The sequence below is a fragment of the Corynebacterium glyciniphilum AJ 3170 genome (genome assembly GCF_000626675.1).
Lineage (GTDB): Bacteria > Actinomycetota > Actinomycetes > Mycobacteriales > Mycobacteriaceae > Corynebacterium > Corynebacterium glyciniphilum.
Window position 1 is genome coordinate 1,937,142 of record NZ_CP006842.1, and the last position, 115,343, is coordinate 2,052,484.

Annotated in this window: 100 protein-coding genes, 2 tRNA genes, 3 rRNA genes and 1 pseudogene (1 of these 106 only partly in view); 31 read left to right on the forward strand and 75 right to left on the reverse strand. The window is 64.3% G+C overall.

What is annotated here, in order from left to right:
* Positions 1-26 precede the first annotated feature (26 nt).
* Both CGLY_RS09115 and CGLY_RS16760 read left to right on the forward strand, forming a co-directional pair.
* The gene (locus tag CGLY_RS09115) at positions 27-968 is read left to right on the forward strand and encodes a hypothetical protein (RefSeq protein ID WP_052539967.1); all 942 of its coding nucleotides are present in this window, start codon (positions 27-29) and stop codon (positions 966-968) included.
* Positions 946-1,803 (forward strand): hypothetical protein, encoded by an 858-nt coding sequence (locus CGLY_RS16760; protein ID WP_052539968.1) that lies wholly within the window; start codon positions 946-948, stop codon positions 1,801-1,803. Before CGLY_RS09115 ends, CGLY_RS16760 begins: the two co-directional genes overlap by 23 nt.
* Here the strand turns inward: CGLY_RS16760 and CGLY_RS09125 are convergent.
* The 4 genes from CGLY_RS09125 to secA2 form a co-directional block, all read right to left on the reverse strand.
* Positions 1,800-2,369, reverse strand: coding sequence for a MerR family transcriptional regulator (locus CGLY_RS09125; RefSeq protein ID WP_052540835.1), 570 nt, complete (start codon positions 2,367-2,369; stop codon positions 1,800-1,802). The two genes, CGLY_RS16760 and CGLY_RS09125, sit on opposite strands and share 4 nt — an antisense overlap.
* 333 nt (positions 2,370-2,702) lie before the next feature.
* A complete protein-coding gene (gene ftsR / locus CGLY_RS09130; protein ID WP_038548794.1) occupies positions 2,703-3,443 on the reverse strand; it encodes a transcriptional regulator FtsR in 741 nt (246 codons plus the stop codon).
* Positions 3,444-3,514: 71 nt separating this feature from the next.
* Complete coding sequence (gene odhI, locus CGLY_RS09135) at positions 3,515-3,949, reverse strand: oxoglutarate dehydrogenase inhibitor Odhl (protein ID WP_038548799.1); 435 nt, start codon at positions 3,947-3,949, stop codon at positions 3,515-3,517.
* A 156-nt stretch (positions 3,950-4,105) separates the two neighbouring features.
* Positions 4,106-6,532, reverse strand: coding sequence for an accessory Sec system translocase SecA2 (gene secA2, locus CGLY_RS09140; protein WP_038548804.1), 2,427 nt, complete (start codon positions 6,530-6,532; stop codon positions 4,106-4,108).
* A 126-nt stretch (positions 6,533-6,658) separates the two neighbouring features.
* Between secA2 and CGLY_RS09145 the strand changes: the two genes are divergently transcribed.
* From CGLY_RS09145 to CGLY_RS09175, 7 genes are all read left to right on the forward strand, one after another.
* Positions 6,659-7,498 carry an alpha/beta hydrolase family protein gene (locus tag CGLY_RS09145; RefSeq protein ID WP_227590231.1) on the forward strand — a complete coding sequence of 280 codons (840 nt, stop codon included), beginning with the start codon at positions 6,659-6,661 and terminating at the stop codon, positions 7,496-7,498.
* A 27-nt stretch (positions 7,499-7,525) separates the two neighbouring features.
* Complete coding sequence (gene rraA / locus CGLY_RS09150; RefSeq protein WP_038548813.1) at positions 7,526-8,029, forward strand: ribonuclease E activity regulator RraA; 504 nt, start codon at positions 7,526-7,528, stop codon at positions 8,027-8,029.
* Between the two features lie 102 nt (positions 8,030-8,131).
* Positions 8,132-8,205, forward strand: a tRNA-Pro gene (locus CGLY_RS09155).
* Between the two features lie 216 nt (positions 8,206-8,421).
* On the forward strand, positions 8,422-8,607 hold the full coding sequence (locus CGLY_RS09160; protein ID WP_038548818.1) for a PspC domain-containing protein: 186 nt from the start codon (positions 8,422-8,424) through the stop codon (positions 8,605-8,607).
* A 179-nt stretch (positions 8,608-8,786) separates the two neighbouring features.
* Complete coding sequence (locus CGLY_RS09165; protein WP_052540840.1) at positions 8,787-9,434, forward strand: superoxide dismutase family protein; 648 nt, start codon at positions 8,787-8,789, stop codon at positions 9,432-9,434.
* 113 nt (positions 9,435-9,547) lie between these two features.
* On the forward strand, positions 9,548-10,513 hold the full coding sequence (locus tag CGLY_RS09170) for an ABC transporter substrate-binding protein (protein ID WP_038548827.1): 966 nt from the start codon (positions 9,548-9,550) through the stop codon (positions 10,511-10,513).
* On the forward strand, positions 10,513-11,430 hold the full coding sequence (locus tag CGLY_RS09175; protein ID WP_038548831.1) for a siderophore-interacting protein: 918 nt from the start codon (positions 10,513-10,515) through the stop codon (positions 11,428-11,430). The genes CGLY_RS09170 and CGLY_RS09175 overlap by 1 nt, the downstream gene beginning before the upstream one ends.
* On the opposite strand, the gene CGLY_RS09180 is transcribed toward CGLY_RS09175, so the two are convergent.
* The 39 genes from CGLY_RS09180 to infC form a co-directional block, all read right to left on the reverse strand.
* A complete protein-coding gene (locus CGLY_RS09180) occupies positions 11,372-12,142 on the reverse strand; it encodes an AraC family transcriptional regulator (RefSeq protein ID WP_158407382.1) in 771 nt (256 codons plus the stop codon). The two genes, CGLY_RS09175 and CGLY_RS09180, sit on opposite strands and share 59 nt — an antisense overlap.
* Positions 12,118-13,911 carry an ABC transporter ATP-binding protein gene (locus tag CGLY_RS09185; protein ID WP_038548841.1) on the reverse strand — a complete coding sequence of 598 codons (1,794 nt, stop codon included), beginning with the start codon at positions 13,909-13,911 and terminating at the stop codon, positions 12,118-12,120. Before CGLY_RS09185 ends, CGLY_RS09180 begins: the two co-directional genes overlap by 25 nt.
* Positions 13,908-15,614, reverse strand: coding sequence for an ABC transporter transmembrane domain-containing protein (locus tag CGLY_RS09190; RefSeq protein ID WP_038548846.1), 1,707 nt, complete (start codon positions 15,612-15,614; stop codon positions 13,908-13,910). Before CGLY_RS09190 ends, CGLY_RS09185 begins: the two co-directional genes overlap by 4 nt.
* A gap of 60 nt (positions 15,615-15,674) precedes the next feature.
* The gene (locus CGLY_RS09195; RefSeq protein ID WP_081803856.1) at positions 15,675-16,331 is read right to left on the reverse strand and encodes a DUF4395 domain-containing protein; all 657 of its coding nucleotides are present in this window, start codon (positions 16,329-16,331) and stop codon (positions 15,675-15,677) included.
* Between the two features lie 87 nt (positions 16,332-16,418).
* Positions 16,419-18,749, reverse strand: a complete 2,331-nt coding sequence (gene der, locus CGLY_RS09200) for a bifunctional cytidylate kinase/GTPase Der (protein WP_407080788.1) — start codon at positions 18,747-18,749, stop codon at positions 16,419-16,421.
* A gap of 20 nt (positions 18,750-18,769) precedes the next feature.
* Entirely contained in the window at positions 18,770-19,684 is a 915-nt protein-coding gene (locus CGLY_RS09205) for a pseudouridine synthase (RefSeq protein ID WP_038552280.1), read from the reverse strand.
* A gap of 74 nt (positions 19,685-19,758) precedes the next feature.
* The gene (scpB, locus tag CGLY_RS09210; RefSeq protein WP_038548856.1) at positions 19,759-20,325 is read right to left on the reverse strand and encodes an SMC-Scp complex subunit ScpB; all 567 of its coding nucleotides are present in this window, start codon (positions 20,323-20,325) and stop codon (positions 19,759-19,761) included.
* Positions 20,326-20,341: 16 nt separating this feature from the next.
* Complete coding sequence (locus CGLY_RS09215; RefSeq protein ID WP_081803857.1) at positions 20,342-21,175, reverse strand: segregation and condensation protein A; 834 nt, start codon at positions 21,173-21,175, stop codon at positions 20,342-20,344.
* 2 nt (positions 21,176-21,177) lie between these two features.
* Entirely contained in the window at positions 21,178-22,044 is an 867-nt protein-coding gene (locus tag CGLY_RS09220; protein ID WP_038548862.1) for a ParA family protein, read from the reverse strand.
* Positions 22,045-22,146: 102 nt separating this feature from the next.
* The gene (locus CGLY_RS09225) at positions 22,147-23,103 is read right to left on the reverse strand and encodes a site-specific tyrosine recombinase XerD (protein WP_052539969.1); all 957 of its coding nucleotides are present in this window, start codon (positions 23,101-23,103) and stop codon (positions 22,147-22,149) included.
* Complete coding sequence (locus CGLY_RS09230) at positions 23,093-23,752, reverse strand: NUDIX domain-containing protein (RefSeq protein WP_038548867.1); 660 nt, start codon at positions 23,750-23,752, stop codon at positions 23,093-23,095. The genes CGLY_RS09225 and CGLY_RS09230 overlap by 11 nt, the downstream gene beginning before the upstream one ends.
* Before the next feature lie 16 nt (positions 23,753-23,768).
* A complete protein-coding gene (locus CGLY_RS09235) occupies positions 23,769-25,430 on the reverse strand; it encodes a CTP synthase (RefSeq protein ID WP_038548872.1) in 1,662 nt (553 codons plus the stop codon).
* 62 nt (positions 25,431-25,492) lie between these two features.
* Positions 25,493-26,407 (reverse strand): copper transporter, encoded by a 915-nt coding sequence (locus CGLY_RS09240; RefSeq protein WP_038548876.1) that lies wholly within the window; start codon positions 26,405-26,407, stop codon positions 25,493-25,495.
* Positions 26,407-27,585: a putative cytokinetic ring protein SteA gene (gene steA / locus CGLY_RS09245; RefSeq protein WP_038548878.1), complete on the reverse strand. Its 1,179-nt coding sequence runs from the start codon at positions 27,583-27,585 to the stop codon at positions 26,407-26,409. Before steA ends, CGLY_RS09240 begins: the two co-directional genes overlap by 1 nt.
* Before the next feature lie 80 nt (positions 27,586-27,665).
* Positions 27,666-29,384 carry a DNA repair protein RecN gene (recN, locus tag CGLY_RS09250; protein WP_038548881.1) on the reverse strand — a complete coding sequence of 573 codons (1,719 nt, stop codon included), beginning with the start codon at positions 29,382-29,384 and terminating at the stop codon, positions 27,666-27,668.
* A 5-nt stretch (positions 29,385-29,389) separates the two neighbouring features.
* Complete coding sequence (locus CGLY_RS09255) at positions 29,390-30,313, reverse strand: NAD kinase (RefSeq protein WP_038548884.1); 924 nt, start codon at positions 30,311-30,313, stop codon at positions 29,390-29,392.
* Positions 30,310-31,149 carry a TlyA family RNA methyltransferase gene (locus tag CGLY_RS09260; RefSeq protein ID WP_038548890.1) on the reverse strand — a complete coding sequence of 280 codons (840 nt, stop codon included), beginning with the start codon at positions 31,147-31,149 and terminating at the stop codon, positions 30,310-30,312. The genes CGLY_RS09255 and CGLY_RS09260 overlap by 4 nt, the downstream gene beginning before the upstream one ends.
* A 2-nt stretch (positions 31,150-31,151) precedes the next feature.
* Positions 31,152-31,355 (reverse strand): hypothetical protein, encoded by a 204-nt coding sequence (locus CGLY_RS09265; protein WP_144313661.1) that lies wholly within the window; start codon positions 31,353-31,355, stop codon positions 31,152-31,154.
* The gene (locus CGLY_RS09270; RefSeq protein WP_407080810.1) at positions 31,352-32,329 is read right to left on the reverse strand and encodes an HAD-IIA family hydrolase; all 978 of its coding nucleotides are present in this window, start codon (positions 32,327-32,329) and stop codon (positions 31,352-31,354) included. Before CGLY_RS09270 ends, CGLY_RS09265 begins: the two co-directional genes overlap by 4 nt.
* A gap of 12 nt (positions 32,330-32,341) precedes the next feature.
* On the reverse strand, positions 32,342-33,388 hold the full coding sequence (locus tag CGLY_RS09275) for a tetratricopeptide repeat protein (protein WP_038548898.1): 1,047 nt from the start codon (positions 33,386-33,388) through the stop codon (positions 32,342-32,344).
* Between the two features lie 177 nt (positions 33,389-33,565).
* Positions 33,566-33,682: ribosomal RNA gene (gene rrf / locus CGLY_RS09280) — 5S ribosomal RNA — on the reverse strand.
* Between the two features lie 171 nt (positions 33,683-33,853).
* Positions 33,854-36,932, reverse strand: a 23S ribosomal RNA gene (locus tag CGLY_RS09285).
* Between the two features lie 342 nt (positions 36,933-37,274).
* Positions 37,275-38,802 (reverse strand): 16S ribosomal RNA (locus CGLY_RS09290).
* Together the 16S, 23S and 5S rRNA genes form the textbook arrangement of a ribosomal RNA operon.
* A 626-nt stretch (positions 38,803-39,428) precedes the next feature.
* Complete coding sequence (gene tyrS, locus CGLY_RS09295; RefSeq protein ID WP_038548901.1) at positions 39,429-40,703, reverse strand: tyrosine--tRNA ligase; 1,275 nt, start codon at positions 40,701-40,703, stop codon at positions 39,429-39,431.
* Between the two features lie 32 nt (positions 40,704-40,735).
* Complete coding sequence (locus tag CGLY_RS17145) at positions 40,736-40,909, reverse strand: Trm112 family protein (RefSeq protein WP_081803858.1); 174 nt, start codon at positions 40,907-40,909, stop codon at positions 40,736-40,738.
* Positions 40,910-41,014: 105 nt separating this feature from the next.
* The gene (gene argH, locus CGLY_RS09305; RefSeq protein WP_038552288.1) at positions 41,015-42,445 is read right to left on the reverse strand and encodes an argininosuccinate lyase; all 1,431 of its coding nucleotides are present in this window, start codon (positions 42,443-42,445) and stop codon (positions 41,015-41,017) included.
* A 36-nt stretch (positions 42,446-42,481) separates the two neighbouring features.
* Entirely contained in the window at positions 42,482-43,681 is a 1,200-nt protein-coding gene (locus CGLY_RS09310) for an argininosuccinate synthase (protein WP_038548908.1), read from the reverse strand.
* 69 nt (positions 43,682-43,750) lie between these two features.
* On the reverse strand, positions 43,751-44,308 hold the full coding sequence (gene argR, locus CGLY_RS09315) for an arginine repressor (RefSeq protein ID WP_081803859.1): 558 nt from the start codon (positions 44,306-44,308) through the stop codon (positions 43,751-43,753).
* Positions 44,293-45,192: an ornithine carbamoyltransferase gene (gene argF, locus CGLY_RS09320; protein ID WP_038548911.1), complete on the reverse strand. Its 900-nt coding sequence runs from the start codon at positions 45,190-45,192 to the stop codon at positions 44,293-44,295. The genes argR and argF overlap by 16 nt, the downstream gene beginning before the upstream one ends.
* Complete coding sequence (locus CGLY_RS09325) at positions 45,189-46,358, reverse strand: acetylornithine transaminase (RefSeq protein ID WP_038548914.1); 1,170 nt, start codon at positions 46,356-46,358, stop codon at positions 45,189-45,191. The genes argF and CGLY_RS09325 overlap by 4 nt, the downstream gene beginning before the upstream one ends.
* Positions 46,351-47,286 (reverse strand): acetylglutamate kinase, encoded by a 936-nt coding sequence (argB, locus tag CGLY_RS09330; RefSeq protein WP_038548918.1) that lies wholly within the window; start codon positions 47,284-47,286, stop codon positions 46,351-46,353. The genes CGLY_RS09325 and argB overlap by 8 nt, the downstream gene beginning before the upstream one ends.
* A 10-nt stretch (positions 47,287-47,296) precedes the next feature.
* A complete protein-coding gene (argJ, locus tag CGLY_RS09335; RefSeq protein ID WP_038552293.1) occupies positions 47,297-48,469 on the reverse strand; it encodes a bifunctional glutamate N-acetyltransferase/amino-acid acetyltransferase ArgJ in 1,173 nt (390 codons plus the stop codon).
* A gap of 117 nt (positions 48,470-48,586) precedes the next feature.
* Entirely contained in the window at positions 48,587-49,600 is a 1,014-nt protein-coding gene (argC, locus tag CGLY_RS09340) for an N-acetyl-gamma-glutamyl-phosphate reductase (RefSeq protein WP_038548923.1), read from the reverse strand.
* Between the two features lie 103 nt (positions 49,601-49,703).
* A complete protein-coding gene (gene pheT / locus CGLY_RS09345) occupies positions 49,704-52,268 on the reverse strand; it encodes a phenylalanine--tRNA ligase subunit beta (RefSeq protein ID WP_038548929.1) in 2,565 nt (854 codons plus the stop codon).
* A gap of 95 nt (positions 52,269-52,363) precedes the next feature.
* Positions 52,364-53,386, reverse strand: coding sequence for a phenylalanine--tRNA ligase subunit alpha (gene pheS / locus CGLY_RS09350; protein WP_038552296.1), 1,023 nt, complete (start codon positions 53,384-53,386; stop codon positions 52,364-52,366).
* 131 nt (positions 53,387-53,517) lie between these two features.
* Entirely contained in the window at positions 53,518-54,405 is an 888-nt protein-coding gene (locus CGLY_RS09355) for a TrmH family RNA methyltransferase (RefSeq protein ID WP_407080789.1), read from the reverse strand.
* A 129-nt stretch (positions 54,406-54,534) separates the two neighbouring features.
* Positions 54,535-54,918 (reverse strand): 50S ribosomal protein L20, encoded by a 384-nt coding sequence (rplT, locus tag CGLY_RS09360; protein WP_038548934.1) that lies wholly within the window; start codon positions 54,916-54,918, stop codon positions 54,535-54,537.
* 102 nt (positions 54,919-55,020) lie between these two features.
* Complete coding sequence (gene rpmI / locus CGLY_RS09365) at positions 55,021-55,215, reverse strand: 50S ribosomal protein L35 (RefSeq protein ID WP_038548938.1); 195 nt, start codon at positions 55,213-55,215, stop codon at positions 55,021-55,023.
* A 49-nt stretch (positions 55,216-55,264) separates the two neighbouring features.
* Positions 55,265-55,786: a translation initiation factor IF-3 gene (gene infC, locus CGLY_RS09370; protein WP_075815431.1), complete on the reverse strand. Its 522-nt coding sequence runs from the start codon at positions 55,784-55,786 to the stop codon at positions 55,265-55,267.
* Positions 55,787-56,072: 286 nt separating this feature from the next.
* On the opposite strand from infC, the gene CGLY_RS09380 reads away from it, so the two are divergent.
* On the forward strand, positions 56,073-57,956 hold the full coding sequence (locus CGLY_RS09380; protein ID WP_144313662.1) for a DUF2339 domain-containing protein: 1,884 nt from the start codon (positions 56,073-56,075) through the stop codon (positions 57,954-57,956).
* Here the strand turns inward: CGLY_RS09380 and uvrA are convergent.
* Positions 57,948-60,794: an excinuclease ABC subunit UvrA gene (gene uvrA / locus CGLY_RS09385; protein WP_038552307.1), complete on the reverse strand. Its 2,847-nt coding sequence runs from the start codon at positions 60,792-60,794 to the stop codon at positions 57,948-57,950. The two genes, CGLY_RS09380 and uvrA, sit on opposite strands and share 9 nt — an antisense overlap.
* Positions 60,795-60,917: 123 nt before the next feature.
* Between uvrA and CGLY_RS09390 the strand changes: the two genes are divergently transcribed.
* The 3 genes from CGLY_RS09390 to CGLY_RS09400 all read left to right on the forward strand — a co-directional run bounded on the left by CGLY_RS09390 (position 60,918) and on the right by CGLY_RS09400 (position 64,408).
* Positions 60,918-61,550: an MBL fold metallo-hydrolase gene (locus tag CGLY_RS09390; RefSeq protein ID WP_227590233.1), complete on the forward strand. Its 633-nt coding sequence runs from the start codon at positions 60,918-60,920 to the stop codon at positions 61,548-61,550.
* Between the two features lie 85 nt (positions 61,551-61,635).
* The gene (locus CGLY_RS09395) at positions 61,636-63,924 is read left to right on the forward strand and encodes a HelD family protein (protein WP_038548950.1); all 2,289 of its coding nucleotides are present in this window, start codon (positions 61,636-61,638) and stop codon (positions 63,922-63,924) included.
* A 16-nt stretch (positions 63,925-63,940) separates the two neighbouring features.
* Positions 63,941-64,408: a nucleoside deaminase gene (locus CGLY_RS09400; RefSeq protein WP_407080811.1), complete on the forward strand. Its 468-nt coding sequence runs from the start codon at positions 63,941-63,943 to the stop codon at positions 64,406-64,408.
* A 1-nt stretch (position 64,409) separates the two neighbouring features.
* Here the strand turns inward: CGLY_RS09400 and CGLY_RS09405 are convergent, their stop codons facing one another.
* The 4 genes from CGLY_RS09405 to CGLY_RS09420 all read right to left on the reverse strand — a co-directional run bounded on the left by CGLY_RS09405 (position 64,410) and on the right by CGLY_RS09420 (position 68,098).
* Positions 64,410-64,856, reverse strand: a complete 447-nt coding sequence (locus CGLY_RS09405) for a universal stress protein (protein WP_038552315.1) — start codon at positions 64,854-64,856, stop codon at positions 64,410-64,412.
* Between the two features lie 50 nt (positions 64,857-64,906).
* Positions 64,907-67,036, reverse strand: a complete 2,130-nt coding sequence (uvrB, locus tag CGLY_RS09410) for an excinuclease ABC subunit UvrB (protein WP_038548958.1) — start codon at positions 67,034-67,036, stop codon at positions 64,907-64,909.
* A gap of 5 nt (positions 67,037-67,041) precedes the next feature.
* Positions 67,042-67,626 (reverse strand): dephospho-CoA kinase, encoded by a 585-nt coding sequence (gene coaE / locus CGLY_RS09415; RefSeq protein WP_038552320.1) that lies wholly within the window; start codon positions 67,624-67,626, stop codon positions 67,042-67,044.
* 67 nt (positions 67,627-67,693) lie between these two features.
* Positions 67,694-68,098: a hypothetical protein gene (locus CGLY_RS09420; protein WP_038548963.1), complete on the reverse strand. Its 405-nt coding sequence runs from the start codon at positions 68,096-68,098 to the stop codon at positions 67,694-67,696.
* A 66-nt stretch (positions 68,099-68,164) separates the two neighbouring features.
* Between CGLY_RS09420 and CGLY_RS09425 the strand changes: the two genes are divergently transcribed.
* Complete coding sequence (locus tag CGLY_RS09425; RefSeq protein WP_052539971.1) at positions 68,165-69,436, forward strand: DUF4185 domain-containing protein; 1,272 nt, start codon at positions 68,165-68,167, stop codon at positions 69,434-69,436.
* Between the two features lie 86 nt (positions 69,437-69,522).
* Here the strand turns inward: CGLY_RS09425 and CGLY_RS09430 are convergent, their stop codons facing one another.
* Positions 69,523-70,836, reverse strand: a complete 1,314-nt coding sequence (locus CGLY_RS09430; RefSeq protein ID WP_038548968.1) for an acetyl-CoA C-acetyltransferase — start codon at positions 70,834-70,836, stop codon at positions 69,523-69,525.
* Between the two features lie 244 nt (positions 70,837-71,080).
* On the opposite strand from CGLY_RS09430, the gene CGLY_RS09435 reads away from it, so the two are divergent.
* From CGLY_RS09435 to CGLY_RS09450, 4 genes are all read left to right on the forward strand, one after another.
* Entirely contained in the window at positions 71,081-72,418 is a 1,338-nt protein-coding gene (locus tag CGLY_RS09435; protein ID WP_038548973.1) for a 3-oxoacyl-ACP reductase, read from the forward strand.
* A gap of 14 nt (positions 72,419-72,432) precedes the next feature.
* On the forward strand, positions 72,433-73,359 hold the full coding sequence (locus CGLY_RS09440) for a MaoC family dehydratase (protein WP_038548989.1): 927 nt from the start codon (positions 72,433-72,435) through the stop codon (positions 73,357-73,359).
* Between the two features lie 156 nt (positions 73,360-73,515).
* The gene (locus CGLY_RS09445; RefSeq protein WP_038548992.1) at positions 73,516-74,082 is read left to right on the forward strand and encodes a YdhK family protein; all 567 of its coding nucleotides are present in this window, start codon (positions 73,516-73,518) and stop codon (positions 74,080-74,082) included.
* A 24-nt stretch (positions 74,083-74,106) separates the two neighbouring features.
* Positions 74,107-76,182, forward strand: coding sequence for a heavy metal translocating P-type ATPase (locus CGLY_RS09450; RefSeq protein WP_038548996.1), 2,076 nt, complete (start codon positions 74,107-74,109; stop codon positions 76,180-76,182).
* An 89-nt stretch (positions 76,183-76,271) separates the two neighbouring features.
* Here CGLY_RS09450 and CGLY_RS09455 read toward each other — a convergent pair whose 3' ends face one another.
* From CGLY_RS09455 to CGLY_RS09465, 3 genes are all read right to left on the reverse strand, one after another.
* The gene (locus tag CGLY_RS09455) at positions 76,272-78,281 is read right to left on the reverse strand and encodes a glucose PTS transporter subunit IIA (protein ID WP_038552328.1); all 2,010 of its coding nucleotides are present in this window, start codon (positions 78,279-78,281) and stop codon (positions 76,272-76,274) included.
* Between the two features lie 173 nt (positions 78,282-78,454).
* Positions 78,455-79,921, reverse strand: a complete 1,467-nt coding sequence (rpsA, locus tag CGLY_RS09460; RefSeq protein WP_038548998.1) for a 30S ribosomal protein S1 — start codon at positions 79,919-79,921, stop codon at positions 78,455-78,457.
* A 118-nt stretch (positions 79,922-80,039) separates the two neighbouring features.
* The gene (locus tag CGLY_RS09465) at positions 80,040-81,134 is read right to left on the reverse strand and encodes an isocitrate/isopropylmalate family dehydrogenase (protein WP_052539972.1); all 1,095 of its coding nucleotides are present in this window, start codon (positions 81,132-81,134) and stop codon (positions 80,040-80,042) included.
* Positions 81,135-81,213: 79 nt separating this feature from the next.
* Here CGLY_RS09465 and CGLY_RS09470 point away from each other — a divergent pair, with 79 nt between their 5' ends.
* Both CGLY_RS09470 and CGLY_RS09475 read left to right on the forward strand, forming a co-directional pair.
* A complete protein-coding gene (locus CGLY_RS09470) occupies positions 81,214-82,224 on the forward strand; it encodes a DUF368 domain-containing protein (protein ID WP_038548999.1) in 1,011 nt (336 codons plus the stop codon).
* 31 nt (positions 82,225-82,255) lie between these two features.
* Entirely contained in the window at positions 82,256-82,963 is a 708-nt protein-coding gene (locus CGLY_RS09475) for an MgtC/SapB family protein (RefSeq protein WP_038549002.1), read from the forward strand.
* Between the two features lie 6 nt (positions 82,964-82,969).
* On the opposite strand, the gene polA is transcribed toward CGLY_RS09475, so the two are convergent.
* Positions 82,970-85,678, reverse strand: a complete 2,709-nt coding sequence (polA, locus tag CGLY_RS09480; RefSeq protein ID WP_038552336.1) for a DNA polymerase I — start codon at positions 85,676-85,678, stop codon at positions 82,970-82,972.
* A gap of 101 nt (positions 85,679-85,779) precedes the next feature.
* On the opposite strand from polA, the gene CGLY_RS09485 reads away from it, so the two are divergent.
* Complete coding sequence (locus CGLY_RS09485) at positions 85,780-86,430, forward strand: TetR/AcrR family transcriptional regulator (RefSeq protein ID WP_081803861.1); 651 nt, start codon at positions 85,780-85,782, stop codon at positions 86,428-86,430.
* Positions 86,431-86,499: 69 nt separating this feature from the next.
* Positions 86,500-86,584 (forward strand) — tRNA-Leu (locus CGLY_RS09490).
* Between the two features lie 64 nt (positions 86,585-86,648).
* On the opposite strand, the gene CGLY_RS09495 is transcribed toward CGLY_RS09490, so the two are convergent.
* Positions 86,649-87,236, reverse strand: a complete 588-nt coding sequence (locus CGLY_RS09495; RefSeq protein ID WP_038549004.1) for a metallophosphoesterase — start codon at positions 87,234-87,236, stop codon at positions 86,649-86,651.
* A 93-nt stretch (positions 87,237-87,329) separates the two neighbouring features.
* Here CGLY_RS09495 and CGLY_RS17555 point away from each other — a divergent pair, with 93 nt between their 5' ends.
* Positions 87,330-87,476: a hypothetical protein gene (locus CGLY_RS17555; protein ID WP_158407383.1), complete on the forward strand. Its 147-nt coding sequence runs from the start codon at positions 87,330-87,332 to the stop codon at positions 87,474-87,476.
* Positions 87,477-87,521: 45 nt separating this feature from the next.
* Here the strand turns inward: CGLY_RS17555 and CGLY_RS09500 are convergent, their stop codons facing one another.
* Positions 87,522-88,781 carry a glutaminase gene (locus CGLY_RS09500; RefSeq protein ID WP_038549006.1) on the reverse strand — a complete coding sequence of 420 codons (1,260 nt, stop codon included), beginning with the start codon at positions 88,779-88,781 and terminating at the stop codon, positions 87,522-87,524.
* Between the two features lie 44 nt (positions 88,782-88,825).
* Here CGLY_RS09500 and CGLY_RS09505 point away from each other — a divergent pair, with 44 nt between their 5' ends.
* The 3 genes and pseudogenes from CGLY_RS09505 (at position 88,826) to ehuA (ending at position 91,622) form a co-directional block, all read left to right on the forward strand.
* Positions 88,826-89,788, forward strand: coding sequence for an ABC transporter substrate-binding protein (locus CGLY_RS09505; protein ID WP_081803862.1), 963 nt, complete (start codon positions 88,826-88,828; stop codon positions 89,786-89,788).
* A pseudogene (locus tag CGLY_RS09510) lies at positions 89,785-90,714 on the forward strand (amino acid ABC transporter permease); the annotation flags it as partial. The gene CGLY_RS09505 and the pseudogene CGLY_RS09510, both read left to right, overlap by 4 nt.
* A gap of 128 nt (positions 90,715-90,842) precedes the next feature.
* Positions 90,843-91,622 carry an ectoine/hydroxyectoine ABC transporter ATP-binding protein EhuA gene (gene ehuA / locus CGLY_RS09515; RefSeq protein WP_038549008.1) on the forward strand — a complete coding sequence of 260 codons (780 nt, stop codon included), beginning with the start codon at positions 90,843-90,845 and terminating at the stop codon, positions 91,620-91,622.
* A gap of 20 nt (positions 91,623-91,642) precedes the next feature.
* Here ehuA and CGLY_RS09520 read toward each other — a convergent pair whose 3' ends face one another.
* Positions 91,643-92,029 (reverse strand): hypothetical protein, encoded by a 387-nt coding sequence (locus CGLY_RS09520; protein ID WP_038549010.1) that lies wholly within the window; start codon positions 92,027-92,029, stop codon positions 91,643-91,645.
* A gap of 64 nt (positions 92,030-92,093) precedes the next feature.
* On the opposite strand from CGLY_RS09520, the gene CGLY_RS09525 reads away from it, so the two are divergent.
* Together CGLY_RS09525 and CGLY_RS09530 are read left to right on the forward strand one after the other, a co-directional pair.
* The gene (locus CGLY_RS09525; RefSeq protein ID WP_038552355.1) at positions 92,094-93,458 is read left to right on the forward strand and encodes a DUF4921 family protein; all 1,365 of its coding nucleotides are present in this window, start codon (positions 92,094-92,096) and stop codon (positions 93,456-93,458) included.
* A gap of 15 nt (positions 93,459-93,473) precedes the next feature.
* Positions 93,474-94,706, forward strand: coding sequence for an amidohydrolase (locus CGLY_RS09530; protein WP_038549012.1), 1,233 nt, complete (start codon positions 93,474-93,476; stop codon positions 94,704-94,706).
* Between the two features lie 22 nt (positions 94,707-94,728).
* On the opposite strand, the gene CGLY_RS09535 is transcribed toward CGLY_RS09530, so the two are convergent.
* The 17 genes from CGLY_RS09535 to hisD form a co-directional block, all read right to left on the reverse strand.
* Complete coding sequence (locus tag CGLY_RS09535) at positions 94,729-95,625, reverse strand: patatin-like phospholipase family protein (RefSeq protein ID WP_038549013.1); 897 nt, start codon at positions 95,623-95,625, stop codon at positions 94,729-94,731.
* Positions 95,626-95,683: 58 nt separating this feature from the next.
* Complete coding sequence (pyk, locus tag CGLY_RS09540) at positions 95,684-97,099, reverse strand: pyruvate kinase (RefSeq protein WP_052539976.1); 1,416 nt, start codon at positions 97,097-97,099, stop codon at positions 95,684-95,686.
* Between the two features lie 33 nt (positions 97,100-97,132).
* Positions 97,133-98,044, reverse strand: a complete 912-nt coding sequence (gene lgt, locus CGLY_RS09545) for a prolipoprotein diacylglyceryl transferase (RefSeq protein WP_052539978.1) — start codon at positions 98,042-98,044, stop codon at positions 97,133-97,135.
* The gene (trpA, locus tag CGLY_RS09550) at positions 98,041-98,814 is read right to left on the reverse strand and encodes a tryptophan synthase subunit alpha (protein ID WP_038549015.1); all 774 of its coding nucleotides are present in this window, start codon (positions 98,812-98,814) and stop codon (positions 98,041-98,043) included. Before trpA ends, lgt begins: the two co-directional genes overlap by 4 nt.
* A complete protein-coding gene (gene trpB / locus CGLY_RS09555; RefSeq protein ID WP_038549017.1) occupies positions 98,811-100,151 on the reverse strand; it encodes a tryptophan synthase subunit beta in 1,341 nt (446 codons plus the stop codon). Before trpB ends, trpA begins: the two co-directional genes overlap by 4 nt.
* 30 nt (positions 100,152-100,181) lie before the next feature.
* Positions 100,182-100,994, reverse strand: coding sequence for an indole-3-glycerol phosphate synthase TrpC (gene trpC, locus CGLY_RS09560; protein ID WP_038549019.1), 813 nt, complete (start codon positions 100,992-100,994; stop codon positions 100,182-100,184).
* A gap of 86 nt (positions 100,995-101,080) precedes the next feature.
* Entirely contained in the window at positions 101,081-101,743 is a 663-nt protein-coding gene (locus tag CGLY_RS09565) for a TIGR02234 family membrane protein (protein WP_038549021.1), read from the reverse strand.
* Complete coding sequence (locus tag CGLY_RS09570) at positions 101,740-103,308, reverse strand: anthranilate synthase component I (RefSeq protein WP_038549023.1); 1,569 nt, start codon at positions 103,306-103,308, stop codon at positions 101,740-101,742. The genes CGLY_RS09565 and CGLY_RS09570 overlap by 4 nt, the downstream gene beginning before the upstream one ends.
* Positions 103,301-103,696, reverse strand: a complete 396-nt coding sequence (gene hisI, locus CGLY_RS09575; protein WP_052539980.1) for a phosphoribosyl-AMP cyclohydrolase — start codon at positions 103,694-103,696, stop codon at positions 103,301-103,303. The genes CGLY_RS09570 and hisI overlap by 8 nt, the downstream gene beginning before the upstream one ends.
* Positions 103,693-104,469, reverse strand: a complete 777-nt coding sequence (gene hisF, locus CGLY_RS09580; protein WP_038549025.1) for an imidazole glycerol phosphate synthase subunit HisF — start codon at positions 104,467-104,469, stop codon at positions 103,693-103,695. The genes hisI and hisF overlap by 4 nt, the downstream gene beginning before the upstream one ends.
* A 7-nt stretch (positions 104,470-104,476) precedes the next feature.
* Positions 104,477-105,475, reverse strand: a complete 999-nt coding sequence (locus CGLY_RS09585) for an inositol monophosphatase family protein (RefSeq protein ID WP_038549027.1) — start codon at positions 105,473-105,475, stop codon at positions 104,477-104,479.
* Positions 105,468-106,226, reverse strand: a complete 759-nt coding sequence (gene priA, locus CGLY_RS09590; RefSeq protein WP_038549029.1) for a bifunctional 1-(5-phosphoribosyl)-5-((5-phosphoribosylamino)methylideneamino)imidazole-4-carboxamide isomerase/phosphoribosylanthranilate isomerase PriA — start codon at positions 106,224-106,226, stop codon at positions 105,468-105,470. The genes CGLY_RS09585 and priA overlap by 8 nt, the downstream gene beginning before the upstream one ends.
* A gap of 37 nt (positions 106,227-106,263) precedes the next feature.
* A complete protein-coding gene (gene hisH, locus CGLY_RS09595; RefSeq protein ID WP_038549031.1) occupies positions 106,264-106,917 on the reverse strand; it encodes an imidazole glycerol phosphate synthase subunit HisH in 654 nt (217 codons plus the stop codon).
* A gap of 77 nt (positions 106,918-106,994) precedes the next feature.
* Positions 106,995-108,254, reverse strand: a complete 1,260-nt coding sequence (locus CGLY_RS09600; RefSeq protein WP_227590234.1) for an MFS transporter — start codon at positions 108,252-108,254, stop codon at positions 106,995-106,997.
* Positions 108,251-108,847, reverse strand: coding sequence for an imidazoleglycerol-phosphate dehydratase HisB (hisB, locus tag CGLY_RS09605; protein ID WP_038549033.1), 597 nt, complete (start codon positions 108,845-108,847; stop codon positions 108,251-108,253). The genes CGLY_RS09600 and hisB overlap by 4 nt, the downstream gene beginning before the upstream one ends.
* Complete coding sequence (locus tag CGLY_RS09610; protein WP_038549035.1) at positions 108,844-109,959, reverse strand: histidinol-phosphate transaminase; 1,116 nt, start codon at positions 109,957-109,959, stop codon at positions 108,844-108,846. Before CGLY_RS09610 ends, hisB begins: the two co-directional genes overlap by 4 nt.
* A complete protein-coding gene (gene hisD / locus CGLY_RS09615) occupies positions 109,956-111,278 on the reverse strand; it encodes a histidinol dehydrogenase (protein ID WP_038549037.1) in 1,323 nt (440 codons plus the stop codon). The genes CGLY_RS09610 and hisD overlap by 4 nt, the downstream gene beginning before the upstream one ends.
* Before the next feature lie 89 nt (positions 111,279-111,367).
* On the opposite strand from hisD, the gene CGLY_RS09620 reads away from it, so the two are divergent.
* Positions 111,368-113,062, forward strand: a complete 1,695-nt coding sequence (locus CGLY_RS09620; RefSeq protein ID WP_038549039.1) for a hypothetical protein — start codon at positions 111,368-111,370, stop codon at positions 113,060-113,062.
* A gap of 13 nt (positions 113,063-113,075) precedes the next feature.
* Here CGLY_RS09620 and CGLY_RS09625 read toward each other — a convergent pair whose 3' ends face one another.
* Both CGLY_RS09625 and CGLY_RS09630 read right to left on the reverse strand, forming a co-directional pair.
* Positions 113,076-113,597 (reverse strand): hypothetical protein, encoded by a 522-nt coding sequence (locus tag CGLY_RS09625; RefSeq protein ID WP_038549041.1) that lies wholly within the window; start codon positions 113,595-113,597, stop codon positions 113,076-113,078.
* Complete coding sequence (locus CGLY_RS09630; RefSeq protein WP_038549042.1) at positions 113,594-114,283, reverse strand: Rv0361 family membrane protein; 690 nt, start codon at positions 114,281-114,283, stop codon at positions 113,594-113,596. The genes CGLY_RS09625 and CGLY_RS09630 overlap by 4 nt, the downstream gene beginning before the upstream one ends.
* A 113-nt stretch (positions 114,284-114,396) precedes the next feature.
* On the opposite strand from CGLY_RS09630, the gene CGLY_RS09635 reads away from it, so the two are divergent.
* A complete protein-coding gene (locus CGLY_RS09635) occupies positions 114,397-114,927 on the forward strand; it encodes a TetR/AcrR family transcriptional regulator (protein ID WP_038552380.1) in 531 nt (176 codons plus the stop codon).
* Positions 114,928-114,938: 11 nt separating this feature from the next.
* Positions 114,939-115,343 carry the 5' end (the start) of a BRCT domain-containing protein gene (locus CGLY_RS09640; protein ID WP_038549044.1) on the forward strand. It continues 459 nt past the right edge of the window, so the window shows 405 of its 864 coding nt (coding positions 1-405); the start codon lies at positions 114,939-114,941; its stop codon lies beyond the right edge, outside the window.

Consider the following 115,343-nt stretch of genomic DNA (forward strand, 5'->3'; position numbering starts at 1 on the left):
GAGCCGCCTGTCGTACGATTGACGCCATGCAGGGAACGACCAAGGTACTGGAGCCGGACGCGTGGCGTGCTGAGCAGGCGAACCACCGCGCGTCCGTCCGCGAGCTCACTGCCGGTCACCGGGAGCGCCGCTCACGCGGCGAACGCCATCCCGTCTGGGACTTCATGTTCTCCTATTACCCGGTCACGCCGGGGAAGCTGGGTCACTGGAACCCCGGCTTCGGCGTCTCTCTCGTCGCTGACACCGGCGACCGGCCCGGGACCGCAGGCAGTCTCCGGGAGGTTGCCGGCCCCCGGGGTACACCGGTATGGGAACTGGACTCCGAATTCCTCATGGCTCGGCGGGACCACAGTCTCCGCTACATCCGCCGCCTACTGGCAAACACACTGGAGCACACCCCCAGGTTCAGTTGTTTCGGAATGCACGAATGGGCGATGGTCTACCGTGATCAACCGCGACATCCCGAGCCACTCCGACTCGGTCCTGCCGGTACCGATGCGGTGGTCGAATCCAGTACGCTGCGGTGCACCCACATCGACGCCTTCCGCTTCTTCACCGAGGAGGCGGTCCCCCGGAACACTCTGCAGCCGACCCGGGAGACCCAGGCCGAGATGGAGCAGCCGGGCTGCTTGCACGCGACCATGGACCTGTACAAGTGGGCGACGAAACTCGGTCCTCTCGTCCCCGGTGAACTCTGGCTCGACACTTTCCGGTTGGCCTGCGATGTCCGCCGGACCGACATGGAGGCCAGTCCGTATGACCTGAGTGCCTGGGGTTTCGCCCCCGTTGCAGTGGAAACACCGGAGGGGCGGGCGGAGTATGTTCGACGACAGCGGGACTTCGCGGCGCGAGGGCAGGTCCTGCGTCGGTCACTGGTCAACCTGATCGACGACCTCTTCCGCTCAGTAGCATCGGTCGACCCGGCCGACGAAATGGAGAATGCCAATGGCACGTCACAGCGCGGTTGAATCCCGGGTCAGGGTAGCGGGGTGGGTCTGGGCCGCGCTCGTCGCGCTCCTCCTGGTCATTGTCCTGGTGGTCGGCTGGTTCCTGCTCGCAGGGAAACAGGATGACGAGGAATCGGCCAGGACCTGCATCGACGGTGATCAACAATTCACCGTCTGGGCTGACCCTGCGGCCGAGGACGTCGCACAGACACTGACCGACGCATACAATGCTGAGGAACCTGTAGTCCGCGACCGGTGCGTCACCGCTGTCGTTGAGGTCACGTCCACCGCTGAGGCCACGGAGGCGTACCGCCGTGCGAAGCCGGGGGTCGCACCGGTCTGGATTCCTGCGGGTACCGGGTTCATTCCCGGGTTGTCCGGCGCCCCGGATTCGGTCGACATCGTGGGCAGCGATGACCTCGTGCACTACATCCCCGAGGGAGGCGACCCGGACCCCTCGACGGCAGTCCTGCCGACCGGGGCGGAGTCCATGGTATCTGCGCTCTCTGCCGAAGCAGCCGGGCGGGAGGTCGACGACGCGACCGCCGGGGCGGGGCCGTCCTTTCAGACCGCCCGCGACCAGAATCTCCCGGTGCTGACCTCTGCAGCTTTACTGGGCAGCTCCGACACGGACACAGACGATGTGCGGGCGGTGGGCGAGGTCACGTTCCCGCTCGTCGCCTTCGGATCCTCCCCGGCCGTCGACGAAAGCTCCGCCCGCGCGGCGGCGGACTTCGCGGCGCGGGCGGACAGCACAGAGACGGTTTCTCCGGAACCGGCTTCGCCATGGCTGACCCGCGTAGCCGGCGCCCTGGCCGGGACCCCACTCGGCAGCGCGGACGGCGAGAACTCCTAGGAGGACTTCCTGCGACGACGGGCAGCGAGCTCGTCGGAAGGGTTGAACGCCGTGTCGTGCTGCACGACCGGTTCCGCAGGCTCGGAGGGGAATGCCGTGATCGTGCCGCTGAGTTCCTTCATCAACCCTGGGACGGCGATGCCGAACACGCCCTGGCCGCCAGCGAGAAGGTCGATAACTTCTTCGGCGGACCGGCATTCGTAGACGGTCTTGCCGTCGGAGACCAATGTGATTCCGGCGAGATCATCGACACCCAGGTTACCCAGCTTGTCCACGGCACGACGGATGTTCTGCAGGGAAATGCCGGTGTCAAGCAGCCCCTTGACGATCTTCAGGACGAGGATGTCCCGGAAAGAGTAGAGCCGCTGAGACCCGGAGCCATGAGCGGTGCGGATCGACGGCTGCACCAGTTTGGTACGCGCCCAATAGTCGAGCTGCCGGTAGGTGATACCCGCAACCTGGCAGGCGATCGTCACCCGGTAACCGACCTCCTGGTCAGGCCCGTCGACGTCGAACAAGGTGTCCTGCTGCGGCGACCGGGCAGCGTCGGCAGCATCAGGGGCCATGCCCGTGTCTTTACCGGGGATGCCCCGGGAGTCGCTCCGCTCCATGCTGATTCTCCTCTGTTCGGCGTGTCTGCTTGCACACCTGTGATTCACTGCTCTCAAGCCTAGACGGGATGACCGTAGAGTCAACCTGTAACCGCGAACGATCACGGGGAACACGGCCTTGTCCCTGACCCTCAACTTGAGGTTGAGGGTAATGCTAACACGCTGGATGAGACGACAGGGATGTAACAACACGCGTGTCGTTCAGAAAAGAATCAGAAAAGACAGGACCCCGACCGGTGACGGGTGGTCGGGGTTACAGAGGGCTCACACAGGTCCGGAGACAATGCCTCAACGCGGCAGCTTTCCCTTGATCAATGCAGCGTGCAGTGACACAACCAGTGCACTGACCTCCCGGCTGAGCTCAGCGGAACGCTCACGGGCATTCTCGTCCCGACCGTGGGCCACAGGACCGGCAACCTGGTTCACCAGGTCCGCCTGTCGCTGCGCCTGCGTCGCCAGCGTCTTGAGATGACGGTTGTCGATCCCGTGCTCCCCCATCTTCGCCGCGATGCGGACAATGTCGACGTCGTCGACAGAGAAGAACCCGGCGGCGTCCGGAGTGATCAAGGAGATCTTCACCAGTGAGGCGATGAATGAATCCTCGACTCCGGCGCGGGACGCCACATCTGCACGGGTCAGTCGACGGACGGTGGCCTGTCGGAACTGCTCGGGGGTGACGGTGCCCGCAACTGACCGTCGTGCATCGACCGGGGTCACCTTGCCCGAGTCCATGGCCTCAAGCTGTTCCTTGATCACCTTCAGCGGCAGGAAACTGTCGCGCTGATTGGCAAGGATGTAGCGCAGTCGCGAGATGTCCTCAGGCGAGAAGCGCCGGTACCCCGACTTGCTACGCTGCGGAGTGACGAGCCCCTCTGCCTCAAGGAAGCGAATCTTCGATACCGATACATCGGGGAAGTCAGCCTGAAGCTGCTTGAGAACGTCCCCGATGGATGACGTGGGCAGGACCCGCCCGGTCGCGGGTCGTGACTCAGGCTGGGGCTGCCCTGCTGCGGCGGCATTCGCTGACACGGTACTCCTCACATCGGATGCGGGTCCGGTGACATGGTCTTGACAGAGGCGATACTACAGGAGGGCGAACCTCAGGCGTCCTTCGTGCCATTGAGGAAGACGAGACGGAACTTACCGATTTGAATCTCGTCCCCGTTGCTGAGCACAGCGGAGTTCTTCGGCTCCCGGTTCACGTAGGTGCCATTGAGGCTTCCTACGTCCACTACCTCGTACTCGTCGCCGTTGCGACGGAACTCTGCGTGGCGACGCGAGACGGTCACGTCGTCAAGGAAGATGTCACTGTCGGGATGGCGGCCGGCCGCAGTCGTGTCCTGGTCGAGCAGGAACCGTGAGCCGGCGTTCGGACCACGCTTGACCACGAGGAGCGCAGAACCCGACGGGAGACCCTCCACACCAGCAGGTGCGGACTCGGACTGCGCACCGGTCTCCATCTCCTTGAGGAGGTCAGCACGGAAGACCGAGGTCGTCTCGACCGATGCTTCCGGGATCCCGGTGTTGTCGCTCATGTTTCAGTTCCTCCTGGAATCTGTTGCAGTGTGACCATGGGCCCCGACCGCAAGTCGCGGCAGGAGCCGATGAGGAAAGCGGACATGACGTCCGCAAGCCGTTTCCACCATACTACCCGGAGGCCCTGAGGGTCGGTGGAAAGCCTCGCCGAAACGTCAGCGGAACATCGCGGCGATCGACCCGACGACGCTGCCGCCGGAGCTCGACAACGGGTTGTCGTTGACCATGTAGGTCCAGGTGGCACTGGGCTTGTGTAGGCCCTGACCAGCCAGATCCACCCCGTCAGAGGTGATGTCGACCTCGCTGAAGGTCTCGCGTGCCTTGGCCACCGCACGCTCGGCGAGCTCACCGAACGCAGCGATGGACATCCGGTGGAACTCGTCGATCGGACTCTCCCGTGCGATGGCCCGCAGGTGAATCGACTCACGGATGTCGTCGAGATACGCCAGATGCTCGCTCCACTCGTAGTCCAGGTGGTACAACATGATCTCGCGGGCCGCCTGCTCGAGAACCTCCTGGGAGATGCCTTCGGCCTGCAGCCGCCCCGCCTTCTCCACGTCGTGGTAGCTAAGGTCCTGCCAGGCGGTGTCCGTGTCGAGCACCTTGCTCCGGCGGGCGTCCACGATCTCGCGCTGGTCGTTGATGAGCTTGTTGTACTTCCAGGTGGTGGCGTGGATATCCAGCATCTGCCCCTCAGCGACCCGCTGACAGTGGTCGATGAACTGGAGGACCTTGCGCTGCTCCAGGCGCCCGTCCTCTCCAGGCTCCGCCCGGAGCTGCTCACCGGCACCGCCGGTGTTGACCACATCGTCCTCCAACGAGACGAAGAACACAGAAGAACCCGGATCGCCCTGACGCCCGGCGCGACCCCGCAACTGGTTGTCCAGCCGTTGCGACCGGAAGCGTCCGATTCCGACGACGTGCAGGCCACCGAGCTCGACGACGCGGTCGTGATCCTCCTCGTCACGTCCGCCCAGTCGGATATCCGTTCCGCGGCCGGCCATCTGGGTCGACACGGTGACATGCCCTGCGCGTCCCGCTTCGGCGACGATACCGGCCTCCGCCTCGTGGTTCTTCGCGTTAAGGACGCTGCACTCAACGCCGCGAACGGCCAGCGCCTCGGCAACCCGCTCCGACTCGGCGATGTCCTGCGTCCCGACCAGCACCGGCTGGCCGCTGTCGTGTACCTCCACGATGTGGTCGACGGCGGCGTCGTCCCGCTGTTCCTCAGTGGTGTAGACACGGTCGGCCTCGTCGAACCGTCGGGCCGGAACATTCGGATCAATCACGCTGACCGACAGGTCGTAGAACTGCCTCAGCTGGTCACTGGCGGCAACCGCAGTTCCGGTCATGCCGCACTTGCGGGGATACAGCCCCAGAAGTGCCTGTACGGTGATCTGGTCGAGGATCCGTCCTCCGTCTGTCACCTGGAGGCCTTCCTTGGCCTCCACCGCAGCCTGCAGGCCGTCGGGCCACCGTTGCAATTCCGCAACCCTGCCCCGCGATCCGTCGATAAGTGCGACCTTTCCGTCACGCACGATGTAATGCACGTCGCGAGTCAGCAGGTGCTGCGCGTGCAGCGCCACGTTCACCTGGGACAAGAGTGTGCCCGGGTTCTCGGAATCTAGTGCGTCCGACTCTCCCTCCGCGAGGCCTACCGGAACTGCCGGAGCCGCTGCCTCCGCTGCGTCCACTGCGTCCGACGTATCGGCAGAGCCGGCGGACCCTGAAGAATCCAGGGAACCGTAGAGCGAATCGATCTCCAGCCCCTTCTCCACGAACCGTGCGCCCGAATCCGTGAGGAAGACATTGCGTCGATCCCCGGAGACCGTGAAATGACGGTTCTCCTCCATTCTGCGCACCAGGTCAGTGATCCTGCCCGTCGGCGCAGGGCCCGGCTCCGAACCTGCCAACACCAGGGGCACCAGGGCTTCATCAACCATCACCGAATCCGCCTCATCGATGATCGCCACATCCGCGGCCGTGCGCACGGCATCGACACGGCGGGTGATCAACTGGTCGCGCAGGACGTCGAAGCCCATTTCGTTGACAGCACCGAAAACCACGTCACGGGCGTAGATCTCACGCCGCTCATCTGCCCCGTACTCCTCGGCGATGGCTCCGTGGGTCAGTCCGAAGAAATCGAGCAGTGGGCCCATCCACTGGTCATCGCGACCGGCCAGGAAAGAGTTGACGGTGATCAGGTGCACCCTGCGACCCTGAAGCCCGTAGCCGACCGCCGTCATCGCACCGGTCAACGTCTTACCCTCGCCGGTGGCCATCTCGACCACGTCGCCGACCAACATGCGCAACGTCCCCTGCAACTGCACATCGAACGGACGCATACCGATGGTTCGCTCGGCCGCCTCCCTCACCGTCGCCAACAGCAACGGCGCATCGTCGATCGCCGGGGCTTCACCGGCGGTCACGCAGGAACGGGCAATGTCGACCACCTCCTCGTCCGAGGCGTGAGCGAGCCGGTCGACGGCTTTGGCCGCCTCAGACACGATGGTCTTCGACTTCTTCTGGTTCGCCGTCGCTGACGAACCCATGGCCTTCCAGAACCAGCCGAATCCGGCCATCCTCGCCTCCGCAAACTTCGTGAATAGGGGTCGTGATCCACACGCTTCCGTAGCAAGGATAGTCGCCACCGGGCCCGTCGGACACCGGCACGTCTCACCTCGGGGCCGCCGACTACCCTGGCGTGGGTGACTTCCCGAAGTGTGACCTCCGTCGACGTCGAATTCCACGGTGGTGAGGTGAATGGCCGGACTGGGCCGGTGATCACCGGAACAGTCGACCTTCCCGGCGATGCCCGGGAACTCTCACCTGATGAGTTCCGTGCGTCTGGTGTACCCGTCGCCATCTTCGTTCATTGCTTTACATGTAACCGGAAGGTCCCCGCAGCGTTCCGCGTCTCAAAGGCTCTTGCCCGGGCCGGCATTGCGTGTCTACGCTTCGACTTCCCCGGCCTCGGCGAATCACAGGGCGATTTCGCAGAGACCACCTTCTCCAGCAACGTCGCCGATCTGCGGGCAGCAGCAGCCTGGCTGGAGGAGCGGCTCGCAGCACCCTCCCTGCTCGTCGGGCACTCTCTCGGTGGTGCTGTCGCACTCCGTGCCGCGCGACATATTCCGACTCTGGAAGCGGTCGCGACCATCGGAGCACCGTTCCGCCCGGCATCCGCCGCCCGCTCACTGCAGGACTCCTGCGCCGACATCCGTCCCGGTGAGGTCCGCACCGTGCACCTTGCCGAACGCGACATACCGATCTCGCACTCGTTCCTCAGTAATCTCGCCGATGTTTCAGAGACTAACGAGATCGCCGACGACATCGCAGCAGTCAGAGCGCCGCTGCTGGTGCTGCACTCCCCGACCGACCAGACGGTGCCGGTCTCCGAGGCCACCCGGATCGTCGAGGCTGCCGGTTGGCCCAAGAACATGATGAGTCTCGACGACACTGACCACCTGCTCACATGGCGGGGTTCCGCCCAACGCGCCGGGCAGATGATCGCGACGTGGGCAGAACCGCACATCCGTCACTCGTGACAGCGCACCACGCTAGGCTGACTGACCATGAGCAACGACATCACCTTCATCCCTACCGCCGATCTTGTCGACATCATCGGCCAGGAAGTACGGAGCTGTGACACACAGTTCCGCGATCTCGGCGGACACACCTATTTCTGCGGGCCGATCACCACCGTGCGCTGCTTCCAGGACAACGGCCTGGTCAAGAAAATCCTCCAGGAGGACAACCCCGGCGGAGTCCTCGTCGTCGACGGGGACGCGTCTGTCCACACCGCCCTGATGGGCGACATGATCGCAGAGTTCGGTGTCGACCACGGTTGGGCAGGGGTGATCATCAACGGGGCAATCCGGGATTCCGCCGCTGTTGGCGGCATGGAGTTCGGCTGCAAGGCACTCGGCACCAACCCCCGCAAGTCCGCCAAGGACGGCGTCGGTGAGCGGGACACGACCGTGAGCTTCGGCGGTGTCAACTTTGTTCCCGGCCACATCGCCTACGCCGACGCAGACGGGATTGTCGTGACCGAGGCACCTGTGTCCCCCTCCTCGTAGCCCCGGAGCCGACATTCTCCGTTCGCAAACCACCGCCGAGCAGGCGATTGGCGAACATGAATATCGGTGTTGTAATCTATGCGAGGTCCAGCGATGGACCGACGGACTGTGGCGCAGTTTGGCAGCGCACTACACTGGGGGTGTAGGGGTCGCAGGTTCAAATCCTGTCAGTCCGACGTTCAACCCATCCCTCCGGGGGTGGGTTTTTCGTGCGTCACGACCCGATAGAGGCGAGATTCGTATTACTCAGATGTCGGGGCTGAGGACGACTCCCCGTAATACCTGTCTGCAGACAGAACGCCTCATGGATATTGCCTCTGGTGTGTGGAATGCCGGCAGCGGTTTTCTGGACATTCATCAACGTCGCGGGGTCCGCCGCGTAGCCTGGGGGCATGTCCAGACTTGAACGCTCCCCCAACCACCGAGTCATTGCAGGCGTCTGCGGCGGTATCGCCGACTGGCTCAGCTGGTCACCGAATACCGTCCGGCTCCTGTTCATCCTGTCCTTCGTCTTCCCCGGTCCGCAGGCGATCTTCTACTTCGTTGCCTGGATAGTGATGCCCAGTCCCTCGCGGTAGGCGCGATCGGACTCCGGCGGCCAGCCGTCTAATGCAGCAGGATTCGGTACCCTCGGGGAGAACACCACAATCGTTCCCTATATGTTCGAGAGGACGCCGTGTTCACCATCAGTTCCGATTCACCTGCAGCAGACACCACCACACCACCCACACGAGCAGGAAAACACCGCCGGAGTGTCATCGCCCTCGGCGCGGCAAGTCTCCTCGTCCTCTCCGCCTGCACCACCAACAGCGACGACGATTCATCGACTGACACTGCCGCCGCAACCGGTACGGACGCATCGGAGTCAGCTGGCTCCGAAGGCACCGATGCCATCGCTACTGCCGCGGTCGCGAACGCTGACGGCGACGAGGTGGGGACCGTGGAGATCTCCGCACCGGGCGGAGACGACGCCGGTACCACCGAATTGTCCGTCTCGTTCTCCGGGCTGGAACCAGGGATGTACGGCATGCACGTGCACGCCGTCGGAGTCTGTGAACCTGACAGCACCGCCCCGGACGATGATTCTGACGATCCCGAAACCGGCGACTTCCTCTCCGCCGGCGGACACCTGGGTGCAGACGGCCACGACCACCCCGATCATGGGGGCGATCTGCCTGCACTCCTCGTCAATGAGAACGGGGAAGGACGCATGACCGTCACCACCGATCGGATCGAGGATTCTGATCTCCTCGACGACGACGGTTCAGCTCTCATCGTCCATGAAGACCCCGACAACTACGGCAACATACCCGAGCGGTACGCACCTGACGGCCCGGACGAGGACACACTCTCCACTGGTGACGCGGGCGGTCGCCAGGCCTGTGGCGTCTTCGAGGCCGCCTGACCCCTGGCCCTGTCCCTGCACGCGACGTCGGCGGCGAATATGTCAGCTCCGTGTCTGACCATGACACCTGAGCGCGCTGACGACAAAGGTGAGGCATTGCTAACGTCCTCACCATGTTGCCCAAGAGAATTACCAGCCTCATCTTCGCTGTCGGCCTCGCCTGTCCCCTGCTCGTGGCATGTGGCTCCGACACCCCCGACACCACCGGCGAAAACGGGGAGCTCAGGACCGTCAACACCCTCCGCGGCGAAATCGACGTACCGGTCGACCCACAGAACGTCGTTGCCGTCGACTGGCAGCTCCCTCCCGTACTCGTCGACCTCGGGATCACCCCGGTCGGAATCTATGGGGGCTACTACGAGGAGGATGCCGCAGCGGCCCGTGCCGTCCCCCACCGTTACGTCGAAGAACTGGCGGATGCCACACGGATCGGAAACTGGGACGCCGTCGACGTCGAGAAGATCAGCACCCTGGAACCCGACCTCATCGTCACCACCGGAGTCGGCCTGGACGATGCACAGATCGACAAGCTCGCGGACATCGCCCCGCTGGCGCACTTCAGCAGTGACGACGACATGGAGTCCCAGCGGCAGCTTGCCGATATCGTGAACCGTTCCGAGGAATTCTCCGATCTGCGAGACGACTTCGACGGCAAGGCCGCGGAGATCGCCGAACGGCACCGCCGTGTCCTCGCCGACAGCCGGTGGGTATCCGTCAGCGGCAGCCAGGAGAACACCTGGTTCGCCGAAGGCGGCCAGACCGCGACCGGCAGTCTGCTCAACGCCGTAGGCGCCGGCTTCAGCGACGTCGTCGACCCGGAAGGCTGGTGGGGAGACCCGCTTTCGATGGAGAACCTCGAGAACCTCGGCGACGCTACGGTGATCCTCTACCCGGCTGATTCGATCGGCGATGCCGCGGAGAACACCCGCCCACTTCTCGATAATTCCCGGTTCCGGTCACTGCCGGCAGTGACCAAGGGCAACCTCTTCGGCTTCACACAGGGTGGCGCGTCCAACATCGGGTGGGCAATCGACGCACTCGATGAGATCGACGACATTCTGTCCAGGGTGAACACCTGATGACCGGACGCCACCGACGCTCCCGGGTCAAGGACAAACAGTGGATCACCCCGCACATCGTGCGGATCACCATCGACTGCGGAACCGACTACCGGCACACCGGCACCGACAGTCACGTCGCCCTCTACTTCTACCCTCCCGAAGCGCGAGTGCCGTCGGAATTCGCCGCCGCCAACCTCAGTGCTCTGCACACCTTCGCCTCGCCGCAGGTACGCCGTTACACGGTGCAGCGGTACGACTCGTCTCACGGCACCGTGGATCTCGACTTCGTCGTCCACGAGCCCGCCGGCCTCGCCTCAGCCTGGGCCCGCGACGCGGTCATCGGCGCCGAGTTGCTGTGGTGGGGCCCCACTGAAGCCTGGCACCTCCCCGAACAGGCCCAGACGCTGATCCTGATAGCTGATGAAACTGGTCTCCCCGCGGTCGCATCCATCCTTCGCGAGCTGGCTGAGGGGATAAAAGCCTATGTCATCGCGCTGGTCGACGACCGTTCCGACGAGTCGTACCTGACTCCCTCCTTGTCTGTGACCGGCGCCGGGACTCGTGTCACCTGGATCCGCCGCGGTCCCGCGTCAGGAGAACCCCCGGCCGAGTTTCTCCGCACCCTCGACGGCCTTGCCGATCTGCTCTCCGGTGAACCTGCAGACACGATTGCACTGTGGTCCGGAACCGAATTCGCCGAAGCCGGAGCGGTTCGTCGCGCACTACTGGGCTCAGGAGGGCAGCTGGACAAGGCAAACACCAACGTCACTTCCTACTGGATCCACGGCCAGGCCCAGGATGCTCGTCCGGATGCCCGCAACAGGCGTCGCAACCTGGACAACCGTGCACGATATCCAGACGAGGCTACGGTTCACATCAACCCTCAAAGTAGTTCGCCGGTGTCGTGCCAAAGTGCCGACGAAACGCACTGGTGAACCCGTTGGTACTCGAGTACCCCATCCTCGCCGCCACGGATGACACTGGAACACGATCGGCAAGCAACGCCAGGGACCGGCACAACCGCACCTGGGTTCGCCAGGCGGAGAACGTCAGTCCCGTGTCGGAGAGGAATGCCCGTTGAATCGTGCGTTCGCTGGCGTGCAGCTGTCGCGCCCAGTCGTCCAGCGCATGCGTCGCGCCGGGTGCCTCCAGCACGGCCGATGCGACGGCGCGTGCCCGTGGGTCATTCGGCATCGGGAGATCCACTCCTGCAGCATCAGCCGGGGTCAGCACACTGAGCAGTGTGGCGCGGGCATGCCTGGCGGCAGCGTCTTCGAGGTCTTCCCGGGCAAGGTGTCGCAGCAGTTCCCGAGCCAGCGGGCTCATGCTCAACACGGTCAGCCCCTCCCACCCGGTCTCACACTCCTCCTCCCAGAGATAGGCGCAGAAGAGTTCGGTGCCGTCACTGGTCCGGATGTCATGCACCTCTTCAGCGGGGATCCACAGCGCCTGTGACGGAGCCAGTATCCACCGTCTCTCCGCTACGATGACTGCAATCTGACCCCGGTCCGCCCACACCAGCTGCGCCTTGAGGTGGCTATGCGGTTCGAAGACCAGCTCGCCCTCGACAGCAAAGTTCTCCACCCATATGCACTCTCCGTCGCGAAGTCCATACTCCGACATCAGTGGGCCTCTCTTCCGGTCCATGCCTCCCATAGTCCGGCGTACATGCCACGAGAGGAGAGGAGTTCTTCGTGCGGCCCGTCCTCAACGACGCGACCGTTTTCCATCACCATGATCCGGTCCGCCAGTCGGGCCTGGGACAACCGATGAGCGATGACCAGCGCGCCGCGCCCCTTGATGACGACGGCACAGGCATCCTCGAGCTCCCGCGAGTTGCTGGACCCCGCTTCGGCGGTGGCTTCGTCGAGAATCACGTAAGACGGGTTGAGAAGGTGTAGCCGCACTAGTGCGAGGTGTTGTTGCTGGTGCGCGCTGAGCTGGTGTCCGTCGTCACCGACGTAGGTGTCGACACCATCTGGCAAGTCGTGGATCCACTGCGCCCCCATCTCACAGATTGCCTCATCGACGCTGGTACGTGACGTCTTCCCAGGTGTGCCCAGCGTGATGTTCTGAAGGAGAGTTCCGGCGAAGACGTGGGTGTGTTGGGACGTCATACAAACCGTCGGCCGTAGTTCTGCAGGTACCAGTGTGCTGAGGTCGTCGCCGTCCAGGACAGCCCGACCGTGTTGGACGGGCAGGACGCCGGCGAGCAGCCGGGCCGCCGTGGTTTTCCCGGCACCGGTACTGCCCACGAGCGCCACCGATTCCCCTGGCGCGACCGTGAGATCGACGTCGGTCAGTACCTGTCGGGTTCCGTCGAATGAATGCCGGGCCCCCTGAAGACTGAGTCCGGAGGCAACTACGGAGCCGGCCACCCGCACTCCCGGACGGTTCATCCGGGCTGTGGCGCGTAGTGGAGTCTGCGTCACCCCTGCCAGGCGCCGGAGCGCGATGCCGGCCTCCTGGACGGTGTCGAAGGTCTGGAAGACTGTGGCTACCGGGTCGAAGAGACGGTGGTAGAGCAGAGCTGCAGCCGTGACTGCGCCGACGGTCGTCCACCCCGCGTCGACGATGACGAATCCGACCGCAAGGATGGTGGCCGTGGCGACGAACTCAGCACGGTTGTTGCGGGCGAAAAAACGGGTGAGCATGCGCCACACCCTGTTCTCCACCTGCCGCGACTTATCCGACGCCGCTTCCAGCCGTCGGTTCTCCTCACTGCTCCACCCCTGCACGACGAGAGTTTCACGACCATTGGCCGCATCGAGGAATTCGGAGGTACGTCGTCCGAGAATCTCCCGTTCCTCCCGGTAGAGCGGGCCGCTACGGGGCAGATACCACCGCAACGCCATGACGTACATGGGGATGCCCACCAGTCCTGCGAACCCGAGTGCCCAGTGCAGACCGAACAACCCCGGAAGCGATATCAGCAGAAGGGTCCCGGCCGACAACACGGTGGGCAGGATGTCGGAGACGGCCGTGGAGATCAGTCGGGAGTCATCGCTGACCCGGGACACAAGTTCACCCGGTCCCACCTCCTCAAGCACACCTGCGTCCAGTGAGAGAGCATGTTGGACGACCTCCTCACGAAGTTCACTGACCGTAGGTTCGGCAATCTGTGCGAACAGAATGCGACCGAGCCAGACCAATGCCGCGTTGAGGACGATAGACAGCGTCATCACCCCCAGAGGGAAGCCGACGGCGGTGATGTCGGCAGCCGGTGCCGACAGTCGGTCGACCATCCGTCCGACCATCAGTGGAGGAAGGGCTGCACAACCGCTGGCGCCGAGCGCGACAAGTAACGCGATGACGATCATCCACCGGCGGGTACGCAGACGTTCCCACAAAAAACACCAGGCGGTCCGGCCGTCGGCGGTGGGCAGGGTCACGGGGGTGGCGTTCTTTCCGGTCATCGGGACACGACCTTTCCGTAGCCAGCGTCGCCGCTGAGTCCATGGTGCGTCCCCACCGTCACGGTCGTTTCATCGCGGACGAAGATGACGTCGTCGGCGGCAGCGAGGAGGTTTGGGGAATTGGAGATGATCACCATGGTGCCCTGGTCACCGACAATCCGCAGAGCCCGGAGCCCGGCAGCGATGCGAGCTTCGGTCACCGAATCAACAGCTGTCGTCGGATCCGTGAGTATCCGGGTGAGCGGGCCGCCTGCCAGCGCGCGTGCCAGTGCGATGCGCTGACACTGGCCACCAGAAAGGTTGCGGCCACCGCCGTCGACCTTATGATCTAGCCCCTCATCGAAGAAATCGACCAACTCGTCGACGCCGCTCGCCCGGAGAACGGTCTGCGGAACAACCCCGTCGTCGCTGCCCGTGATGTTCCGTCGCACCGTACCTTCGAACAGGTGGGCCTCGTGCGGGGCGGCGCGCAGCACTGTGGGGAGCAGGTCGGGATCCATTGACTCAGTCTCTACGCCGTCGACCAGGAGCCGGCCGGCACCTACAGCATCCTGGATTCGTCGGCGGATATCCGGGTCGGCGCAGGCGATCACAGTCAGCCGCCCAGCTGTGCAGTCAAGGGGATCACAATCCTCCGGAAGGATGGTGAGCGCCGCGTCGGCACGGGCAAGGTCGGTACCGGAGTATCTGATGCCGATAGGGCCGTGACCGTCCACGAACTCCGCAAGCCGCGCTGCTGAGGCGGCAGAGACAGTGTAGGTCTCGACGACTCCCACTATGGTCCCCAGCGGCGTGGCCAGGAACGAGGTGACCCCCAGTACACCGACCATCGCGCCCACCGTCATCGAACCGTCTACCACTCGGTAGGCGCTCAGAATCGCTGCACTGACCAGGACCAGACCTGTGATCAGGATGTGTGCACCAGCGATACGTCCCGATGCCCCTGCCGAAGCAATGCCTGCGGTCGTAACGGCACTGCTGCGTTCGGTGTACCAACCTGCCGCGGCCCGCTCTCCGCCGATCCCCCGGAGGACCTCGACTCCACGCAGGATGTCGGCGGCCGACGCACCTGCGGCGGCGATCCCCTGCTGTTGCCCGTGCGTGGTCGACGAAAGTTTCGGCCGCAACCATCGCAACGCGAAAAGCGACAGCGGGGACAACAGAATGACAGCGGATCCCACCCAGAGGTCCACCCACAGGAGATACCCGACCGAGACCGCCACTCCCAGAAGTGCAGAGCCACCCATGGCGATCTGCATGATGACATTACTGGCGTTATCGCTGTCTGCCGCCGAGAGTGCGGCGATCTCCCCTGGCAGACGCCGGCTGGTGCCGGGACGGTCGGGCTGCAGCGCCGTGGCGGTAATTCTGCCACGTAGCAGGTGCTTCTGACGGTTCATGGCGTAGGCACCGACCCGGGAACCCCACATGAATCCGAAGCTCAGCAGGGAGAAACAGGCCGCGAGGACGAGCAGCCACAGGATCAGCGCAGACAGGTCCGACGGCCCGATCGCCTCGTCCACTGCGGCGCCGATCACCGCCGGTACCAATGCCTCCCCCACTGACCAGCAGGTCAGCAACGCGGCAGCACCCAGGATCGGCCCTTTCTCCTCCCTAATCACCGAACGCAGAACCGTTGTGCCGGCCCGTTTATCAGTCTCCAGGGGCTGGTCGTGTCGCCTCTGTTGGGTGTCATTATCCACAGCGACATCCTACGTCACAGAATGTCGCGGTAGAACCTCCTTGACGGAGGTGACCACACCTCACGTGGGTGTCGACGGGGATCCAGACGTGGAGTGTGCGGGCCGGACCGCGCAGTCGGAGCGTATGTCGCCGGGAATCACTCTCCACTGCTGCAGACGGCCGAAGAGCAGGCACCCCAGACAGACACCCATGAATCCCTCCAGCGACGCCGCTACGATGAGCAGAATCAGGACGATGTCCGACGCCCCTGTGAGGTCCGCCGCCCGCAGTCCCAATGCTGCCCCCGAAAACACCAGGCCGATCATCTGGGCGAACCGCTTCGGTGCTCCTCCGACAAGAACCGGCTCCCCGAACACCCACTGTGCCAGCCACCTGACCGACAACTGTCCGAACGGGTCGAAACGGGGGCCGGCAAGAACCCGTAAAATGAAGCCGCCGAACAGCAACGTTGCCGTCACCATCGCCGGTACGGCCAACCCCATCCATGAGAGCACCACCGTGACCGCAGCCAGGGCGACCACCAGCATCGCCGTGGTCCGCGCAGCCCGGTCATTCACCACAGGCGGAAACCACCACAAGGCGCTGGGCCCGGTCGGCGGAACCGTCGACGGTCCCGGTCTGGCCTTCCCCGCGATAAACGCAGGATGCTCCCTTCCCAGTTCCGCGATCCGTTCGCTGAACCGGCCTGGTGGTGTACCTGCTGCATTGTCGCTCATAACTCCGCGAAGTTACTCCCGCAGTCTGCTGAACACCACGGTTCCGTTCACCCTGCAACAGGCCTGGAGAGAAGCACCCAGACCCGCTTACTTCTTGCGGCCCCGCTTCTCCCTCACCCGTACGGCGATACGGACCGGCGAGCCTTCGAAGCCGAAGGACTCACGCAGACGACGTTCCAGGAAGCGTCGGTAGCCGTGCTCCAGGAAACCGGTGGTGAACAGCACGATCACCGGCGGCTCCGATGAAGCTTGGGTTGCGAACAGTACGCGGGGCAGTCGTCCACCACGCATCGGCGGTGGGGTTTGCGCGATCACCGCCCGCAGCCAGGTGTTCAACTGACCGGTCGGGATGCGCAGATCCCAGCTCTCCAGTGCCTCGATCATCGCCGGCTCCAGCTTCTGCAGTGCCCGGCCAGTCTTGGCGGAGATGTTCACCCGGCGTGCCCACGGCACGTGGGCCAACTGCTGGTCGATCTCACGCTCGAGCTCGTCACGCCGTTCTTCATCGACCATGTCCCACTTGTTGTAGGCAACGACCAGCGCCCGGCCCGAATCCAGGATCATGCGCAGTACCCGCTGATCCTGCTCCGCGATCGGTTCGGATGCGTCGACGAGGAAGATCGCCACCTCTGAGGAGTCGATTGCCGCCCGGGTCCGCAGGGAAGCGTAGAACTCATGGCCGCGTGCAGTCTTGGTCTTCTTCCGGATACCCGCCGTGTCGACGAAGCGCCAGCTGCGCTCATTGAGTTCGACCACGGAATCCACGGGGTCGACGGTCGTTCCGGCGACGTTGTCCACCACGGACCGCTCTTCACCGGTGATCTTGTTCAGCAGGGAGGACTTGCCGACGTTGGGACGCCCGACCAGCGCCACGCGGCGTGGGCCGGAGATCACCGATGTCTGCCGAGGAGTCTCCGGGAAATTCGCCAGAACTTCGTCAAGGACATCAGCTGCGCCACGACCGTGCTGGGCGGACACCGGGAACGGGTTCCCCAAACCGAGCGACCAGAATTCCGCCATGTCACCGTACTGGGAATCGGAGTCGAATTTGTTCGACACCAGCACCACAGGAATCTCGGAACGCTGCAGTCTGCGGGCGATGAGCTCGTCTGTGGACGTAATGCCGACCTTGGTGTCGACGACGAAGACGATGACGTCCGCAGTGGCCATCGCAGTCTCCGCCTGCCGGGCGATGGCCCCGTGGATTCCCTTGGCATCCGGATCCCACCCACCGGTGTCCTGGACCCAGTAGCGACGACCGTTCCAGTCACCAAGGTAGGAGATACGGTCACGGGTAACGCCGGGGAAATCCTCGACAACGGCCTCGCGACGGCCGATGAAGCGGTTGACCAGCGTCGACTTTCCGACATTCGGACGTCCCACGACGGCGACGGTGCACAGGGCCTCCTGTTCTGCACGGTCATCGCCGAGAACTCCGAAGGCCTCCTCCACCGCATCCCAGTCGGTGTCATCCGCATCCGCGCTCAACAGGTCGAAGTCGGCGAACTCGGAGTCGTCGACGACGTCGCCGAAGTCGCTCTCGTCGTACTCCTCGAAGAAGTCTTCCTCCGACTCCGGACCGTCGTCGATCGCGGAGTCGTCAGTGGCCTCGGCACCGTCGAGCGTCTCGCCTTCATTCGTCCGGAAAACCAGGGTCTCTCCGCCCGCGGTACCGTTGTCGGCATCCTCCAGCTGCGCCGGACGGGCTGCGGATTCCGCCGCCAAGCGGGTCAGCTCGGCAAGGACCTGCTCGACGTCCAGGTCGCCGGTGTCGAGTACCGTCGCGTCCTCCGCAGGACGCAGCGGTGACACGGCACGGGACGAATCGGCGGCGTCGCGGCGCTCGACGTCCGCCAATACCGCGTCGAAGTCGGCATCCCGTCCCGCAGCCACATCCTGAACGTAGCGGCGACGGGCGCGGACCTCGGCGCTGGCGGTCATGAACACCTTGCACGGCACCTCGGGGAATACGACGGTACCGATGTCACGCCCTTCGACGACGCACCGTCCCGCGCGCAGGGCCAGTGACCGCTGCAGTGCCACCAGGTTTTCCCGGACCTCCGGAATCGCGGACACCGCGGAGACATGGGCGGTAACCTCCGGACCCCGAATCTCTGCGGACACGTCCTCTCCGTCGAGCAGGACCTCCGTCGACGCCGGATCCTCGTTGACGAGCAACGGAAGGTCAGCGGTGGCCGCCACCACTGCCTCGGTGTTGTCCGGGTCAATTCCGGCACGCAGGACATGCAGGGTCGCGACCCGGTACATTGCGCCGGTGTCGAGGTACGTCGCGTCCGCGGCACGGGCGAGAAGGCGGCTGACCGTGGACTTTCCGGTGCCGGAGGGCCCGTCCACAGCGACGATGAAGCCGCCGCCGGCAATGTTGTCGACCCCGCTGAGGTCGGTCACGTCAGTCACGTCGTTCCTTTCGTTGGTCATCAGAGCTGCACCGCGTTGTAGAGACTGGTCAGCTCGGAACGATTCAAGGCACGCAAGGTACCGGGCTTCTGCTCGCCGAGCTGCACCGTGTGAACCTTGGTCCGAACAAGAGCCTGGACGGGGAAGCCGGCTTCCTTGAGCATGCGGCGCACAATGTGCTTGCGGCCTTCGTGGATCTCCAGCTTGATCAGGGACTTCCCCTGCCAGACATCGATGATCTGCACATAGTCCGCACGGGCGATACCGTCGTCCAGGTCGATGCCATTCTTGAGCTGGTGGATCAACCGTCGGTCCGCCTCACCGAGCACTGTGGCCAGGTAAGTCTTCGACACCTCGTAGCGCGGGTGCATCAGACGGTTGGCGAGTTCACCGTCATTGGTGACCAGGAGCAGTCCTTCGGTGGCGGCGTCGAGCCGACCGACATGGAAGAGTCGCTGTCCTGCGGCGACACGTTCGCCGACGAGGTCGCCGATACACGGTCGACCCATGTCATCGCTCATCGTGGACTGGAATCCACGCGGCTTGTTCAGCGCGTAGGTCACGAGATTCTCATCGACGATGACCCGGGTACCGTCGACACGGATCACGTCCTGGTCAGGGTCGACGCGGATCCCCTGCTGAGTCACGGTCTGACCGTTGACGTCGACACGCCCGGCCTCGATGAGCTTCTCGCTCATCCGCCGGGACGCCACACCTGCGGCGGCGAGTACTTTCTGCAGTCGCACGGACTTGTCGCCCTGGCCACTGTCTTTCTTACCGCCCTTGGACGGTTGTCCGGAGGCGCCGGACTCCGGAGGTTTACGGTCGGGCACATGTTGGCGACGTGCAGGTCGTGCATTGGACACGTACAGGTCGGCAGGGGTCTTACCTGGATCCTGTTCCGGTGTGCCGTCTCGGCGAGCGGGGGTGTTCACGAAGGTCCTCATCAATCAGTCGAGGGTGTTCAGTTATGTCAGTTGACCAGTGTAACCGCTCTGCCGGACAACAGTTAGTCGGTCTGGTCCGCGGCGTCGATACTGTCGACGTCGGGCAACAGTGGCGCCAGATTCGGCAACGCCTCCAGAGAGTCGATGCCGAGTTGTTCGAGAAAAAGATCGGTGGTGGCGTACAGGTGAGCCCCGCCGACGTCACCGGTCACCCCGACCTCGGCAATCAGTCCGCGTAAGGTGAGCGTGCGCATAACGCCGTCACAGTTCACTCCACGCACACCTGCCACCTGGGACCTGGTGACCGGTTGCCGGTAGGCCACGACGGCCAGGGTCTCCAGGGCGGCGCGCGACAACCGCTGCTGTGTACCGTCGAGAATCTTCGCTTCGACGGTGGCCGAGTTCTCACGCCGGGTATACAGCCGCCACAGCCCACCCCGTTCGCGCAGTTCGAAACCCATACCACGGTCTGAGAACTCGGTGGCGATCTCTACGAGCACCTCGGCGACCTGCGTCTCCGACGTCTCCAGCACCCGAGCGAAATCCGCGGGTGAGGTTGCTTCGTCGGCCACCAGGAGAAGAGACTCCAGGCGGCTCCGTAGGATACTGACCGGTTCCACCGCGTCCATCCTCCCTGTGTTGTTTTCAGTCCCAGTTACTTGCGGCGACCACAGCCGGGTCAACGTCGAGGCCGGTCCATGCCACGGTCATATCTTCCAGAGGGACAGGTTGTTCTATTCCCACGGCGCGGGCCTTGTAGAGCTCCAATAATGCCAGGAAACGCCCCACGACTTTCATCGACACGTCGCAGTCGGAGATCAGTGTGCTGAAACTGACCCAGGTCTCGGCGCCAGCGACGCGTAACGTCGACAGAATGTGCCCCGCCTGCTCCGGAACAGACACCTGTTGGGCATGCAGATGTGTCGTCGACACCTCAGAGGGTGTGGGGCGAAAGACAGCGGCCGCGCGTTCAGCAAACTGGTCGGCGGTCATTCCAAGTTCCACCGGCGGCATCAGTGCGGTGAACTGCTCCTCCGGGGACAGCTGGACCGGATAGCTGCGGTCCGCGTCCCGCTGCCATTCGGCGAAGAGCCCCGCCACGGACTTGTAGGCCCGGTACTGCAGCAGGCGGGCGAACAGGAGGTCGCGGGACTCCAGCAAGGCAAGGTCCTCCTCGTTCTCCACTTCTCCCCGAGGAACGAGACGTGCCGCTTTGAGGTCCAGCAGCGTCGCCGCGACGACGAGGAACTCGGTCACCTCGTCAAGGTCGTCGACACTGCCGGTGAGGGTGCGGGTGTAGGAAATGAACTCATCCGTCACGGTCGCCAGCGCGACCTCGGTGACATCCATCTTGTGCGAATGGATCAGCTGCAGCAGGAGATCGAAGGGGCCGTCGAAATTGGCCAGGGCGACCCGGAACCCGGTGAGTTCAGGTTGCTCGACCGACGCCGGAGCGACCTCGTCCACGGCAGTGGTCACGGTCAGGTCCTCTCGACGACCTCGGCCGCGAGGTCAAGATACTGCTTGGCCCCGTCAGAACTTGGCGCCCACGAGGTGATCGGCTCACCTGCCACCGAGGTCTCCGGGAACCGGACGGTGCGGGTGATCACGGTGTCGAAGACCTTGTCACCGAATACCTCGACCACCCGTTCCATCACTTCGCGGGAATGGTTGGTGCGCCGGTCGAACATCGTCACCAGGATACCGGTGACCTCCAGTCGGAAATTCAGACGGTCGCGCACCTTCTCGACGGTGTCGGTGAGCAACGCCAGCCCCCGCAGGGAGAAGTACTCGCACTCCATGGGGATGATCACACTGTCGGCACAGCTCAACGCGTTGACGGTGAGCAGACCGAGGGACGGCTGACAGTCGACGATGACATAGTCGTAGTCGTTCATCACCGGGTGGATCGCACGGGCCAACGCCTGCTCCCGGCCGACTTCGTTGACGAGCTGGATCTCTGCAGCCGAGAGGTCGATGTTGGCGGGGACGACGTCGAGCCCTTCGACAGGACTGTGGTGGAGCGCCTCATGGATCGTCGACGAGTTGTCGACGAGCAGGTTGTAGATCGTCACATCGAGTTGCTCGTGGTCTATACCGAGCCCGGCGGACAGTGCACCCTGGGGATCCAGGTCCACAAGGAGGACCCGACGGCCGTAGGAGGCCAGGGCGGCTCCCATGTTGATGGTCGAGGTCGTCTTACCGACGCCACCCTTCTGGTTGCACATCGCGATCACCGTCGCCGGACCGTGCCGGTCGAGCGCGGCGGGACGGGGGATCTCACGCAGCGGGCGGCCGGTGAGGCCCAGCTGGGGCTTGTCGAACAGGCCTTCCGATGAACGAGCCATCTCCGTCAAGCTCCCTTCCTTGATTGATTGGCGTGCTTCCCCGGTTCTCCCGGAGACAGTGCGTGACGCCACTGCGATGAACAAATCACATGGTTCAGATTATCACGCACGGGGGTGTGACTCCGCCCAGGTTTCCCGAAGGAGGTCGGGCGTGACTTTCGTGTAGATCTGCGTGGTAGACACGCTGGAGTGGCCGAGCAGTTCCTGGACGACACGGACGTCGGCGCCACCGGTGAGGAGGTGGGTGGCAAAACTGTGCCGCAGGCTGTGGGGTGAGATTTCTCCGATCCCGGCACGTTCGGCGGCGGATGACACGATCTTGTAGCCGGCCTGCCGGGACAACCGGCCTCCCCGCGACGTGAGCAGTAAGGCTGCAGCGTCCGTTCCGTGGCGACTGCGCTGAGCCAGTGCCGGTCGTGACCTCGTGAGGTAGGCGTCGAGCGCATCCAACGCCGGGGCGCCGACAGGCAAGATACGTTCCTTGCCTCCTTTACCCCGCACCCGGAGCAGACCACTGTTTCGGTCAATGTCATCCCGGTCAAGGTCAGTGGCTTCACTGATCCGGGCACCCGTGGAATACAGCAGTTCCACCAGCGCGCGGTCACGCAGCTCCAGCGCTCCAGCTCCTTCACCGGACGGACAGGCCTCGATGAGACGCAGGACCTCGTCGGTGGTCAATGCTTTCGGCAGGTCTCGCCGCCCCGGCGACAAGGGGACCTCGGCAACGACATCGGGCAGATCGTACTCCGTGGCGCTGAATTTGTGGAGACCGCGGACCGCGCTGAGAACCCGGGCGACCGAGGACTGGGCCAGGGGGCGTCCGCCGGTCACCGGGCATCCGCGACGCAGGTCGATGATGAAGCGTTCGACGTCCGCGGTCTCCACGGTGGTCATGTCCCGTCCCTCCCCGGACAGCCATGTCAGGTAACGCTCGATGTCCCTGGCATAGTTGCTCAGCGTATTGGCGCTGCGACCCCGCTCGGCACGAAGGTGGCGCATCCACGCTCGGGCACGGCGCCGATCGGCCTCCGGAATCTCCGCGGGCCCGTCACCGGACATGCTTCATGTCCGTCCCCGATAGACGGCCCGCCGCGCGCCGCGCCGCAAGACCGGACCGGTAGGAGAACGGTTCGGAGATATCCCGGCGTGTTCCGGCATTGAGGTGGAGCAGACCTGCCACCGCCGTCGCATTCTCGATACGGCCGTCCCTGACCCACGCCACCGCCTCGTCGACCGGGAGCCAGCGGTTGGTCATATCCGCTTCTTCACCGACCGCCTTCTCCCCCGTCCCCGGGTCTTCCGAGGTGGCGGGCCGGACGTTCTCAGCAAGGAAAATGCGGCACATCTCCTCGCTGACCCCCGGTGACGAACACACATCGCCGAGCAAATGCCACTGATCGGCTGCCAGGCCTGTCTCTTCAGCCAGTTCGCGCCGCGCCGCGTCGAGGGGCGTCTCGCCCGTCACATCGAGCAGGCCGGCGGGCAGTTCCCAGAGGTAGCGGTCCACAGGGCGCCGGTACTGTCGGACGAGCATCACCTCGGGACTTCCGCCCTGTGCCGACGCACGGACGGCCACGATCGCCACCGCGCTGAAGTGCTCGACGACTTCGCGCACTGCCTCGCCCGTCGCCGTGGTTATCCGGTCGCGGCGGACCGCCAGGACCGGCGCATCCACCAGGAGTTCACTGGACAGTGTGCGGTACTCCACGGCGGCCTGCTCTCCCCTACTTGCCCTGGCGTTGTACTGCCGCACGGATCAGTCCGCTGAACAACGGATGCGGGCGCGTCGGACGCGACTTGTACTCCGGGTGAGCCTGGGTGGCCACCAGGTAGGGATGCACCGACACCGGGTACTCGACGAACTCGACGAGGGTTCCGTCCGGTGACGTCCCCGAAAAAACAAGGTCGGAGTTGGCCGCGATGTCGTCCCGGTAGGCGTTGTTGACCTCGTAACGGTGACGGTGCCGTTCCGACACCTCGGTCTCGCCGTATGCATCAGCGACCACACTGCCCTCGGACAGGACAGCCGGGTACGCGCCCAAACGCATGGTGCCGCCGAGATCGGCTTCTCCGGACACCGCCGCCTTCTGCTCCGCCATCGTCGAGATGACCGGCGACGGGGTGTTCTCGTCGAATTCGGTGGACGATGCATCGGAAATCCCGGCGTGCCGTGCTGCTTCGATCACCGTGCACTGCAGGCCCAGGCAAATGCCGAGCATGGGGATGAGGTTCTCGCGGCAGTGGGTCACCGCGCCGATCTTGCCCTCGATACCGCGGATACCGAAACCGCCAGGAACAACGACGGCGTCGACACCGCTGAGTGCTGTGGCCGCACCCTCCGGGGTGGCACAGTCATCAGCGGCGACCCACCGCACCTTCGCTTTGACCTGTTCACCGAATGCACCCGCCCGAATAGCCTCGGCGACAGACAGGTAGGCGTCGGGCAGATCAATGTACTTGCCCACCAGTCCCACGGTGACTTCCCCCGTCGGGGCATGAACACGGTCGAGCAGCCCGCCCCAGACTGTCCAGTCCACGTCACGGAACGGAAGATTGAGCTTACGAATCAGGAACGAATCCAGGTGCTCTCGGTAGAGCACGCGCGGGATGTCGTAGATCGAGGCGGCATCAGCGCAGGAGACCACGCCTTCTTCGTCGACGTCGGTCATCATCGCGATCTTCGACTTCAGCCCCTCAGGCACCTCACGGTCGCACCGCAGCACGATGGCGTCCGGGATTATACCGATACTGCGCAGTTCAGCCACCGAATGCTGGGTGGGTTTGGTCTTCAGTTCACCCGACGGAGCCAGGTACGGCACCAGTGAGACGTGGATGAAGAAGATGTTCTCACGCCCCACCTCATGACGAACCTGGCGTGCCGCCTCGAGGAAAGGCTGCGACTCGATGTCTCCGACAGTGCCACCGATCTCAGAGATGACCACATCAGGCTTGACCCCGTTGGCGTCCGGCAGTGCCTGTGCCAGGATGCGGGACTTGATCTCATCGGTGATGTGCGGGATGACCTGGACAGTCTTCCCCAGGAACTCACCTCGTCGTTCCTTGGCGATGACGGTGGAGTACACCTTGCCGGTGGTGACGTTGGCGTTCTGGGTGAGGTTGCGGTCCAGGAAGCGCTCGTAGTGACCGAGATCAAGGTCGGTCTCGGCACCGTCGTCGGTGACGAAAACCTCGCCGTGCTCGAACGGGTTCATGGTGCCAGGATCAACGTTGAGGTACGGATCCAGCTTCTGCATGGTGACCGTCAGCCCCCGTGCAACGAGCAGCTGGCCCAGGCTGGCGGCAGTCAGCCCCTTGCCGAGCGACGAGACGACGCCGCCGGTGACGAAAATAAACTTGGTGTGCTGCTCGCTACGGCCCTGAGACACATCGACTCCCGTGGTTGGAACTGTTAAAACCTACGGGGCTTCAGTCTAACAGACGTCGGTAGCTACTCCACTGTCGGCGCGGCGGCATTCGACGCAGAACCGTAGGCGCCCGCGTCGCCGTCGAGCTGTTCCGCAACCGCGCGGACGACGGTGATACGTCCGGCGACGGTGGTCACGTTGTCCACGGTGCTGACATTCTCAGTGGCGTCCGCGTCACCTCTGACGAGGCCCACGGCACCGTCGCGCTCCGCAGAGCCATGCTCACCGGCGAGCACGACGCCACCCGTCGTGGCATCCAGGGCAGAGACCAGATCAGCAACAAATCGGGTGGAGTAGTTCCCGTCGCCGTCGCCGTCGGATGCTCCTCCGGTCACGACCACAACTGCGTCCGCCGGAGACAGGTCATCCTGACCGTCGGCGAAGAAGCCGGCATTGCCCAGTGCTCCGAGCACCACCGCCCGGTCGGAGGCGCTGGCGGCACCACGACCACCACTCAGCGACTGACCGAGCAGTTCACCGACATGGTAACCAGGGTCGAGCCGGTCTTCAGACAAGGAGGCTCCGGTCGGCAAGCTTCCAGCCGCAAGTGACTTGAGCTCATCACCGGAATCCGGCGAGGTGAACGACGGATCGAACCGTAAGGTCCCGGCGTCTTCACCACCTGCATCGCCGATCAGCGCGCGCACCGCGTTCACCGCCTCGTCATCCGCGTCAGAGGTGGCCATGACCAGCACGGAACGGTCCGCCAGATCATCGCCCACGGCATCGGTCGCCAACTCGGAGAGTACGGCATCTGATGCCTCCCCCTCGGCGGTCTCCAGGTCGGCGCGGTCGGTTTCCGCCGTGAGACGGGACTGAGCCTCCGAATCCACGGCAGTGGGTCCACCTTCCACATTCGGCGCCAGAACATAGAAGCCCAGTGCGGTACCGACAGCGATGCCGAGGGAGACAACCCCGGTCGTCTTACCCGCCCCCATCAGAACAGGTCCTGGAATCGGAGAGCAATGTTGTTCCAGGTGTCGACCAGGTTGTCCGCAAAGCTGCCCGAACCGCTGAATCCGGCGATCAGGACGATCACCACGACGGCCAACAGCACGCCGACCAGGGCCCACCACCATCCGCCCCCGCTACGGGAGACCCGGTAGAGTTCCGCGACGGCCGTGGAATCGACCAGGCGCCCACCGACCCGTAGGCGGGAGAGCATTGCAGAGGGCGTGTCCGGTGACTGTGCCGTGTCGAAGATACGGTCCAGGTCCAGGATCGGCCCGAGGTTCACCACCATCGACGCACCCTTGTAGTCGGCCAGCAGGAGTGCCAGATCAGTGGAGTCGGACGTGGCAGCCGGGAACGTCATCGCGCCGACACCCAGGTCCTGGATGCGTTCCAGACCAGCCGCGTGACCGTCCGGCTCTGCAGGCAGGACGATGGTGGCACCGGAGTTCAGCGCGTCATTGCTGATCACCTCGGGGTCACCGACGATCACGCGGGGACGGTAGCCGTGTTTCAATACCGTGTCCGCGGCACCGTCCACGGCAATGATGACCGGCTCATACTCCCGGATGAAGTAGCGCAACGACTTGATCTTGTCGTCGATGGCAGGATCCGGACTGACCACCAGGACCTTGCGGTCGTCCATGTCCACGCCGACCTCGGGAATCCCGAGTCCGTCGATGAACAACGGAGCTTCCGTACGAACAAACTCGGCGGTGTTCCCGGTAAACGCCTCCATATGGTCGGCCAAGGTTTCACGTGCCTCGTCGAACCTGGTGACAGCGGTGTCCTCGTCGAGGACCACGCCCTTGCCGATGGAGCGGTCACCGTAGAATATCTTGCCCTCGTGCAGGCGCCCCTTCCGCCCGTTCTTCAACCGCTCCGTCAGCGTCGGATCCGCGTTGTCGATCAGGACGATGCCAGCGTCCAGCATCATCTGCGGCCCGAAGTTCGGGACGTTACCGGTGGAGAATGTCGCCGTGTTGACCACGGCAGCCACCTTGGCGTCGATGAACTTCTGGGCGAGCGCACGGCCGATGTCCGGCTGGTCGATGACGACGATATCGCCCTCGGACAAGCGACCGGTGCCGTTCGTCCCGGTGCAGTCCCGGGTGTGGCCGTGGATGCCGGGGGTGTCAGTACGGGAGAAGATCATGGAGACCATTGTGGCGGTTGGTCCCGCCGGGACGAGGTAGGCGCGCCGATGCAGCCCCGGGCAAATGCGCCGCACGCCGGGGCTGAATACTACCCGGCGTCGAGCTCGGCCTTCGCCCGGCGGGCGGTTTCCAGAAGCTCCTCTGCGTGGGCACGCCCGGTGTCCGATTCAAGCCCTGCGAGCATCCGGGAGAGTTCCTCCACCCGTTCGGTACTGTCCAGCGTGCGGACGCTGGAGCGCACCGACTCCTCCGACGCTGCCTTCGCCACGTGCACGTGGGCATCGGCGAACGCCGCCACCTGCGGCAGGTGAGTCACGACGATCACCTGGTTGTCCACGGCAAGCCGCGCCAGCCTCCGTCCGATCTCGACGGCAGCACGTCCGCCTACTCCGGAGTCGACCTCATCGAAGACCATCGTTCTCCCACGCCCTGCCAGGACCACCTCGAGGGCGAGCATCACCCTGGAAAGCTCACCACCGGAAGCGGTGGCCGCGAGCGAGTTCGGGGTTCCACCCTGGACAAGCAGAAACTCGACCTCGTCGATACCGTCGGCGAGGCAGTCAGCAGATTCGGCGGCTGCGGCCCCGCGACCTCCTGCGCTGCGCACATCCACCCTGAGCGAGGACGACATCTGCAACCCCTCGATCTCGGTGCTCACCGCCGTAGCGAACCGGCCAGCTGCCGCGGTCCGTGAGGATGACAGTTCCCGCGCGGCGTCGACCATGGCCGCCGCAGCCTCCTCGACCCGTCCCCGCAGTTCCTCCAGCGCGTCGCCCGAGACATCGATCGAACTCAGCCTCTCACGGGCCTGGTCCCGCCAGGCCAGCACACCGTCGATGTCGGAGGCGTACTTTCGCAGTTCACGGAGGTCCTGCTGGCGCGCCAGCAGCCCCTCGAGGCTCTCCGGTGACGGAACATCCGACAGCGCTGCACCGATCTCCCCGGAGATATCCGCCAGGTCCGTCACGACGGCATTGATACGGGCCGCCAGATCACCAAACCGAGGCTCAGCCCCCGCCCGTTCCGACAGAGCGGACGCCGCTGCGGACAGCGACTCGACGGCGGCAGCCTCCTCGACCGCAGCATCGGGATCCCCTCCATCGATCGCAGCCAGAGCGGCCAGCGCAGCATCCCGGACCTCGTCGGCGTCCTGCAGCCGGCTGATGGTCACTTTCAGATCCTCGTCCTCACCCGGCTGGGGGTCGAGGGTGTCGATCTCCTCGAGGGACCGACGCAGCGTCTCCGCCTCAAGAGCCAGGTCGCGCCGTTTTTCGGTCCGTTCATTGAGGTCACGTGCCAGGGCCGCCCATGCACGGCGCAGACGCCGGTAGTTCCGACGGTCTCCGTCGAGTCCGGCGAACCTGTCGAGGTTGCGGAGCTGGCGGGTCGGGTCGAGCAGCTGGAGTTGGTCGGACTGGCCGTGGATCGTCAGCAGTCGCGAGGAGAAGTCGCCCAACACGCCGGCTGCCACGGTGCGCCCGGCCAGATGAGCCCGGGACCGCCCGGAGGAACTCACCGACCGTGAGACGACCACCTCACCGTCGTCCAGATACCCGCCGACATCGTCGACGAGCCTGGCTGCCGCGGAATCCCCGTCAGTGTGGAAAATGCCGTCGACCGTTGCCCGTTCAGTTCCTGAACGGACCCTCTGGCTGTCGGCACGGGCGCCCGACAGCAGTTTCAGACCGGTCACCACCATGGTCTTGCCGGCACCCGTCTCACCGGTCACCACCGTGAATCCGTCGGTGAACTCGGCGACGGCCTCCTCGATGACTCCGAGGTTCTGGATCTGCAGTTCCCTCAGCATTCCCGTCACCTTCGCGGTCCGCGCCACCCGGTCACCGGGAGGCGGAACTTCTGGACGAGTCGGTCCGTGAAAGGTTCGGTGTCCAGGCGTACCCACCGCACGTCCTGCGGGCCACGGCGGATCTCGACCCGGGCGCCGGGGGGCATGTGGATCTGCCGGAAACCGTCCATCACCGCTGTCGCCGGGGACGTCTGCGGGTTCGTCTCGACAGCGACCGTCGAATCAGGGCTGACGACCAGTGGGCGGGCGAACAACGTGTGCGCATTGGAGGGCACGACCAGAATGGACGCCAGCTCCGGCCAGAGGATCGGCCCCCCTGCAGAGAAGGCGTACGCTGTCGATCCTGTGGGCGTCGAGACCAGTACCCCGTCGCAACCGAATGAACTCACCGGCCGTTGGTCGACCTCGAGGATCGTATCCAGGACGCCCTGACGGTTCAGGTTCTCCACGGAACACTCGTTCAGTGCCCAGCCGGTGCCCAGGACACGTCCGTCATTGTCGCGGGCGGTAATGGAGAGCGTCATCCGGTTCTCGATCCGGTAGTCCCCCGCAATGACCCGGTCGAGTGCTTCCTCCAGCGACTCCTGCTCCCATTCAGCGAGGAAGCCGATGTGGCCCATGTTCACGCCCAACACCGGGACGTCCTGGGCGTGGGCGATATCCGCAGCACGCAGGAATGTCCCGTCCCCGCCCAGGACGAGGACGAGGTCCACGCCCTTGGCTGCTTCAGTGGTGTGCCCGTAACGGGGGAACCGGCCGAGGATCTCGTGGCGGGCCACCGGAGCGGGGTCACCGGTGGACATCACGCGCACGGTGAGACCACCGTCGGACAGTCTCTGTGCTGCGGCCGCAGCCATGTTGAGCTTGTCCGACGCGCCGGTGTGTGCGACGAGGAGCACCTCGCGGACCCGGGGGGCTTCTTCAGTCACTGGGGACCCTCCTTCACTGCCTTGTCGACCATGGCGGTCAGGTTTTCCTCACCGGGGGCACTAACACCACCGTCATTGACCAACCACAGAAAGTATTCCACGTTTCCGCTGGGCCCGGGCAAAGGCGATGCAACGACCGCCCGGGTGGACAGCCCGTGCCGCTGTGCTGCACGCGCGACATCGAGGGTGACCTCCGCACGCAAAGCGGGATCGCGGACAACTCCCCCGTGCCCAAGCCGGTGCTTGCCGACCTCAAACTGCGGCTTGACCATCGGTAGCAGATCACCCCCCTCGGCAGTACACGCGGCGAGGGCGGGAAGCACTAGGTCTATGGAGATGAATGAGAGGTCGCCCACCATGGCATCTGCGGGGCCGCCGAGTTGCTCAACAGTCAGCGTGCGCACATTGGTGCGGTCCAACACGGTCACGCGGTCGTCGTTCTGCAAGCGCCAGATCAGCTGCCCATAGCCGACATCCACGGCCAAGACCTCTGCTGCACCCCGGTCGAGACAAACATCCGTGAATCCACCAGTCGAAGCACCTGCGTCGAGGACGCGGCGCCCCGAGAGGCTCAGACCCGAGGGCTCAAATGCGGCGAGCGCCCCCAAAAGTTTGTGCGCTCCGCGTGACGCCCAACGGTCGTCATCGCTGACCGCTACGCGGATCGAGACCTCCCCGTCGACACCTGTCGCCGGCTTCGTCGCCACCATCCCGTTCACACTGACCCGTCCCGCGACAATCATCTCACGGGCGTGTTCACGTGACCGGGCATCCTTGCGCCGGACAAGCTCGGCGTCGAGTCGTTGGAGACGGCGGTTCCTGTTCTGCTTCGGCATGATCAACGGCCCTCCATCGCGTCATTGATCAGGCGGTGCGCCCTCTCAAGAAGCTCTGCTTCATCGTTGCCTTCAGTATCCGAGGACAACAGCGCATCCACCTGGGCGATGAGAGAGTCCGCGTCGAAGACGGCCTCTCCATTCGCTCCGGCACCTTCAGTGGCACCATGAGCCGCCGTCTTCGCGGCGAGGTCACCGGGGTTCACCGCCACCCCCTCAGAGCCGCAGCTGCCGCGTCGTCACCAGCGGCAGCGACAACCTCGGGGTCACGGCCATCGTCGATCTCCTGCCAGACGACCGGTGCCGCCGCAGCGACTGCTTCCGCAGACATCACCTCCGCTGTACCGGTATCGCCCGAGGACACGACCACTCGGCCCCGTTCGGGACGGGCAGACCACCCGTCCAGGTGGTCCCGGAGGTTCGCGGCGATGAACGTGGGACGGAACTCCGTGTGCAACAGCTCCGAATGGGTCGCCACGCCCGTCAGCACGCAGAGAGTATCAATACCGGCGGCGTTGCCGCCGGCGATGTCGGTATCCAGACGGTCGCCGACGGCCAACGGACGCCGGGCGCGCGATGCCGTCACCGCACGACGGAACATCTCGGGCAGCGGCTTTCCTGCGCTACGCGGCGTTACACCCGTGGCGCTGACGACAGCGGCTACCAGGGAACCGTTGCCGACGAGGAACCCCCGCTCCGACGGGAGCGTGGTGTCGAGGTTCGACGCCACATATTCAGCACCCGCGCGGATACTCAACGCCGCTTCCGACAACTGCGGCCAACCGTTCTCCGGGCTGTGACCGTGCAGCACGACGTGGGGCTGCCCGTCAGCGCTGTCGACGACATCGAAACCTGCCTCTGTGGCGAGGTCACGGAAAGACCTGGCTCCGACGACGTAGGCGCGCCGTCCTGACGCCTGGACTGACTTCTCCGTGAGAATCTCGTTGGCCAGAGTGCACGCCGCCTGCGCGGAGGTCAGAACCTGTGTGTCCCCAACCGTGAAGGACAGGCGACGCAGGTGGTCCGCGACCTGCCTGGGCGAACGTGAGGCGTTGTTCGTGATGTAGACGACCTCGCGTCCCATCAACGCCTCGTGGGCGCCGTCCACCGCAACATCTCCCTTGAAGACGGTACCGTCAAGATCAGCGAGGAGAACATCATAGTCATCCAGAACGCGCAGGCCCGTCATCTGTCAGGCGTCCTTGAGCTCGCGCAGCCGTGCCTCGGAATCCAGCACGTTCTCCGTGTCCATCTCGATGGCCCGTTCGAACCACTGCCGGGCACCGGGGACGTCACCGACGGCCAGCAGAGCATCCGCATAGGCATAGGTCACGCGCAGAGCGGTGACGGCGGGCAAATCGGTCGACTCCGACTCCGGTTGCAGCGCTGTGAGGGCCGCCTCATTGTCGCCGAGATCATGCTGCGCACCAGCGACGACGATGGCGAGTTCTGCCCGTCCTTCGGGGTCCAGTTCTTCAGCTTCAGGAGAGCGTCCGAGCTCCACGGCCTTACCGGGGTGCCCGAGACCCCGCTCACAGTCGGCCATCACGGCGAGGAGACCGGGCCCGCCTGCCATACGGCGGGCAGCGCGGAGCTCCGTCAGCGCTTCCTTCCACTGACCCGCGTGGTACGCGGCGATCCCCAGCGTTTCACGGGTGATGGGCACACGTCCGCCACGGTCTTTCGCTGCCCGTGCATGTGCGAGGGCCTTCTCCGGATCCTTGTCCATCAGGGCGGCAGCCATGACGAGATGACCGGCGACCTTGTCTGCGTTGTCTTTAGACAGGCTCCGGAGCTCCTGGCGGATGCCGGGGTCGAGTTCCTTGGGGCTGACGTCAGAGGGGATCTCCGGTTCCTGCAGCCGCTGGCTGATCCGTTCCTCGCGGTAGCCCGAGCGGTGGGGACCGTTGTGACGGTCGCGACGGCGATCGTCACCCTGGCCCTGTCCGCCGCGGTTGGGTCGTGCCCCTCTGTCCCGATCCCGATTGCCCTGTCCCGCACGGTTGTCACGGCGGTCGTCGCGGTTGTTGCGACGACCATCCCTGTTATCGTCACCGCCGCGCCCCCGGTAGCCGCCGCGCTCGCCGCCGCGGCTACTGTCGCGATTGCCGTAGCTGCGTTGCCCCCCTCGACCTCCCTGACCGCCATGGCCACCGGGGCCGCGTCGTCCGGCGTTGGAGGACTGGCTTCCGCCACGATGGTGGCCGCGGGAACCGCTGCCGCCGGAGGACTCGCTCATCTGACTACCTCTTCCTGGTGTTGTTATTCCCGACCGATTCTAGGTCAGGTGTGCACAGAGACCAACCGGGAGGAATGCCCGGGCAGTTGCTGCGACTGTAAAAACGCATAAAAAAAGTGTGTGGTCGGAGCAGCCACCATCGACTGCTCCAACCACACACCATCACCTAAATTTTGATGCCGGCGGCGTCCTACTCTCCCACACCCTCCCGGGTGCAGTACCATCGGCGCAGGCAGGCTTAGCTTCCGGGTTCGGAAAGGGACCGGGCGTGACCCCACCGCTAAAACCACCGACAAACACACACGAAACAAACACACACCCAACCCCGCCAACAACCCCTCCCCAGGGACAAAACCCCACAAAAGAGAAGCCAACAGACTGGTGCACTGTGCCGTTCCAGACACTGCACAATGAACGCGAAAATACCTTCACACTACTACACAACAGAACCACTCGTTACAACGTTAATGTCATCCTCGGTCAATTAGTACCGGTCACCTCCAACACTCACATGCTGTCCAGATCCGGCCTATCAACCCCGTCGTCTACAGGGAACCTCAAACGAAACCTCATCTCGAAACAGGCTTCCCGCTTAGATGCTTTCAGCGGTTATCCCTCCCATACGTAGCCAACCAGCCATGCCACGGGCGTGACAACTGGCCCACCAGAGGTATGTCCAACCCGGTCCTCTCGTACTAGGGTCAGCCTTTCTCAAGTTTCAACGCGCACGGCGGATAGAGACCGAACTGTCTCACGACGTTCTAAACCCAGCTCGCGTGCCGCTTTAATGGGCGAACAGCCCAACCCTTGGGACCAACTCCAGCCCCAGGATGCGACGAGCCGACATCGAGGTGCCAAACCATCCCGTCGATATGGACTCTTGGGGAAGATCAGCCTGTTATCCCCGGGGTACCTTTTATCCGTTGAGCGACACCGCTTCCACAAGCCGGTGCCGGATCACTAGTCCCTACTTTCGTACCTGCTCGACCTGTCAGTCTCACAGTCAAGCTCCCTTGTGCACTTACACTCAACACCTGATTACCAACCAGGCTGAGGGAACCTTTGGGCGCCTCCGTTACTCTTTGGGAGGCAACCGCCCCAGTTAAACTACCCACCAGGCACTGTCCCTAACCCAGATCATGGGCCGAGGTTCAGATATCCAGCACGATCAGAGTGGTATTTCAACAACGACTCCACAACCACTAGCGTGGCCGCTTCACAGTCTCCCACCTATCCTACACAAACCGAACCGAACACCAATACCAAGCTATAGTGAAGGTCCCGGGGTCTTTTCGTCCTGCCGCGCGTAACGAGCATCTTTACTCGTACTGCAATTTCGCCGGGCCTGTGGTTGAGACAGCAGGGAAGTCGTTACGCCATTCGTGCAGGTCGGAACTTACCCGACAAGGAATTTCGCTACCTTAGGATGGTTATAGTTACCACCGCCGTTTACTGGGGCTTAAATTCTCCGCTTCGGTGTTACCACCTAACAGGTCCTCTTAACCTTCCAGCACCGGGCAGGCGTCAGTCCGTATACATCGACTTACCGTCTTCGCACGGACCTGTGTTTTTAGTAAACAGTCGCTTCCCTCTATCCTCTGCGACCCACACCAGCTCCAGCCGAAAAAGCCTTCACCAGCACGGGCCCCCCTTCTCCCGAAGTTACGGGGGCATTTTGCCGAGTTCCTTAACCACAGTTCACCCGATCGCCTTAGTATTCTCTACCTGACCACCTGTGTCGGTTTGGGGTACGGGCCGAATGTGCACATCGCTAGAGGCTTTTCTCGACAGCATAGGATCACCGACATCCCCGCAAACGGGTACGCATCACGCCTCACCCATCATGAACCCCGGATTTACCTAGGGCTCGGGCCACACGCTTACACCACAATCCAATAAGTGGCTCGGCTACCTTCCTGCGTCACCCCATCACTTGGCTACTACCAATTCAGGTCCCGCGCATCCACACACACCAAGCCCACAAAGTAGACCCAGCACACGCTTCAGGGCGGTTAGTATCACTGATTCACCATGGTCGCACACACACGGGTACGGGAATATCAACCCGTTATCCATCGACTACGCCTGTCGGCCTCGCCTTAGGCCCCGACTCACCCTGGGAAGATTAACTTGACCCAGGAACCCTTGGTCATCCGGCGGATGAGGTTCTCACTCATCATTCGCTACTCATGCCTGCATTCTCACTCGCATAGCGTCCAGCACTGGGTCACCCCGCACCTTCACTCGCTACACGACGCTCCCCTACCAACCCACACCCAAAGGTGCAAGTTCCGCGGCTTCGGCGGTGTACTTGAGCCCCACTACATTGTCGGCGCAGAACCACTCGACCAGTGAGCTATTACGCACTCTTTCAAGGATGGCTGCTTCTAAGCCAACCTCCTGGCTGTCTTCGCGATCCCACATCCTTTTCCACTTAGTACACCCTTAGGGGCCTTAGCCGGCGATCTGGGCTGTTTCCCTCTCGACTACGAAGCTTATCCCCCGCAGTCTCACTGCCGCGCTCTCACTTACCGGCATTCGGAGTTTGGCTGATGTCGCTAAGATGGTAGTCCCGCTAAACCAACCAGTAGCTCTACCTCCGGCAAGAAACACACGACGCTGCACCTAAATGCATTTCGGGGAGAACCAGCTATCACGGAGTTTGATTGGCCTTTCACCCCTACCCACAACTCATCCCCTCAGTTTTCAACCTAAGTGGGTTCGCGCCTCCACGACGTCTTACCGTCGCTTCACACTGGCCATGGGTAGATCACCCCGCTTCGGGTCCAGGACACGCCACTAACAACACACTAGTTAGTATTCGCTTTCGCTACGGCTACCCCACACGGGTTAACCTCGCGACGTGCCGCTGACTCGCAGGCTCATTCTTCAAAAGGCACGCCATCACCCCACAAGGAGGCTCTGACGGATTGTAGGCACACGGTTTCAGGTACTATTTCACTCCCCTCCCGGGGTACTTTTCACCATTCCCTCACGGTACTATCCGCTATCGGTCACAACAAGTATTCAGGCTTACCGGGTGGTCCCGGCAGATTCACAGCAGATTCCACGAGCCCGCTGCTACTCGGGGACACTTGCAACCCACATGCATGATGCTTTCACGTACCGGACTCTCACCGTCTACGGCAGGCCATTCCAAACCACTTCCGCTAACACCACACACACAGGCGGCAGGCTGACAGACCCACCACACAAGACCCCACAACACCCCACATGCAACCCCTGCCAGGTATCACACACATAAGGTTTAGCCAAACATCCGATTTCGCTCGCCGCTACTCACGGAATCACTATTGTTTTCTTCTCCTACGGGTACTGAGATGTTTCACTTCCCCGCGTTCCCTCCACACCAGCTATACATTCACCAGTGGGTGACCGCGCATAACCACGGCCGGGTTTCCCCATTCGGACATCCTCGGATCAACGCTCAGTTGGCAACTCCCCGAGGCATTTCGCAGCCTCTCACGTCCTTCATCGGCTCATTGTGCCAAGGCATCCACCGTGCGCCCTTCACAGACAACACTAAAACAAACAAAGATGACTCTACAAAAATTGCATAAAATAAAGAAGATACTCGCGTCCACTATACAGTTCTCAAACAACACGACACCCACAACCACACGCACACCACTGCACGCACAATCAAGAAGATGCCCAACAAAAAGGAGCATGCTGCCCCAGACACCCAACACCGCAACACACCAAGCAACACTTTTTCGCCGACACCACATAAAGCCATGCGACAAACAAACGATGATCCAGACAACGATCTCCACCCGGATTCAACAAAACAGACTACGCAAACCCCCCACCCACACTCAACGCGGGCAAGGCAAGTAAGGCCTGTAACCAAAAAGCTCCTTAGAAAGGAGGTGATCCAGCCGCACCTTCCGGTACGGCTACCTTGTTACGACTTCGTCCCAATCGCCGATCCCACCTTCGACAGCTCCCTAACGAGTTTGGGCCACTGGCTTCGGGTGTTACCAACTTTCATGACGTGACGGGCGGTGTGTACAAGGCCCGGGAACGTATTCACCGCAGCGTTGCTGATCTGCGATTACTAGCGACTCCGACTTCATGGAGTCGAGTTGCAGACTCCAATCCGAACTGAGACCGGCTTTAAGGGATTAGCTCCACCTCACGGTATCGCAACCCACTGTACCGACCATTGTAGCATGTGTGAAGCCCTGGACATAAGGGGCATGATGATTTGACGTCATCCCCACCTTCCTCCGAGTTAACCCCGGCAGTCTCTCGCGAGTCCCCACCATAACGTGCTGGCAACACAAGACAAGGGTTGCGCTCGTTGCGGGACTTAACCCAACATCTCACGACACGAGCTGACGACAACCATGCACCACCTGTATACAGACCACAAGGGAAAACACATCTCTGTGCCGATCCTGCATATGTCAAGCCCAGGTAAGGTTCTTCGCGTTGCATCGAATTAATCCACATGCTCCGCCGCTTGTGCGGGCCCCCGTCAATTCCTTTGAGTTTTAGCCTTGCGGCCGTACTCCCCAGGCGGGGCGCTTAATGCGTTAGCTACGGCACGGAAGTCGTGGAAGACCCCCACACCTAGCGCCCACCGTTTACGGCATGGACTACCAGGGTATCTAATCCTGTTCGCTACCCATGCTTTCGCTCCTCAGCGTCAGTAACTGCCCAGAGACCTGCCTTCGCCATCGGTGTTCCTCCTGATATCTGCGCATTTCACCGCTACACCAGGAATTCCAGTCTCCCCTACAGTACTCAAGTTATGCCCGTATCGCCTGCACGCCCGGAGTTAAGCCCCGGAATTTCACAGACGACGTGACAAACCACCTACGAGCTCTTTACGCCCAGTAATTCCGGACAACGCTCGCACCCTACGTATTACCGCGGCTGCTGGCACGTAGTTAGCCGGTGCTTCTTCTACCACTACCGTCACTGACCCAACAAGGCCAGCTTCGTCATGGCTGAAAGGAGTTTACAACCCGAAGGCCTTCATCCCCCACGCGGCGTCGCTGCATCAGGCTTGCGCCCATTGTGCAATATTCCCCACTGCTGCCTCCCGTAGGAGTCTGGGCCGTGTCTCAGTCCCAATGTGGCCGTCCACCCTCTCAGGCCGGCTACCCGTCGACGCCTTGGTAGGCCATTACCCCACCAACAAGCTGATAGGCCGCGGGCTCATCCTGCACCGAAAAACTTTCCACCACCGACACTAAACGATGGTCCTATCCGGTATTAGACCCAGTTTCCCAGGCTTATCCCGAAGTGCAGGGCAGATCACCCACGTGTTACTCACCCGTTCGCCACTCGAGTACCCTGCAAGCAGGGCCTTTCCGTTCGACTTGCATGTGTTAAGCACGCCGCCAGCGTTCGTCCTGAGCCAGGATCAAACTCTCCATAAAAGCATATCAGCCCTACAAAAAGCCTGAACATACTGGCAAACAAAAAAATACTGAACTACTGACAAAAAATGTCAATCACATCAACCCACACCACCGGGGAGGTGGCACGAGCCGACAAACATCAACACCAATCAGCAGCACAATAAGAAAAGAACAATATTTAACAAGCAATCACGCTTGCCGGTATCATCCCAAACCACCGCGCCACACAACCAGTGCGACAAAAAAATACTTGGTTTGTTACGCTATTGAGTTCTCAAACAACACACGCACACAACAATCCCCACCAAAAACAGTAGGAAGCCGCTGCGGCTGATTCACAAGGTACACCACCACATTACCGGAAAGCAACCCAAAGGTTAACAACCGATCACGGCCATCCTTGCCGTCGCTACCACCCGGACAACATCCCGGCGTCTCGCTGACTCGCATCAATCTACACACACCCCCACCACACCCACAAACCCACAGGTCACGGCCATACAATCACTGCGCCCGCAGTGACATGACCTCACAGGGTCCGTCATGATGTTCGTCGGATGGTCACAAAGGACACAACGGCTGCGCCGCCACCTGGTTCCAGGTGGCGGCGCAGCCGTCCTTCATCTGACAGTCAGCTCATCCAGTCACTGGGGATCGGTGAGCTTGATGCCTGCGAACCGCTTCTTGCCTTTCCGCAGGACCAGCCAGTCACCGGCAAGGAGGTCGTCTTTCCCTGGCACCCATTCCATGTCAGTGACACGGACGTTGTTGACGTACGCGCCGCCCTCACCGATCGTGCGACGCACTGCGCCCTTCGACTTCTCCAGACCGGTGGCGATGAACAGGTCGACGACACTCGTGCCGGAGGAAACCTCGGCGCAATCTGTCTCCGACAGTGCACCGGACAACGTCGTCTCGTCCAGTTCCGCCAGCTCGGCTTTACCGAAAAATGCCTCTGCCGCCTTCTCTACCTTCTCAACCGCCTCGGCGCCGTGCACGAGTTCCGTCATCTCCCGTGCAAGGGTGCGCTGTGCTTCTCGCTTGAACGGGCGCTCGTCGACTTCGACAGCCAGCCTGTCGAGTTCGTCCTGACCCAGGAACGTGAACCACCGCAGGTAGCGGATGACGTCGGCATCGGCAGCATTGAGGAAGTACTGGTACCAGCTGTACGGGCTTGTCATCTCCGGATCGAGCCAGAGCTTGCCGCCACCGGTCGACTTACCGAACTTCCGTCCCTCGGAGTCCGTCACCAGGGGCACAGTCAATCCATGGACAGTCTCACCGTCGACCCGTCGGTTCAGATCCACTCCCGAGACGATATTGCCCCACTGATCCGATCCACCGATCTGCAGCCTGCAGTCGTGCGTCCGGCGGAGCTCGACGAAGTCGTTGGCCTGAAGAAGCATGTACGAGAACTCCGTGTAGGACATTCCGTCAGTCTCCAGGCGACGCTTCACGGTGTCGCGGGCAAGCATTGTGTTCAACCCGAAGTTCTTTCCGATGTCCCGCAGGAAGTCGATGGCCGTCATCTTCGCGGTCCAGTCGATGTTGTTCGCTGGAATCGCAGCGTTCTTCCCCTCGAAGGATACGAAACGTGCGAGTTGCTTCTTGATGCGCCCGACGTTCGCCTCCACTTCCTCGACGGTGAGCATCGTGCGTTCTCCCACGTCACGGGGATCACCGATCATGCCGGTGGCGCCACCTGCCATGACGATGGGGGTGTGCCCCGCGCGCTGAAGCCGTGCCAGCATGAGGAGGGGGACGAGGTGACCCGCGTGAAGCGACGGGCCCGTCGGGTCGAATCCGACGTACGCCGTCGTCGGGGTGGACAGTTCCTCGCGCAGTGCGTCCAGATCAGTGGACTGCGCGATGAGACCACGCCATTGCAGGTCGTCGAGGATATTGGTCTGCTCGGTCATTCTTGATGGTCCTTCTGTACTTCTCGAGTGGGTCAGTTCGCGGTCAGCGGCCAGCTAACGGCTTCTTCAGCCAGCAGGACGGGAACGCCGTCCTGCACCGGATAAGCGATGTCCAGCCGCGGATTGACCAGATATTCCCCGTGGACCTCCAGGGGTTGCTTGTCCTGGGGGCAGACGAGGATCTCGAGAAGTCGGGGATCGATCATGCGGGTTAGTCTATCCCCATGTCGACCTCGTCGTCGGCAGAGGGTCCGTAACACCGACCTTGCGGGTGCGCTGCACCAAGGCCGGTGACAGGGCTCGGCCCGGCCTCAGCGCACGGGTGCGGCAGTCCAGGCTCTCGCGTCAGCGACGGCGTCGGAAACACGATTGAGCTGTTCTGCCACGCGCACACCGGCGGTGCCGCCTCGTGTCGACCGTGAGGCGACAGCACCGTCGACCGTGAGTACCTCGCGCACGTCGGCGGTCAACACCGGATGCACCTCGGCGAGTTCGTCCTCCGTCAGCGAGACCAGGTCCACTCCCCTGCTCTCGGCGATCCTCACACACTGCCCCGACGCCTCATGCGCGTCGCGGAACGGGACGCCCTGGCGGACCATCCACTCCGCCAGGTCGGTGGCCAGCGTGAACCCGGCTGGAGCCAGTTCACGTAACCGTTCTGGGTGGAAGGTCAACGTACCGACCAGCCCCGCCATCGCCGGCAACAGTAGCCGCAGCTGTGCGACAGAATCGACGATGGGCTCCTTGTCTTCCTGCAGATCCCGGTTGTAAGCCAACGGCAGTGCCTTGAGCGTCGCCAACAGGCCGGTGTGATTACCGATGAGTCGACCGGTCTTGCCACGCATGAGCTCGGCGACATCCGGATTCTTCTTCTGCGGCATAATCGACGATCCCGTCGACCACTCGTCGGCGAGAGTCACATAGCCGAACTCCGGCGTCGACCATGCGATGATCTCCTCGGCGAGCCGCGAGAGATCCACAGCGACCTGCGCGAGAACGAAAGACGTCTCTGAGGCGAAGTCCCGCGAGCTCGTCGCGTCGATCGAGTTGTCTGCGGCAGCGTCGAAACCGAGTTCTGCAGCAATTGCCTCGGGGTCCAACGACAGCGAGGAACCCGCCAACGCCCCTGAACCGTACGGGGACACCGCCAGGCGCTTGTCGAGGTCGCGGAACCGGGCCACATCCCTCAACAACGGCTGCGCGTGTGCGAGCAGCTGATGACCCAACAGAACGGGTTGAGCAGCCTGGAAGTGGGTCTTCCCCGGCATGATGACATCCGGATGCGCCTCCGACTGCGCCACGAGGGCATCGACGACGTCGAGCACTCCCTCGGTCGTCTCGCGGACAGCGTCACGGACCCACATCCGGAACAGCGTGGCGACCTGGTCATTCCGGGAACGTCCGGCCCGCAGTCGTCCGCCGACCTCCGGGCCGACGCGATCGATCAACCCGCGTTCCATCGCACCGTGGACATCCTCGTCACCGGCATCCGGGCCGAACGCTCCAGACGCGACATCCTCCCCCAGCCGGGTCAGTCCGTCGAGCATCGCCGACAGGTCGTCGTCGGAGAGGAGTCCTGCGCGGTGCAGGACCTTGGCATGTGCTTTCGACGCCAGGACGTCATACGGGGCGAGTACCCAGTCAAAATGGGTCGACTTGCTGAGCGCAGCCATGGCCTCGGTCGGACCGCCGGCGAAACGCCCGCCCCACAGCGCACCTTCATTGGTGCCGTGTTGCTCGATCGGGTTCTGTGCAGGGTTGTCGGTCGTCATACGGGACTACTTTCCGCCGCGGTCGCGCTTGTTGGCGATCTTCGAGGACAGTCCGTGGAGTTCCACGAAGCCCTTGGACATCGTCTGATCGAAGGTGTCGCCGGTGTCGTAGGTCGCAAGGTTGAAGTCGTAGAGCGACTCCTCGGAGCGGCGGCCGTTGACCACGATGTTCCCGTTGTGCAGCACCAGGCGGATGTCACCGGTGACGTGTTCCTGGGTGGACTCGATGAACGCGTCCAGGGACCGCTTCAGCGGGGAGAACCACAGTCCGTCGTACACCTGGTTAGACCATTCGGCGTCGATTCCGCGCTTGTAGCGGGCGAGTTCACGCTCGATGGTCACGTCCTCGAGGGCTTCATGGGCGCGGATCAGGGTCAGCGCACCGGGAGCCTCGTACACCTCACGCGACTTGATGCCGATCAGACGGTCCTCGACCATGTCGAGACGGCCCACGCCCTGGGCTCCGGCGCGGCGGTTCAGTTCCTCGATCGCCTCAAGCACGGTCACCTCGCGTCCGTCGATGGCGACAGGCTTCCCCGACTTGAAGGAGATGATCACCTCGTCAGGGGCCTGGCCCAGCGAGGGCTCTTCGGTGTAGGCGTAGAGGTCCTTCGTCGGCGGGTTCCACAGGTCTTCGAGGAACCCGGTTTCAACCGCGCGGCCCCACACGTTCTGGTCGATCGAGAACGGGGACGATGCCGACTGCTCGATCGGAACGTTATTCTCCTCGGCGAAGGCGATCGCTTTGTCGCGGGTCCATGCGAAGTCACGAGCCGGAGCGATGATCTTCAGAGACGGGTCCGTATCCATGAAACCGACCTCAAAACGAACCTGGTCATTGCCCTTGCCGGTGCAGCCGTGGGCCACATGAGTGCCTCCGTGCTGCTGGGCAGCTTCGACCAGGTGCTTGACGATGAGCGGACGCGAGATCGCGGAGACCATCGGGTACTGCTTCATGTACATCGCATTGGCTTTGATGGTCGGCAGGCAGTACTCCTCGGCGAACTCGTCACGTGCGTCGACGATGATCGACTCGACGGCACCGGCTCCGATGGCGCGCTGGCGGACGGACTCCATGTCCTCGCCGCCCTGCCCGAGGTCGATGGACACCGCGACGACGTCGCCGCCGGTCATCTGCTTGAGGTACGGGATGGCGACGGTGGTGTCGAGGCCTCCGGAGTAGGCGAGTACGACGCGATCAGTCATGGTGTTCGTCAGTCCTTTCGGATAGAGGGGAAATAAGCGGGTGTAACAGTGGAATTGTGTCCCAGCTTCTCAGCTGAGTGTATCTGGTGGAACAGGATCACCGTGCACGGACGGCAGTGACGGCACCGACGGTGCCGGCGACACTGAAATCTCGTGCAGGTGCTCGGCCAGCGCTCGCCCGTCGACGGGATCGCGGGCGAGGACGAACACTGTGTCGTCACCCGCGATGGTCGCGACAACCTCGGGGAGGTCGGACCTGTCGATGACGCTGGCCATGTACTGCGCGGCTCCTGGCGGGGTCCGCAGGACGGCCGTGTTACCCGAGTGGTCCGTCCCCACGAGCAGCTCGACGAGGATGCGGCGCAACCGGGCCGGCCCGTCCGCCGAGAGATCGGTGTCCGTGGCTCCCAGGCTGTAGAACGACTGCCCGTCGGCCCGCACCTTCCTTGCCCCGAGATCAACAAGATCGCGGGACAGGGTGGCCTGGGTGATGTCCACGCCTTCGGCGGCGAGCAGGTCCTGGAGCTGACGTTGGCTGGCGACCCTGCGCGTGTCGACCAAGCGGGAAATCAACCCCTGCCTGGCCGATCGTGTCAGGGGTGACGGATGATTTATCGCAGCAGCCATTCCATCAGGGCCTTCTGTGCGTGGAGACGGTTCTCCGCTTCATCGAAGACGATCGACTGGGGTCCGTCGATAACGCCTGCGGTGACTTCGTAGCCGCGGTAGGCGGGAAGGCAGTGCATGAACACCGCATCCTTGTCCGCAGTGTCCATGAGTTCCTCATTGACCTGGAAGGGCACCAGCGCCGTAGTGTCCCGCCCGGCGTCCATGCCCATTGAGACCCAGGTGTCGGTGATGACGACGTCGGCACCGGTCACGTCCGCGACGTCGGTGACCGTCAAGGTCGCGCCTGTCTCGTCCGCGCGGAGCCGGGCACGGTCGATGAACCGTTGTTCGGGCTGGAACCCTGCCGGCGCAGCGATGGTCATGTCCACTCCCGCGGTCGCAAATCCGAGCATGTAGGAATTGGCCATGTTGTTGGCTCCGTCGCCGAGGTACACGGCTTTGAGGCCCTTCAGCTCACCCTTGTGCTGTCGGATCGTGAGCAGGTCGGCGAGGATCTGGCACGGGTGGAAGTCGTCGCACAGTGCGTTGATGATCGGCACGGTGGCGGTTTCCGCCATGTCATGGAGATTCTGATGCGCCCCGGTCCGCCAGACGACTGCGTCGACGAAGCGAGACAACACGGCGCCGGTGTCCTGGTAGGACTCCTTCTTCCCCATCTGGGACTTGCCGGAGTCCACGACGATCGGGTGCCCACCGAGTTGGTTGATCCCGACGTCGAAGGAGAACCGGGTACGGGTGGAGGTCTTGTCGAACAGGACCGCGACGGACTTGTTCATCAGGCTGTTTCGGTAAGGATCCTTGACCATCTCCATGCCGAGGTCGAGAATCTCGGCCTGTTCGGCGACGGACACGGCATCGTCGGCGAGGAAGTGACGGGTCATGACAGCAGCTCCTTGAGCATCGCGAGGGATTCACGGATGTCTGTCTCCGTGATGGTCAGCGGAGGGACGAGACGCAGGACGTCCGGCGAGGGTTGATTGACGAGCAGACCTGCGGTACATGCCCTGTCGGCGAGACCAGGGCGTGGTTCTTCCAGCACGACGCCGAGCATCAGACCCCGTCCACGGATGTGTGAGACAGCCGCCACCGGCTCCAGTTCATCACGGATCACTTTCTCCATGGCGGAGACGTGACCGAGCAGGTTCTCCGCACGGATGGTGTCGATGACGGCACAGCCTGCAGCACAGGCGACGGGATTGCCACCGAACGTCGATCCGTGCTGCCCCTTCGACAGGAGTTGTGCAGCAGGAGTGACAGCGACACAGGCGCCGATCGGCAGGCCACCGCCGAGACCCTTGGCCAGGGTGACCACGTCCGGAACGACGTCCTCTACCTCGTAGCCGAACCACCGCCCGGTGCGCCCCATACCGGCCTGGACCTCATCGACGACCATGAGGATCCCGTACTCGTCACACAGGGCACGGACGTCAGTGAGGAATCCCTCAGGTGCGGGGACGACCCCCGTCTCGCCCTGGATCGACTCGAGGAAGATCGCAGCGGTGTCACCGGCGCAACCGTTCTTCTCGACGAGTGCACGCAGGGCGTCGATATCCCCGTAGGGGTAGAACTCCACCCCGTCCGGGAGAGGTTCGAACGGTGCCCGCTTGTCCGGTTGACCGGTCAGTGCGAGCGAACCCATGGTACGGCCGTGGAAGCCGTGCTCCGCGGCCAGGACGCGGCCCCGTCCCGTCAGGCGGGTGATCTTGAATGCCGCCTCATTAGCCTCGGCACCCGAATTGGCGAAGAATACCTGCGCGTCAGGTCCGGTCAGGTCCTGGAGCTTGCCGGCCAGTTCGATGACCCGCGGGTGCGCGTGGATGTTCGAAGTGTGTCCGAGCGTGGCCACCTGCTGTGACACAGCGTCAACGAGGGCCGGATGGCCATGGCCGAGCGCGTTGACGGCGATCCCTGCCAGCAGGTCGATGTACTCACGACCCTCCGAGTCGGTGACGCGTGCGCCGGAACCGGAGACCAGTTCCACGACAGGTGTGCCGTAGGTCGGCATGACGGTAGATTCCCACCGCCTCTGCCAGTCAGTGTCATGCATGAGGAGACTCCCAGTCGTCACGGGCGATCATCGTCCCGATGCCGCCCTCGGTCATGAGCTCGAGGATCACGGAGTGTCGTTCGCGGCCGTCGATGACGTGGGCCGCCGAGACTCCGGTCCGGACCGCGCTCAGGCACGCCTCCATCTTCGGAATCATTCCGGCGTCCAGGTCGGGAAGGATCTTGTCCAGTTCGTCCGGTGCGATCCTGGAGACCAGCGAGCTCTTGTCCGGCCAGTCGGTGTAGAGGCCCTCGACGTTGGTCAACACCACCAGACGTTCCGCACCGACCGCCGCGGCCAGGGCGCCTGCAGCGGTGTCGGCGTTGATGTTGTAGACGTTGCCGTCTTCGTCGGGCGCGAACGGTGCCACGACCGGAATCCGCCCGGCATCGATGAGGTCCATGAGGACGCTGGCATTGACGTGCGCAATGTCACCGACGCGGCCGAGATCGACCTCCACGCCGTCCACCGTCGCCGTGCGCTTGACCGCGGTGAACAGTCCGGCGTCCTCACCCGAGGTGCCGACGGCAAAGGGCCCGTGCTGGTTGATGAGGTTCACCAGTTCCCGTCCGACCTTTCCGAACAGAACCATGCGCACGTATTCCATGGTCTCCGGAGTCGTGACCCGGAATCCACCGACGAACTCACCCGGCAGGTTGACCTTGTTGAGCATCTCGGTGATCTGAGGTCCACCGCCGTGGACAACGATCGGATGCGCTCCCACAGTCCGCAGGAAAGCCATGTCGGCTGCGAAGGCCGCTTTGAGTTCCTCATCGATCATGGCGTTGCCGCCGTACTTCACGACAACGATCTTGTCGCGGTAATGCAGCAGCCACGGCAATGCCTCGGCGAGGACGTTCGCCCGGGTGGCCGGGTCCAGGTCGGTAGCGCCGCGGTAGACGACCTTCTCGGGGTCGGGCTCTGTCATGACTACTCCTCTATGAGCTGTAGGCGGAATTGATGTGCACGTAGTCGTGCGAGAGGTCAGTGGTCCAGACCGTAGCCGTGCCTTCTCCCCCGGTTCCGAGATCCACCAGCACATCGATGTCGGGGCCAGTGAGATCGACGTCGCGGGCCCCGGGCGCGCCGGTGGCGTTAATGCAGACAGGCTGACCGTTGAAGCTGACCGAAATCCGGTCAGGCTCCATGGCTACTGGCGCCATACCCACCGCTGCGAGCGTCCGCCCCCAGTTGGGGTCAGAACCGAACATCGCACACTTGAACAAACTGTCACGACCGAGGACACGGGCCGCGACCTTCGCCTCCTCATCGGAGTCCGTACCGGTCACGGTGATGGATACCCGCTTGGTCACACCTTCCGCATCCGCCTGGAGCTGCTTGGCGAGATCCAGGCAGACAGCGTGCACCGCGGTGCGGAACTCCTCCTCCGACGGGGTCACGCCCGAGGCACCGTTGGCCATGAGGATGACGGTGTCATTGGTGGAGGTGGAACCGTCGATGTCGACACAGTCGAAGGTGACCTCCGTGGATGCCGTGAGAGCTGGTGCGGGATCTTCGACGTGAGCGTCGGTCGTCAGAACGATCAGCATCGTGGCGAGGGACGGAGCCATCATGCCCACGCCCTTGCCCATACCGCCGAGAGACCAACCGTCGCCATGGTAGACGGCCTGCTTACTGACCAGATCAGTAGTCATGATGGCTTCGGCAGCCGCGGTGCCGGACTCCGGGGATACCGCGTCGGCACGACGAATCTCTGTCGTAAGAGTGTCAACTCCGCTGAGGATCTTGTCCATCGGCAGGGTGTCCCCGATCAGGCCGGTCGAGCACACCGCCACCTCGGAGGGGGCGACCCCGAGTTTGTCGGCGACGGCACGTACCGTCGACGCTGCATCCCGGTCACCCTGCTCGCCGTTGCAGGCGTTGGCGTTCCCTGCATTCAGAATCACCGCGTGGAACGTCCCGTCGTTGTTGGCGCGGGTGAGTTTCACCGGGGAGGCTACGACCCGATTGCGGGTGAAGACGGCGGCAGCGGTGTATTCGGGGCCGTCGTTGACGACGAGGGCCATGTCCGGATTACCCGACGGCTTGATACCCGCGGTGGTCGCCGCTGCCCGGAATCCGGCCGCTGCAGTCACACCGAGGGCCCGGATGGTGTTCTCGACCGCATTGTCGTCCTCGGTGTCCCTCCCGTCCGTGAGGTGGTCCGGGAAAGTAGCGGAATCGTTCGGGTCGAATTCTTCACTCATGGTGGTGTTGTCCTTGTTCTGTCAGAGTCCGGCCATCGGGAGACCTGCGGTCTCGTTCCAGCCCTGGATCAGGTTCAGGCACTGCACGGCTGCGCCGGCGGTCCCTTTGGTCAGGTTGTCGATCGCGCTGGTGGCCACCACGACCCCGTCGGCCACAGTGACCTGGATGTGCGCCATGTTCGTTCCCACCACACTCTTGACTTCGGGCTGCTCGCCCTCGGGAAGGAGGTGCAGGAACGGCTCGCCAGCGCAGAAGTCCTCGTATGCGGACCGGAGCTCGGCAGCGCTTCCCTGGGCCTGTGCGGTAACGGTGGTGAGTATGCCTCGCCCCAGCGGTGCGAGGACGGGAGTGAAGGTCACGCGTACCTCGCCGCCAGAAGGAAGAACCCTCCGGATGTTCTGGGCGATCTCCGGAGTGTGCCGGTGGGTCCCGACCTTGTAGGCGCGGAGGTTGCCCATCGTCTCGCCACCGAGGAGCTCGACAGCGGGCTTTTTTCCAGCGCCTGTGACCCCGGTGACCGAGACCACGGAGACCTCTGGGCTTATCAGCCCGGCGGCCATCCCAGGCAGCAGTGCAAGTGTGGCACCAGTCGGGAAGCACCCGGGGACGGCGACGCCGGACGCTGCGGCGATCGTCGGCCGGTTTCCCGGTAACTCGGGAATGCCGTAGGGCCAGCTACCGGGATAGCTCCCCCCGTAATAGGCGTCCCAGTCGGCCTCGGAGGACAGACGCCGGTCGGCACCGCAGTCCAGCACGACGGTCCCACCGAGATCCAGCGACGATGACACCCCGTGCGGCAGCGCGAGAATGGCGACATCATGGTTCGCCAGGACATCCTCGGTGGTCGCCTCGACAATCCGGTCCGCCAGTTGCGGGAGGCCGGGGACGAGGCTACCGAATCGCTGGCCGGCGTTGGAGGCACCGGTCAAGGCGCCGATCTCGAAGTCCTGACCGTAACCGGGGTGGTTCAGGAGGAGACGGAGCGCTTCCCCTCCCGCGTATCCGCTGGCGCCTGCGACTGCAATGGAAATCATTGTGCAAGTATGCACCGAGAAAGGACTCGGCGCAAGTTATGCATCTTCTCGATTTTTATGCATCGCCGGTCACTGTCCCCGACCGGTAGCCATGTCCCGTCCGTTACCCCCTCAGCGTGGCGCCAACCTTATCTGCCGCGGAGGCCACCGCCGCCTCGCGGGCGACGGAGGCCTCGTCCTCGGTGAGCGTACGGTCAGTCGCACGGAACCTCAGGGTGAAGGTCAGCGACCGCTTCGCCTCCCCCAGAGCATCCGAGTGGTAGACGTCGAAGAGACGTATATGCTCGAGCAGGTCACCGGCACCGTCTTCCAGCGCCGCCTGAACCTCGGCGACCGGGGTCGTCTCATCGACGACGACCGCCACGTCCTGGTTGACAGCGGGGAATGGCGAGATCACGGGCCGGGGGAATGACTCTGCCAGCGGCAACGCATCAAGATTCATCTCGAGGGCCACGGTCCGCTTCGGGAGGTCCGCACGCTCGCAGACCTGGGGGTGCAGTTCACCGGCGTGGCCGACGACGGCACCGTCAACGAGGATCTCCGCGCAACGCCCAGGATGCCAGGGGAGGTACTCGGTGTTACGCAGGGTGATGTCGACACCGACAGCGCGGGCGATGGTCTGTGCCGCGTCCAGCACGTCACTCGCTTCGAAAGGTACTGCATCGCCCCAGGTGCCTTGCAGGACCCGGTTACCCGCCGCGATGACGGACACGCTCAGGGGCTGCTCCGGCAGCGAGGACAGAAGCGCAGAGACCTCGTCCTCGGACGGCCTGGCGGTGACCGACGGCATCGGCGACGTCCCCGACTCTCCGGTAGGGCGGGTAACCTGCTCTACTCCATAAAGTGCGACGTCATGCTGCCCCCTGGCGATGTTGCGGCGCAGTGAATCGATCATCGACGGCAGCAGGCTGGTACCGATCGTCGCGACGTCACTCTCCAGAGGATTGAGAACCCGCACGGCCCGCCGTCGAGGATCATCGGGATCGAGTCCCCACACGTCGAAGACGTCGTTCGGCACGAAGGGGCTGGGGAGCACCTCCACGTAACCGCTCCAGGCCAGTGCATGCCCGACTGAACGTCGCATACGCTGGCGCGGTGAGAGACCACGCCCTGCCGGAGCCGTCGGAACGGTGGACGGAATCTTGTCGAGCCCCTCCAGACGCAGCACCTCCTCGACGAGGTCGGCCGGCATGGTGAGATCCGGCCGCCAGGTCGGCGGTGTCACTTCGATCGCTTTGGCTCCGTTGGCGTCACGCTCTCCGGTTTCCCGTACTGAACACCCCACCTCAGTCAACCGGGAGACAGTCGTACCGGTCGGATAGATCATTCCCGCTGTCTTACCGGGACGGGAGGTATGCATGTCGATGACCGGCATGTCCGGCACCGATCCCACGAGGCTCACACCCTTCTCCACCTCGCCGCCGGCGATGCGGGTGAGCAGTGCGACCGCAAAGTCCAGAGCTGCCTCGATCACCGCGGGATCGGTGCCCCGCTCGAAACGACGGGACGACTCGGAGGACAGACGGTGGCGTCGGGATGTCCGCGCGACGGTGATCTGGTCGAAATGGGCTGCTTCGAAGTAGACGCTGGTCGTCGCGGCGGAGATCTCGGATGTGGATCCGCCCATGACCCCGGCCATCGACTGGATCCCGGTCGCATCGGAGATGACCACATCCTCCCCCGACAGGGTCCGCTCGACACCGTCGAGGGTGGTGATCTTCTGGCCTTCGGGGGCGCGGTGGATGTGCAGGTCTCCGGTGATCCGGTCGGCGTCGAAGGCATGCATCGGCTGCCCGAGCAGGAACATGATGTAGTTCGTGATGTCCGTCGCCGCGTTCACTGGACGCTGACCGCACAACAGAAGTTCCCGCTGGAGCCAGTACGGGGACTCGGCATCTGCGGTGATTCCGGTGACCTTACGGATACCGAAACGCGCACACTTCGTGTCCTCGTCAACCGTGATCTCCGGCAGGTCGCCACGGTCGGTCCCGTGGGGGAGCCCGGCGAGCAGGTCCGTCGGCAGGGCCGCTGCTGCGGGATCGTCGGCCGGGTCACGGAATGTCAGAGAGAAGGAACTGGCCAACTCACGTGCCAGACCGCGGGCCGACAGCGCATATCCCCGGTCCGGCGTGATGTTCACGTCGAAGACGGTGTCGTCGAGGCCGAGGAAATCGCGTGCATCCGCGCCGAGGACGATACGTGGGTCTTCTGCCTCGCTACCACGGATGGCGATGATGCCGGCGGTCTGAACCTTCGCCAGCCCCAACTCCGCGGCAGAACACATCATGCCTTCGGATGTCCGGCCGTACGTCTCCCGGGCACTGATCTCGAAACCACCAGGCAGGACGGCTCCGGGGAGGGAGACGATGACGATATCACCCTCGCGGAAGTTCCGGGCACCGCAGATGATGTGCTGGAGTTCGCCGGACCCGTTGGCTTTCGCCACGTTCACGTCGCAGTAACGGATGGGTTTTTTGAACCCTTCGAGTTCCTCGATGTGCTCGACGCGTCCGAATACCAGCGGACCGGTGGTCGCCTCGATCTGCTCGTACCCTTCGGTTTCAAATCCGACACGCACGAAACCGGCGTCCAGCTCTTCGGCAGGAACAGTGAATGGTGCGGTGGAGGTCTTGAGAAGGCGGGTGAGCCAGGACTGTGAGATCAGCATTGACGGGTGCTCGGTTCCTCTAGATTGTTACGGGGTTGTTCCGGGTGGTGCCGCAGTGGGACGCGGGCCGGGTCTGACAGGGCGCAGCCACGGTCTCAGCCGCGGATACCGAAAGGTTCGGTGAAGCGGACGTCGCCCTCCACCATGTCGCGCATGTCGGGGAGTCCGTTGCGGAACTGCAGTGTCCGCTCGATCCCCATACCGAAAGCGAAGCCGGAGTACTCCTCCGGGTCAACGCCCACGGCCGTCAGCACATTCGGGTTGACCATGCCGCAACCGCCCCATTCGATCCAGCCGGCGCCGCCCTTCTTATTGGGGAACCAGACATCCACTTCTGCCGAGGGCTCGGTGAAGGGGAAGAAATTCGGCCGGATCCGTGTCACCGCATCCTCTCCGAAGAGCGTGCGCGCCAGGTGATCCAGCGTGCCTTTGAGGTGTGCCATCGTCAGGCCCTTGTCGACGGCCAGCCCCTCGACCTGGTGGAAGACCGGGGTGTGGGTCGCGTCCAACTCATCGGTACGGAATACCCGACCCGGGCACGCGATGTAGACCGGCACATCACGTTCGAGCAGCGTCCGTACCTGTACGGGCGAGGTGTGCGTCCGCAGGACCTGCCGTGAGCCTTCGGGGCCGACATGGAATGTGTCCTGGAGGGTCCGCGCAGGGTGGTCCGGCAGGAAGTTGAGTGCGTCAAAGTTGAAGTACTCTGCCTCAACTTCCGGCCCTTCGGCGATCTCCCATCCCATGCCGACGAAGATGTCCGCGATCTGCTCGGACAGGATCGTGATCGGATGCTGAGCGCCCCGCTGGCCGCGTGCCGTCGGCTGGGTGACGTCGATACGCTCCGCTGCCAGGACTTCCGCGTTACGCTTCTCCTCGAGAGCGGATTTCGCCGAGGCATACGCTTTCTCGATCCGCCCGCGAGCCTGGTTGACGAGGCGACCAGCGTCCTTGCGCTGGTCCTTCGGCAGTGAACCGAGGTTCCGGCGCGCGGAGGGCACAGGTGCATCATCACCGAGGTGGGCGCGCCGCAGTTCGGCCAGGGAATCCAGGTCGTCGGCAGCGGAAAACGCCTGTACGGCGGCGTCAGCCGCAGCCTCCAGCCCGGCCTCACTCATGTCGATGTCGTCAGCCACCTAGCGCACCTCGCACTCATTGTTGTCCCGGTCGATCCCCTTTTGGAGTCGATTCAAGATGATACCAATGTCACCCGCACCACGGGATGCCGGGCACGACGTGCATCACACAGTCATGCTCCTCTGGCCACTCGTGCTGTCTCGTACAGGCAGATCGCTGCCGCAGTCACGAGGTTCAGACTCTCTGCTTTCCCCCCCATGGGAATCGACACTCTGACATCCGCCAGGTCCTGCCAGTCACCGAGACCATGAGCTTCGTTACCGAACAGCCACGCGATCTTCTGGCCGAGCAGCGGGACATCACCGTCCTGCGCCGCGGCTGCCGCGTCAAGGGAGATATCCCCGTCACCAGCGGTCGCCAGTACGGTGTAGCCGCGTTCGTGGAGTAGGTCAACGACATCGGCGACGCCGGTGTGACGTGCGACCGGGAGATGAAACAGGGATCCGGCCGAGGACCGCACCGCCTTACCGCCCTGAGGGTCCACTGTCGACCCGGCGAAGACGACAGAGGCCGCGCCGCTGGCGTCGGCGACACGGACCAGTGCGCCCGCGTTCCCGGGCTCTGACGTCTCCACCGGTACCGCGACGAGGTCGCCCTGAACCGCCTCGGAGAGGTCAACGAGCTGACTTAGACACAACGCGAAGATACCGGTGGGAGACACCGACTCGGACAGGGCGGACGATGCGCGGTCGGTGATCAGGTGGACACGGACTCCGCGGACGTCGTCACCGGTCAGCTGATCGAATCGGGCCCCGATGCTCTCCAGGCCCTGTTCAGTGAGGTAGACCTCGACCACGTCGCCGTAGCGCAGCGCCGCCGAGACAGCGTTGGCTCCTTCGGCGAGGAAGCGCCCCGCCTTCTTTCGTGCCGCGGCACGGTGCAGCTTCGCTGCGTTGACGATGCGCGGTGTCCGTTCGGTAAAGGGTTCGTCACCCATCCAGGTCCGCCAGTCGGATGCCAGCGGCCGTGCGGAGGATGATACGGACGGGAATTCAGTCATGGTCGACGATTCTACCGTGGAGGAGGAACTCCCCTGCCGAGGAGCCTGTTCCAACGGGCGGATACGCAAAAACCGCGCCGACCGCCCGTGGATTGCACGGAGCAGTGACGCGGTAGAACGTCGGTGCCCTTAGTTGGACAGCGGTGCGTTGACGTCCGCCGGGAGGGCGGCCTTGGCAGCTTCAACCAGAGCGGTGAATGCCTGCGGGTCCGAGACGGCGATCTCGGCCAGGTTCTTCCGGTCGACCTCGATGTCGGCGAGACGCAGACCCTGGATCAGGCGGTTGTAGGTGATGTCGTTCGCGCGGGCTGCGGCGTTGATGCGCTGGATCCACAGCTTGCGGAACTCACCCTTGCGAGCACGACGGTCGCGGAACGCGTAGGTCTTGGAGTGGAGGACCTGCTCCTTGGCCTTGCGGTACAGGCGGGACCGCTGGCCACGGTAGCCGGAGGCTTCGTTGAGAATCTCGCGGCGCTTCTTCTTCGCGTTCACTGAGCGCTTGACACGTGCCATGGTGGGACGTCCTTATCTTCTAGCTTCTTGATCTTCGGGAACTACCGGTCTCCCCGGCTGCTCCTGGAATTACGGGTTACGAGTCGAGACGAGAGAAGGCGCTCAGGCCTTGCCCAGCAGACGCTTGATGCGCTTGACGTCCGCCGGCGCAACGTCCTCGGTGCCCTTGAGGCGACGGGTGCGCTTGGAGGGCTTGCCCTCCAGGAGGTGGCGACGGTTGGCCTGCTCACGGCGCAGCTTGCCGGAACCGGTGACCTTGATGCGCTTGGCGGTGCCCTTGTGGGTCTTCTGCTTCATCGTGGATCCTTCACTTCTTCGTGGATAGGTGCCGACCGGGGTCGGGGAACTATTTCTTGCCCTTGCGGACAGGTCCCAGCACCATCGTCATATTGCGACCGTCCTGCTTTGCACGGGTCTCAACAACGCCGAACTCGCGCACGTCCTCAGCCAGCCGCTCGAGCAGCCTGAAGCCCAGCTCAGGACGGGACTGCTCGCGTCCGCGGAACATGATGGTGACCTTGACCTTGGACCCCTTCTCCAGGAACCGGACCACATTGGACTTCTTGGTCTCGTAGTCGTTGTCACTGATCTTGGGGCGGAACTTCTGCTCCTTGACCACGGTCTGCTGCTGGTTCTTCCGAGCCTCGCGAGCCTTCTGGTCCTGTTCGTACTTGAACTTGCCGAAATCCATGATCTTGCACACGGGCGGCTTGGCGTTCGGTGCAACCTCGACCAGGTCGAGGTCTGCGTCATAGGCCAGCTTGCGTGCATCGTCGATACGGACGATACCGACCTGTTCGCCACCCGGACCGACGAGTCGGACCTCGGGAACTCGAATCCGGTCGTTTATGCGAGCTTGTGCGCTGATGAGAACTCCTCAGTAGCAGTGGTAGAAACGTGTACCGCGTACTGCGAGTGTTATCCCCCCGGACGGTACATCGGTACCGCACCTCGGACGGTCGCCGTATTCCCACAAGGTGGTAATGAGCGACCGTTCCAGTGACCCGAGCCCTGCCGGAGAGGCGGTCTCAGGTGGGAGTAACTCCACTTGCAGCCTGACATCGTTGACAGGCGGTAGTAACCAAGACACTAGCACCACACTGCCGGACACACAAACTCCGGCTCCCATGGTGCACGCCTGGTAGTTTTACCTCATGAACAGGATGTACACGTCCGAGTGGCCCCAGGGGCAACCTCATGACATCGACATGCTGCGCCGTCAACTCGAGGCGTCCCTCCTACGCTCCGAAGCAGCGCACCGCGAGACGGCAGAGCTCACCACGGAACTGCTGGCCCGACTGGATACAGCGCCTACAGCACCCGCCGCACCCGACGAAGAACATGACGTCACACGACCCACATCATGGCCTACGGTTCGATCCTCTACCCCGGAGGAACCGGGGCCGTTCCCCGTGCCACCGACGTCCCGTCCAGGGTCACAGAGATCCGCGGACAGGGCGGGGACTACACCGCCGGGACCGGTCTCCCGTTTTCTGGAGGACAAGGACAAGGTCACCATCGGGGTGTCTGTGCTGGGCGGTGTCATCACTGTCATAGGACTGGTCTTTCTCGCGGTTCAGGCGTTCAGCCGCGGGTGGCTCGGCCCGGCGAGCGCGGTATCCGGCGCTGCCGTGCTCTGCCTTCTGCTCATCCTCGGCAGCTTCGTAATACACCGCCGCAGTCCCCACGGCCCCACTGCACCGGCCTTGATCAGTGTCGGTATCCTCGGCATGTTCACTGACCTCTGGGTGCTGGTATTCGGCCTCGAATGGGTCAGCCCGGCACTCGGCGTCATTCTGGTCGCGGGGATCGCTTCTGCCGGACTGCTGACAGCCTGGGCCTGGTCACATCAGCCCCTCGCGGTGATCCTGCTTCTGGCCGGAACAGGATTCCTCACGCCGGCGGTGGTACACCTGTTGCAGGTCGCAGCGTCGACTCGCTTCGACGCCCTGTCGCTCCTTGCACTTGCCCTCCTCGGAGCGGCGACCACCTGGCACCGGGAGTGGAAAGCAGTCGCACTGTCATCCGCCGTCGTCTTCGTGCTCGGGTCAGTCGTCCTATACAGCGACGGACAACAGGGCACTCTTGCGGTCAGTGCGCTCGTCGGTGTCATCGTGATGTCCTGCCTGGCGTGGTCCACGTCAGGACAGACAGCAGGACTATCCGCCCTGTCCCGGTGGATTCCGGTGTCCACCGTCCCTGTTCTCCTCCTGCTCTCCGACGAGTCGGGCCGTCTGTCCGTCACCGTCACCACGGTCGCATGTCTGTTCATCGCCGGCACTCCACTCATATACGCTTCCGTCCGATCCGTCATGTCGAAGATATCGCTTCGTCCGGACGGCGACGAGGACGGCGACTCCCCCGCTGCCGCGCTCCGTGCGGCACTGTGCTGCGGCATCGCCGGCATTGTCGCCGTGCTGATGATCCGCCAGGATGATCCGTACGCCACAGCATCACTGTGGTGGATGATCGCACTCATCGGAGTAGCCACGGCCCTGCTGCTCTTGTCCGACCGGCTACCGGTCCCTCTGGTGTGGATCGTCTTTGTCATCACCCTCGCCTACGCCATCCCCAGGGCACTACCGGCCTGGGTGGACACAGATGTCTCCCCTGTGCTGATGTGGCCGACTCTCGTGCTGATGGCTGCCCCCGGTGCACTGGCACTGATGTACTCGAGGCGATTGGGTGCCTCGAGAGAGATCTCACTGGTCCTTGCTGCGGTGGTGCTCGTGGTCGCCACCTCGGCCATTCCGTTGATCTTTCTGACGGCAAGCGGCAGCGACATCGCATTCATGGCGGGCCACCTGGTGATGTCGGTGACCTGGATGGGACTCGGAGTCACGATGCTCGCCCGAGACAACGGAGCCACAGGTCTCGCCCTGGCACTGTTGGCTTCGGCGAAACTCGTGTTCTATGACCTGTCGGCCCTGTCAGGCCTGATCCAGGTTGCCGTTTTCATCATCTGTGGAGCAATTCTCCTGGGTGCCGCCATTCTGCGCGAGCGTCGGCGGGATCTCCCCACGGCGCCGTCAGAGTAGTTCTTTGAGGAACAATCCGGTGTGGGACGCCTCCACCGAGGCAATGTCCTCCGGCGTCCCCTCCGCCACAACTGTTCCGCCGCCCGACCCGCCCTCGGGGCCCATGTCGACAACCCAGTCCGCGGCTTTGATCACATCAAGATTGTGCTCGATCACCAGAACCGTGTTGCCTTTGTCCACCAGTCCCTGGATGACCAACATCAGCTTTCGGATGTCCTCAAAATGCAGGCCCGTCGTCGGCTCGTCCAGAATGTAGACGGTTCGGCCGTTGGACCGCTTCTGCAGCTCACTTGCCAGCTTCACCCGCTGTGCTTCACCACCGGACAGCGTTGTCGCCGCCTGGCCGAGGCGCAGATATCCGAGTCCGACGTCCACGAGCGTGTCGAGGTACCGGGCAATCGACGTGATCGGGGCGAAGAACTCCGCGGCCTCGTTGATCGGCATGTCCAGAACTTCGGAGATCGTCTTACCCTTGTAATGGACTTCGAGTGTCTCCCGGTTGTACCTCGCGCCGTTACACACCTCACACGGGACGTAAACGTCCGGCAGGAAGTTCATTTCGATCTTCAGCGTCCCGTCGCCGCGACAGGCCTCACACCGGCCACCCTTGACGTTGAAACTGAAGCGTCCTGCCTTGTAACCGCGGACTTTCGCCTCGGTCGTCTCCGCGAACAGGGTCCGGATCTTGTCAAAGACACCGGTGTAGGTTGCTGGGTTGGACCGGGGGGTACGGCCGATCGGGCTCTGGTCCACCCGGACAAGCTTGTCGAGTTGATCGAGACCGGTGACTTTCTTGTGGTGCCCCGGGACTTGGCGCGCCCCGTTCAGCTCATTGGCCAGAACCTGCGCCAGGATGCCGTTGACAAGGCTGGACTTTCCCGAACCGGACACACCGGTGACACACGTCAGGACCCCCAGAGGAAAGCTGACGGTGACATCCTTGAGGTTGTTCTCGGTCGCCCCATGCACCGTGATCGACCGCGTCGACTCCACGGGCCGTCGCTTGTCAGGGACAGCGAGTACCCGTCGTCCCGACAGGTACTGTCCGGTAAGCGATTCATCGGCATCGACGATACCGTCCGGATCTCCTTCGTAGACGATCTTCCCGCCGTACTCCCCTGCACGTGGCCCGATGTCGACCAGCCAGTCCGCTGTCCTGATGGTCTCTTCGTCATGTTCGACCACGATCAGGGTGTTTCCGATGTCCCGAAGGTGCTGAAGCGTACTGATGAGACGCTTGTTGTCCCTCTGGTGCAGACCGATCGAGGGTTCGTCAAGGACGTAAAGTACCCCGGCAAGACCGGAACCGATCTGGGTCGCCAACCGGATACGCTGTGCCTCGCCACCGGACAGGGTCGCCGCTGCTCGGGACAGGTTGAGGTAGTTCAGGCCCACGTCGAGGAGGAACGTCAACCTTGCCTGAATCTCCTTCAGTACCCGTCCGGCGATCATCTCGTCACGCTTCGACAGACTCAACCGGTTCAGGAAGTCGCTCGCCGCTTCGATACTCAGGTCGGAGACATCGGCGATCGACTTCTCACCGAGTTCCGAGCTGATGGTGACCATGCGGATCTCTGGCCGAAGGCGGGTCCCCTCACAGGTCGCACACGGAACTTCCCGCATGTATCCGAGATAGCGCTCCTTCTGGTGCTCGCTTTCCGCCTGGTCGATCTTGCGGTGCAGATAGGGCATGACGCCCTCGAAGGGTGCCGAGTACTGACGCGAACGACCGTAGCGGTTGCGGTAGCGTACCGTGATTTCCTCGGGATGGCCGTGGAGAACCGCTTTCCGTTCTTTCTTCGTGAGATCCGACCACCGCGTCTGCGGGTCAATGCCGATATTCTCCGCCAAGGCCGCGAGAAGCTTGTCGAAATACTTGTGGTTCGGGCTGGACGCCCACGGGGCGATGGCGGACAGCATCGGCGCGTCGTCATCCGGGATGATCAGCTTCTCGTCGACCTCCAGGCGCGTACCGAGGCCGTCACACACCGGGCACGCACCGTACGGGCTGTTGAACGAGAAGCTCCGGGGTTCCAGTTCGTCGATGGCGAGCGGGTGGCCGTTCGGGCACGCCATGTGTTCCGAGAATCGACGGTATCGGTTGTCATCGGTGTCTTCGAGACTGACGAAGTCGATGACGACGCGACCGTCCGCGAGCCGCAGCGCCGTTTCCACCGAATCGGTGAGTCGTTGCTTCTGGGATGATTTGACCTGGAGGCGATCCACAATCACGTCAATGTCGTGTTTTACCTGCTTTTCCAGGGTCGGGGGGTCGGAGAGCCGGTACGTCTCGCCGTCGACCAGCACACGTGAGTAGCCGTCCGAAGCCAGGTCCTCGAAGAGGTCGACGAACTCCCCCTTCCTGGTGCGCACGACCGGGGCGAGCACCTGGAACTTCAGCCCGTCCTCCATATCCAGGATCTGGTCGACGATCTGCTGGGGCGTCTGTGCCTGGATACGCTCTCCACATTCCGGGCAGTGGGCCACACCTGTCCGGGCGAACAGCAGACGGAGGTAGTCATGGATCTCGGTGATTGTTCCCACGGTCGACCGTGGGTTCCGGTTCGTCGACTTCTGGTCGATGGAGACTGCCGGGGACAGCCCTTCGATGAGGTCGACATCCGGTTTGTCCATCTGACCGAGGAACTGGCGCGCGTAGGAGGACAACGACTCCACATAGCGGCGCTGGCCTTCTGCGAAGATGGTGTCGAAAGCCAGCGATGACTTTCCCGAGCCGGACAGCCCGGTAAAGACGATCATCCGCTCACGCGGCAGGTCAATGTCCACGCCCTGCAGATTATGTTCCCGCGCTCCGCGCACGGTGAGGATCTCAGCCACCCGGTTCTCCTTCATGGAAGTTCGTCACTGCGTCGCCATCGTACGTGAAGGCCCCCACACAGTCGAACGGATAGTCGAAAACAACGGTGCCGCCACGGCAGCGGCACAGCTATGGTGGGGACCATGGAATCCGCACAGATCACCACGACGACAGTAGGCCCGATGGGCAACAACTGCTACCTGGTCAGCGCCGGAGGCGATGCGCTACTCATTGATGCCGCGGACGACGCCCAGCGTCTTCTGGCAGTCGCCGCCGATGCCGACGTACAGATCACCGATGTGCTGACCACACACCGGCACCACGACCATGTCCAGGCACTCGCCGAGGTCCTCGCCGCCACCGGGGCGCGCCATCATGCCTCGGCGCAGGACGCCCCGGAAATCCCAGCCACCGTGGACAGAACCTGGGGCCATGATCCGGACAGCGACACCCCTGAGATCTTCACCACCTCCTCCCCTGCCCTCAACGCGCTCGGAATGCAGTTGATTCTGCTTCGTGGCCACACCGCCGGAGGACTGGGCGTCATTCTTCCGCGACCCGACGGCCCCGACGACCTCTTCTCCGGGGACAGCCTGTTCCCCGGAGGCGTGGGCAAGACAGAGACGACGGAGGACTTCACGTCGCTGCTCACCGACGTCTCACGCCGCTGCTTCAGCCTTCCCGACACCGCCCGGGTACACCCGGGGCACGGGGACAGCACGACCATTGGCACAGAACGTCCGCACCTGGAGGAGTGGCGTGCACGAGGGTGGTGAGCGCGGACTCATCGCTGCGCCGACAGCGTAGAATGGTCGTCCTGTTGCGCGAGCGACGGACATCCTTCAAGAGATTCAGGAGACCATGAGCGCCACCCCTTCCGAGCACCCCGACATCTCCGCCGAACAGGAACATCTCGACGCACTGCTCGCTGTCGTCGACGAGTCCCGTGAGCGCCTCACCGACCGGATGCGCAAAGCGCAGCGTCGTCGCGCCGATATCGATCAACCGCAGACGCTCCTGGAACGCGACCACGAGACCTATGAGGTCGCTGGGCGCCTGGACGAGTTCTCCGCGGCAGAGATCGGACTGTTCTTCGGCCGTATCGATGTCGATGACGATGAACCGGAAAACCCTGTCATGGATGTTCCCGGAGAGCCAGCTCTTGACCGTCGGTACATCGGTCGCATCGGTCTACACACCTCTGATGACGAGATGCGGACCCTGTTGATGGACTGGCGCGCTCCCCTCGCCCGGCCGTTCTACCTGGCAACCACACTCCATCCCGAAGGGGTCCACGTCCGCAGGCACATCCGGACGCGTGGCCGTACGGTGACCGACGTCGCCGATGAGCGGCTTTCAGGCGGCGCCGGCGACGGAGACAGAGACGGCTCTGTCGCGCAGGAGGGGGCGCTCCTGCACGCGGTGAATCGTGCCCGGGATCGGCACATGCACGACATCGTCGACACCATCGTCGCCGAACAAGACCACATCATCCGCGAAGACCACCGCGGTGTGACAGTGGTGCAGGGTGGGCCGGGCACCGGCAAGACCGCTGTGGCGCTGCACCGGACGGCCTACCTGCTGTACACCTGGCGAGAGCAACTCTCGAATACCGGCGTATTGATCATCGGCCCCAACCGACGTTTCCTGGACTACATCTCGCAGGTGCTGCCCAGCCTGGGTGAGACCGGTGTCGTTCTGGCCACGCCAGGCTCGTTGCTGCCCGGCGTCACCGCACGCCCGCTGAGTTCGGAGTCACTGAGTACCCAGGAAGTCAAGGGTTCATTGGAGATGCTCGAGATCCTGACGCGTGCCGTGCGCGACCTGCAGACCGTTCCCGAGCAGCCCGTGGACTTTCTCATCGACGGTGTCACCGTGTCACTGACTCCGCAGATCGCCCGACAGGCGCGGGCACGCGCCCGCCGGACCCACCGCCCGCACAACCTGGCTCGCAGCCGTTTCCGGGATGCCGTGCTTGATCTCATGCGCGATGCCATGGCGGACTCCATCGGTGCCGACCCGCTCGGCGGCGAAAACCTCCTGACCGCCGCCGATCGTGAACAACTGCGTGAGGATCTGGCTGAGGAACCCGCCATCGCCGAAACCGTCGACGACTTGTGGCCGGAGCTCACCGCTGAGGAGGTGCTCTCCGGGCTCTACGGATCGCGAGACGCCATCGACTCGGCAGCCACCGACTACGACGACCTGACCCGGGCGTCCCTGCTCCGTGAGGATGCTCCGGATGACTGGACAGAGGCAGACGCCCCGCTGTTGGACGAACTGGCGGAGATCCTTGGTATTGCAGGAGCCGAAGAGGCCGAGGCAGAGGAGCGTCGCCGGTGGAAAACTCAGGTGGATGAAGCTCAGGAAGCGCTCGACATCCTCAGTGGTTCGGCCTATCAGGATCTCGATGACGGTACCGACGCCGAAATTCTCATGGCGTATGACGTCATCGATGCCGAACAACTCGCCGAGCGACAGCGGGTCCGGTCGTCGATGTCCACGGCAGAACGCGCCGCCGCTGACCGCACCTGGGCGTTCGGCCATGTCATCGTCGACGAAGCCCAGGAACTGTCTGCCATGGCGTGGCGAATGATCTTCCGCCGTTCACCCAACCGCTGGATGACGCTGGTCGGTGACCCCGCCCAGACCGGCAGCCCGGCAGGTGTCGAGGACTGGGCCACTGCGCTGGAACCGTTCGTCAAGGAACGCTGGAAACTCCACGAGCTGACCGTGAACTACCGGACCCCGTCGGACATCGCCGAGATCGCTACCCGCGTCCTCGCCGAGGTCGCACCTGGTCAGGATAGCCCCGTCTGTCTCCGTGAGACAGGGACCGGCGTCCGGGAATTCCTGATGTCCGAGATGTCCGACGCTGTATCCCGTGCCACGGTCAGTGCGGGTGAGGGGCTGGTAGGTATCATCGCCGCTGCGCAGCGTGTCACCGGTCTTGAACAGGAGTTCGGGACGGGTACCGTGCTCGTCTCGGATGTCAGCGGGGCCAAAGGTCTGGAGTTCGACGAGGTTGTACTCGTGGAACCGGAGGAGATCGTGTCTGGCTCCCCGCAGGGGCTCAACGACCTCTACGTAGCAATCACCCGCGCAACGCAGGGGTTGAGTCTTGTTCATGACCTGCCGCTGCCCTGGTAGGAATGGAACTATGACCATCTCTGAGCGTGACCGTGACTTCCTTCGCCTCTCCGTTGGCCTTGCCCGTGAGGCCCGCCAGGCAGGTGATGATGCTTTTGGAACGGTACTGGTCGGGCAGAACGGTGACGTCCTCTTTTCTGACCGCAACCGGGTGGTCTCCGGCTCCAGCCCGCTGCGACACCCGGAGTTCGCCGCTGCCCAGTGGGCTGTGACGAATCTCGACCCCCTCGAGCGGTCGAGGAGTACGGTCTACACCTCTGGTGAGCACTGTCCGATGTGCGCGGCAGCACACGGCTGGGCCGGCCTCGGGCGTATCGTCTATGCGTCGTCAGCAGCGCAGTTCAAGAAGTGGGCCACAGAAGACGGGCAGCACACCGGGCCGGTCACCTCGCTACGGATCCAGGACGTCGTCCCCGGAGTCGTCGTCGACGGCCCCGACCCTGACCTGTCCCGGGACGTCCGGGAACTGCACCGGCCGTCGTGAACTACACCGTGTGGACGATCATCACGTCGCAGTCGGACTGACGTGCAACGTCCGCCGGCACGGATCCGAGCAGCCGTCCCGTCAATGAGTTGATGCCGCGGTTGCCGACGACCAGCAGATCCGCCGACTCGTCGGTGACGATGGCCATGAGGGCGTCCACCGGCGCCCCCTCCTTCACTGCTGTGGAGACCTTCGTGGCGCCCACCTCTTCGGCCGCAGCCACTGCCGCTGCCAGGTTCTCCTGCGCCGGGTCCCCTCCGACCACCGTCTTCGAGTCCATCCGGATAGCTTTCACCGCCGACTCGGCGTTCTTGTAGTAGGCGCAGCCGATGACAAGCCGGGCATCGAATGCCGCGGCCAGTGCTGCTGCCCGTTTCACCGCCAGGACGGATGACGATGATCCGTCGGTTCCGACGACGATGGTCTCATAGGTGGTGCTATCGCTCACTGCCAGCCCTTTGTGATCGTGGATGGTTTCCACACGAAAGCCTACCCCAGTCAGATTCCTGCTTCGACCATGCCGCGCAGTTCCTTCTTAAGGTCGGCGATCTCGTCTCTCAGGCGCCCGGCAAGCTCGAACTTCAACTCCCGCGCGGCATCCTGCATCTGCGTCGTGAGATCGCTGATGAGCTTCTCGAGTTCGGGCCGCGCCATGGAACCCGTGTCCTGAGCCCCGGCTGCCCCGGAATCACCCGAGGCGACGTTGACGTCCGCACCGAAACCTGTCGACGCCCCGTCACCCTCCTCACTGCGGTTCTCGTACACCTGGTCGAGGATGTCGGCGATGGCTTTACGCAGGGGCTGCGGGTCGATCCCGTGCTCTTCGTTGTAGGCGATCTGCTTGGCGCGCCGACGTTCAGTCTCGTCCATGGCGTACTGCATCGAGTCGGTGATCTTGTCGGCGTACATGATGACCTCACCCGAGACGTTTCGGGCAGCACGTCCGATGGTCTGCACCAGGGAGCGTTCCGACCGGAGGAAACCTTCCTTGTCCGCGTCGAGGATGGCCACCAACGACACTTCCGGCAGGTCGAGCCCCTCGCGCAGTAGGTTGATACCGACGAGGACGTCGTACTCCCCCAGCCGGAGTTGCCGCAGCAACTCGACACGCTTGAGCGTGTCGATGTCCGAGTGCATGTACCGCACGCGCACGCCGTGTTCGAGAAGATAGTCGGTGAGGTCCTCCGCCATACGTTTGGTCAGCGTGGTCACCAGAACGCGTTCCTGCTTGTCGGTGCGCTGACGGATCTGCTCAATGAGATCGTCGATCTGCCCTTCCGTGGGCCGGACTTCGACCTTCGGGTCGACCAGCCCCGTCGGACGGATGACCTGCTCGACGAATTCACCGCCGGTCGCCGCCATCTCGTAGTCGCCCGGCGTCGCTGACATGTAGACGCACTGTCCTTTGCGGTCATCAAACTCCTCCCAGGTCAGCGGCCGGTTGTCCAGCGCACTGGGCAGACGGAAACCGAAGTCCACGAGGTTGCGTTTACGTGACATGTCGCCTTCGAACATGCCCCCGATCTGAGGCACCGTGACGTGGGACTCGTCGATGATGGTGAGATAGTCCTCCGGAAAATAGTCGATCAACGTCGCCGGGGCGGACCCCGCCTCACGCTGGTCCACGTGACGCGAATAGTTCTCGATACCCGAGCAGTAACCGACCTGCTGAATCATCTCGAGGTCGTATTCGGTGCGCATCCGGAGACGCTGCGCCTCGAGCAGCTTGCCCCGGCCTTCGAGTTCCGCGACACGGTCCTCGAGTTCTGCCCGGATGTCCTCCATCGCCTTCTCCATGCGGTCCGGTCCTGCCACATAGTGTGTGGCCGGGAATATCCGGATGTCCTCGACCTCCCGGATGACGTCCCCGGTGAGGGGGTGGATGTAGAAGAGGCTGTCGATCTCGTCACCGAAGAACTCGACGCGCACCGCCAGTTCCTCGTAGGCGGGGATGATGTCCACGACATCGCCCTTCACCCGGAATGCCCCGCGCGTGAAGGAGACGTCATTGCGGTCGTACTGGATGTCGACGAGGAGGCGGAGGAAACGGTCCCGCTCCACCTCTTCCCCGACCTTGAGGACCACGGACCTGTCGAGGTAGGACTGCGGTGTTCCCAGCCCGTAGATGCAGGACACCGAGGAGACGACGACGACGTCACGGCGTGACAGCAGGTTCGACGTCGCAGAGTGCCGGAGACGTTCGACGTCGTCGTTGATCGACGAGTCCTTCTCGATGTACGTGTCCGTCTGCGCGATGTACGCCTCGGGCTGATAGTAGTCGTAGTAGCTGACGAAGTATTCGACGGCGTTGTTGGGGAGCAGACTGCGAAGTTCATTCGCCAGCTGTGCCGCGAGCGTCTTGTTCGGCGCCATCACCAGCGTAGGGCGTTGCTGCTGTTCGATGAGCCAGGCTGCGGTCGCCGACTTGCCGGTGCCGGTGGCACCCATGAGGACGATGTCGCGTTCCCCCCGAGTCAGCCGCTCATCGAGTTCCTTGATCGCGGCCGGCTGGTCACCGGCGGGTTCGTAGTCGCTGATGACCTCGAACCGGGAGTCACTGCGCTCCACGTCCCCGACAGGCCGAAACTCGGACTCGGAGAGGACGGGATGTTCTGCGGCGAAAGCCATGAGTGCTACACCTCGTCCCAGAATGCGTCGACCTGGGCCACCAGTGTTTCGATGTCCCCGCTGTTGTCCAGTACAACATCCGCGGCCGCCAGCCGCGTCTGCCGGTCCACCTGAGCGGCGAGTCGACGGCGGGCGTCGTCCTCGTCCAGACCCCGGGACCCCACGAGACGCGCGATACGCACGTCATCGGGGGCGTCAACGACGAGGACCGTGTCGACAGTCTCGGTCTCCCCGTTCTCAATGAGCAGCGGCATGTCATAGACGACCACCTCCCTGCCCTCCTCGGCCGCGGTGTCGAAGAGTTCAGCGGTACGGGCGCGTATGCGTGGGTGGGTGATGGCGTTGAGCTTGTCTGTGGCGGTGGTCGAGGCGAACGCCTGACGGGCGAGTTCTGCCCGGTCGAGCCCTCCCTCAGGGGTAAGGATCCCATCAAAGGCGTCGGCGAGTTCGGCGAGGGCCGGCTGCCCCGGTTCGACGATCTCGCGGGCCACTTTGTCGGCGTCCACGACGAACGCGCCTTTCTGCCGGAGCCGTTCGGCCACCGTCGTCTTTCCGGAACCGATACCACCTGTCAGGCCGATAATGCGCATGCCGTCAAGGATAGCGCTGTCGGCCGGCCACGGCACCGGTCGAGGCACCGGTCGAGGCGCAGCCCGATCAGGAACCGGGCAGCGGCAAGGTAAGTGAGCCGGTCACTGACCCGTCACCGGACGACGTCAGTGCCGCCCCCGCGGCCGTGAGACACTGGGCGTTCGCGGCGTTGGCATTGGCGAAGAGATAGCGAAGTTGATTGGCGGTCTCTCGAGCCGCGGCCTCATTCGCCTCGGCCCACTGTTCGGCGAGATCCGAGAGCCGCCCACCGATGTCGGCACAGAATGCCTGATCTCCCGTGCCGAGATTGCGGTTAAGCAGGCTCCCCGCCGAACCGTCGACCTCCTGGAGGTCGGGCAGGTCTGGAATCATCTCGGTCGTGTCAGCGGTGGCGGCAGGAGCGAACACGATACCCACGGCAAGGAGAACCGTGGCGCCTGCAGCCAACCGCCGGAAAGAAGTGCGCTTCATACCACTGGACTATAGTCGCATTTATTCCCTTGCATAACTTTAATGTTGTTTCTTCACAGGAGCCCCATGTATTCTTCCTCTCTCCGACGGGTCACGACGGTAACCCTCACCGCAGCCGTGACGGCGGCCACGGTGACCGTCCTCGGCACCGGCTCTGCCGGTGCCGCTCCGTGCGACACGTACTCCCCCAACCTCATCGACCGGGCGTCGGCACTACTCAGCTCGGGTTCCGGCAGCTCCGGCAGCTCCGGTAGCTCGAGCGCCTCAGGATCTCTGACGTCCTGGGCCGGCGACACGCCGTGGGATCTGCCCAATGTGTCGGGCCCGACCGAGGCGATGTACATGGTGACCGGACCAAACAGCCCAGACGAAACACAGCGGCTGGGGTTGGCGTCCACCGACCTCGGTTTCATGTGGGATGCCGGCGAGGGCCGGACCCTCCTGGCTTTCGGCGACAGCTTCGGATGCGACTCCGGCCTCAGTGGGTGGCACTCCAATGCACTGTTCTCCTCCCACGACACCGACCCCTCGGACGGGCTGTACCTCGACGGCACCGTCAACGGTGAACGGTCAGGGGAATTCCTCCCGGTGTCCCTGAAAGAGCCCGGCGTCGAACACACGAAGATCCCGACCTCCGGGATTGAGGTCAACGGCGACCAGTACGTCGACTTCATGTCGGTGAAGTCCTGGGGGAACGCCGGCCAGTGGACCACCAACTACGCACAGACGGTGAAATCCACCGACGGAGGAAAGGAATTCCGGCCCGTGGACGTCTCGACCAGGGCATCCTCCAGGGCATCCGGAGACGACAGGATCGCCGGTGTCACCGGTGACAGTGCTGTGGTCGACAATTTCCAGATGACCGCCCTGACGAAGCATACGGAGGACGGGACAGAGTACATCTACGCCTATGGCACCCCCAGCGGACGGGACGGCTCAGCTCGCCTCGCCCGGATCGCCGAGAACGACTTCCCCGACTGGTCGGCGGCGGACTACTGGGACGGTGAGGGCTGGTCCGACCGGTTCTCCGACGCCGCCATCGTCCTGGACGGCCGGGTGTCCGAGCTCTCCGTGCAGTTCAACGAGGACCGCGGGAGATGGCTGGCAATGTACGAGTCCACCGAGGGCATCGTCCTGCGCGAGGCGACGTCCCCCACCGGGCCGTGGTCGTCGAGGAAGACCGTGGTGTCACGCCTGCAGGTACCGGACGCCTACGGCTCCTTCATGCTGCCGACGCAGGATCCCGCCGACCCCTCCACGCTGTACTTCGTGATGACCACCTGGTCGGGGTACAACACAGCCATGATGCGCACCGACCTGGACCGTGTGTTGGGCTGACCGCCCCCAAAGCAGACAGCAACCCCGGAGGTCGGTGTGACCGACCTCCGGGGTTGCTGTCTGCGGGGTTACCCTCTGGGGTACACCTAGCGCTCGATAATCGCGGTGACGCCCTGTCCGCCGGCAGCGCAGATGGAGACGAGGGTCCGTCCACCGCCGTTCTGCTCGAGGGTCTTCGCAGCAGTGGCGATGATGCGGCCGCCGGTCGCGGCGAAGGGGTGGCCTGCGGCCAACGACGAGCCCTTGACGTTCAGCTTCGAACGGTCGATGGAGCCCAGCGGGGCATCCAGGCCGAGACGGTCGCGGCAGTAATCCTCGGACTCCCACGCCTGCAGGGTGGCCAGAGTCTGGGATGCGAAGGCCTCGTGGATCTCGTAGAAGTCGAAGTCCTGGAGGGTCAGGCCGTTGCGCTCCAGCAGACGCGGCACGGCGTAGGTCGGGGACATCAGCAATCCGTCCGGGGTCAACCCGTCGCGACCGTGCAGGAAGTCGACCGAGGCGGTCTCCGAGTCCACCAGGTACGCCTGGACCGGCAGGTTGTGGGCTTCCGCCCACTCCTCGGACGCGAGCAGCACTGCAGAGGCACCGTCCGTCAGCGGGGTGGAATTGGCGGCCGTCATGGTCGCCTGGGTGCCGTGGGCAGCGGCATCCTTCTTACCGAAGACCGGCTTGAGCTTCGCCAGCTTCTCCAGCGAGGAGTCCGGACGCAGGTTGGTGTCCCGCTGGACGCCGAGGAACGGGGTCACGAGATCGTCAAAGAAGCCCTCGTCGTAGGCGGCAGCGAGCTTCTGATGTGACTCGACGGCCAGCTTGTCCTGATCTTCACGAGAGACCTGAAGTTCGCGGGCCGTAATGGCGGCGTGGTCACCCATGGACAGGCCGGTGCGCGGCTCACCGTTCTGTGGCTGCTCCGGAGCGATCTGCGAGGGACGGACGGTGCCCAGCAGCTTGACCATCTCACCGGTGGTCTTGGCGTTGTTCACCTTGATCAGGGTCTTGCGCAGCTCGTCGTTGACAGCCAGCGGCGCGTCGGAGGTCGTGTCGGTGCCACCGGCAATGCCGGCGTCGATACGTCCCAACGCAATGGCGTCAGCGACCTGGATGGCGGCCGCCAGGCCGGTTCCGCAGGCCTGCTGAAGGTCGAATGCAGGGGTCTGGGAGTCCAGTGCCGAGCCCAGCACGACTTCACGGGTCATGTTGAAGTCACGGGCGTGCTTGAGCACTGCTCCGGCGACGACCATGCCCAACTGCTCGTCCTGCAGCCCGTAACGGGCGACCAGACCGTTGATGGCCGCTGTCAGCATGTCCTGGTTGGAAGCATTCGCGAACTCCTTGTTGGAGCGGGCGAAGGGGGTGCGGTTGCCGCCAAGGATGGCGACCTTACGAGGCGAAGTAGTCATCTGGATGTCTCTCCATCGTGTGTTGTCGTGTCGTCGTGGGTCGTGGTGCCGGCCAGACGTTGCCGGGAAGTCTACCGGTGCGGTTCCGTCTGGACCGGTCCCTGAACTTTTATGTAACCCCCGTCACGGAATCTTGAGACGTGGTTCGGGGTCACACACTAGGGTACAAATGTGAACATACATTGTTCGGGCGTCCGTAGGTACGCTTTCGAATAACGGATCCACTACCAAGGAGTTACGAACGTTGTCTTCCTCGAACAAGGGCCTGCTCGATCAGGTCGTCAATTCCGGTCTCGCAGGAAAGCTCGGAGTCCCCCAGGGCGAGCCGCTGCGTCGCTACAAGAAGGGCGAGCCCGCCCTGGACGGTCCGGTGGTCATCGGCGGCGAAGGCCGCGTCGCAGCAGGTATCAAGCCGCTCCTGAGCAACGACTACCAGTTCATCGACGGCGGCACCGATGCCAAGCGTGCTGCTCTCGTCTTCGATGCCACCGGCATCACCAAGCCGGAGGATCTCCACCAACTCTTCGACTTCTTCAACCCGCAGATGCGCAAGCTGCTCCCCTGTGCCCGGCTTGTCGTCATCGGAACCACTCCCGAACTGGTAAAGGACCGTGACGAGCACATCGTCCAGCGGTCCCTCGAAGGATTCACCCGGTCCGTGGCCAAGGAACTACGCCGCGGGGCGACCGCACAGCTGGTCTACGTCGCACCGGAAACCTCGTCCGATCTGACCGGCCTCGAGTCCACCCTGCGCTTCCTGCTGTCCGGCAAGTCCGCTTTTGTCGACGGCCAGGTCATCCGGGTCTCCGCTGACGCCTCCGCTGCCCCGGAGTCCTGGGACGCTCCGCTCGCCGGCAAGATTGCCGTGGTCACCGGTGCCGCCCGCGGCATCGGCGCTGATATCGCCAAGGTTCTCGGTCGCGACGGTGCCAAGGTGATCTGCGTTGACATCCCCGCCGCCGGCGAAGGTCTCGCAGAGACCGCCAACGAGGTCAAGGGCTCGTCGCTGCCCCTGGACGTGACCGCACCTGACGCGGCAGAGAAGATCAAGGCCCACGCCGAGGAGCGCCACGGCGGCAAGGTCGACATCATCGTCCACAATGCCGGGGTCACCCGCGACAAACTGCTCGCCAACATGGACGAGGGCCGCTGGAACATGGTGCAGAACATCAACCTGGTTGCACCGGTACGTATCACCGAGGGACTCCTGCAGAACGGCGGTCTCGCCGACGGCGGACGTGTCGTGGGTGTGTCTTCGATGGCCGGCATCTCCGGTAACCGCGGTCAGACCAACTATGCCACCACCAAGGCCGGCGTCGTCGGTCTCGTCGACTCCTTCTCCGAGGAGCTCGCCGACAAGGGGATCACAGTCAACGCCGTGGCTCCGGGCTTCATCGAGACGGCCATGACCGACGCGATGCCTTTCGGTACCCGTGAAGTCGGACGTCGTCTCAACTCGCTGGCGCAGGGTGGCCGCACCGTCGATGTCGCCGAGACCATTGCCTACTTCGCCGGTAACGCCTCCAACGCCGTCACCGGCAACACCGTGCGCGTCTGCGGTCAGAACCTGCTCGGCGCCTAGGAAGGAATCCCACCGTGACTGTCACTTACAAGGAACTCCCCGCCATCCCCGACCTCATGGCGGAGTACAAGGGTGCCGCCAAGAACATGGTTCCTGTGGTCGGCGCAAAGCGGTCAGCCACGAAGGACCCGTCGACGGGTTTCGAGGTCAAGGGAGTCACCATCGACATCCCCCACCTCGCCGCCTACGCGGATGCCACCGGCCTCCGCCTCGGCAACGAGCTGCCGTACACCTACCCCTATGTCATCTCCTTCGCACTGGTGATGAAGGTGATGTCGACGGACGACTTCCCCTTCAACGCCGTCGGCGGCGTACACCTCACCAACGTGATCGAGCAGTCCCGCCCGCTGACCGTTGACGATGTGCTGCGCATCCGTACCCACGCCGAGAATCTGCGTAAGCACCGCAAGGGACTGCTGATCGACATGGTCACCGAGGTCTTCGTCGAAGGAGAGGACAGCGACACCCCGGTGTGGAAGCAGACGTCCGGCTTCCTCGCCAAGGGCGCCAAGTTGTCGTCGTCCGCCGACGCCGCCGTGGCGGGCCGCGACGAGGACACCGGTTCCCTCTTCGAACGTCCCGAGGTCCCGGAGGACCCCACGCCGACGGCGACCTGGTCGGTTGACCAGGCCGGCATCAAGATCTACGCGGACGCCTCCGGCGACAAGAACCCGATCCACGTGTCCTCACTGGGTGCGAAGGCCTTCGGTTTCCCCGCGACGATCGCCCACGGCATGTGGTCGGCGGCCCGGATCCTCAGTGGGCTGGAAGGCCTGTTGCCGGCCGCCGGGAAGTACTCGGTGGAGTTCGCCAAACCGATCGTCCTCCCGACGAAGGTCGCGTTCTTCACGGAGAAGGACGGCGAGAACTGGAACATCCAGTTGCGGAAGGCCTCCAAGCTGGAGACGCTCCACGCGATCGCAGAGGTGAGCCCGGCGTAGTCACCTCGCTGCCGGACAGCACCATTGCCGGGCCCCGCACACCGCCGGTGTGCGGGGCTTTTGCTGCGCAGCCCCGCTCAGACGGGGGTGCCCACAGCTGAAGTACGTATACTCCCTAGGGGTATACGGAACTTCAAACGGAAGGCGGGACCTCACATGACCAGACGACTGGTAACCCTGGCCGCAGTTGCCCTTCTCGGCGGCGCGCTGTCACTGACGGCATGCAGCTCCGACCAGGATGACAGCACAGCGACCGACACATCCGGCAGTGATGCGCATATGGGCCACATGGACCATCCTGCTGACGGAGGCCCCGCCCCTGAGGGCATCACCGAGGCCGAAGATCCCGACTACCCTGTGGGCACGGAAGTCCTGCTCACCGCCGATCACATGGCGGGGATGGACGGTGCCACCGCGACCGTCTCGGGGGCCTTCGACACCTACACCTACTCCGTCTCCTACACCCCTACCGACGGAGGCGAGCCGGTCTCCGACCACAAGTGGGTCGTCCAGGAGGAACTCGCCGATGTCGGCGACGAGCGGGTCGCGGACGGCGAGACCGTCACCCTCGGCGCCGAGCACATGCCGGGGATGGACGGTGCGGAGGCGACGGTCGACAGTTCCACCGATGAGACGGTCTACATGGTCGACTACGAAGCAGACGGCATGACCATGACGAACCACAAGTGGGTCACCGAAAGCGAGATCCGCCCGGCAGAGTAGAGCAGAGTTATTTCGCTGCGCCCCATGGAGGAGGACCGTCAGATGCACGACCACCACACTCACCACGACGCACACTCAGACGACGATGTGCACACGGACCATGAACGCTCCGGACACTCCGGACACGGTGGTCATGCGGGCCACGGCGATCACGCGGCCCAGTTCCGACGCCTGTTCTGGATCATGCTCGTCCTCGCCATTCCCGTGGTGGGCTTTAACGACATGTTCGCCAGCCTGATCGGCTACACCCTGCCGGAGGTCGGGGGTGTCGACTGGATATCCCCTGCACTCGGAACCGTCATGTACGTCTGGGGAGGACGGCCGTTCCTGACCGGCGGCTGGGACGAGATCAGGACCCGGCAGCCGGGAATGATGCTGCTGATCGCGCTAGCCATCACCGTCGCTTTCATCGCTTCCTGGGGAGCGAGCCTCCACCTCCTGAGCCACGAGCTCGACTTCTGGTGGGAGCTGGCGTTGCTTGTGGTCATCATGCTTCTGGGCCACTGGATCGAGATGCGTTCTCTCGCCCAGACCTCCTCTGCGCTGGACTCACTTGCCGCACTACTGCCCGACGAAGCCGAGAAGGTCGCGCAGGACGGCACCGTCTCCACGGTCTCTCCGGACGAACTCCAGTTGCACGATGTCGTGATCGTGCGGCCGGGAGCCTCCGTCCCCGCCGACGGCACGATTGTCGAGGGGTCGGCATCCATGGACGAATCCATGGTGACCGGTGAGTCAGCGACCGTGCACCGTGGAACCGGCGACAGCGTTGTCGCCGGCACCGTCGCCACCGATTCCGGTCTCCGCGTGGAGATCAGTGCCGTCGGGGACGACACCGCCCTGGCCGGGATCCGGGCGCTTGTCTCCGAAGCCCAGAACTCCTCGTCGCGGGCGCAACGACTCGCCGACACTGCCGCAGGCTGGCTCTTCTGGTTCGCTCTCGGGGCCGCTGTCGTCACCGCAGTGGTCTGGTCAGCCGCCGGACGGCCGGAGGACGCCGTGGTCCGTACGATCACCGTCCTGGTCATCGCCTGCCCGCATGCTCTCGGTCTGGCTATCCCTCTGGTGGTCTCGATCGCCACGGAACGCGCGGCCCGCGCGGGCATCCTGATCAAGGACCGGCTCGCCCTGGAGTCCATGCGGTCGGTGGACGCCGTCCTCTTCGACAAGACCGGCACACTCACTCGTGGTGAACCCGCCGTCACCGGAATCGCCGTGGGCCGCACCGAACTGGACGCGGACGGGGTCCTCTGCGCGGCCGCGGCCGCGGAGGCCGACAGCGAGCATCCACTTGCCCGGGCGATCACGGGTGCGGCACAGCGCCGTGAACTGACTGTCCCCCGTGCCACGGACTTCTCGTCGTCACCGGCCGTCGGGGTGAAGGCGACGGTGGACGGGACCACCGTCGAAGTCGGTGGCCCTCACCTCCTCCAGCAGCACGGAGCGTCCGAACTGGCCGACGTAGACCGCTGGCGCGACGAAGGTGCGATCATCCTCCATGTCCTTGTCGACGGTACGGTGGCGGGCGCACTACGGTTGGCAGACGAGATACGGACCGAATCATGGGAGGCCGTCAAGGAACTGCACACCCGGGGTGCACAGGTCATGATGATCACCGGTGATGCCCAGGCAGTGGCCGATTCCGTGGCCACAGAACTCGGGATAGACCGGGTCTTCGCCGGGGTGCGGCCCGAAGACAAGGCCGCGAAGGTCTCCGAGCTCCAGGATCAGGGACGCCGGGTCGCCATGGTCGGCGACGGTGTCAATGATGCCCCAGCTCTGGCGGCCTCCGACGTCGGCATCGCGATCGGTGCAGGTACTGATGTCGCGATCGGGTCAGCCGGTGTCATCCTGGCCAGCTCTGACCCCCGGTCGGTCTTGTCCGTCATCGACCTCTCCCGGGCCACCTACCGTAAGATGACCCAGAACCTCTGGTGGGCGGCAGGCTACAACCTTGTCTCTGTGCCGTTGGCCGCCGGGGTGCTTGCGCCGGTCGGTTTTGTCCTGCCGATGAGTGTGGGGGCTATCCTGATGTCGGCGTCCACGGTGGTGGTCGCGTTGAACGCCCAGCTGCTGCGCCGACTGGACCTGAACCGGTGATCCCACCGTGGCCCGGTCAACCGCGGCCATGAGGCTCCCGAAGCCGTCAACAACGTAACGTTCATCAGGCTGCGCGTCGGGCGTCAGGGCTACGGTGCGGTCACGGCCTCCGCTGCTTTCGCCGTGACCGTGATGATGTCATCGCCGAACGCGGCGATCGGAGCCGGCAGCCCTTCCACCGTCGAAAAACTCTTTGTGTTGACGACGATGACAGGGGTCACGGCCGAGTACCCGGCATCACGGATCCGCTGGGCGTCGAATCGGATCAGCGGGGTGCCGGCCGTCACCTTCTGCTTCTTCTCGACAAGGACCTCGAACCCCTCCCCGCCCATCTTCACCGTGTCGATGCCGATATGGATCAGCAGGTCGATTCCGTTGTCCAACCGTAACCCGACGGCGTGACCGGACTTCTGGACCGTCAGAATTTTCCCGTCGGCGGGGGCCACGACGGTGTCGCCGGACGGTTCGATAGCGATCCCCTGCCCGAGCGCCCCAGAGGAGAAGGCGGGGTCGTCCACGTCAGACAACGGGGTGGCTCTGCCCTCGACCGGGGCCGTGATTACGGTGACTGCTCCCGGCTGCAGGGCGGGCTTTCCGGTTCCTGCACCGATGCCTGACTCCGATGGCGAGGCCTCCACACTGTCGGCGTCTTCCTCCTCCTCTCGCTCTACGGCGAGGCCTGCGAGGATCTCCGCCTTCTCGTCTTTGCCCCGGTAGTCGAAGAAGACGACCAGCAGCATCGAGGTGAAGAAGGCTGCGGCGATACCGATCAGATATCCACCCCACGGGTCCATGGCCGGGAAGGTCAGCAGAGAGGTGAACACGAAGGCACTCGCCTTGACGTCGAAGAACCCGATAATGATTCCGCCGACCAGACATCCCGGGAGCAACCGGACGTAGGTCTTCTTGAACCGCAGCAGAACACCATAGAGAGAGGGTTCGGAGATGCCACCGAAGAGACCTGCCATCAGCCCACCCAGCGACACCTGGCGCATGCCCTTGTTCTTCTCGCGGAACGAGATGTAAAGAACACCAGCCACGACACCGAAGCAGGCGAAATTCCAGGCACCCATCGGCCCCTGGATGAAATCGTAGCCGAGCGTGGCGATGTTCTGGATCATGATCGCATTGAGCGGCCAGTGCAGTCCCAACGGCACCAGGAACGGGTACAGCAGCGGGATGATAACCGCGAGGATGAAGGGGGAGACGCCGTTCAACCAGAGCAGGAAGTCCGAGATCCCGTTACCGATGCCGATACCGAACGGTCCCAGGAGGAACGCCGTTGCCGGGATCATGATCAACAGGGAGAAGAACGGTACAAAGACCATCTGGACAGAGGCCGGGATGATCCGCTTCAGTCCCTTCTCGACCCAGAACAGCCCGATCGCTGCGATCAACGGGGGAAAGACCTGCGACGAGTAGTCGTTGAGCACCAGTGGGATGCCGAAGATATGGACGGTCTCCCCCGCGTCTCCGAGGGAAAGGAACTCCGGTGTCAATAGTGCTGCCGGTATTGCGGCCCCCACCCACTCGTTGGCGCCCAGTTTCCGGGCGGCCGTCGCACCGATCATGATCGGGAGGAAGTAGAAGACCGAACGCCACATGGCGTGCAGGAGAACATAGCCGTCCGGCTGGTCCGCCATGTCGGCACGGAAATCCTGCCAGCCGAAGGTGTCCGCCAGGACCAGCATCGTGATGATCAGTGACGCGCCGAGCAACGCCCACAGCACCGGGCGGAAGGTGTCGGACAGGAACTCGAAGCAGTAGTTGACCCAGTCGTAGCGGCCGCGGACTCCGCCGTACTCCTTCTTCGAGGACGCACGGCCCTCTGCATCGGCATCTCCCATGCCGGGTTCCTTGACGATGGCGTTGTAGTAGTCGGCGACCCCGCCACCCATCACCACCTGAAGGCCCGTACTGCCTTGCTCGACGACGCCGAGGACGGCAGGGTCGCTGTCCAGCGCGTCCTTGTCCACTTTTGAGCGGTCTACGAGGTCGAAGCGGAGCCGGGTCGCGCAGTAGGTCAGTGAGGAGACGTTGTCCGCCCCTCCGATCTCCCGGAGAATGTGACGGGAGGTGTCTGTGGTCGCAGAGGCCATGTGTGTTTCCGCCTTGGTGAGGTGAAATGGGTGTGCGCCACCCTGATCGGGTGGCATCTCCCACATCATAGAACTTCACCGTGAAAAAGATAAGGGCTCCCGGACACGACAGAAACCCGGCCCACCCCGAGATCGGGGTGGGCCGGGTCGGTACCGCAGCTCAGACTACGGTATTACTCACCGGAACCGGCGAGCTTCTCGCGCAGAGCGGCGAGCTGCTCATCGGAAGCCAGGGAACCGGCGTCGGAGGTGGTCTCCTCGACAGCGGCGGCCGGCTTGTCCGAATTGCTGGAGTAGGAGCCGTTGTCGGCAGCCTCATCAGCTTCGGCAGCCTGGGCACGGTGGCGCTCGATCTGCGCGGCGTGCATCTTGTGACGACGCTCAGACTCGGCGTAGCGGGCCTCCCAAGCCTCACGCTGCTCGTCGAAGCCTTCCATCCACTCGTTGGTCTCCGAGTCGAAGCCCTCCGGGAAGATGTAATTGCCCTGCTCGTCGTAGGAGTCGGCCATACCGTACTTGGACGGGTCGAACTCCTCGGCGAAGTCCTCGTCGGCCTGCTTCAGCGACAGGGAGATGCGACGACGCTCGAGGTCGATGTCGATGACCTTGACCATGAGCTCCTGGCCGACGGTGACGATCTGGTCCGGGACATCCACGTGGCGCTCGGCCAGCTCGGAGATGTGGACCAGGCCCTCGATGCCCTCCTCGACACGGACGAAGGCGCCGAACGGAACCAGCTTGGTGACCTTGCCCGGGACGATCTGACCGATCGCGTGGGTCCGGGCGAAGACGCGCCACGGATCCTCCTGGGTGGCCTTCAGCGACAGGGAGACACGCTCACGGTCCAGATCGACGTCGAGAACCTCGACGGTGACCTCGTCACCGACGGTGACGACCTCGGACGGGTGGTCGATGTGCTTCCAGGACAGCTCGGAGACGTGCACCAGGCCGTCGACACCGCCGAGATCGACGAAGGCGCCGAAGTTGACGATCGAGGACACGACGCCCTTGCGGACCTGGCCCTTCTGCAGCTGGTGCAGGAACTCGGAACGGACCTCGGACTGGGTCTGCTCGAGCCATGCGCGGCGGGACAGAACGACATTGTTGCGCTGCTTGTCGAGCTCGATGATCTTCGCCTCGATCTCCTGACCGATGTACGGCTGGAGGTCTCGGACGCGACGCATCTCGACGAGGGAGGCGGGAAGGAAGCCGCGCAGGCCGATGTCCAGGATGAGACCGCCCTTGACGACCTCGATGACGGTACCGGTGACCGGCTCGTCCTTCTCCTTGAGCTCCTCGATGGTGCCCCAGGCGCGCTCGTACTGTGCGCGCTTCTTGGACAGGATCAGGCGGCCTTCCTTGTCCTCCTTGGTGAGGACCAGGGCGTCGACCTCATCGCCGACCTCGACGACCTCGCCGGGATCGACATCGTGCTTGATGGACAGCTCACGGGAGGGGATGACACCCTCGGTCTTGTAGCCGATGTCAAGCAGGACCTCGTCGTGGTCGACCTTGACGACGGTTCCTTCGACGATGTCCCCATCGTTGAAGTACTTGATGGTGGCGTCGACGGCGGCGAGGAAATCCTCAGCGGAGCCGATGTCGTTGACGGCTACCTGAGGAACGTTGTTGGTGGGCATATGTGAAGTTGCTCCGAGACGGATTGTTCTTAGTGATGGACAGGGGGCACCGTTCCACCAGCGTTCAGTGTGACGGCACCGTCGCGCGCCTGCGGACAGACGGTTAACGGACTGTAGGCTACACGACCCCTCCGAGCTGTGCAAATACCGTCTGGGAGAACTCCTCCGTCCCCGCTGCCCCGGGGCCGGCGAGATCCGGTGTCGGACAGTGGATCAGGGCGTGCCGGACCGCGGCTGCGAGGGCGTCCCCTGCCTCGCGGTAGCCGAGGTGCCCGAGCATCATGGCGGCGGAGTTCATGACGCCAGCCGGATTGGCAATTCCACGACCAGCGATATCGGGTGCCGACCCGTGAGCCGCCTGGGCCATCACCGTCCGGTCCCCGGCATTGATACTGCCTGCGGCCCCCAGCGATCCACCCAGTGCCGCGGTCAGGTCCGAGAGGATATCTCCGAACATGTTCTCCGCCACGATCGTCCGATGCCGTTCCGGGCGGACGACCAGATCCGCGCACAGGGCATCGATATGCACCGGCAGCAGGTCCACCCCAGTTTCGGCCGCCATGGCCTCCGCTTCTTCCACGTACATCCCGGACGTCCGCGCCAGGACATTGGCCTTGTGCGCGACGGTGAGCGGTCCCCCTCTCTCCGCGGCAACACGGCCGGCACGTCGGACGATCCTGCGAACCCCGTGTCTGGTGAACGTGCCGATCGCCAGTGCGACGTCCGGCGTGACCATCACATCGCCTGTTCCGGCGTACATGTTGCGGTCGGCGTACAGTCCCTCGGTGTTCTCCCGCACGACCACCAGGTCCATCTCGGGGGCGACAGCACCGGGCAGACCACGGACCGGTCGGATGTTCGCCCACAGGTCGCCACGGACTCGCAGTGCCGCTGACGGGTTCTGCTGGCTCCGGGCCTCCGGAGGATAAGAGGCATTGTCATGGGGGCCGAGGACCCAGCCGTCCAGCCCGGTGACAGCGGACCAGGTCTCATCGGGGAGGATCTGCCCGGTCTTCGCGAAAGCTTCCCGCCCGAGCAGGAGCGGCACCCACCGCACCGTATACCCGCCGTAGTGGTGGAGAGCGGTGGTCGTGGCAATGACCGTGGGCTCGACGATCTCCGGACCGACGCCCTCACCGGGCCAGTACCCCAACGTCAGCGCGGCCGTCCGGGAACTTTTCCGGGAACTTCTCCGGGAACTTTCAGTCGTCATAGTCACAACGCACCATCCTAGGTGACCGGACACGCGCCCCGGGCGCAGGTTTCACTCTCCCCCGGACAATCCGGATACGATGACGCCCGTGAAAGACAACTCCCCCAGCCCAGACCAGACAGACGTCCACCCACCGACGTTCGGACGCACTCCCCTGAATCCGGGGACGGTGGTCTTCAACCTCGTCCGCGGTGGCCTGATCGGTTCCGCTGAACTCGTCCCCGGCATTTCGGGCGGCACGGTCGCCCTGGTTACCGGCGCCTACGAGAGAGTGCTCTACAACGCCAACCGACTGCTGGACGCGGTGAAGGCCTTTGCCACTGACCGGGCCGAAGGCGTTCGGCGGTTCAAAGCCGTGGACTGGACCATGCTGCTTCCCATGGCCGTCGGCATGGTCGCCATGGTTTTCGCCCTCGCGGGCATCCTCGGCTCGTTCGTGGAGGATCATCCCGTTCCCGCCAAGAGCCTGTTCCTCGGCATGGTCGCGGTCTCGCTCGTGGTCCCGCTGCTGATGATCGACACCACCGACCTGAAACGTCGTCTTCCGGTGGCAGTGCCCCTCTTCATCGTCGGTGTGCTGTTCACCTTCATCGCGACAGGATTCTCCTCGTCGACGAATCCTGACCCGAACCTTCTGTTGGTGTTCATCGCTGCCGCTATCGCGGTGTGCGCACTGATCCTCCCCGGCGTCTCAGGGTCTTTCTTCCTCTACGCGATCGGGATCTACTCGGCGACGCTGACTGCTGTCAGCGACCTCGACGTGACCTACATCCTGGTCTTCGGTCTCGGCGCGTTGACCGGGCTGGTGCTGTTCGTGCGGGTGATGGAGTACCTGCTGACGAAGCACCGGACCCTGACCCTGTTCACGATGACCGGCATGCTGCTGGGATCGCTGCGTGCGCTCTGGCCGTGGCAGGACGATGACGCCGGCATCCAGGCACCCGGTGACCAGGCTGGGCTCGCGCTGGGCCTGTTCCTACTCGGTGCTGCCGTCGTCGCCGCCATGGTCATCTTCGAACAGGTCACGAAACGCCGCCGGACGCGGGACCGCTCCGCGCGTCCCGACAAGTCCTCCGGTCAGCTCCCCTGACCCTCCCGGGGTGGAGGTTTAGCATGGGGGGATGATCGCTTTCACCGACCAGTTCTGGCCCCAGGTGGGCCTACTGCTGCTCGCGTTCGCGCTGAGCACGGTAGTGGGCGTGGAACGACGTCTGCGCGGACACAACGGGGGCCCCGGCACGCTGGCGATTGTCGGCACGTCATCGGCCCTGTTCGTGATGTTGAGCAAGTACGGATTCGCCGATGTCGTCTCCGACCAGACCAGTTACGATCCGTCGCGGGTGGCAGCCTCAGTAGTGTCGGGAATCGGTTTCCTCGGTGCAGGTCTGATCCTCACCCGACGCGGCGCCGTGGTGGGGTTGACCACCGCAGCGTCTGTATGGGAAGTCGCCGCGATCGGCGCGTCGGCCGGAGCCGGGCTCTGGACGCTTGCTGTCGCGGTCACACTGCTGCACATGGTGATCACCTTCGGACTCAGGCGACTGTCCCGGGTGCTTCCAGGCCCCCACAGCCACGTCCTGATCGAGGTCACCTACGATGACGGTCGGGGTCTGTTAAGAGGGGTGCTGACCTCGATCACGGAGGGTGGCTGGACGATTCGTCAGGTACACCAACAGCACACGACCGCCCCGCCCGAGGAGGAAGACCGCCCCGCCGCCGTCACGCTCGAGCTCGTGGGGCGCCACCGGGCCGACGCTCTGGCGACCTCACTGTCCGGCATAGACGGGATACGACGGGTGGAGATCCTGTCCAGTGGCGACCTGGAGTAGGCGTCCTCAGTGCCCGGCGGCCTCCCAGTTCGCGCCTGTACCGGTCGACACATCCAGAGGAACCCTGAGTTCAGCGGCACCGTCCATCTGTTCCTGGAGCAACGCCGTCATCTCCTCGAGCTCCCCGTCAACGACTTCGACGACCAGTTCGTCGTGGACCTGCAGCAGTACCCGCGACGCCATGCCTCGTCTGGTCATCTCCCGATCCACCCGCACCATCGCGCGTTTGATGATGTCGGCTGCGGTGCCCTGGATCGGAGCATTGAGGGCGGCACGCTCGGCGTTGTCCCGGGCGACCCGGTTGGTGGAGTTGAGCTCGGGAAGGTACCGCCGACGCCCGTAAAGCGTCTCGGTGTAGCCGTCCTCCCGTGCCTGTTCCACCACCTCGTCGAGATACTTCTTGACCCCGCCGAAGCGTTCGAAGTAGGTGTCCATGATCTTCTTCGCCTCGCCGGCGGCAATATTCAACTGCTGGGACAGGCCGAAAGCACTCAGACCATAGACCAACCCGTAGCTCATCGCCTTGACCCGTCGACGCAGTTCCGGGGTGACGTCGTCTACCGGGACGTCGAAGACCTTCGAGCCGACGAAATTGTGCAGGTCCTCGCCCTGTCGGTAGGCCTCGATGAGCCCGGGGTCCTGGGAGAGGTGCGCCATCACACGCATCTCGATCTGGGAGTAGTCCGCCGTCAACAACGTGGTGTACCCCGACCCCACCTGGAACGCACCACGGATATGGCGTCCCGCCTCGGTGCGGACCGGAATGTTCTGCAGGTTGGGTTCGGCTGAGGACAGACGTCCCGTCGCCGCACCGCGCTGGTTGAAAGTCGTATGAATCCGCCCGTCATCCGCCGTCGCATCGATGAGCCCGTCAATAGTGGTCTTCATCTTCTGATACTCGCGGTGGGCCATGAGATGGCCGAGGAACGGATGCCCGGTCTGCTCCGTCAGCTTCTCCAACTCACCTGCCGCGGTGGAATAGCCGGTCTTGGTCTTCTTCGTGGTGGGCAGGCCGAAGTCCTCGAAGAGGACCTTCTGCAACTGCTTCGGGCTGGACAGATTGAGCGACTCGTCGCCCGCCAGCTGGCGGGCGGCGGTGACCTCGTCGGAGATGCGTTCTGCGTAGTTGTCCGAAAGGTCCTGCAACGCAGGGCAGTCGACCGAGATCCCGTAGCTCTCCATCCTGGCCAGAATCGTCGCCAGAGGGACTTCGAGATCCAGGTAGAGCTCCATCGCCCCGATGCCGGTAAGTTCCGGGGTGAGGGAGGTAACAAGTTCAAGCACGGCCTGGGCCCGTGCGACTGCCGATGCTCCCTCGGCGAGCTCGTGCCCGACGTGGCGTTGCAGCACATCGGCGAGACCGGTGGAACGGACGTCCGGACGCAGAAGGTAGGCGGCAAGAGCGGTGTCATGCTCGACGCCGTCGAGCTCTATCCCCGTCCCGTTGAGCATGTGCCAGGACCGCTTGGAATCATGCAGCCATTTCGCCGCAGAGGTATCAGCAAGGTACCCCAGTAACGCCTTCTCGTCCTTCGGGTCCTGGTCCGCCAGATCGATCTGCAGGGCGTGGAGAACCCCGTCCTCTCCGGCCACCGGATCAAGCAGGACGACATGCTCAGCGTGCCCCCCGAAAGGCGCCCCCTCGCCACTGACCTCGACGACCAGTGGCCGGTTGACCGACGCATCGCCGTGGCTCCGTCCGTCCTTCCACCCGGCGCGGTCGGCCAGCCATTTGGCCAGTTTCCCGTCGGCAAGATCGTCGACGGCAAGTTCAGCTGCTGCGCCATCCTCAAACTCGATACCCATCACCCGGAATGTCCGGTTACGCAGGTTGGCACCGAACTGCAGTGAGTCGAAGAGGCTGCCCGCCTCGGAGGCATCGACAGCAGCAGGTCGCAGCGCTGACAGCGGGCCACCCTCGCCGTCGAGGTCACCGAGCTCGAGGTCTCGGACCATCTCCGTGACCTTCCGTGCGAGGATCACATTGTCGATGTTGTCCCGGAGTGATTCTCCGACTTTGCCTCCGAAGTCGTCGATGTGCTCGATGACGGCATCCAGACTGCCGTACTTGCTGATCCATTTCTGAGCTGTCTTCGGGCCGACACCGGGAACCCCGGGCATGTTGTCGGAGGTGTCTCCACGCAGCGAAGCGAGGTCAGGGTACTGCGTCGGTGTGACACCGTACTTCTCCTCCACCCGGGCCGGGGTAAACCGGTCGAGCTCCGAGACTCCACGAAGAGTGTAGAGCACCGTGACGTCGTCGTTGACGAGCTGGAGGCTGTCCCGGTCGCCGGTGCAGATCACCGTACGCATGCCCGCGTCGGTGCCACGGCAGGACAGCGTGGCGATGATGTCGTCCGCTTCGTAGGACTCCTTGGTCAGTGTCTGAATGCCCAGTGCCTGGAGCGCCTCCTGGATCAACTCGACCTGGCCACGGAACTCATCCGGTGCCGGTGGCCGCTGGGCCTTGTAGGCAGGCAGGTCCTTCTCACGGAACGTCGGTCCCGAAAGATCGAACGCCGCCGCGATATGTGTCGGCTTCTCCGTTTCGACTAGTCCGAGGAACATGCCGAGGAACCCGTACACAGCATTGGTGTACTGCCCCCCGGTCGTGGAGAAATTCTGGGCCGGCAGTGCGTAGAACGCCCGGAACGCCAGTGAATGCCCGTCGAGTAACAGGAGGGTGGGACGCCCGTCCCCGGAATTGTCTGTCATGTGACCTTCCTGCATGCCCGTACACCTGTCTGTCATGTGTCGGACACACTTCTCGTGGTGGCTGCCGCGGTTGGAGTCATGCCCCGGCTATTCTAGTCGCCATGAGTGACCAGACAGAGAGTATCCCGGGCGAACCGGCGTCCCTGCACGACCCCGAGCCGCAGACCTCGGCGCGACGGCGGGCGGAGGAGACACGGGTGAGCATCCTCGAACGTGCGAGGACCGCGTTCAACCAGCGTCCCTACAGTGAGGTGTCACTCAAGGACATCGCCAACGAGGTCGGCGTCAGTGCCCCGCTGATCATCAAGTACTACGGGACCAAGGAGAACCTGTACGAGGCCCAGCTTGATTTCACCGAGGCTGCAGAGCGGCTCAACAACGTGGCATTCGCTGAAATGGGGACCCACCTGGCGCGGCTGGCGGTGACGTCCGCCGACGACAGCCCCAATTCGCTGGTGCGCAAACTCGCCGACGCCGGCGGTAACCGGCACATCGTCGACGCGCTCGGGAAAGTCTTCCGCCAGCAGGTCGTCGCTCCGGTGCTCGAGAGAGTCGCAGCAGAGTCTCTCGGCCAATCATCCACCGACGCGGAGATGCGCGCGGAGGCGGCGATGTCGATGGTGATCGGCCTTGCGCTGATGCGCCGGTTGGTCACCCAGGAGTATTTCCATGACGCCGATGTCGACGCATTCGTGGAGTACTACGGGGGCCTGATCCAGTGCGTCCTCGATGGCGCGGACGCCACATCGTGACCACTTTCCCGGTGCCGCCTACCCCGTGTTGTCCGGAGTGACACCTCTGCCGTATGATTCCCGGGGTCGGCCCTGGTGGCGGAATTGGCAGACGCGCTGCACTCAAAATGCAGTGTCTTCGGGCGTGTGGGTTCGAGTCCCACCCAGGGCACCACGCAACCCCACCGGTCTCTATGGAGACCGGTGGGGTTTTCTGTCCTACTCCCTTCGTCCTGGTGTCACTGACGTACGAGTACCGCCAGGTCATCCTTCCTCGCCGGTCTCATCTCCCACGCGTCGAGACTGACGCAGAGCTGTAGTGTCCCGCACTTCGAGTAGCTGACCTTGTCGGTGGAATGGGTGTGCCCGTGAATAACAGGTGCGCCGCAGTCCCTCGGCCGCCACTGGACGTGTCGATCCGGGCTTGTATGGTCTCCGTCATAGGGAAAGTGGTTGACAACCGCCCTTTTTCCCTCGATTTTGAGCGTCGTCGCAGCTGAGACCGTGTCGAACGTCCGGAGAAACCGGGAGTGGCCGGCCAGTGACCGCGCATGCATCGGATGGACGGCGTCGTGATTACCCGCCAGCAGATGGAGACGCGCCCCGGTGGCGTCGCGTACATCGGCCAACAGCCGCAACGCACGGTCCTCCTGATCAGGTATTCCCGAGGAGATGTCACCGAGAACAAAGAGGCGGTCACCGGGCAGCAGAGCACCCTTCAGATTCTGAAACAAGACCGCGTCATGGTCCGCAGCGGTAGCGAATCCTCTCGCCGCGGCCGGAGTGAGGTGCCCGAAATGCGGGTCCGCCGTAAACCAGTCCGTCATTCATTCCATGGTACTTGCCCCACCGATGCGCTACATTGGGTGGGCAAACTGTCGGGAGCCACCCGGCGCGCTACGTCCCTCAGGAGAAAACCCGTGGACCTTCCCATCGCTGAAGCTGTCGAAACCTCTGGCGCCTACGCGTCCAACGCGCTGTTCATCGCAGGATCCGTTCTGTCATCGCCGTTCGGTCTCCTCGGCGATTTGGGGTCCTTCCTCAGCTCGTTCCTGCCGCGGTTCTGACCCGCCGACGCTGCGCACACTCCATACGCGGCAGGCCTGACGAGCCTACTGCTCGTCAATCTCCGCAGCGGTGGTGGCAACCCTCGTCCCGTCCTCGAACCTTCGTTTTCCGAGGACGTTGTTCGGATCGACGACGGCGACCTTCTTGCCGTTCTCCCGGATGCGGCGCAGCCCTTCTTTCACCATGCGACGCCCGACCGGGTTGCTTTCGGTGACGCGTCGGGCGTCAATGATCACCCGCGGGGTGGTGATGTCCTGGTTCTCTGCGGCAGTCAGGAATTCCTCGGCACCGGAGAAGTCGAGGCCACCCTGCAACCGGAACACCGTGGTCCTGCCGCGGGTGCGGATGCCGCGCACCGAACTGCCCTTACGGGTCACCGCGGACATCAGGTGCAGACCCATGTCCTCGGACAGCGCCCGGAAGATCTTCGCACCCCGGACGCTGTTGCCCGATTCGTCCAGGCGTGGTGAGAAGGTCGCGATCCCCAACTGTCCCGGCAGGGTCCCCATCAGGCCACCCGCGACCCCTGACTTTGCGGGGATCCCTACGCTGGCCATCCATTTCCCTGCACCGTCGTACATTCCCGCCGAGGCCATCACAGCCTGCACCTGGCGGCACACCAGTGGTTCCAGGATCCGTTCGCCGGTGAGCGGCTGGACTCCACCGAGGGCGAGAGTCGCGCCCATCACCGCCAGGTCTTTCACGGTGACTCGAATCGCGCACTGCCGCGTGTAGCTGGCCACGGCGTCCTCAGCAGAGTCCACGATCACGTCATAGCTGCGCAGCATGTGGGCCAGTGCCAGGTTACGGTCAGCGGTACCGGTCTCGGACTCGGTGACATTCTCGTCCACGGTGAGTTGGCGTCCCGCCAGCCGGGAGAAATAGTCCACAATGACCTCCACCCTGTCGTCGACCGACGAGTCTTCCCCGTTGATGAGCTGGTTGACCGCGATGGCTCCCGCGTTGATCATGGGGTTGACTGGACGGTGGGTCTTACCGTCGAGGGAGAGCTCGTTGAAGGCCTCGCCGGACGGCTCCATGCCCACTGTCTCGATCACTTTCTCCACCCCGCAGTCCTGGAGTGCTGCGGCATAGGCGAAAGGCTTCGAGATCGACTGCATGGTGAACTCCCGCTCGTCGTCGCCGACGCTGTAGATCCACCCCTGGTTGGTGCACATGGCCAAGGCCAACGGTGTGGCGTCTGCCTTCGCGAGCTCAGGAATATAGTCCGCTACTGCACCGTCATCCTCGTCTCGGACTCGGTCAAGGATGTCATTGAGATAGTCTTCGACGAGAGAATCCATGGGGCCCGAGACTAACAGAATCCGACGCCGATATACTTCCCCCCATGACACCCCACTCCGTTCCGCGACCGGGCAGATCCGCCCGTAAGGTCGGCTCGGTCCTGGGGGCCCTGATGATCTCGGCGTCCCTGGCGGCCTGCGTCACCAATGAGGAGTCCGGTAATCCCGACGGCTGGGTCGACACCCTGCCCGACCCCGTTCCTGCTCTCCAGGATCTGCTCCCCCGGGAGTACCGCGAATCCGGACACATCTCGGCCTCGACCAACCCGACATTTCCACCCAACCAGTTCAAGGACCCGTCCGGGAACATCATCGGCTTCGAGGTGGACCTGGTCCGGGCCGCCGGTGCCGTTCTGGGGGTGGATGTCGGATTTCAGCAGCAGGACTTCAACCTCATCCTGCCATCCATCAACGCCGGTACCGTGGATATCGGCACATCCGGGTTCTCCGACACCGAAGAGCGCCGACAGTCCTATGACTTCGTGGACTTCTACACCTCGGGTATTACGTGGGCGACAACCCCTGGTAAGACGGTCGATCCGGCTGATGCATGCGGACTCACCGTGGCCGTCCAGAAAGGGACCTACTCCGATACTGACGATGTCCAGGTCAAGTCCGACCAGTGTGCCGCCGCCGGTCGCCCGGCAATCAACAAGCTGGTCTACGATTCCGCCAATGCCGCGGCGAACGCCACGGCGCTGAAGCGTGCCGACGCAATGAGCTCCGACTCCGCCGTCACCGACTACGCCATCCAGTTGTCTGACGGGAAACTCATCCCCGCTGGAGATGCCTTCGACACCACGCCCTTCGGATGGGCGTTCGCCAAGGACTCCGATCTCATCCCCGCGTTCGCGGCTGCCCTGGAGTTCCTGATCACCTCCGGTCAGTATGAGGCGATCCTCGAGCCCTGGGGGCTCACCGAAGGCGCCGTAGACGCCGTCACCGTCAACACGCAGGATTATCCCCTTCCTGCCACAGCATCCGCCGACGAAGGAGCGACTTCATGAGCGATCACCCCCGGGCACAGCAACGTACCCGTCCAACCGACAATGATGTCGTTCCTCTGCGTCACCCCGGCCGGATCATCGCTTCGGTGGTCCTGCTGATCGTGGTCGCCCTCTTCGTGTGGGACGCCGCACATAACGACGCCTACGGCTGGGATGTCTACGCCTCCTATCTCTTCGACACACGCATCGCCGAAGCGGCCCTGCACACGCTCGCGCTTACCGTCCTGGCGATGATCGTCGGTGTGGTGCTGGGTGCGGTCCTGGCAGTCCTACGCATGTCACCGAACCCGGTGACCAGTGGCATCGCCTGGCTCTACCTCTGGATATTCCGCGGCACCCCGGTATATGTGCAGCTGGTGTTCTGGGGGTTGCTCGGTGCGATCTACCAGACGGTGAACCTCGGATTCACCGAGGTCTCACTGGAGTCAGTACTCTCCAACTTCTTCTGGCTCGCCGTGATCGGCCTGGGATTGAACGAATCCGCGTACATGGCGGAAATCGTCCGCGCCGGTATCCAGGCCGTTCCTGAAGGACAGTCCGAGGCATCGAAGGCCCTGGGCATGACATGGTGGCAGAACATGCGCCGCACCGTGCTCCCCCAGGCCATGAGGATCATCATCCCCCCGACCGGCAACGAGCTGATCAGCCTGTTGAAGACCACCTCACTGGTGATCGCCCTGCCCTACGCCGGCGAGCTCTACGGGCGGTCCATGGACATCGCCTACGCGATGTTCGAGCCGGTCCCGATGCTGCTCGTCGCGGCGACCTGGTATCTGGTGATCACCTCGATCCTGATGGTCGGCCAGCATTACCTGGAGCGTTTCTACTCCCGCGGATCGTCCCGGGCGTTGACCAGCCGACAGCTTGCCGCCCTCACCGACGCGGAGGGACTGCCCCCGCTGAATATCACCGTGGAAGATCCCGGTAACCCGCGCACCGGTACCGCCCGGACCGACAGTGGATACGACAGTGGATACGACAGTGGATACGACAGTGGATACGACAGTGGATACGACAGTGGATACGACAGTGGATACGACAAGGAGAACGGCCGATGAGTTCCCAGCCCGCTACCCCGATGATCGCCGTCAAGGACGTGTGGAAGCGTTATGGACGTCTCGACGTCCTCAAGGGCATCGACCTGGAGGTCCCTGCCGGTGGCGTTACCTGCCTCATCGGCCCCTCCGGTTCCGGCAAGTCCACCCTGTTGCGCTGTGTGAACCACCTGGAGAGCATCGACGCAGGACGCATCGAGGTCAACGGAAACCTCATCGGATACCAGGAGCGCAACGGTCGACTCCACCAGATCTCCGAACGCGAGGCATCCCGCCAGCGCGCGGATATCGGCATGGTCTTCCAGCAGTTCAACCTGTTCACCCACCGGACGGTGCTCGCCAACATCATCGAGGCCCCGGTGAAGGTCAAGGGGACCCCGAAAGCCGAGGCTGAGGCCACGGCCCGCGAACTCCTGTCCATGGTCGGTCTCGACGACAAGGCCGACGCATGGCCCGTCCAACTTTCCGGCGGCCAGCAGCAGCGGGTTGCGATCGCCCGTGCCCTGGCCATGAAACCCAAGTTGATGCTCTTCGACGAGCCGACCTCCGCCCTCGACCCAGAACTCGTCGGCGAGGTCCTCAACGTGATGCGGCGTCTCGCGGACGACGGCATGACCATGCTCGTGGTGACCCACGAGATGGGATTCGCCCGGGAGGTCGCAGACGAGGTGGCGTTCATGGACGGCGGACGCATCGTCGAGCACGGCCCGGCCCGTCAGATCATCACCGACCCCCAACAGGCCCGTACCCGGTCCTTCCTCTCCAGTATTCTCGACTGACCACGGCCCCGGCCCCTCTCTCAGGGGCGGATGTCGACGTGCCACGGCACCCGGGGAGTCCCGGGGTCGTCGAGGACCTGCTGGAACAGCTGCTCCGCGGGCTGCTTGTCCCGGGTGACCAGGACATCGGATATCCGGGCGGTCAACGCACTGATACTGCCGTCATACCTGGTCACGTCCACGGTGATGGTCGCCGGTTCCGGAGTGTGCCCGCTGTTCTCCGCGTCCTCGGCGAACCCGTAGTCACGCCACACCTCCTCGAGACTGCTGTCAACGGCCGTCCCGGTCGCCACGTCGAGATCGGCCGTGAGGACCTCGGCGTTGAGGTCCAGCAGGTGGCGGACGTCGTCGACGATGCTGTCGCGCTGTTCGGCGGTGGAAAGAATCTTGAACACGATCTGAGGCATGGGCACCAGTAAAGCACTGACTCGCTCCCACGGCCAGGGTCCGAGCGACTACTGTTGGGTAACTGTGATCGGCCACTCCTCCATCTCCCCAGCACCGGTGCCCCCGTTGACGACGCTGCCGGACGGCACCATCAAACAAGTCAACCCGTTCTCCGGGACGGAAGTGTGGACCGTGCCCAGCCGCGGTCACCGTCCCGTCCGGGAACGTCCCGAGGACGTCTTCGACATTACCGACGACAACCGGGACAATCAGACTGATTTCGGGATCGCCGATCTTCTCAGAACGACCCCCGAAAAAGCTCGGATGGTCATCGACGACAACGGAGACCCCCGCATCCTCCGGGGGCTCACGGTCTCCGACCTGTCGGAGACTGATCCACTGTTCCGGCGCGTAGCGAACCTCTACGAGATCCTTACCTACGACTACTGGCTGGTGAACTACGGGCACCGGATGGATGCCACAGCTGCCCGCCATATGGCCGAGTATCTTTCCGAACCGGAGGGTCGGGAACATGTCGAACGTCTCTTGCGTATCCGGATGGAGGCAGCCGGACGCCCCGCAGAAGACATCGATGCCCTGTTCACCGAGGATACGGCGGTCCAGAGCGTCAACGAACTGGGCGGCCCCCTGTTCGGCGGCGGGCACGACATCATCCTGGCTCGTGACCACTACGTCCCCGGTGCCACCCGGAGCGACCAACTGCTCAGCTCCGGTGAGATGAGCTGGTCTGACCACCGGCTCTACATCGCCTTCACCGTCGACGCGATGGACCGGCTCTACCGGGCGAACCCGTACGTCCGATACGTCGCGGCATTCCAGAACTGGTTGGAGCCCGCCGGGGCCTCGATCGAGCACCTGCACAAGCAACTCGTGGCCATCGATGAACACGGCCTCCAGAATGAGACGGAAATCGCCCAGGTCCGGGCGAACCCGAACATGTACAACCAGTGGGCGGTGGACTATGCAGGCCACCACAACCTCATCGTCGCCGAGAACGACCACGCCATCGCATTCGCCGGCTTCGGCCACCGGTGGCCCACGCTCGAGGTCTTCTCCCGCTCTGGCACTACCGAGCCTTGGTTGATCAGTGATGACGAGCGAGACGCCATGGCCGACCTCGTCCATGCCTGCCATGTCGCCGCCGGGCCGCACATGCCGTCCAACGAGGAGTGGCTGCACCGCCCGCTGGACGTGGACGTCCCGATGCCGTGGCGGATCATGATCAAGTGGCGCGACTCCACCATGGCCGGGTTCGAGGGAGGGACCAAGATCTTCATCAACACCCTCAGCCCGGCAGGCCTGAAAGCCAAGGTCCTCGCCCGCCTCGAAGACGCCCGTGACCGGGGACGACTGGCACCTGGCATCCGGCTCGGCGACGAGGTCGATTTCCACCGTAACTCCCTGCGGTACAACCCTGCGGTCCGGTAGCTAGAATTGTGCGTCATGAGTACCAGCGGGATCGCGGAATTCGTCGACAATCACGGAGTCGACCTGTCCTGGGCAGGCGACTTCTACACCTGGATGCATCAACATCCCGAGCTCAGCGAGCACGAGGAACAGACGGCCGCGTATATCCTGGATCGCCTGCAGTCTCTCGGGGCTGAGGTGACCTCAGGTATCGGCGGGCATGGGATCACCGCGGTGTGGCGCAACGGCGACGGCCCCACCGTGCTCTACCGGGCTGACTTCGACGCTCTTCCGGTCGCCGAGGACACCGGGGCAGCCTATGCCTCACAGAACCCCGGTGTGATGCACGCCTGCGGGCACGACGTGCACACCACCGCTCTGATGGGTCTGTGCGCGATCATGGACGCCCGGCAGGATGCGTGGTCCGGCACGTTCATCGCCCTGTTCCAGCCGGCGGAGGAAGTGACCCGCGGCGCCACGTCCATGATCGAGGACGGCCTGGCTGAGCGGATCCCTGCCCCGGACGTCTGTCTCGGACAGCACGTGATGCCGGGTCCGGTCGGGACGGTCTTCTCTGCCGCCGGCCCGGTCATGGCCGCCTGCGATACGTTGACGGTGACCCTGCACGGGGTGTCGTCACATGCCTCGGCGCCCCACAACTCGATCGACCCGACATTCCTCGCCGCCATGATCGTGGTTCGACTCCAGGGCATCGTGGGCCGTGAGATCGCCGCAGACGACTTCGCGGTGGTCTCGGTGGGCACACTCACAGCCGGCCACACGAACAACACCATCCCGGACACCGCAACCCTGGTGCTCAACTGCCGCTTCTACGACACAGCGGTCCGGGACCGCACCTATGCGGCCATCGAACGGGTGATTCAGGCTGAGTGCGCGGCATCCGGGACGCCGCAGCCCGCCGATATCGTCTACTCGGCCCGAGGGGAACTCACCGACAACGACAGGACCGTACACGAGACCGTGCGCCCGGCCTTCGACGCCGTCTTCGGCGAGGGTTCACAGGATGCCGTCCGGTGGACCGCATCGGAGGACTTCTCCGAGATTCCGCGGCACTTCGGGGTCCCCTACGAATTCTGGCTCACCGGATGCACCGACCGGGATGAGTGGGCCACAGCCGTGGCCGCTGACCGGGTGGCCCAGGACATCCCCGGGAACCACTCCCCGCGCTTTCTGCCTGCACCCGGCACCGTCGAGACCGCCACCCGGGCGGCCGTCGCAGGCGTGCTGGCCTACCTCTGGCGCTCCTGACGCCGGCCCCGTGGGGTGACCATCAGGACGTCCGGACCACTGGACGCCCAAGGAAGTCGACCATGGCCGACCAGTCCCGCCGTGCCTGCACCGTCCCCCGGTGTAGCGAGTCACGCAGTACGTCGACCTTGCGCTCCGTAGAGCTCACAGGCGCCTCGTCCTCCGGGAAGTAGAGGAATGCCCGTCCTGCCCGCTCCAGAGCGTACAGGCGGTCCATTGTGGCGTTGTAGCGGATGTGGCGGGTGATGAGGGCCTCCGCCACTGCCGGATACCGGCGCAACAGGGTACGCCATACCTTCGTCTTCCCCATCGGCGGCTTGACGTAGCCCCGTGGGTGGGTCAGGACGGCGAAGAACTGGTCGTACCCGTCGGCGAGCGCGGCTTCCAAGGGGATGCCGCCGGACGGGCCGAGCGCACCGTCCACATAGGGCACCCCGTCAATACGGGGCACGGGCATCGCAAACGGGATGGTCGAGGATGCCCGGACCCGCTCCATCAGTTCTGCGCCGGAGCCGATGTCGTCGCGTCCCCAGTACACCGGGTCGCCGTTGTCTGCCCGGGTCGCGCAAATACGGAACTGCGTGTCGCCCTCGAGTACCCGTCGGGCATCGTACGGGCGGGGAAGGTCAAGGGTGGGCGCCTGACCGTAAATGTATTCCGCGTTGAAGTAGCCTTTGCCGCGCAGCAGCCATGTCCAGCCACCGAAGTGCGGGTCCGTCGCGAAGTCGACGAAACTGTGGCGCAGCCGGTCCCGTTCACCACTGAGGTAGCTGACCAGGTGTGATGCACCGGCCGAGACTCCCCCGACCCAACCGAACTGGACATCGTGCTCCATGAGGACATCCATAGCACCGGCGCTGTAGGACGCCCGCATACCTCCGCCCTCCAGCAGCAGTGCCGTATCGCGTGCGTCGATCATCTGTGGTCAGGCCTCCTCCGCCCCTATCGACTACGTCAACTCCGCGGTATACCGCGCCCTAGGCGGTGTCTTCCCCGAGAAGGTGGACGTGGATCATGTTGGTGTTGCCCTCGGTGCCGGGAGGCGAACCAGCCACGATGACAACCGCGTCATCGCGGGTGAACCCGGCCTGCCCCAGCAGGATCGAATCCACCTCCTGCATGATCTCGTCGGTGGTGGACACCTCATTGGTCAGGTAGGACTCTGCACCCCAGGTCAGGGCAAGCTGGTTGCGGACCTCCTGGGACGGGGTGAACACCAGCAGGGGCAGGTCGGAGCGAAGACGGGCGACGCGGCGGGCGGTGTCACCGGAGGCGGTGAAGGCGATCAAGGCACGTGCGTTGAGCCGCTCACCGATGTCCTTGGCGGCGAAGCTGATCACACCGCGCTTGGTGCGCGGGACATGGGACAGTGGGGGAACCTCACCGTCGATTTCAGCGGCGGTGACGATCCTGGACATGGTCTTGACCGTGTCCACCGGGTACTTGCCGACGGAAGTTTCGCCGGAGAGCATGACGGCATCTGCGCCGTCGAGCACAGCGTTGGCCACATCGGATGCTTCGGCACGGGTGGGGCGGGAGTTCTCGATCATCGAGTCCAGCATCTGGGTGGCGACGATCACCGGCTTGGCGTTCTCGCGGGCGATCTGGACCGCCCGCTTCTGCACCAGGGGCACCTCTTCCAACGGAACCTCGACACCGAGGTCACCGCGGGCGACCATGATGGCGTCGAAGGCGAGGATAATCGGCTCGAGAGCGTCGACGGCCTCGGGCTTCTCGAGTTTCGCGATGACTGGCACGCGGCGACCCACCTCGTCCATGATCTCGTGGACGAGCTCCACATCCGCAGGTGAGCGGACGAAGGACAGCGCGATGACGTCAGCACCCATGGTCAGGGCGAATCGCAGGTCGGCGATGTCTTTCTCGGAGAGTGCGGGAACGGAGATGTTCATTCCCGGCAGGGAGACACCCTTGTTGTTGGAGACGGGGCCACCCTCGACGACCTCACAGACGACGTCGTTTCCCTCGACGGACTTGCAGACGAGCCCGACCTTCCCGTCGTCGACGAGCAGCCGGTCGCCGGGACGGGCGTCCCTGGCAAGCTGCTTGTAGGTGGTCGAAACCCGGTCATGGGTGCCGGACACGTCGTCGACGGTGATCCGGATTTCCTCACCGGTCTCCCAGTAGGTCTTCTCCTCGGCGAAACGTCCGAGCCGGATTTTGGGGCCCTGCAGGTCGGCGAGAACGCCGACAGAACGGCCGGTCTCCTCGGCGGCCTGGCGGACCCACTCATAGTTCTGCTGGTGATCCGCGTGCTCACCGTGCGAAAAGTTCAGCCGGGCGACATTCATCCCAGCCAGAACGAGTTCACGGATTTTGTCCGCGGAGGCCACTGCCGGGCCCAGGGTGCATACGATCTTGGTGCGTCTACTCACCTGTCCGAGGATAACCCTGTCCCCCGGCGCCCGCTACTGGCGGGTTGGTTCCCCGTCGTTGTCCTCGTCTGTATCCGGAGCGGGCCCGGCGACGTAGTCGGGGGTCTCGCGCGTCCGCGAGCGCGTTGCGATGAACAGGATGACGGCACCGATGAACACCACTGCGGACACCACGCTGTTGATCCTGATGTCACCGAAGACGGTCGTCGCGGCGTCGGTGCGGATCAGTTCAATGAAGAAGCGCCCGAATGTGTAGCCTGCCACGTACAGCATGAACACCCGTCCGCCGCCAAGACGGAAACGCCGGTCGGCCACAACCAGCAGCACCACGACCAGCAGGCTCCACAGCAGTTCATAGAGGAACGTGGGTTGCACGGTGGTCAGAACAAAGCCGTCCGAGACGCCGTTCATCTGATCGATGTTGCCGTTCTCGTCGACCCGACGGTAAATTTCCAGAGCCCAGGGCGCCTCGGACTCGCCGCCGTACAGCTCCTGGTTGAACCAGTTACCCAGCCGCCCGATGGCCTGGGCAAGCAGGATCGGCGGGGCGACGGCGTCTGCGAAGGGCGCCAGCGGAACTTTCTTGTAGGCCAGCACCGCCCACACCGCCAGCCCACCGCCGAGTACCGCGCCCCAGATGCCGAGACCGCCATTGGTGATCTTGAAGGCGTCGACCCAGTCCCTGCCCTCACCGAAGTAGAGGTGGTGGTCAGTGATGACATGATAAATGCGTCCACCGATGATGCCTGCGGGCACGGCCGCGATCGCGCTGTCGATCACGGTCTCCGCACGCCCTCCCCGGGCGACGTAGCGGCGCACGGTCCAGTACACAGCGACGACAATGCCGAGCAGGATGCACAGCGCATAGGCGCGAACCGCCACCGGTCCGATATGCCACACGCCCTGCGGAGGCGACGGGATGGCTGCCAGGATATCTGTGGTCACCGGCGGACCCCCTCATAAAGATCCGAGGCCAGGGTTTCCAGAGCCGCCGCACCAGACGACGCCGCCGAAATCAGGGCGGACCCGACGATGACCCCGTCGGCGTAGTCGGCGATCGCGGCGGCATGGTCGCCGGTCTTCACACCGAGGCCGACAGCGACGGGCAGATCCGTAGCAGCGCGGGTTCGGGCGACAAGGTCCCGGGCATCGGCGGAGACATCGTCCTGGGCGCCGGTGACGCCCATGTGCGACTGCGCGTAGATGAACCCTCCGCCGGCCTTGACGGTGAGGTCCAGACGTTCAGGCGTGGTGGACGGTGCGACGAGGTAGACGTTGTCGAGTCCGCTGGCCCGGCACGCGTCATTCCAGCGGACCGACTCCTCCGGGAGGAGGTCCGGGATGATCGATCCGAGTCCGCCGGCGGCCGCCAGCTCCTCGGCGAACTTCTCCGGGCCGTACTGCAGGATCGGATTCCAGTAACTCATGATGACGGCATTTCCACCCGCATCGGTGATCGCACGGACCACGGTGAAGGTGTCCTTCACCCGGAAACCGGCGTCGAGTGCGGTCGTCGCGGCCTCCTGGATCGTCGGGCCGTCCATCATCGGGTCAGTGAACGGAATCCCGACCTCGATGAGATCGGCGTAGCGGGACAGCGTGGTCACCAGCTCCACGGACGACTCAACGGTCGGGTAGCCCGCCGGGAGGTAGCCGACGAGCGCCGCCCGGCCCTCAGTCCTGGCTCCGGTGAAGATCTCGGACAGTCTGCTCATCGGTTGTTCTCCTCGTCCTGTTCCGCATTCGACTGCTCGGGGTGCATGCCGAACCAGGTGGCGGCCGTGTCGACGTCCTTGTCACCGCGACCCGAGACGTTGACGATGAACACTGGGCGCTCCCCGCTGTCCGTGGTCCGGGTTCCGTCGGCGTACTGCGCACCGACCTTCACGGCCAGAGCGACGGCGTGGGCGGACTCGATCGCGGGGATGATGCCCTCGGTCCGGGTCAGCAGACGAAACGCCTCCATCGCCTCGGTGTCGGTGACGGGCAGGTACTCGGCACGTCCCTCGGTGGCCAGGAAGGAATGTTCGGGGCCGACCCCGGGGTAGTCCAGCCCTGCGGAGATGGAGTGCGACTCGGTGATCTGGCCGTCCTCGTTCTGCATCAGCGCGGCGAACGACCCCTGGAAGACCCCTTCCGATCCGACGGTGATCGGTGCGGCGTGCCGCCCGGTCTCCACACCGTCTCCACCGGCCTCACCGCCGATGAGCGCGACGCCCTCGTCGTCGATGAAGGGATGAAACAGCCCGATGGCGTTCGATCCGCCGCCGACGCAGGCCATGACCGCGTCCGGCAGCCGTCCCGCTCCGGCGAGGATCTGCGCGCGGGCCTCCACACCGATGATGCGCTGGAGGTCCCGCACCATCTCGGGGAACGGGTGGGGGCCGGCGGCGGTGCCGAAGCAGTAGTAGGTGTCGTCGGCGTGGGAGACCCAGTAACGCATCGCCTCGTTGATGGCGTCCTTCAACGTCGCCGAACCGACCGTCACCTCGATGACGTCGGCACCGAGAAGCCGCATCCGGGCGATGTTGAGCGCCTGACGGCGGGCGTCCACCTGGCCCATGTAGATACGGCAGTCCAGACCGAGCAGTGCACAGGCGGTCGCGGTGGCCACACCGTGCTGGCCGGCGCCGGTTTCGGCGATGACGTTCGCCTTGCCCATACGTTTGGCCAGCAGAACCTGTCCCAGGACGTTGTTGATCTTGTGCGAACCGGTGTGATTCAGGTCTTCACGCTTGAACCACACGTCGGCACCGACCGCATCGGAGAATCGTGCACCGTAGTACAACGGCGACGGGCGTCCTGTGTAGTTACGGTGGAGGTCGTCGAGTTCGTCGAGATAGTCCTGGTCGGCCCGGGCCTTGGCCCAGGAGTCCTGGATCTCTTCGATGACGGCCATCAGCGCTTCAGGAATGTAGCGTCCGCCGTAGTTTCCCCAGTGGCCGTTGTCGTCCGCGTCGTGCGCCGTCGGCACGGCGAGGACCTCCCCTGCCGTGGGCAGGTTGAGCGTGTTCTTGAAGTCACTCTTGTCGTTCCCGGATGGTGTACTCACACCCAGGAACTGTACCTTACGTGTCTCCGGTTACTTCGGGTCCGGTCGGAAGGCGGGGTGCTGTCCGGCGGCGACGAGGGCACGGCACGCCTGTCCCGGGTTGGCGGCGGTGACCAGTCCCTCACCGACCAGGATCGCATCGGCTCCTGCGGTGGCATAGGCCTGCATATCTGTGGTGTTGCGCACCCCCGACTCCGCGATCTTGATGACGGAGTCCGGCAGCTGGGGCACGATCCTGCTGAACACACCCGGGTCAACCTCAAGTGTCTTGAGGTTGCGGGCGTTGACACCGATGACCGATGCTCCGGCGGCGACAGCCCGCTCGGCCTCCTCCTCGGAGTGGACCTCGACAAGCGCGGTCATCCCGAGGGACTCGGTACGGTCCAACAGGGCAGCAAGCCGGTCCTGTTCCAGCGCGGCGACGATGAGCAGCACAACATCGGCACCGTGAGCACGGGCTTCGTGCACCTGGTACGGGTTGACGGTGAAGTCTTTACGAAGCAGTGGGACATCGACAGAGGCCCGCACCTTGTCGAAGTCTTCCAGTGAGCCGCGGAACCGACGTTCTTCGGTGAGGCAGCTGATCACGGCTGCACCGTTGGCTGCGTAGGCACTGGCCAGAATCTCGGGCTCGGGGATGTCGGCGAGATGTCCCTTCGACGGGCTGGCCCTCTTGACCTCGGCGATCACGCTCACCTCGGGACCGGCCAGTGCCGCGCGGGCGTCGAGAGCGGGCGGCGCATCCCGGGACATCGCCTTGATCTCGGCGAACGGAACCGCGGATTCACGCCTCGCGGTGTCCTCGAGTACCCCGGCGATGATCTCGTCGAGTACGGTTGCCATCTTTCCTCCCGGCAGGTCAGGTGTCTAAACGAACTTCCATGCTATCCCCGTGCACGCGTAACGGTGACATCGGGGTGATGTGACCGTCACACCCGGGGTTCACCGTCGCCTGTGTCACGGTCAGTGGGATCCACCCCGGCGTCAAGGGCGTCCCACAGGACGCGACCGGAGCCGGGATTGTCGTCCAGGTCCTTCTCCACGCCTTCACGGCGGGCCTCAGGCGTCTCGTACTTGCTGTGTCCGGACCGTGCAGCACCCGGTTTCATGGCCAGCAGCACACCGCCGACAACCCCCAGGGCAGCGGCCACCAGGAACAGGACGACCGGGGCGGTGTGCACGTGTCCGTCCAGGACGACGGCCCATTCCGAAATCTGCACCGGGTCGGACTCCCGCTGCGTCCCTGCACCACTGACCAGGAGGGACTGGGCCCGGCTCAGGTCCGGCTCCCCGGAGAGCAGCATAACAGCGGCGATACCGGCGACAGCGGCGAGCAGGGCGGATACCCCGCCCAGGATGCGCCGGGCCAGGGGCTGCAGGGCCATCGACAGGATCATCGCTGCCAGCATCGCCAGAGCTAATGGTGTTCCGGCGGCGTCCCACACCGATCCGATGATGTTCTTGACCGACTCGCCGCTCTTGTCGTCCTCGACGGTCACGGTCAGCCAGGTCATCTGCCCGGCGCCCCAGAGCCCGGCGGCGCTGAGGACCGTCAGCAGGAGGGCGAGGCTTCGTCCACCGAGACGTTTCACCGGTCGACCTCCACGGGAGCGACGTTGACCATCGTCTCCGCCGCAGCGACGGCGCGGAGCACGGCCAGAGCTTTGTTCCTGGTCTCCTCGTCCTCGGCATCAGGATCGGAGTCGGCGACGATGCCGCCACCGGCCTGCACGTACACCGTCCCGTCCTTGTACAGGCCAGTACGGATGGCGATCGCCTGATCGGCGTTTCCGGAGAAGTCGAAGTAGCCCACGGTCCCACCGTAGACACCTCGACGCGTGTCCTCCAGTTCGTCGATGATGGCCAAGGCCGACGGCTTGGGGGCACCGGAAAGGGTACCGGCCGGGAAGGTGCCGACAAAAGCGTCGAGCGCGGTCTTGCCCTCGGCGAGACGTCCGCTGACCCCGGAGACCAGATGCATGATGGCACTGTAGCGTTCCACGTGCCGGAAGTCGTGGACCTCCACTGTGCCCGGTACGCAGACCCGGCCGACGTCATTACGGCCCAGGTCCACCAGCATCAGGTGTTCCGAGTTCTCTTTCTCGTCATTGACGAGTTCCTTCTCCATGAGCTCGTCATCCTCGAAGGTCGCGCCTCGGGGGCGGGACCCGGCGATGGGGAACGTGGTCACCCGGCCGTCGGACACCTGGACCAGCGACTCCGGCGAGGAGCCGATGATCTGGAACGCCGTCTCCGAGAAAGAGTCGTCCGGGACGTTGAGCAGGAACATGTACGGGCTGGGATTGGAGACCCGCAGCATACGGTAGATATCCAGGCCCGGCACATCGGTGTCCAGTTCGAAACGCTGCGACAGGACGATCTGGAAGGCGTCACCGGCCCGGATGTGCTCCTTGCAGGTCTCGATACGTGCCTTGTGATCGTCCAGGGCACGCTGACGTCGCGGCTGCGGGGCCGGTGTGGAGAACGTCGCCGAAGGAAGGTGGGGTCCCGAGGCCAGGCGTCGCTCCATCTCGTCGACTCTGGCGACGGCGTCGGCGTAGGCCCCTTCCACCCGGTCGTCGGAGCCGTCCCAGTTCACCGCATTGGCGATGAGCCAGACCGTGCCCTCGTGATGGTCCATAACCGCCAGGGTGTCAGCGAGCAGCTGCACCATGTCGGGAACCTGCAGGTCATCCGCACAGGTGTCAGGGATGTCCTCGATGTAGCGGATCACATCATGACCCATGTAGCCGACCAGTCCGGAGGTCAGCGTGGGCAGGCCGGGCATCGGGTCGGTGTGCAGCAGCTCCAGGCTCTCGCGGATCACGGCGAGCGGGTCGGTGCCTTCCGGCACGCCGGCCGGCGGGGTGCCGATCCAGTGGACGTCGCCGTTCTTCGCGGTCAGCGCGCACCGCGCGCCGGTACCGATGAAGGAGTGCCGCGACCAGGACTGCCCGGGGGCGGCCGATTCGAAGAGGAACGTACCGGGACGATCACCGGCAAGTTTGGTGTAGGCGCTCAGAGCACTCTCCCCGTCGGCGAGGATCTTACGTGCGACGGGGACGACGCGGTGGCGTGCGGCGAGGCGCCGGAAGGTCTCGAAACTCGTGATCTGGTAGGGATCGGCGGAGTCGTTTCGGTCGTACTGGTCAGTCATCAACTGGTCTTTCAGGCTGGAGCAGCCGGTCGGCGTCGAAGCAGGTGTGGTCCCCGGTGTGGCATGCGCCGCCGGTCTGGTCGACCGTCAACAGGACGGTATCGCCGTCGCAGTCGAGACGCACTTCGTGGACGTACTGGGTGTGTCCGGAGGTCTCCCCTTTCACCCAGTACCTATTCCGGGACCGCGACCAGTAGGTCGCTCTGCGGGTGGCGAGGGTGTGCGCCAGAGCGTGGTCATCCATCCACGCGAGCATGAGGACGTCGCCGGTGGCTTTCTCCTGCACGACGGCGGCGACGAGGCCGGCGTCATTGGGGGTGAGTCGGGCCGCGACGTCCGCGTCGAGGTCGACGCCGCGGATGTCGTCGTCTGTGGTCACCGTGCTCATCGCCGGACCTCGATCCCCTGCTCCGCCATCGCGTCCTTGACCTCGGTGATGGCGATGTCGCCGAAGTGAAAGACGGAGGCCGCGAGTACCGCGTCAGCCCCGGCCTCCACGGCGGGTGGGAAGTCGGCGACTCTCCCCGCACCACCGGACGCGATGACCGGGATACTCACGGCCTGTCGTACCAGGGACAGCAGGTCGAGGTCGAAACCGTCGCGTGTGCCGTCGGCGTCCATGGAGTTCAGCAGGATCTCGCCGACGCCGAGTTCCTGACCACGCACGGCCCACTCCACCGCATCGATACCGGCGGACCGGGAACCTCCGTGAGTGGTCACCTCGAAGCCGCTGGGCTGGGGATCCTCTCCCTCGGGCACGCGACGGGCATCGACGGACAGCACGATGCACTGGGCACCGAAGCGGGCGGAAAGTTCCCGGAGCAGCTCCGGGCGGTGGATGGCCGAGGTGTTCACCGAGACTTTGTCGGCTCCGGCACGCAGGAGCTGGTCCACATCTTCTTCGGAGCGGACTCCACCACCGACGGTCAGCGGGATGAACACCTGGTCAGCGGTTCGGCGCACGACGTCGAGCATCGTGCCGCGGCCCGCCTTCGACGCCGAGACGTCGAGGAAGGTCAGTTCGTCGGCGCCGTCGGCGTCGTAGCGTGCGGCGAGTTCGACGGGATCGCCGGCGTCCCTCAGGTTCAGGAAGTTCACCCCCTTGACGACACGTCCGTCGTCAACGTCGAGACACGGGATGACCCGTACAGCAACACTCATCGGTCAGTCACCTTATTCCTCCCCGGTCCATGATTTCCTGGGCATTTCGTGCGGCGGTGCCGATCGGCACCGAACGGATGTGGTCCAGCAGGATCGAATGGACCTCGGGTTCTCCCGCCACCAGGCCGGAGACTCCGGGGCGCCACGGGTCGCCGTTGAAATCGGTGACGACTCCCCCTGCTTCACGCACGAGCAGCATACCGGCGGCGTTGTCCCACAGGTTCGGACTGAAGGTGACGGTGCCGCCGAAGATCCCGGCGGCGGTGAAAGCCAGATCGATCCCGCAGGAGCCGGTGACACGCATGCGCGGGTAGGTTCGGCCGATGGCGTTCAGCATGTCCTGACGGTACGAGATCGGCAGGTTACCGCGCCGTTGTGACAGGATCGATCCGAAACTGATCTGGGTCACCCCGGGATCGGAGGGCAGCATCGGACGTGCGGGATGGCCGTCGACGTAGAGCCCGTGGCCTTTGCGCGCGGTGATGCGCTGGCCGAGGAGAGGCATCTCGGTGACGGCGACGACGGCCTCCCCCTTGTGCACCAGGGAGACCAGGATGCAGCAGAACGGGTTACCTACGGCGTAGTTCGCGGTGCCGTCGATCGGGTCGACGACCCAGCAGGTCTCCGGAAGTTCATCGAGCCCGGGGTTCTTGTCGGCGTCAGCGCGGTCGAGAGCGTCGGCATCGGTGGTCCGTGGGCCGGAGTCCGACCGGTCGCGACGCGGCCCGTCGAGGTCGTCGGCCTTGTCATCGTTGGGGTTGATCTCGACCGGTTCCCCAGGACGCACGACCCCGTACTCCTCGCCGTGGACCGGCAGGCCGGTGTAGCTGGTCAACAGGTGACGGAGTTGACGTTCCACGCTGAGGTCGGCTTCGGTGGCGAAGTCGCCGGGGCTTTTCATCACCGAGGGCTCGGCACCGACGGCGGCGGAGAACGTCGTCTCCGCTTCGTCGACGGCGGCCTCGGCGATCGCCAGCAGCGCCCGGGTGTCGATCTCGTCACTCACCGGGCACCGCCTGTGTCTCCCCGCGTGCCGCCACAAGCGCCTCTTCCAGGGTGAACTTCCCCGCGTAGAGGGCTTTGCCGACAATGGCGGAGTCCACGCCTTCATCGACGACACCAGCCAGCGCCCGGAGGTCGTCGAGACTGGAGATGCCGCCGGACGCCACGACCGGTGCGGAGGTCGCCGCCGCGACATCACGCAGCAGATCGATGTTCGGACCGTTCAGCATGCCGTCACGGGAGACGTCGGTGACGACGAAACGGGAGCAGCCCTGCGAGTCGAGCCGTTCGAGGACCTCCCACAAGTCGCCGCCGTCGGAGACCCACCCGCGTCCCCGCAGGCGCCATTCACCGTCGACCTGTCGGGTGTCGAGACCGATGGCGACGCGGTCACCGTGCTCGGCGATGATCTTCTCGCACCAGTCCGGGTTCTCCAGGGCGGCGGTGCCGATGTTCACGCGACGGCATCCCGTGGACAAGGCACGCTCCAGTGACGCATCGTCCCGGATACCACCGGAGAGCTCGACCTTCACGTCGAGCTGCCCGATGACATCGTTGAGCAGCTCGAAGTTGCTCCCCTTACCGAACGCTGCGTCCAGGTCGACGAGATGCACCCACTCCGCACCGGCGTTCTGCCAGGCCAACGCGGCATCCAGCGGCGCGCCGTAGCTGGTCTCGGTGCCTGCGGCTCCCTGGACAAGGCGCACCGCCTGACCATCGGCGACGTCAACGGCGGGGAGCAGGGTAAGAGTCATGGGAAGTATCCTATCGCGTGAATCAGGGTGGGACGTTCTAGAGAGTGGCGAGCCAGTTCCGGAGCAGCCGGGCACCGGCCTCGCCGGATTTCTCGGGATGGAACTGGGTGGCCCACAGCGGGCCGTTCTCGACGGCTGCGACGAAGCGGCAGTCCTCGTGGGTCGCCCACGTCACCGCCGGTGCCGCGGTGTGGCCGTCCGTCTCGAGGTCCCAGGACCTGACGCCGTAGGAGTGGACGAAGTAGTAACGCTCGTCGTCAGCGGCGCCGGCGAACATCCGGGAGTCCTGCGGCGCGTCGACAGTGTTCCACCCCATGTGCGGCAGGACCGAGGCTTCCAGGCGCGTCACAGTACCGGGCCATTCACCGCAGCCCTCGGTGCCGACGCCGTCGCTGCCTTCGACGCCACGGTCGAAGAGCACCTGCATCCCCACGCAGATGCCGAGGACCGGACGTCCTCCGGCGAGCCGCTCCCCGATCATCCGGGGCCCGTGGACCGCACGGAGCCCGGTCATACACGCAGCGAAGTTACCGACGCCGGGGACCAGCAGACCGTCGGCCCCGAGGACGGTGTCCGGGTCGGCCGTGACGGTGACGTCCGCTCCGGCGTGCTCCAGAGCCCGCTGCGCCGAGCGCAGGTTGCCGGAGCCGTAATCCAGGAGCGCGACCGTCGGGGATGCTTTTTCCACCATGGTCAGTGATCCTACAAGGCGACCTGCCTCACAGACCGCTCCGGGTACATAAGGGGTGGACCCTGCCTGCGTTGTCTCTACGGTTCACTGCCCGGGCGCAGGCTCCGCAGCCGGGTACGGACATTGTGATGCTCGGCGACCCTGTTGCGCCCCAGGATCCTGTCTCCGGCGAGGGTGGCGGTCCCGAGGCCGACGAGGCCTGCACCGACGACGAAAGCTCCACCGTAACCACTGGTGGACGCCGCAACTCCGAGTACGGAAGAGCCGGTGCCGGTGCCGGAGTCGAAGCCGATGTTCCACATCGCGGATGCTTCCGAGACCCGTTCTTTCGGCATGCGGGAGAACATCATCAGCAGGGTCTCGGACTGGATCGCACCAAAACCGAGGCCGAAGACGGCCGCGGCACCGAGTGCGCCGGTGATCAGGACGGCACCGGCCGGCGCCGTGAAGATGAGCATCGACATGGCGAGCATTCCGCCGACGGAGAACAACGACGCCCAGACGACCAGGCGCCCCGGCTCTCCGACCCGGTCGGCCCACCAGCCGGAAATGGTCCGGCCCAGGATCTGTCCACCGCCGATGACCGCCAGCGTCACCCCGGCAAGGGTCGCCGCGGCGGAGGCGTCGATCTCGCCGACGGCAGGGGCGGTGAAGGTGGAGAAGGCACCGAAGCCCATCGCACCGGTGCACAGGCCGACGATCGGGACGAGGACGAGTTTCCACAGCGGCGCACGGACCTGGGTCCGCTGCTGGGCCTGGGTGGTCTCCTTCGTCACGCTGGCAGCGTGCAGGGCGGGGATGCCGAGTGCGCCGGCCCCACCGATCGCACCGCAGCCCACGGCGACGAGGAACACCAGGTCGCCTGCATGGGTGTACAGCGGCAGTCCGATGGTGAAGCCGATGATCTCCCCGATGCCGATCGATGCACCGAAAAAGGCGTTCGCCCGGCCGAGTTGGTGGGCCGGGACAAGTTCGGCGAGCAGCGCGGACTGGGCCACGGTGACCGCACCGAATCCGATACCCCGGACCGCCGAGACCACCAGCACCAGCCATGATCCACCGTCGATGAGGTAGAACACGGAGGGCACCCCGAGCAGTACCGCCCCGGACACCATCACTGGTACATACCCCCACCGGCGCAGCAGACGAGGGACGAAGATCTGTGTGACCACCGTTGCCGCCATGAAGACACCGGTGGACAGGCCTGCCAGGGAGTCGCCGTATCCGGCGTCCAACATCGCCACCGGGATGACCGGCAACAACAACGACCAGCCGAGGAAGGCGCAGAACACACTCAGCAGCATCAGGGGCACACCCCTGACAGAGAGAACGGTCACAGAGTCCCCTTTGTCGACGGCACCCCCGTCACCCGCGGGTCCGGTTCCACTGCGGCGCGCAGGGCGCGGGCGACGGCCTTGTACTCGGCCTCGGTGATGTGGTGCGGGTCTCGGCCGTAGAGACAGCGGACATGCAGGGCGATCCTCGCGTTGAAGGCGAGGGTCTCGAAGAAGTGCTCGTTGATCACGGTGGCGTAGTGGCCGCCGATCACGGTGGTGAGCATGGTCTCCGGTTCGCCGGTGCCGACGAAGTACGGTCTCCCGGAGACATCCACCACGGCCTGTGCGAGGGTCTCGTCCATGGGGATGTAGGAGTCTGCGAACCGGCGTATCCCTGTCTTGTCCCCGAGTGCCTCGTTGATCGCCTGGCCCAGCACGATGGCGGTGTCCTCGACGGTGTGGTGCGCGTCGACGTCGATGTCACCGTCGGCGTGCACGGTCAGGTCGAAGCAGCCGTGGGAACCGAATGCGGTGAGCATGTGGTCGAAGAAGGGCAGGCCGGTGGCGATGTCGGTGGCCCCGGTCCCGTCGAGGTTGATCTCGACGGTGATCGAGGATTCCTTCGTGGCGCGTTCGATGCGGCTGGTTCTCACGTGTGTTCTCCGATGATCGTTGCGGCGGCGGCGAGGAAGGCGTCGTTCTCCTGTGGAAGCCCGACCGTCATCCTGAGGTGACCGGTCACACCGACGTCGCGGATGAGGACGTCATGATCGAGGAACCGCTGCCATATGTCGTGTGCGTCGCCGGGGACGGCGAAGAAGATGAAGTTGGACTCACTCGGAACCACACCGTATCCGAGTTCTTCGAGGGCCGCGACCACCCGGTCGCGTTCACCCCGCAGTGCGTCGACGGTGGCCAGGGTCTCGTTACTGTGTCGCAGCGCGACCGTCGCCGCCGCCTGCGACAGCGTCGACAGGTGGTACGGCAGACGCACCAGCATCACGGCCTCGATGAAGGCCGGGTCGGCGATGAAGTAGCCGAGTCGTCCCCCGGCGAAGTCGAAGGCCTTCGACATTGTCCGGGACACCACCAGCGACGCGGGGTACTCGGCGATCAGCTCGGCTGCGCTGGGTTCACCCGAAAACTCGGCGTACGCCTCGTCGATGATCACGATGCCGCCTGCCTCACGGCCGGCATCGAGGATCCTCCGCAGGTCAGCCACGGACGTTACCCCGCCGGTGGGGTTGTTCGGGGTGGTGACGAAGACAATGTCGGGCTTCTTCTCCCCAATTGCCTGGACGGCGGCGTCGATGTCGATGCTGAAGTTCTCGCCCGTCCGTGGCAGATCGATGAACTCGGTCTGTGTCCCAGCGGCGAGGATCGGGTGCATCGAGTAGCTCGGCGTGAACCCGAGCACCCTGCGCCCTGGCCCGCCGAAGGCCTGCAACAACTGTTGAAGTATCTCGTTGGATCCGTTCGCGGCCCAGACGTTGTCCACTCCGACCTGCACACCGGTCTGCCGGCTCACGTAGGATGCCAGCTCCTCGCGCAGTCCGACACTGTCGCGTTCCGGGTAGCGGTTCAGGGTCGACGCCAGGCGCGCCACCTCCGCCACGAGATCCTCGACAAGGCCGGCACTCGGCGGATAGGGGTTTTCGTTGGTGTTGAGCTGGTTGGTCACGGTCAGCTGTGGGGCACCGTAGGCGGATTGTCCCCGCAGTTCGGGACGCAGCGGCAGGTCCGCCACGGAGATCTGGTCGGTCATGATCGCTCCTGGGTCTCGAACCGTGCGCGGACGGCTTCGCCGTGGGCCGGTAGTTGTTCGGCGTCCGCGAGAGCGGTCACGGTGTCGGCGACCTCCTTGAGCGCCTCGCGGTCGTAGGAGATGACGTCGACATGTTTGAGGAAGGTGTGGGTGGACAGTCCCGACGAGTGCCGGGCGGTGCCGGACGTCGGCAGCACGTGGTTGGAGCCTGCAGCGTAGTCGCCGAGGGGCACCGGCGCGTAGTGTCCGACGAATACGGCCCCGGCGTTGGTGATCCGGGCGGCGACGGCTGCGGAATCCTCGGTCTGCACCTCAAGGTGCTCGGCGGCGTAGGCGTCCGCGACCCGGACCGCTTCGTCGAGGCTGTCGGTGAGGATGATGCCGGACTGTTCCCCCGTCAGTGCCTCTGCCACGCGTTCGGCGTTGAGGGTGACCTTGTAACGTGCTTCAGTCTCCCTGTCGACGGCGTCGGCGAGATCCGCCGAATCGGTGATCAGCACCGACGCGGCCATGACGTCGTGCTCGGCCTGGCTGATCAGGTCGTAGGCCACGGCCACCGGGTCGGCGGAGCTGTCGGCGAGCACGGCGATCTCGGTGGGACCGGCTTCAGAGTCGATGCCGACGACGGACCGGCACAACCGCTTCGCTGCGGTGACGAAGATGTTGCCGGGCCCGGTGATCATGTCGACCGGCTCCAGGTCGGCAGCGCCGGAATCGCCGTAGGCCATGAGCGCGACGGCCTGTCCCCCGCCGACGGCCCAGACCTCGTCGACACCGAGCAGGGAACAGGCCGCGAGGATCGTGGGATGGGGCCAGCCACCGAAATCTGCCTGCGGCGGCGAGGACACCACGAGACTCCCGACGCCGGCCTCCTGCGCGGGGACGACATTCATGATCACCGACGAGGGGTACACGGCATTGCCGCCCGGAACGTACAGGCCCACCCGGTTGACCGGGATCCACCGCTCGGAGACGACACCACCGGGGGCAACTTCCACCGAGGCGTCCTGCGGCTTCTGGGACCCGTGGAACGCCCGGACGCGCCGGATGGCTTCCTGCAGTGCGTCGGTGACGGCGGGGTCCAGGTCCCGCAGCGCCTCGGCGATGACGTCCCCGGGCACCCGGACCGAGGACGGCCGGACGTGGTCGAACTTCTCGCCGTACTCCAGCGCGGCCTCGGCGCCACGCGCACGGACGTCCTCCACCACCGGTGTCACCGCCGGGAGAACATGGTCGATGTCGGTGCCGCCACGCGGCAGGATTCGACGGAGTTCGGCGGTGGAGGGGGTCTGGCCCCTCAGGTCCAGGCGCGAGAGCATGGCGTGGGATCGTCTCCAGGGTCGGTGAACGGGTAACGTGTTGTGATTCTAGCCCGTTACCACAGTGAAGAAAGGACGGAGGGTCACCAGTGGCATCGCAGCCATCGCTCGTCGACCTGCTGCAGGCGTCCGTCGCCGCAACGTCCGTCGGAGACCACGCCACGAGTTGGCGTCTCACCAGTCAGTTCGGCACCCAGCACTGGCTGTCGGACCCGGACACCGATCTCCCGGCGGACACCCCCATGCATCTGCGGACCGAATTCCACGTCCTGCGTGCGGCCGTGTCCGACCGACTCGAACTCCACGAAGAGGCCGCCGAGGCGGTCTTCGAGTGGCGCCACCTCGCCAGGGACAACGATGACCACGCCTCCGCGGTCCTCGCCAACTCGGCACTGTGCCTGGTGGCGATGGTCGTGGAGTCCGACGGGGTCGACCTCGTCACGCTGCCGCCCGCGGCTCACCTGCTCGAGGACCTGCAGGGGGCGATCATGTCCTTCCGCCCCACCCCGGAGGGGCCCACGGTTGCCACCGACCCCACGATTACCGGGCACAGTCTGCCCCGCCACCAGGCCACCTGCCTGTCGCTCGCGGCGATGGGCGGACTGACGTGCGCCACATCGCTGGCCACCCCCGAGACCGCCCCGCTCCGCCCGGTGTTCCGGGCGTTGGCGGACAGGTTCACCGTGGGCTCCGTCTCCCCCGGGGACCGGGAACTGACCCGTGCCCAGCAACTGCACGCTGACGGGGACATCACCGCGGCTGTCACGGTCGCGACGGGAATGCTGGCATCGGAATCGCCCACCACGCGCTACGAGGCGCACGACCTGCTGGGCTATTTCGCACTCACGTCAGACGACAGCGACAGCCACGCCACCGTGCTGGAACACTGGCGTCAGTGTGCAGAGATCGCCCTCGAACTCGGGGCGCCCCTGGAGGGGATGCACCGGGCGGAACAGGCGTGCCAGCTGCTCAATGCCGAGGGTGACTACGCTGCCGCCTACGACTTGGCTGTCCGCGTTGATGAGGCGGCTGCCGGTGCGCCCATCTCCCCTGCCCTGCTGAACTTGCGTGCTGTCCGTGCCCGCGCCGCGATCGGTGTCGGCAATCTGGACGAGGGTCTGTCCCTGGCTGTGGCGACGGCAGACTGGTCGCTGTTCACCCCGGACAGCGAACGCACGCTGGCATGTCTGACGATGGCGTGCGTCGCAGCATCCTCGTCCGGACAGCATGTGGTGACCGCCGGACTGCTGGAACGCAGTTGTGCGCTCTACCGTGACCTGGACCGGCCCCTGGCGGCGGCCCAGGCGTTACGTACCGGCGCGCGTGAGCACCTGAATGTCGGCGACACCTCGCGTGCCGTGGAGCTGATGGAACGCTCACGCCGGATTCTGGAAGAAGCGGGCGACGATCCGATGCTTTCCTGGCACCTGGGTGACTGGAACGAGGACATGTCGGCGATCTGGGAGGACGCCGGCCGTGAAGATCTCGCCCTGGAGTACGCCACCCGCGCAGCCCACTCGTTCACCGAGGCCCGGGACCACAGCAGTGCTGCGATGAACTGGGTGGCGGCGGCGTCACTGTATCTGGAGCGTGGCGAGGATTCTTCCTGTGACGTGGCCCTGGACCGCGCACATGGTGAGCTGCTGCTCGTCCCCGAGGAGACGGGGCTTGCGGACGGTACCGACGCCGCCGACGCCACCGACGAGGTCGGAGTGTCCGACAGCGACCTCGACGGTTCCGTCTGGCAGGCCTACCGCGAACTGCGCGACCTGCGGGGGCAGTGACGGCTGGACAGGCTCAGTGCTCGAAGGCGGTGTCCGGGGCGAAGAGCGAGCAGGTCCAGTAGACCACGGCAGCGGCGGCGGGGGCTGCCAGATAGCCGGCGGCACCGGTGACCTTGGAGACGATGGTGACGTCCTGTCCGGGGCTGAGGTTGTCGGCCAGACCAGCGGTGATGTCCGTGCCGTGGAGGGCGTCGGCGATCCAGTTGCCGAAGAGCAGGAATACGGCGGCGCCGAGGAACGCCAGGGCGATCACGGCCAACAACATCACCGGGCCCCTCAGCCGCGGGGAGCGCCAGAATGACCAGCCGGCGAGGATCGCTCCGAGCAGCCCGGTCGCGAGCGCGAAGACCGCGAACGACAGGAACGGTGCGCCCGACGTCGCCGGGTCGAGTTCGGCGGCACCGGTGTCGGTCACCACGGCGGTCACCGCGGGCCTCCACCAGCCCCACAGAAGTCCGGAAATGCTGAAGACAGCCAGGAAGACCGTGAGGGTCTTCGCCGACTGTCCGATCAGTACGCGACGAGATGCCGTCATGCGGCGTTACAGGTCTTCCACTGCCCGTCTTCCCGGACATATACTGCCGGGGTGGTCTGCCGCTGGCCTGCAATTTCTGCATCGATATTGGCGGTGGCACGGTCACCCTCCACCCGGATGTCATTGACCCCGTGGACCACAGGCAACGAGGTGCCCTGGTCAGACATCACCTTGCTCGCCATGGTGTTCTCCGCCTCGCGCCCCAGGTCCTGCAGGATGGCGTCTCGGCCGCCGACCTGGTCGAGATTCGCACGACAGGAGGTGTCGACCACCATCCGCTGGTACTCACCCCACGGCTTATCTTCACCAAGTCCTCTGGCAACTGCCGTGATCTGCGCGGCGTCATCACCGTTGGCGGCGTTCCCTGCCGGGGCATTGGCGGGTTCCGGGGCCGGGGCGTCCGCCGGGGGCTCCCCTTCGCCTCGGTCACCTTCCGGCTGGTCGTCCGGTGCCGGTTCGGCAGACTCGCTGGGATCCGGCTCGGCAGACTCCGAGACTTCCGAGGCCTCCGTCGACTCCTTCGCGCTGCTGGACGCTGCGCTCGAGGAACTGCTCGTCGTGCTGTCGGCGGCGTCCCCGTCAGCATCGTCGGAGCCGCAGGCGGCCAGTCCCAGGGTCGCCGCAACGACCCCGGCGAGAACGGCCGTGGTGATTCCCGGCCGGTGGCCTGACACCCGTGGTGACATTCGTGGTTCCCTTCTCATGCTTGTTGTACAGCTACGACCCTACAACGTCACCCGCCCGCGGAACGTTAGCTGTGGTCGGTCGTAAGTTGCATCGGGTCATTACACTGGGTGGGGTGCAGCTCAACCGCGACCGAATCCTCACCGCCGCCTTCGACATCCTCGCCGAGTACGGCCTCGGTGACCTGACGATGAGACGGCTGGCACGTACGCTCGATGTCGCCCCCGGGGCCTTGTACTGGCACTTCCCGAGCAAACAGGACCTGCTCGGTGGCATTGCGGGGCGAATCCTGGAAGCAGCCACCCCGGTGGAGCAGGCGGAACACCCGACGTCCGACTGGCGGGAGCGGGCCTACGCGACCGCGTCTGCCCTGCTTGAACAGCTCCTCGGGGTGCGCGACGGCGCCGAAGTTGTCGCTGCAGCACTGGCCGCCGGTACCGCGGCACAGGATCCTGCCGGTACTCTCGCGGATGCCTTGACAGGTTCACCGGCCGTGGACCGTGAGCTGACCGGATGGGTGCTGTCCCGGTACCTGCTGGGGGCGGCGACCGACGTGCAGACCGCGCAGGCGGCCGGTGCGACACCCCGCACCGTCGCGCAGGTGCTCTCCGGGGTCGACCTCGTCCTGGACGGCATCGGTAACTAGGATCGGACGCTATGAGTACCACGGCTGCAGCGCACACGGTCACCGCCCACGGGGCAGACGTCACAGTAGACGGCAACGGGGTCCGGGTGCGGCGCACCCCGATGGCGCAGACATTGCTGCCTGCTGAACTCAGTGTGGCTCCGGCCGATCTCCGCGGCTGGTACCACCATGCACCGACCGATGTGTCCCCTGGTTGGATCCAGCTCTCGCTGGCAACCCCTCCCGATAATGCCGTCCTCCGCCCGGTGCGGGGTTTCCCGGCGACCCGTGGCGCGTCCAACATCGTGGTCTTCGCCCCCGGGCAGCAGGAGCAGTTCACCCAGGTCCATCAGCTCCTGAGCAATCTGCAGGCGGGTTTCCCCCTGGACGCCGCCCCCATCTCCCCGGCGGAAGCAGACTCTGCGTCGGCGGTGCCT

Bases quoted from the DNA above. Each gene is read 5' to 3' on its own strand.
- CGLY_RS09535 (WP_038549013.1), bottom strand. From the start codon at position 95,625: ATGATCGACGCACGCGATACGGCACTGCTGCTGGAGGGCGGAGGTATG.
- CGLY_RS09160 (WP_038548818.1), top strand. From the start codon at position 8,422: ATGTCCAGACTTGAACGCTCCCCCAACCACCGAGTCATTGCAGGCGTC.
- CGLY_RS09275 (WP_038548898.1), bottom strand. From the start codon at position 33,388: ATGAGCGAGTCCTCCGGCGGCAGCGGTTCCCGCGGCCACCATCGTGGC.
- CGLY_RS09455 (WP_038552328.1), bottom strand. From the start codon at position 78,281: ATGGCCTCTGCGACCACAGACACCTCCCGTCACATTCTCCGGGAGATC.
- CGLY_RS09625 (WP_038549041.1), bottom strand. From the start codon at position 113,597: ATGACGGCATCTCGTCGCGTACTGATCGGACAGTCGGCGAAGACCCTC.
- recN (WP_038548881.1), bottom strand. From the start codon at position 29,384: ATGCTGAGGGAACTGCAGATCCAGAACCTCGGAGTCATCGAGGAGGCC.
- CGLY_RS09390 (WP_227590233.1), top strand. From the start codon at position 60,918: ATGGAATCCGCACAGATCACCACGACGACAGTAGGCCCGATGGGCAAC.
- CGLY_RS09500 (WP_038549006.1), bottom strand. From the start codon at position 88,781: ATGGATTCTCTCGTCGAAGACTATCTCAATGACATCCTTGACCGAGTC.
- secA2 (WP_038548804.1), bottom strand. From the start codon at position 6,532: ATGGCCGGATTCGGCTGGTTCTGGAAGGCCATGGGTTCGTCAGCGACG.
- CGLY_RS09355 (WP_407080789.1), bottom strand. From the start codon at position 54,405: ATGACTGAATTCCCGTCCGTATCATCCTCCGCACGGCCGCTGGCATCC.
- CGLY_RS09610 (WP_038549035.1), bottom strand. From the start codon at position 109,959: ATGACCGACCAGATCTCCGTGGCGGACCTGCCGCTGCGTCCCGAACTG.
- CGLY_RS17145 (WP_081803858.1), bottom strand. From the start codon at position 40,909: ATGATCGATCCCCGACTTCTCGAGATCCTCGTCTGCCCCCAGGACAAG.
- CGLY_RS09465 (WP_052539972.1), bottom strand. From the start codon at position 81,134: ATGACGACTGAAAGTTCCCGGAGAAGTTCCCGGAAAAGTTCCCGGACG.
- CGLY_RS09395 (WP_038548950.1), top strand. From the start codon at position 61,636: ATGAGCGCCACCCCTTCCGAGCACCCCGACATCTCCGCCGAACAGGAA.
- pheS (WP_038552296.1), bottom strand. From the start codon at position 53,386: ATGAGTGAGGCCGGGCTGGAGGCTGCGGCTGACGCCGCCGTACAGGCG.
- CGLY_RS09570 (WP_038549023.1), bottom strand. From the start codon at position 103,308: ATGACTGACCAGTACGACCGAAACGACTCCGCCGATCCCTACCAGATC.
- CGLY_RS09520 (WP_038549010.1), bottom strand. From the start codon at position 92,029: ATGCCTCAGATCGTGTTCAAGATTCTTTCCACCGCCGAACAGCGCGAC.
- CGLY_RS09310 (WP_038548908.1), bottom strand. From the start codon at position 43,681: ATGACTGATCGCGTCGTACTCGCCTACTCCGGAGGCCTCGACACCACC.
- CGLY_RS09185 (WP_038548841.1), bottom strand. From the start codon at position 13,911: ATGACCGGAAAGAACGCCACCCCCGTGACCCTGCCCACCGCCGACGGC.
- CGLY_RS09630 (WP_038549042.1), bottom strand. From the start codon at position 114,283: ATGTCACCACGGGTGTCAGGCCACCGGCCGGGAATCACCACGGCCGTT.
- argC (WP_038548923.1), bottom strand. From the start codon at position 49,600: ATGATTTCCATTGCAGTCGCAGGCGCCAGCGGATACGCGGGAGGGGAA.
- CGLY_RS09325 (WP_038548914.1), bottom strand. From the start codon at position 46,358: ATGCATGACACTGACTGGCAGAGGCGGTGGGAATCTACCGTCATGCCG.
- pheT (WP_038548929.1), bottom strand. From the start codon at position 52,268: ATGCTGATCTCACAGTCCTGGCTCACCCGCCTTCTCAAGACCTCCACC.
- CGLY_RS09220 (WP_038548862.1), bottom strand. From the start codon at position 22,044: ATGGCTCGTTCATCGGAAGGCCTGTTCGACAAGCCCCAGCTGGGCCTC.
- CGLY_RS09125 (WP_052540835.1), bottom strand. From the start codon at position 2,369: ATGGCCCCTGATGCTGCCGACGCTGCCCGGTCGCCGCAGCAGGACACC.
- trpA (WP_038549015.1), bottom strand. From the start codon at position 98,814: ATGAGCAGACTGTCCGAGATCTTCACCGGAGCCAGGACTGAGGGCCGG.
- hisF (WP_038549025.1), bottom strand. From the start codon at position 104,469: ATGAGTGTTGCTGTACGGGTCATCCCGTGTCTCGACGTTGACGACGGA.
- CGLY_RS09505 (WP_081803862.1), top strand. From the start codon at position 88,826: ATGACACCCCACTCCGTTCCGCGACCGGGCAGATCCGCCCGTAAGGTC.
- CGLY_RS09430 (WP_038548968.1), bottom strand. From the start codon at position 70,836: ATGACTACTTCGCCTCGTAAGGTCGCCATCCTTGGCGGCAACCGCACC.
- CGLY_RS09485 (WP_081803861.1), top strand. From the start codon at position 85,780: ATGAGTGACCAGACAGAGAGTATCCCGGGCGAACCGGCGTCCCTGCAC.
- uvrB (WP_038548958.1), bottom strand. From the start codon at position 67,036: ATGGCTTTCGCCGCAGAACATCCCGTCCTCTCCGAGTCCGAGTTTCGG.
- CGLY_RS09530 (WP_038549012.1), top strand. From the start codon at position 93,474: ATGAGTACCAGCGGGATCGCGGAATTCGTCGACAATCACGGAGTCGAC.
- odhI (WP_038548799.1), bottom strand. From the start codon at position 3,949: ATGAGCGACAACACCGGGATCCCGGAAGCATCGGTCGAGACGACCTCG.
- tyrS (WP_038548901.1), bottom strand. From the start codon at position 40,703: ATGACCGAGCAGACCAATATCCTCGACGACCTGCAATGGCGTGGTCTC.
- CGLY_RS09470 (WP_038548999.1), top strand. From the start codon at position 81,214: ATGACGCCCGTGAAAGACAACTCCCCCAGCCCAGACCAGACAGACGTC.
- rraA (WP_038548813.1), top strand. From the start codon at position 7,526: ATGAGCAACGACATCACCTTCATCCCTACCGCCGATCTTGTCGACATC.
- rpmI (WP_038548938.1), bottom strand. From the start codon at position 55,215: ATGAAGCAGAAGACCCACAAGGGCACCGCCAAGCGCATCAAGGTCACC.
- CGLY_RS09380 (WP_144313662.1), top strand. From the start codon at position 56,073: ATGAACAGGATGTACACGTCCGAGTGGCCCCAGGGGCAACCTCATGAC.
- CGLY_RS09180 (WP_158407382.1), bottom strand. From the start codon at position 12,142: ATGGACCGGAAGAGAGGCCCACTGATGTCGGAGTATGGACTTCGCGAC.
- CGLY_RS16760 (WP_052539968.1), top strand. From the start codon at position 946: ATGGCACGTCACAGCGCGGTTGAATCCCGGGTCAGGGTAGCGGGGTGG.
- hisI (WP_052539980.1), bottom strand. From the start codon at position 103,696: ATGAGCACGGTGACCACAGACGACGACATCCGCGGCGTCGACCTCGAC.
- CGLY_RS09195 (WP_081803856.1), bottom strand. From the start codon at position 16,331: ATGAGCGACAATGCAGCAGGTACACCACCAGGCCGGTTCAGCGAACGG.
- rpsA (WP_038548998.1), bottom strand. From the start codon at position 79,921: ATGCCCACCAACAACGTTCCTCAGGTAGCCGTCAACGACATCGGCTCC.
- polA (WP_038552336.1), bottom strand. From the start codon at position 85,678: ATGACAGACAATTCCGGGGACGGGCGTCCCACCCTCCTGTTACTCGAC.
- rplT (WP_038548934.1), bottom strand. From the start codon at position 54,918: ATGGCACGTGTCAAGCGCTCAGTGAACGCGAAGAAGAAGCGCCGCGAG.
- CGLY_RS09420 (WP_038548963.1), bottom strand. From the start codon at position 68,098: ATGAAGCGCACTTCTTTCCGGCGGTTGGCTGCAGGCGCCACGGTTCTC.
- CGLY_RS09445 (WP_038548992.1), top strand. From the start codon at position 73,516: ATGACCAGACGACTGGTAACCCTGGCCGCAGTTGCCCTTCTCGGCGGC.
- steA (WP_038548878.1), bottom strand. From the start codon at position 27,585: ATGGTCTCCATGATCTTCTCCCGTACTGACACCCCCGGCATCCACGGC.
- CGLY_RS09240 (WP_038548876.1), bottom strand. From the start codon at position 26,407: ATGGGGGCGGGTAAGACGACCGGGGTTGTCTCCCTCGGCATCGCTGTC.
- CGLY_RS09225 (WP_052539969.1), bottom strand. From the start codon at position 23,103: ATGTCCGGTGACGGGCCCGCGGAGATTCCGGAGGCCGATCGGCGCCGT.
- CGLY_RS09475 (WP_038549002.1), top strand. From the start codon at position 82,256: ATGATCGCTTTCACCGACCAGTTCTGGCCCCAGGTGGGCCTACTGCTG.
- coaE (WP_038552320.1), bottom strand. From the start codon at position 67,626: ATGCGCATTATCGGCCTGACAGGTGGTATCGGTTCCGGAAAGACGACG.
- CGLY_RS09495 (WP_038549004.1), bottom strand. From the start codon at position 87,236: ATGACGGACTGGTTTACGGCGGACCCGCATTTCGGGCACCTCACTCCG.
- scpB (WP_038548856.1), bottom strand. From the start codon at position 20,325: ATGGACGCGGTGGAACCGGTCAGTATCCTACGGAGCCGCCTGGAGTCT.
- CGLY_RS09170 (WP_038548827.1), top strand. From the start codon at position 9,548: ATGTTGCCCAAGAGAATTACCAGCCTCATCTTCGCTGTCGGCCTCGCC.
- priA (WP_038549029.1), bottom strand. From the start codon at position 106,226: ATGACTCTTACCCTGCTCCCCGCCGTTGACGTCGCCGATGGTCAGGCG.
- ehuA (WP_038549008.1), top strand. From the start codon at position 90,843: ATGAGTTCCCAGCCCGCTACCCCGATGATCGCCGTCAAGGACGTGTGG.
- CGLY_RS09175 (WP_038548831.1), top strand. From the start codon at position 10,513: ATGACCGGACGCCACCGACGCTCCCGGGTCAAGGACAAACAGTGGATC.
- CGLY_RS09115 (WP_052539967.1), top strand. From the start codon at position 27: ATGCAGGGAACGACCAAGGTACTGGAGCCGGACGCGTGGCGTGCTGAG.
- hisH (WP_038549031.1), bottom strand. From the start codon at position 106,917: ATGGTGGAAAAAGCATCCCCGACGGTCGCGCTCCTGGATTACGGCTCC.
- CGLY_RS09425 (WP_052539971.1), top strand. From the start codon at position 68,165: ATGTATTCTTCCTCTCTCCGACGGGTCACGACGGTAACCCTCACCGCA.
- argB (WP_038548918.1), bottom strand. From the start codon at position 47,286: ATGACAGAGCCCGACCCCGAGAAGGTCGTCTACCGCGGCGCTACCGAC.
- CGLY_RS09450 (WP_038548996.1), top strand. From the start codon at position 74,107: ATGGAGGAGGACCGTCAGATGCACGACCACCACACTCACCACGACGCA.
- argF (WP_038548911.1), bottom strand. From the start codon at position 45,192: ATGACCCGTCACTTCCTCGCCGACGATGCCGTGTCCGTCGCCGAACAG.
- hisD (WP_038549037.1), bottom strand. From the start codon at position 111,278: ATGCTCTCGCGCCTGGACCTGAGGGGCCAGACCCCCTCCACCGCCGAA.
- CGLY_RS09260 (WP_038548890.1), bottom strand. From the start codon at position 31,149: ATGCCGAAGCAGAACAGGAACCGCCGTCTCCAACGACTCGACGCCGAG.
- argR (WP_081803859.1), bottom strand. From the start codon at position 44,308: ATGGCTGCTGCGATAAATCATCCGTCACCCCTGACACGATCGGCCAGG.
- trpC (WP_038549019.1), bottom strand. From the start codon at position 100,994: ATGGCAACCGTACTCGACGAGATCATCGCCGGGGTACTCGAGGACACC.